Raw genomic sequence first — 115,343 nt, forward strand, 5'->3', positions numbered from 1 at the left:
TGAAGTTGGTCTTTAAGATTAGGTGGAATACCTTTGATCACCAGTGTATCGGTTGCTTCGTTATACATGACGCGCTCGCCTAAGTGTTTACGTTCAAAGCTCACGCTAACACCGCCGCCCATGCCAGAGAACTTCACCATGCTGGTAACCGTTTTCTTATCAACAGGGAACGACTCTTCTAAGTCATAACTTTGCTCTTGGCAGAAGCTTTCAAATGGACTGTCGTCATTTTTCGATAATGTAGCAGAAAGCTCTTTAACGTTGGCATCTTCACCTGTGGTTACGCAATCATTACAGTAATCAAAAACTTGCTTACGTAGCTCGTCTTTTTCTGACTTGTCGTATTGTTGCTCAGATAAGTAATCTTCTACAGCACTAAGCATAACTTGGCTTTGCTGTTTAGGATCAATGCCCTCTTCGCAGCCTAAAAAGTCTAAAAAGAAGTCAGCCACTTTACGACCTGCACGACCTTTAATAAACGACACATAGCGATTATCTTCTGGTTGTGTATCCCACGCAGTTAAATCGACACGTGCAGCTAGTTGCATACGCGAAATATCTAAGTGACGAGATGATGCTAAATCAAGCTCAGAAGTAATTGAGTAATGCTCTTTGATATTGATCATCGCAATTAACAAGAAGTCACTTGCAACATATTGATAATGGCAAAAAACTAAATAACCCGTTTCGTTAAAAGCATACTTATTTAGCTCTTCCTTTAGCACATTCGTTGCTTGCTCTGTCATGTGCCAAAAGCCAAGTTCGTCGTTACGGTAACTTTGCATAGCCGAAGCTACAATGCTGTTTTTCTCGCCGCTGAATGCACAGTAGCCTTTACCTGGCTTACCATTATATGCATGGTGTAGCTGCTCTATAAAAACGGCTACTTTATCGTTAACAACCATCTCATCATTGCGTAAATGAATATCTGTATCGTCATCTTTTTTGTCTACATAATGAACGACTAATTTTTTAACATCTATTGTCATCTTTGTTTTTCACGCCTCTGGTGTTAAAATACGGGAATATAACTCTTTTTATCGAACCAACTGATGCCTATCATATCAAAATATTCTAATGAGCAAGTAGAACAAATCGTTGATCAGCTGATTGATGTACTAACAGAGCACAAAGCGCCTGTTGATTTAAGCCTTATGTGTTTAGGAAATTCTATCACGCATATTTTAAAAGAGCATGTACCATCAGAGAAAAGACAAGCTGTTGCCGACAACTTTGCAAAAGCATTAGCACAGTCGGTTAAATAAGATTTATGAATTTATCGCAACAAAGTCAGTTTTCTTCAAAAGTAAGTCAGCTTTTAAGTTGGGGCCATTGGTTCACCTTTGCAAACATAGGGTTAGTGCTATTTATTAGCTTAAGCTACTTAGTTGCAGACAGTGCACCGACTACCTTCATGGGTTATGTATATATGCTCGTGACCTGGTTAAGCCACACCAGCTTTATTACTTTTATTGCCTTTGTTTTAACGATATTTCCATTAAGTTTAGTGTTTCCATACCCTCGGCATATCCGAGGGATGGCAGCCATTATTGCAACCCTCGGCGCGTCATTCTTAACGCTTGATGCCTATGTTTATTTTAACTTGGGTTATCACTTAAACACGTCTGCGCTACCTGAAATCGTTTCTTTGTTGTGGCACCGCTTAACAAGCTCACCGGCATTAACAACGATTCTTGCGGGCGGCATTGTGCTGCTAATTTTAGCGTTCCAATTATTAGTCAGTAACTACACCTGGCACCATTTGGCGCGTTTAAAGCAATATAAGTTCCCGCGCTATGCAACCAGCACAATTTTAGTGTGTTTTGCACTTAGCCACAGTATTCATATTTGGGCAGATGCCAATTTAAAATTTGATATCACTAAACAAGATAATGTATTGCCGTTGTCTTACCCTACTACAGCAAAAAGCTTATTAGCTAAAAACGATTTGCTAGATCTAGAAAGCTACAAAGAAGCACACGATGTGAGGCTTGACCCACATAATATCGATTACTTAGCACCTACTCCACTTGCCGAGTGTAAAGCTGAGTCGAGTGCGACTATCGATATTTTAGTATTTGAAAATAATGCTGACCTTGAGCAATTTGTTGCCACTGAGCCAGCATTACGTAAAACAGACTTGTTCTTACAACCTGTAGAAACCGAAGATACATTATTTAGTTTAGTGTATGGCCTGCCAGCATTTTACAAAGCCCCTATTCTAGACAAACAGCAACTGCCTGCGTGGCTTGCTGATAATCGCTCAATTCAAATTAATGGTTTTGAGCAATTCGAATTTATTAATAACGACGACCAAAACCCAGCGGTTCGCCTTGTACGTGCAGACGCTAAAACACAAGCTCGCGAATCAGCCAATGCCGTATTTGCCTTTAGTCTTGCACAGCAGAGCAATGGTATTGTTACAGCCTCTCGCTTATACAGCTCAGATAAAAAAGTTGTACAAACCGAAGGCCTTATTCAGCCAAGCGATATTATCGCCACCAGCGTAGGCCATTATTTAGGTTGCAAAACCCTAGCTAAACAAAGCATGTTAGGCAGTAACTTATACAAGCGCCATGACGACACGGGTGTTAATTACTCGCAAAATGTATTTATCGCATTCAAGAAAGACAGAATTACCCTGATTGATTCAGACGGTAATTTTAAAAACATTTCAGCAGCACAAGGCTTTGCCATTGAACAAGGGCTCGATATTCCATTCTTAGTGCAAAGCATTAAAAAGCTGAAGCGATATACGCCCTAGCGCTTATTGATAAATCATTATTTCGAGCTAGCTTTAGATATTAGATACCTTAATTGATTAGGAGACACGGACGTCATGAAAGCCATAATCATTTATCTAATATCACTTACACTACTTTGTTTTACCAACACATCACTTGCTGCCACCACAGAATACTATAAATGTGTCACAGACAGAGGCACGGTATTCAGTGAGTTCCCCTGTGGTAGCCGTGCAACCAAGCATAAAATTCAAGTAACCGATCCAGACTTAAAAGCACCGCAAAACTTTGTTAAAGAGCTCAACGAGCTTGAGCGCCAGCAAATTATCAGAAACCTCGAAGCTGAAATTCGCAGCTATAAACACCGGTTAGATATTTTAAGCCGTGATCGAGACCGAGCTCAGTACCAGCAAGAGCAGCGCTTAAACCGAATTTTGTCTGACAAAGAAGCAAAGCAAATTAGTAAAGACATCAACAAACAGCTAAAAGCAATTAACAAACAATACGGGCGCGACGTAAAAAGTGTTAATAAAAAACTCGCAAATCTAGAGAAAAAACTCGCTCGCTATAATTAAATACACTTTACTATTGGGTTTGAAGAATAAATAACATATTCTTAACACCAATAGAGTTATTGCTCTATGTTGGTATTAGTAAGGAGTTTATATGCAGCCACAACACATTGCAGAGTTAATTTTATCTGGGTTTCGCAATCACTATAAACTCTTTCAAGCAATTACAGCCAAAGCACCACTTGCGTTTGCACATCGTGATTGGCAAAAAATAAATGAGATTAGCAAACTCAGAATTAGCCATTACGATGATCGGGTTAACGAAACCATTGCTAAGCTCAAGTCGCTCAACGAACAGCAAATTATTACCTTAGATCAAACCTGCTGGCTCGAAACCAAACAGCTTTATCAGCAATTTTTGCGCTTTCACCCTCAGGCAGAACTTGCCGAAACCTTTTACAACTCTGTTTTTTGTCGTTTATTTCATCGTCGTTATTTTAATAATGACTTTATCTTTGTAAAAGCAACGCTTGCAGATGCCCCCGCACTACCAATGGAAGTTGAATACCGCAGTTACCACCCTGTTGTTGATGGCTTAAGACCCACAATACGCAAAATTATTAATCAGTTTGATTTTAAAGCGCCCTTTGTTGATTTAGAACGCGATATTCGCTTGCTGGTAAAAGCCTTTTATAAACAAGCGCCCGACACACATCATCAAGCATGGCAAATGCGCTTTGATATATTACAAGCCCCGTTTTACCGAAACAAAGCGGCTTATATTGTTGGCCGCGTTGTATCAGAAAGTGGCGTACAGCCATTTATTATTGCGGTGTTACACCATGAAGACAAAGGGTTATACCTCGATGCCCTACTCACCAAATCATCGCAAATGCGGGTTATCTTTGGTTTTGCGCGCGCTTATTTCATGGTTGAAACCCATGCGCCATCAGCGTTAGTGCGCTTTTTAAATCAACTTATGCCAAACAAAACCTTGGCAGAGCTATACAATGCAATAGGTTTTCATAAACAAGGTAAGACCGAGTTTTACCGAGAGTTTTTAAGTCATTTAGATCATTCAAACGATCAGCTTGTAATTGCCCCTGGTACACCCGGGATGGTAATGATGGTATTTACCCTGCCGTCGTTTGGTTATGTATTTAAAGTCATTAAAGACACCTTTGGAGAAAGCAAACCCTTTGGCCGCGATACCGTATTAAAACGCTATCAATTAGTAAAAAGCCATGACCGTGTTGGCCGCATGGCCGATACCATAGAGTATTCGAACGTCGTATTTCCACTGGCTCGATTTGATAGTAAATTACTTGCAGAGTTACATAAAACGATTGGCTCTTCGATGATTATTGAAGGCGAATGGTTAATCATCAAGCATTTGTATATAGAAAGACGCATGACACCGTTAAATCTGTATCTTGAAAATGCCAGTGAACAACAAGCGTTTGAAGCAATAGAAGAGTATGGCCAAGCTTTAAAAGAAATGATCGCCGTAAATATTTTCCCAGGCGACATGCTGTTGAAAAACTTTGGGGTAAGTAAACATAATCGCATTATTTTTTACGACTATGATGAAGTTCAGTACCTAACAGACATGAACTTTCGCGCCTTACCAAAAGCAAAGTCGTACGATGATTACTTAACCAATGAGCAAAGTTACTCTGTGGCACCGCAAGATGTGTTTCCAGAGCAATTATGTACCTTTGTGACAGCAAATCCGGTGTATAAGCAATATTTATTGAGTACACACCCAGAGCTTGAAGATCCAGCCTATTGGCGACAAGCACAATACAATTATAAGCAAGGTGTAGTTAGCCACATTTATCCATACCCTGCTGCACAACGATTTATCCATTATTGGTAAACACCAAGGACACACAATGAATATAAGTAAAATAGATTTAAACTTACTTGTTTACCTAGATACTTTACTAAGGGAATGTAATGTAACTAAAGCTGCTAACCAGCTAAGCATTACCCAACCTGCCATGAGTAATGGCCTAAAAAGACTCCGTAATTTATTCAACGACCCTATTTTAGTGCGTACCAGCGAAGGTATGGTACCGACAGAGCGCGCAAAAGAGTTGCAGCCGGTGATCCGCGGCATTTTAATGACCCTTGAAGAAACACTTGCACCAAATCGCGAATTTGAAGCATCACAAAGTAAACGTGTTTTTCGTATCATGGCCAGTGACTATGCAGCTAGCACTCTTGCCCCACGCTTATTAAGTAAATTACACGAAGAAGCGCCCGATACTACACTCGATATTTTGACCCCAAGTGATGTCACCTTCCACGATGTTGAAAACGGTAAGGTAGATATGGCTATCAACCGCTTTGAAAACTTACCGCAATCGTTTCACTATAAACAAATATGGAAAGACAGCTTTTGCTGCTTAGTAAAAGCAGATAACCCGATTATCAAAGACTTCAGCCTAGACAGCTATTTAAAAGCGCGCCACATCTGGGTAAGTAAAACAGGCTTTGGTGTAGGTGTGGGTATGGACCCTAAAGATGTGCAAAAGCTAGGTTGGGTAGATGAGGCACTCGCTCACTTTGGTAAACACCGTAATATTGCCACCTTTACCCGTAACTACCACGTAGCCATTCACTTAGCGAAAGAACAAAACTTGGTTGCAACGTTGCCTTCAAAAGCCGCAAATATTTATTTAGATGATCCGGGCCTGAAAATTCTTGAGCCGCCATTTCCTATTCCGCCATTTGAGCTCGATATGATTTGGAGCCCGCTATTACACCGTGATGCAAGCCATATTTGGTTACGCCAAAAGGTTGCAGAAGTAGCCGACGAGCTTAAGTAAGATTTTACCAACCAGATTGTAATTATTGCTGATAAGCAAAGTGTTAGCTTAGCTTATCAGCAGTCACCCTCTCATAAAAACCAGTAACCATTTGAAATACAATAACTTTATATTTAAGTGATGAACTGGAATATGCTTTGCAAGTATCTAATTGCATTGTTTTTAATATTCAAAAAGAGGTCATTATGAATACTCATCAAGGACAAGACGTTCATCATATTGCAGATATCATCCAAGTTATGAATAGCGGTATCGATTTTTATGAAAAAGCACAGGAAAAAGTAACCGACCCAAGCATTATTGCCTTATTTCAACGCATGATAGATGCGCGTAAAGTAAGTGTTGAGCGCTTACAACCTTATGCTATTAACGAAAATGGCGAGCGCGAAAATGGCTCTGACTTTGCTGTAGAAGCGCGAAAAGCTTATACATCAGTAATCACCAAACTGGGTGCCGACAAAAACGCCACCTATGTTAGCGAGCTTGAAGAAGTTGAAGATAAAACACTAGCCGAAATCAAGCACGCGCTTAAAAAGCCACAACCCCATGATTGTGAAGCCGCGTTATCAAAAACCCTGCTGACAATTCAAAGTTGTCATGCTGAAATGAGTAAAATGAAAAAGCATTAAATTGTGAGAGTGCAAAGCCCAGTTAAGCTGGGCTTTTATCTATTTAGATTTAGATAAGCGGTGTGTATCTATTCTAAGAGTTTAACTGTTAGGTGTGAACATCAATTGAAAGACAGCAACTGACTAATTCACCATCCGAAGTGAAAGCTTTACCGAAGTTCCGCTAAGTTATAATTACTGACCATCAAGCATGACTCGTTTATGCCCCAAAATGAGTTAGAAGATTTTACTTAGCAAGCTTACAGCAAAATTCACACCTTGCTGTAAATCACAAGTGTAGATACATTGCCAAAAAGGTTTATGCTCATTCGCCACTACGTTTTTTTATTAACGCACGTCGCAAGCGAAAGTTAGCGTTAATAAAAGCTCAATTAACAAACAAATGCAAACTAGTGCAGACAAAGCCAGAAACAATGTTATTGATACCGCATTGGTCTTGTCAGCATTGTAAAGCAGGTATCTTACGGTTAATTGGCATATTCAAGTTAGATGTAACAACGATTAAAGTAGACCGAACGAGTTAGCGGCTAGGTAGGTGCTTAAAATCAATTAGTTAACCTTCTTAATTGCTCAGGCTAACGGCCTCTGTGTGCGTAAAAAATAATTGCTTATTAAGGCAAGTTTAGTTTTAATGAGTACATAATAAGCGCTGAGCAATGCAGGGAAAGCTTATAAAACATTAGCTAAGCTGAATAAATTAGCTAGGAAAATCAGAACCACCAAAAAGCTAATTCCCTAGCATAAACAACACCAACTCTGACACACCGAGCAGGTAGCGGCTCAGTCCAACAAGCGATTATGCAACATTGCGTGTCGCATAAATACTAAAATATTATGTTTTTATCAACTATGGTGTATCTAACAAATGAGTAAAAAACTCCAAACTATTCTTGCGTTTACGTTCGGTGTGGTATTCGTAATATCTATTTTGGCTATAGCTCTTATCGAGCCAAACCCTTCTAGTTTTCAATATACAATTTTTCGGATAGTTATAGCCTTAGCAGCAGGAGGGGTAGTTGCGGTACTCCCAGGGTTCATCGAGCTTAAATTTGGAAACTGGTTGAGAGCTGGAGGAGCTTTGGCTGTTTTTTCTGTTGTATATTTTTTTAGTCCTGCATCACTTGAGTCCTTGAACTCTGAAATTGAGGGAAACTCAAAAGCTAATTCCCACGGTGAAATCTTAAAGCTAGATATTGATTCTAGTTTCATGCATGAGTTTAGTTATGTCCATACAGTAATGAGACCTGAAAAATCTCCTCCTAGAGTGCATCAATTAGCTACTTGGCAAAAGATATCACTGAACAACCAAAGTAATGAGCGAATCAACATTACCGAGTTAAATTTAGTGGTTAATGATAAAATTACTTCAAATGATAAACTTACTCCTCCATTTTTTGCAGATATAATTATGGATGGGAGTTCAATTAAATTTTCTCAGAAAATTAACTATCCGATACATCTAGAACCTAAAGAATTTAAGTATTTATTTGTATCCATTCCTACAGAAATCCCTCACAAACTAGGTGAAATCACTTTAAGCATTCTTCATGATAAATCTTCAAACTTAGATTCACATATTGAGATATTTCTCTTTGGCAAAGAGCCGGATATTGAGTTTGAAAAAATTATGCCCGCAACAATTAATGGTAAGGAAAACTTGTTAGTTGATGGTGATGAAGTTTCAAATAAAGTTTCATATTCAAATTTAGCCTTGTATCGGCAAGTAGGATTTTCTCAAGTAGAAGGTTACTATAAACAGAAAGGGCTTGGGAAATTTGATGATGGATTTAAGATGATGAGGACGACTTACCTATTCAATTCGCTCAACAAAATCTTAGCTACAAAAAACCACTCAATCACGAGTGAAGTATCGCCTATAAAAAGCGCCGTTTTGTCAGCAAAAACATCCATGGATCAAGTTTTTAGTTTAAAACTAATCCCATCCTCAACGCTTATTAAGTATACCAAAATTTAAAAAGGCATTTAAACGGAACAAAAACGGTTAATTAGTTTCCCCTTCGCTTTAAATTATAACCAACAATTTTAGTCCACTTAATGCGGCGGATAACAACAAGGGAGTTTGCGTGAGTAGTCAATCTTCAAGCCCAATAGAAGAACAAAAAGAAATTCAAGAACAGCACAAATTACTAATAACCAGTAACTTTGTTAACAAGTCTAAAAGATTTAAAAACCATGCTTTTATAGTGCAAGGCGAACCATTTTCATGGGGAATAACTATTAAAAACATTGATACTAAGCCAAGCCCAGAAGCAGTTGTCACACTTGCTGGTATCAAAGATTTAAATGAAAAATATTTTCAATATATGGAAGAAGATGAGAAGTATGTGAGGTCCTTAAATCCAAATGAAGAAATCTATATTGAAATAGATAGAGCAACAATTTATTTAGAGGGTATGCAGTGGTGTTATGTAGATATTGAGCCTAAAAATAATAACCATTTATTTATTACTTACCAGTACGATGCGAATCATAAAAGAATTGTCAGATATTCTGATTATGAAGATGATAATAATAAGTGGATGGATCATATGTACATCCAAAAGAAAATGGAATTACTTCAATCGAGAACAAATCAATATATACTTTTGTTAACTATGATCACTGTTTGGGAATCTGTATTTGGTATTAAAAATACATTAAAAAATATGGCATTTATATCTTCTAGTTTATTTAACTGGATTGCGGGTGGAATTGAATGGCTAGGTAAATTGTTATAACAAGCACTTTAAACGGAACAAAAACGAGTTTATCCACTGTCAGCTTCTAACTCATATAACCTGTCAGGTTTAATTCCTTTTAATCAAACCTGACAGATACACTTAAGACTTATTGACCCGTTAAACGCTTCGCAAATGAAATTGCATAGGCTGTTGAGCGTAGTTTAAGTACTTTGTCATCACTTGGCATAAAGCCTTTAGATAACAGGTTTGGGTCATAATTAGTGAGATCGCAACCTGATTCACCTGTCGATTCTATAGTGAGCTTTCCTAAATTAATTGTTTTGCGATCAGCAGGCCATTGCACTGAAGGGTCAGTTAACGCATCACCTGGCTCGGCTAACTCTGCTTGAAAACGATAATGCACCTTCCCTTTCGCTAAATCCTCTTCAAATCGCTTAGCCAGAAAAGATTTAGGGAAGGTTTTCATTTGCTCTTCAGTTAGCACCTGTTCAGGCTCTTCTGGCACCATGGTCCATCTAAAGGCATGCTTAGCGCCCTTTTCATCAACCATGTAAAAGGTATGCACACCAAAATAACGCGAAGATACATACGATGCTGGCGGGTTATGGCTTTGTAGCCAATTAAATTGCCCTAAGGTACTCGGGTTTTGCTCTCTGTATGCTTTTACTTTTGCAAAATCGATTTGCCCAATTTTTTCGTCAGGTAATAAGGTACTTAGCAAACCAAAAAACGCTTCTGGGCTGTTGCCTGCAAACACTGGTGTAGTTAGCCCTGCAATATTGTGTACATCACCATTTTCTAGCACAAATTGCACCCCCATTCCGCGTGGAGAACGTGATGTTTCATCAGCATGAGGGTTCCCCCCGCCCATAGAAAAGCGAATATTTGCTTTTGATGGCACATTAAATAAAGGGCTAATTGAATACTGCTTTGCTGCTTGATTAGGTGTAAATGTGCCAACAGCGCAAACACCTTTGGCGTGACCTTTTCTGATACCGGGCTGCTTTCCTGACAGCTTTTCAAATAAATTAATAAAATCTTGCCCGTTTACTGGTTGCTCAGCAAAACTTGCTGTTGGTAAAACAAGGCACATAGCACAAACTAAAGGCTTAATTTTTAGCATTTATCCATCCTTTAAACTTAGTTCCAACAAAAGTGACCAGACTAACCTGAAAATCATTTCATCAAAGCTAATAAATATTTTTACCTACAAAAACGCTACAAACATTTAATAAACTTAGAATATTTATTTAACCACCTTATTTTTAAAAGCTGCTAACTTTAAATTTAGGATCCTAAAAACTGCTGTGGCGCCCAGCATTTTAAAAATAATCCGTGGTATTAATCACGACTATGGCTAGTCCACTTAATCGTAAATTTTGTGGCTTGGTCAAAAACAACAAGGACCTAATTATGGTGAAACAACATAAAAAAACCACTGCAAACGCTGATGTAGATATGACTCCAATGCTCGATATTGTGTTTATCTTGCTGATATTTTTTATCGTCACAACCTCATTTGTTAAAGAGCGCGCTATTGAAGTGAATCGCCCTTTAGCAAAACCAAGCCTTGAAAACCCTAAAAAACAAGCGCAATTTACTATCACTGAAAACGACAGTATTTATTTTGCAAACCGGCTTATCACACCAGAGCAAATAATCGCTAACCTTGCGTTATTTGCCGCACAGTTTGAAATGACCAACGTGCAAGTAACAGCAAGTGAGCAAAGCAGCCACAAAACCTTAGTCACCTTGCTTGATAAAATAAAACAATATCAAGATGTGCCAATTTCTATAAGCACGTCTTTATAACTTATCTCAAAGGGTCATTTGACCCTCTTTTAATATTAAAAATAAAAAACCGTCACATCTTTGTAAAAAAGCCTCTCTATTATTGTCTGTAACAAATCTGGTCTAGTCCAGATAAATTTAAAAATAAGAGGCTCAACAGATGATTAAACGACGTACACTCAGCACAGCTGTTTTTTTGTGCAGCTACCCATTTTTATCGGCACATAGCGCTTTTGCCACTGATGCAAAAATTCAAGGCTCTATCACAGATCATAGTAATCGCTTGCCAGGTGCTTTGGTTAAAGTCGTTGGCACAAATCAATCAACGGTGACTGATTATGATGGTAAGTTTGAGCTTGCTAAATTAGATGCAGGTCGCTACCAACTTGAAGTTTCGTATATGGGTTATAGCAGCCAGATTGTTGATGTTGAGATAAACAACAATGAGGTTAAATTTCTGAATCCTATTGTGATGGATAATTCAGCTAACACCATTGAAGAAATCGTTGCTGTTGGTCAAATTCAACGTGGTGAAATGGCTGCGGCCAATAGCCAAAAGAATGCTAAAAATATTAAAAATGTTATTTCGGCTGATGGCATCGGTAAGTTGCCAGACCGTAACGCAGCTGAAGCAGTTCAACGCATCCCTGGAGTTTCTATAGAGCGCGATCAAGGCGAAGGCCGATTTGTTGCTGTTCGCGGCTTACCTGCCCAGTGGAGCTCTGCAACTATCAATGGCAACCGATTACCAACTGCAGAAGAAGAAACCACCAGCCGCGCCACTGCGTTTGACTTTTTCCCGAGTGAGCTTATTGAATTTGTAGAGGTATCAAAAGCATTAACGCCAGAGATGGAGGGAGATGCTATTGGTGGTAACGTTAACTTTATAACCAAAAAAGCACCCGATGATTTTGTATTTAATGCCAATTTAGCACTCGGTCAAAACGAACTAGCTGATGGCAATAACTACTCTGCCAACTTACTTTATGGCGATCGCATCTTAGATGACAAGTTAGGTTTTTTAATTAACGCAACGGCTTGGCAACGCGACTGGGCAACAGATAACTTTGAGCCTCGTCGAGGAAATGATGGTTTAGGTATTTATCGTTTAGAGCTAAGAGATTACACCGGAACTCGTGAAACTTACGGTTTAAATGGTTCTGTTGAATACCAGCTAGAACAAGGCAATGTTAGTGCTAGTGCCATGTACGGCACACTAATCGACGATGAAACGCATTATAAGCATCGTATGCGTTTTGATAAAGACAGAGCAGAGCTACAACATATTAGAAATGAGCTCATAACAGAAATGACGGGCTTTGAGTTTGCTGGTGAGCATTTCTTTGGCTACGACAAAACATTAAATTGGTCTTTATCTAGCTATGAAAACGAATTTAGGTATGGCAACACGCCTAACAGTGAAGATAACAGTTATTTTGTAGTTCGATTTGACCAAAAAAATGTCGGTTACGAAGGCCTTGAAGACAGAGATACAGGCAAAAACTACGCTTATAACACGATTGATGGTGGTTCAGATCCATGGGATCAAATCAGTACTCATCTACCAAGTGGTTTTTCGTTTGACCCAAGCCAAATGGGCTTATCGTGGGTCGAACTTTATAAAATTAAGGTGAATGAAAAAGATAAAATTGTTGCCGCTTTAGACTTTGAGTGGCAACTCAATAATGATCTTATTGTTAAAGTAGGCGCAAAGTATCGCGATAAAGAACGCGTTGCTAGGTTCAGCGATGAATTTTATGCATGGGATACTGTAAACTATGGCGCAGCCCCTACTCTGAGTGATTTTGCATTAGCCGACCAACCTGGGCGAAGTGACTATTTAAGCGAGCTTTCTTACGATTATCAAAGTCAGTTTTCGCAAGTTGCTAGTACTGATGACTTAGCGAATTTTTGGAATAACAATAAAGACAAGTTTGTCCTTGATAAGAGTGAATCTGCTTTAATCGAAAATGGTGGAGCACTTGGCAGAAACTTTGATGTTAATGAACAACATACATCTTTATATGGTATGGCAACATATACCATTAATGCTAATTGGGAAATGCTAACAGGTCTTCGTTTAACTCAAACAGACACCGAGGTTGACGGTTATATTTACCTTGCAGATGAAGATAAAGTCGAAAGCGTTAAAGCAAACAATGACTACTTGTCTGTGTTACCTGCATTGCATTTAACCTATCACCCTAACAGTCAAACCAATTATCGACTTGCATTAACTCGCTCTTTTGCTCGTCCTGACTTTGGCTCATTAACGCCAGGCGCAACTTACTTAGAAGCAGACAACGAATTAACTTCTGGTAACCCAAATTTAGAGCCGACTTATTCAAATAATGTCGACTTAATGGCTGAATACTTCTTTGACCGCTTAGGGTTAGTTTCTCTGGGGGTATTTTATAAAGATATTACCGATCCTATTTTTCAAAGTAGCTCTATAGGAGAGTTCGGCAATAACACTGGGGTTAATATTATTCGCCCTGAAAATGGCGATAGCGCATGGCTTGCAGGTCTCGAGGTCGCGTTCAATCGTGATTTAGGGTTTATTACACCTGAACTAAATAACTTTGGCATCATGGCTAATGCGACCTTCATGGATTCAGAAATGACAATTCCAGATCGCGCAGACAAAGTCTCCATTCCTCGCCAAGCAGATAGTCTCTACAACTTTACGGTGTATTACGATAATACGCATTTTGCAGCTCGATTAGCCGTTAACTTCAAAGGTGAATACATTGAAGAGCATGGCAGCAGCAAACAATTTGATAGCTATTATGGCGACAATACAAGCGTTGACTTTACCACGTCATATCAGCTTAACAAAAACGCATTAGTCTACCTCGAACTGAATAACTTAACCAACGAGCCTCTTAAATACTACCTAGGCGATGAAAGCCGTCCTCTACAAGTAGAGTACTACGGTGTACGCGGCATGGTTGGCATTAATTATCAGTTCTAATCAGTTTTTGAGTTGTATGCGGGGCCATTGCCCCGCAAAGGATACCTAATGTTTTCACACCCTAATTGGCTTAAACGTGCGCAAGGAACCGGTTTTGTGTTATTTGCAGCCAGTGCTGCATTTCTCACTTACTTTTCTATGTACGCATTTCGTAAGCCATTCACTGCAAATAGTTACACTGAATTCGACGATCCGAGTTGGCAGATAAGCTTTAAGATTGCACTGATTTTGGCGCAAGTTTTTGGCTATTTATGCGCTAAATTTATTGGCATAAAAGTTATTTCAGAGATGCAGCATCAGCAACGAGGTTTAACAATTATTGGCCTTATTGCCGCTGCAGAAATATCGCTGGTGTTATTTGCTATCACTCCGATTGGGTTAAATGTTATTTGGCTATTTTTTAATGGCCTCTCACTAGGCATGATTTGGGGACTTGTTTTTAGCTTTCTTGAAGGAAGAAAAACCAGTGAAATTCTAGGCGCTATTTTGAGTGTCACTTTTATATTGGCATCAGGGCTTGTTCGCAGTGTAGGCAAATGGCTTATTGATACACTAAATGTACCTGAACTTTGGATGCCTGCAGCAACAGGTGCGCTATTTTTCCCGCTGCTATTGTTTAGTGTTAAATGCTTAACCCTCATTCCAGAACCTACAACAGAGGACGAACAAGCAAGACAAAAACGCTTACCTATGGATGGCAAAGCTCGTTGGCAATTTTTTAAACAGTATTGGTTTGGTATTAGCAGCCTCATTTTAAGCTTCATGCTGTTTACTGGTTTTCGTGATTTCCGTGACAATTTTGCAGCTGAAATTTGGCAAGCTCTTGGCCATGGTGAAGAACCTGCCATTTTCGCCTACGCGGGGATCAGAATGTCATTTATTGTCCTTATCGCATTAGGCGCGATGGTTTTGGTAAAAAACAACAAAACCGCATTTTATGTCAATCACGGCTTTATTTTATTCGGTGCCGCTTTGTTATTGTCGAGTACCTTTGCTTTTGAAGCTAACTTGATATCCGCAAAAGCGTGGATGGTCTTACTTGGCTCAGGTCTCTATATCAGTTACATCCCGTATAACTGTTTTCTATTTGACCGAATGATTTCTGCCGTTGGCTCTGTCGCTAATGCTGGTTTTTTAATTTATCTTGCTGATTCTGCAGGCTATCTTGGCTCTGTCAGTATTTTACTGTACAGAACATTTGCTATGCCTGAACTCAGTTGGCTTAACTTCTTTATTAACGCTTGTTACTTAGTTGGCATTGTTGCCGCCGCTTTAGTTGCATGTTCACTGTGTTATTTCACAGTACGTTTATCCCCTATTCGAACTCATCACTCAAAACAGGTTGTGACCTGAAACAATTAAAAGAGAATCTTATGAAAAACATAGAAGCTATCATTTTAGATTGGGCTGGAACTGTCGTGGATTATGGCTCAGTTGCCCCCACTACCATTTTTGTTGAAGCATTTAAACAAGCTTATGACTTTGAGATTTCACTTGCTGAAGCGCGTATTCCAATGGGTATGGGAAAATGGGATCACATTGCCACACTTGGAAAATTGGAGTCAGTTGCTTCACGCTGGCACTCACAGTTTGGCCGAGCAATGTCAGACTCAGATATTGATCACATCTATCAAACTTTCATGCCATTGCAAAAGGCAAAAGTAGCAGACAGAGCAATGCCTATTCCTGGTGCGCTTGAAGTGATCAATCGCTTGAAACAGCAAAACATCAAAGTAGGCAGTTGTTCGGGCTACCCTCGCCAAGTTATGGAAGTGTTAGTCAGTGCCGCTGCAGACTATGGCTATCAACCGGATCATTGGATAGCAAGTGACGACCTTAAAGCCGGTTCTCGCCCTGGCCCTTGGATGGCTCTTGAAAATGTAAATGCTTTAGGCATTAAAAAAGTTGCTAACTGTATCAAAATTGATGATTCAGCCCCCGGCATCGAAGAAGGTTTGAATGCCGGCATGTGGACAATTGGCCTCGCATTAAGCGGTAATGCGGTTGGCTTAACAGAGCAAGAGTGGCAAGCTTGTAGTGCTGAACAGAAGCAACAACTGACACGCCAGGCTTACCAAAGCTTGTACTCTGCAGGTGCGCATTTCGTAGTTGACTCGCTGGCCGATATTGAAACTATTTTGATGGAAATTGATGCAAAACTAAGCCGAGGGGAGCGCCCATAATGCAGTTTCAACCTTTTTGGTTTGATAACGCAATGCAAGAGGAAGCCAATGCGCTTCCTCTTTCATTACCTACAAAGCACCATTGCGATGTATGTATCATAGGTGGTGGTTTTACAGGCCTTTGGACCGCTATCAAACTTAAGCAGCAACAAGCTAATTTAAAAGTTACCATCATTGAAAAAGGCTATTGCGGGCAAGGTGCATCAGGGCGAAATGGCGGTGCAATGTTAACTTGGTCAACTAAGCTGCCCAGTTTAAGTAAGTTAGTCGGTCTCGAAAAGGCACTGTTTTTAGTCAAAGAGTCTGAGTCAGCGGTTCATCAAATTGCAGAGTTTGTTCGTCAGAATGGTATCGACTGCGATTGTCGAATTGATGGCTGTTATTACACCGCCTCAAATGAAGCACAAAAGCACTTGTTAGCCCCCGCAATAAAAATGCTTGAGGATAACAATCTTAATGCGTGGCAACACTGTGATACTCAAGCTCTTATCAATACAGGATCAGCCGCCAATATTAGCGGTCATTATTCACCTCATGGTGGAAGTATTCAGCCGGCAAAATTAGTTCGTGGTTTAAAACAGGTCGCTGAAAGTTTAGGCGTTAAAATTATTGAACAGTGCCAGTACACAGCACATAGCGGACAATCCCCTCTAAATGTTGAAACAAACCAAGGTAATATTTGTGCTAATCATCTTGTATTTGCCGTTAATGCGTGGCTCCCTACCCTAAAGCCGCAGTTTCAACGTAATATCGTGCTGGTTTCAAGCGATATGGCAATTACTAAACCGATGCCTGAAACGCTAAAGCATTTAAGCCTCAATCATGGCGCTGCAATAATAGATTCCCGCATTTTTGTAAACTATTACCGAACCACTACTGATGGTCGATTAATGCTTGGCAAAGGCGGAAATTATTTTAGCTTCGCAAACAGAATGAGTGATAAATTTGAGCAGCCGAGTCGCTATCAAATGCTATTAAATAACTCTTTATCACACTTTTTCCCTAACCATAATTTTGAAATTGATCGAACTTGGACAGGCCCTTCTGACCGAAGTGTCACAGGCTTTCCGTTTTTTGGACATTTGAATAATCAAGCAAACGTTATCTACGCCGGGGGTTATTCTGGTAATGGCGTCGTACAGTCTTTTTTAGGGGCAAATATTCTGTGTGCTTTAATTTTAAAAAATGCACCTGTTTGGCAACACTGTGGCCTTGTAAATCAAGCATTAGACAACTTTGTAGTTGAGCCCTTTCGAACTGTCGGCGCTTACCTAATTCGTAATGCAATTCGTCGTAAAGAACGAGCAGAAGACAATAACACCCATGTAAATCCAATAGATACGTATCTTGCCAGCTTTATAGGCAGCGCAGGAAAAGTTGATATGAAATCGTAGAGCTTTTTTAAGATGACCATTACACACCAACAAACAATTACACAGATCCGTTATTTATTTGAGCAGTTTGGCTATCAACACTATGACGAAATTTGTACTCAGTATTCTCATGCAGCCCAGTGCGCTGGGCTTGCATTGCAGCAAAAATTAAGCGCTGATACTGTCGTTGCTGCATTTTTACATGATATTGGACATTTAATCGCACAGCAGCAAAATCTCACTATGACCAAGCAAGGATATGTAAATCACTGTGAGCTTGGCGCTATTTTTTTAAAAGAAAATAACTTTAATGATGCTGTCGTTTCCATGGTTTCTCAACATGTTCAAGCTAAACGCTATTTAGTCGCAAAGAATGCAGGTTATGAGCAAACACTTTCGCCTGCCAGTACACTCACCTTGCAACAACAAGGTGGCCCTTTGTCGTTACAACAAGCTAATCAATTTTCAGCCCAGCCATTTTTTGAAGAAATTTTACAATTAAGAGAACTTGACGACTGTGCAAAAGATCCAAATATGCATATTGAACCACTTTCTTTTTGGCTAGATTACTTAGATAACTATTTAATTTCATAATCAAACGTTATAAATCCCTTTATTATCAGTTAAGCTAAAGCTGTATTTAGCAAAAAGGCACCGTATGCTTTTATATCAACAAATCAGAAATTACATACATCAATTACTAAGCGAAGGGACTCTGAACACGGGTGACAAACTCCCTTCTGAGCGTTTGTTACAAGAACAATTTAACTCGACCCGTATTACAGTCCGTGAGGCACTACTTCGTTTAGAAGCTGAAGGATTGATCTATAGCCAAACGCGCCGTGGTTGGTTTGTAACACCAACAAAACTTAAGTGGAACCCTGCCACTAAAGTAAACTTTTATGAACTTGCAAAACAACAAGGCTTTGTTGCTGATACCCAAGTTATTAGCCATCAAGAAATTAGCAATCATGATTTAAAAGCAGAATTTTCTGCATCAACTTTGCACCATTTGCAACGTGCCCGCAGCCTTGATGAGCGCTTAGTGATGTTTGAAGATATTTTTTGTGATGCTGCGCGTTTTGATGGACTTGCTGAGCACAACCTAAATGGCTCGATAACACAAATAATGGCAAATCAATACGCAACAAATGTAGTTAATGAGCAGTGCGCGATTAGTGTGACTGTCCTTCCTGACGATGTAGCACAGGTATTGCAAAAAAATAGTGGCACCCCCTGTTTAAAAGTTATTCGTAAACGCTTTGATGAACTAGGCAGTTTAGTGGATTACAATGTTGAGTATTGGTTGCATAATGCTATTGAAATGACTGTAGAAGGTCACTAAGGCAATAAATGAAAAAAGGCTTTGTTAAACAAAGCCTTTACACGGGTGAACATTCTTTATAACCAATATCTGCTGTTTGATATTGCCTCAATTAAACGTGTAATATCGTTTTCGAACACATGACCAATATTGCCAATTCTGAAGCAGTCAGCATCTGACACCTTACCTGGGTAAATCACAAACCCTTGGTTTTTAAGCAACAAGTAAAACTCTTTAAAGTCATACCCATTCGCTGTTGGAGAATAAAATGAGGTGATAATCGGTGAATGTAAGCTCTCATCTAAGAGCGTTTGAAAACCTAACTCTCTCATCGCAGTGACTAAAAGTTGCTGATTGTCTTTATAACGCTTATGACGTGCTGCAATACCACCCTCTTGTTCTAATTCAATTAGAGCTTGATGAAATGCGCGTACAACATGTGTAGGAGATGTGAAACGCCATTTACCTTGATTATTCTCCATACACTGCCACTGTGCATGTAAATCAAGTGACAACGAACGTGCAACCCCCTGTGATTCTTCAATTAAGTCACGTTTGCAAATTACAAAACCAAAACCTGGAACACCTTGAATACACTTATTAGATGAGCTAATCATTACATCAATGTGCCAATCTGCTAAGTCAAACGGTACGCCACCAAAGCTGCTCATTGCGTCTAAAATATACACTTTGTTATGGCGTGATAATAGTTCGCCCACTTGCTTTGCTGGGTTTAGCATGCCGGTCGTCGTTTCGCAGTGCACCATTGCAACATGACTAATGTTTTCATCACTCAAGAGTGTTTTTTCAATGTCGTCACAGCTTGGTAGCTGCGTTTCAGTGTAATTTAAAACACAATGGTCAATACCTAAATACTGGGCAATTTCTGCCATCCGTTTACCATACGCGCCATTGTTTATTATCAATAACTTATGCTCTTTTGCGACTAAACTACCTAAAGCACTTTCTACACTCGCAGTGCCACTGCCCTGCATTAATGTGCACGTATAGTCATTGCTTTTAGTGGCTAAAGTTACAAGTTTGCTGCGAATAGCCTGTACAACACCTAAGTTATAATCGTCATCCCATGTACACCAATCCTTTAACATCGCTTGTTTTACAGTATCCGATGTTGTTAATGGGCCAGGAGTTAACAGTAAATATTCATTCATTTTTAATATCGCCTAAAATCTGGTCTAGTCCAGATATTATTAGGGATTTATGTTGATAAAAAAAGTGAAGTTTTTATGACTGCATTAAAAAAGGGCCTAACGGCCCTTTGCAAGTTAAATAATAAAGGAATCTAAAGGGAGTTTAGAACTTGTACTCTGCACCTACGTAGTAGTACGCACCGTTAAAACCAAATGGTGCTGAACGACGTGAGTAAGTGAATACACCAGGGCTTGAAACAATTGTGTTGCCGCTAGCATCAACAATCGTACCCGAGCGTGAATTACCAATGGTGTTCTTATCTGGGTAAACATCAAATAAGTTATTTGCACCAATGTTAAATGACAGGTTTTCGTTAAAGAAGTAGTTAACTTTAACATCAGTTAAGATTTCAGCACCGTATGTTTGACGGCCACCATCTTCAACTGTGTATTCGCCGTAACGGTTTAGAGATAGGTTTACAGTCCAATCTTCTAAGCGGTAAAGCGCGCTTAAGTTAATGCGGTCTTCAGGTTGCCATTCTTCGATAATTGACGTTTCTTGGGCAGAAAACACATCTTCTACCGGAATAGTTTCAAGACCACTGCCTGATGGCGTGAATAAATCAACTACATCTGTTTTAGTAAAGTTAGCAGCAAAGGTGAAATCTAGCGTACCGCCAAGACCTTCTGTGTTCCATGTGGCAACTAAATCAACACCTTCTGTTTCTGTGTCTGCACCATTTAAGAAGAACTGACCCGCACCTGCGCCTGAGCTTTCAAGTGCAGCATCTAGCGTATCTGATAAACCTTTACCTAAACGGTTTGAAATAACGATACGGTCGTCGATATCAATCGAGTAGTAATCAATAGTTAAATTGATATTGTCGGTTACGTTATACACAATACCTAAACTGCGGTTTTGTGACTTCTCTTCTTTTAGCTTAGGAATACCAATTGATTGCGCTAAAGTACTGTCGTTTCTGAACGTACCTACTTGCTCAGCCACTAAGCTACCATCATCACCTACAACAAACTGAGTACTTACGTTATTAAAGTAAAGTTGTTGCATAGAAGGTGCTCTAAAACCTGTGCTTAATGCACCACGCAAAGACACATCTTCAGTGACAGACCAGTTACCTGCTAACTTAAAGTTAACGGTATCACCAAAGCCTTTGTAGTTATCGTAACGTACCGCACCTGAAATAATTACATCATCGATAACATAGGTTTCTGCATCCATATAGAATGAGATCACATCGCGCGACTCATCAACTGATGATGCCGGATCTGAACCACCAAAACCTTGCGTACCGCTTGCAGCGTCAACACTACCAACCCCGCCATTCAAGCCAGAATAGATGCTCACACCATCAACTGTATCGTAATCACGGTATGCGTATTCGCTACCTTCAAGAATACGGAACTCATCAGTACGAAGCTCAGCACCTAGTGCTAATGAGAAGTTATCGTAATCTTTTGTGTAATCAAGATTTAAAGTTTGCAGTGATAATTCAAGGCCATATGCATACGCTGAACGCGGAATAGTGGCACGAATTTCATCAGCCGTTAAACCTTGGTCATAACGAAGGTAGTTAGCGTAAGAGCCGTTGATAGTGTCGCTTGTGGTGTAATCAATGCTGTTTTCACCGTAGGTGTACGATAAATCAATGCTTGAGTCATTATCGAACGATTTTTTATAACCAAAGTTATAAGACACGTCATCAATGACAGTATTAATTTTCGGTAAGAAACCCATAGGAATGGTTGCATCACCATCTTGTAATACAGGGTTACCATTAGCATTTGCGTTATGACGGAAAAACGCAGCTGATTCGTTTTCACGATTTGAATAAGTGATGAAGCCATATAGCTCACCACCAGCAAGCTCATAGCCAGTATTAACAGTTAGAGCAAATTGTTGTGAATCTGCATCACCAATTCTAAACGTATCACGAGGTGCTGTTAACTCACGAGGGTCGCCTGCTAAAAGCGTACCGTCATCAAGTTCAGTACAGCCGTAAAATTGACATGAGCCATGAAGGCCAGCACGGTTTGTCGGCGCACGGTCACGGTAGTTGATTGTGGTATTTAAATAACCTTCATCACCTAAAGCAAAACCTTTGTTGAAATCAACAGTTACAGTTTCGCCATCGCCCTCTGAGTACTCACCGTAATTAATAGCCGCTTTACCGCCCTCTTCAGCGTCTTTTAATACGATATTAATAACACCTGCGATGGCATCTGAACCATATTGCGCAGCAGCACCATCACGTAATACTTCAATACGTTTAATTGCAGCAGCAGGAATAGCATTCATGTCGGTACCCGCCGTACCACGACCTACTGACGTATTAATGTGAATAAGGCTCGCTTGGTGGCGGCGTTTACCATTGATAAGAACTAAGGTTTGATCTGGCCCTAAGCCACGTAATGTTGCAGGGCGAAGTGCATCAGTACCATCACTGATAGACGAGCTTGAAAAGTTAAAAGACGGTGCAATAGCCTGAAGCATACGGCCAACTTCTGTTTGACCTGTATTCTCGAGTGCTTCGGCACTTAAAATATCAACCGGAACCGGTAAATCTTCAACCGAGCGTCCTGCTACACGGCTACCGACAACGGCAATTTTTTCGATGTTTTGTTCTGCTGATTGATCTTCTGCTAACGCTTGCGTATTGGCGGCAAGCAGTAATGGCACGACTGCAGCGCTGACCCCTGATACTTTGATCATGTTATTATCTATCCTATCTACTTGTTTGAGTTTTATACTCAGCAAGCCTTGTTGATCAACAACCGCATCGAGCTCAGTGCCTTCTAGCATCGCATTCAGTGCATCAAGTTTGGTGTAAAAACCAAACACTGATTGCGCTTGATATTGCTTTGCTAATTCGAAAGAAAAAATGACTGTTTGTTCGGTTTGCTTTGCAAATTCGATTAACGCCAAATCAGCTCGTTGCGCTTTGATGTCAAATTGCAGCATTTGTTTTTCAGCCGCTATTGCTACTTGGCCTGCTGTAAGGCCATAAATAACAAAAGAGGCAGGTAACAACGGCAATTGCTTACTGCGCAATTTAAACAAACAAGTGAGGAAGAAAAATCCGCTATGTAAATTTAACTTTTTCTTAATTAATTTTTTGTGACGAGAAAGTGGCGCACAATTAACATCATTAGATTGGCGTATTCTCATAGACAGAACTAACCTTTTGCAGCGATAGTTAAGCTAACACGATGTTCACCTAAACGTTGATGTTCTACACCTAAGTTGACCTGTAAAGAATCAAGCAAACCTTTAATGTCACCAGTTTTAAACACGCCAGCCACTTTTAAAGAGGCAAGTTCTGGATCATTTAATTCAAAACGTGTGGCGGTATAACGACTCACCTCTTGCAGAGCTTCGTCTAAAGACTCGCCATTAAAAATCAGCATTTCTTGTTGCCATGCCAAATCACGTTGTACGTCATCAACAGATAACTGCTTAATTGGTTCTGTTTTACTTTGTTTTATCAGTGCTTTCTCACCAGATACAACAACATTAGCGCGAAGCGCTTTTATATCTTCACTGTTATCTGAGGCGTCTTTTAAACGATTAAAGTCGCTAGCATCAACCTGCGTACCAGGATCAGCAATCATCACCTTGCCCTCGGTCACCACTAGCTCTAAGTCTGAAGCGGTATTTCGCTGAACATTAAACACCGTACCAAGTGCAGTAAATGATTTATCACCAGCAATAACCGTAAACGGACGGCTCGGATCTTTGGCAACATTAAAGCGCCCTTCACCGCGACTCAAAATTAATTGACGACGATCGCCTGAGTAGGCAACTTCGAGTTTAGTATTGGTATTAAGCTGCACAATAGTGCTGTCTGGTAACACAAATTCAGCTTGCTCACCCACTTTAGTGCGGTAAATTTTGCTAAATTTGGCGTAGTCATTTTCTTCACTTTGCCAATAGCTTGAATAGATAAGCATGATACAACCAAGCAACATCACCACTAAAAAGCTGGCTGCGGTTGACATACCAAATACAGCAGGTTGTTTTTGCGGTGCTTTATAAGGAAATAAGCTACTTAACTCATTAAGCACACTCATTTCATCCCACAAGGTCGCAAGTTCAAACAGTGCCTCTTGATGAGCCATACTTTGATGAGCCCAGATATGTAATTGGCTTACTTCATCTTTAGATAAGCCACGATCAATTGCACTGATCCAATGACTCGCCTGCTCTTGAATCATGTCTTTTGATGAAAATGGATGAACATTACTCATTTGCTCACCTCTTTTGCAGTGAACTCTGTGGTAGGGGTAAATGCCTGGGGTTGTACATCGTGTGATTTCATTGCTCGGTGAACATGTAATAAGCCTTTGGCTATATGTTTTTCAACAGTACTCTCGCTGAGATCCATTTTAGCTGCAATTTCCTTTTGGCTTAAGCCATAGACTTTTTTTAAGATAAAACATTTTTTAACCTGAGGGCTTAATTCGTTAGTTACTCGGCAAAAAAACAAAAAACGTTCTTTAGAAGTCACTTCATCTTCAAGTGCCATTGAACGCATATGATGCTCAACCTGTTCTTGTTCATCTAACGATTCTTTGTATTTATTGTCCCATTTAGCGATGTGATTCAGCGCTAAATGTTTAGCTGTTTTTAGCATGTAACTGTGAGTATATTCGATATTTTGCTTAAGATCAGCTTCATAACTTTTTATAAACGTTTCTTGTACAATATCTTCTACATCATCAGGGCTGACAATTCGCGATACAAAGCGCCTAAGCTTGCTCGATATCTCGGTAAAAGCGGTGATAACCCCAGTTTGTTCTGTCATCCTTAACTCACCTTTATTATATTTTTATTGCTTTAGGGTACGAGATTTCAGTTTAATTACAAGCCATTTGTTAAGTTTTTGTACCTTAAGTAAACAAAGATTTCATAAACTCATAAAAAACCTCTGTTTTGCGCGTCACTAGGCTGTTTTGTGGTTTTAAAAACCACACTGGTGCATCAGCATCAACTAGGCTATTAGGGAGTACTTCAATTAACCGCCCTTCGGCTAAATCGTCTTTAATTGCAATATAAGATTTAATCGCTATGCCATGACCTGCAATCGCAGCCTGTGTCATGTTATCTGAATTAGAGACAGTAAAACGCGTTCTCGCATTATAATTAATGACTTGTCCGCCTTCGCTAAATTTAAGCTGTCGCTGCCATGGCAAACACACCCAGTAATGGTCTTTAAGATCAGCCACCGACTTAGGTTGCCCATATTTTTCAATATAGCTCGGTGCTGCGCACAAAATACGAGAGTTACTAACCAGCTTACGAGAAAGCAGGTTTGAATCTGCTAACTGACCAACTCGAATAGCCACATCTTGGGCATCATCCACAATATTCACGAATTGATCTGTGATCATAAAATCGAGCTTTAAGTCGGGATATTGCTGTTCAAAGTGGCCAAGCTCAGGCATCACAAATTTTGAGAAGACCCAAGGCGGCATAGTAACTCTTAAAAGCCCTGTCACTGCTGAGCCCCGTGCGCCAATTTGATGCTCTGCATCATACAAGGCCTCTAAAATGGCACCAGCACGTTGATAAAACAGCTCTCCTGCTGGTGATAAGCGTATTCGCCGACTATCACGAAACAACAATACAGTACTTAATGCTTTTTCTAACTTACTTAAGCGATGACTTACCGTAGCTGGTGAGAGGCCCTGAGCTTTAGCGGCGGCAACTACACCTTGGTTTTCAACTATGGCAATAAAGGTTTCTAAATCACATAAACTGTACATGGCTTTCATTCAATATTTTCGAATTTAGGTTTCAGTTTTGTATTGTATATATAAATATTTAAAACTCTATACTTGCTACTAATTGTAAAAAATGATTGGAGCATGTATGTCTTTAAAAACCCAAATCGACGCCTTTGAAGTGCAAAAGAAAGCCAATGTCCCAGCTGATATCTTAAATTTGATGGATGTAACGACTGAAAAACTAATTGCTGAACAATTAAGTGGACATGCTTTAAAAGTCGGTGATAAGTTTCCAGCATTTGAATTACCCGACAGCAAGGGCAAACAAATCAGCTCGACTGAACTGCTAACTAAAGGCCCGCTTGTGCTGAGTTTTTACCGTGGTGGCTGGTGCCCATATTGTAATTTAGAGCTACGTGCACTTAACAATATGCAACAAGCATTTGCTGATCAAAATGCACAGTTAGTTGCTGTTTCGCCTCAGTTACCTGATGAATCACTATCTACCCAACAGCAAAACGAGCTAGCTTATATGGTGCTTTCTGATGTGTCTAACTCATTGGCTAAAAAGTGTGGTTTGGTATTCACTTTGGATGAACGCTTGATCCCTGTTTACGATCAACTTGGTTTAGATATTCCAAAAGTCAATGGTGACGAAAGCTACGAATTACCATTACCAGCAACCTACGTTATTGATAGCCAAGGGGTAATTCAATTTGCATTTGCCCATGAAGATTACACTCTAAGAGCAGAGCCTTTAGATGTTCTTAACGCAGTTAAGGCACTAAATCATGTTTAAAAAAGTATTTTTTAGTCTAGTTTTATTGGTAACCCTAACTTACTCGGGAGGCACAATGGCAGAGTCTCAACACCAAGCAAAACCAAAAGTAATTGTGTTTGATGTCAACGAAACCTTGCTTGATCTTGAACAAATGCAAAGCTCAGTCGCTAAAGCGCTTGATGGCAATACCCAGCTATTGCCACTTTGGTTTTCGACAATGCTTCACCACTCTTTAGTAAGTACGGTATCGAATGATTATCATGACTTTGGTGAAATCGGTGTTGCAGCACTGATGATGGTGGCAAGTAATAATCAAATTTCGTTAACCAACGAGCAAGCAAAACAAGCGATTGTACCACCGCTTTTATCTTTACCTGCGCATAGGGATGTTAAACCAGCATTAGCGAAATTAAAGCAAGACTATAAACTAGTCAGCTTTACAAATTCGTCAAATAACGGTGTAAAAGCACAGTTTCAACATGCTGGCTTAACAGAATACTTTACTCACCGTTACAGTGTTGAAGATATTAAAGTGTATAAACCCGATCTGCGCGCTTACAAGTGGTTGCTTGAACAATTAAATGTAGCGCCTCACGAAGCCTTGATGGTTGCTGCTCACGGCTGGGATGTAGCAGGCGCTAAAGAAGCGGGTATGCAAACAGCGTTTATCGCAAGGCCCGGTAAAGCGCTTTACCCACTGGCAAAGCAACCAGATTACATTGTTAAAAACCTTGAAGAGTTAGCCTCTTTACTAACGAAAAAGTAAAAAACGATTTAAACCCTTAAATTAACGCAAAGCGAAAATGCTTTGCGTTTTTTTGTGCCTAATAAAAAAGTAAACTACAGGGTGTACCTTTCTCTTTTTTGGGTATAAACTAAACGCTAATTGAAAATGCATAGTGACGTCTTTCATCCTGATAGACTACTTTTTATGTATACCTACTTAACAATTGGACTGTGGAGTAAACATGCGTCTGCCTTTCGCACCTGCCAAATTATCATTATCTGCGTTGTTATTAGTTTCTGCTCCTTTGCTACTGCAAGGTTGTTCTGAAGCGCCACAGCAACAACAGGGTCAAATGCACCCCGCCGCTGTCGCGACTATGACAATGGAAACTCACGATGCACCTTTTACTATTGATCTGCCAGCTACGCTGTCTGGTTCAAAAGAAGTTGAAGTTCGTGCCCGTGTCACCGGTATTCTTGAATCACGCAACTTTGAAGAAGGTCAGCGTGTAGAGCAAGGCCAATCACTGTTTACAATTGACCTTGAACCTTATCAACTTGCGGTTGATCGTGCGCAAGCAGCACTTGATGGTGCAAAAGCAGCGCTTGTTCAAGCTGATCGTGATGTTAAACGATTAGCTAAACTACGTGCCGAAAAGTCCGTTTCACAACGTGACTACGATAACGCTAGTTCAACCAATGATATTGCTAAAACTGATTTAGCAGCTGCAAAAGTTGCCTTAAAAGAAGCGCAACTAAACCTTGAATATGCGCAAGTGAAAGCCCCTGTTGCAGGTGTAATGGGACGTGAGTTTGTTTCTGAAGGCACTTATGTTTCTGGTCCAGATTTATTACTGACTCAAATGACTCAGTTTGACCCTATTCGTATTCGTTTTGGCTTATCTGAACGTGAACAACTGCAAATGCGTCAAGATGTTAAAAATGGCTCACTGACATTACCTGAGCAAGGCCATTGGAAAACACAAATTAAACTTCAAGACGGCTCGTTATACGGACAAACCGGTGAAGTTAACTTCTCTGATGTGCGTATTAATCCAAACACAGGTACCAGTGAGTTTCAGGCAATTATTCCTAACCCTGATTTTCAACTTCGCCCGGGCCAATTCGTGCGCGTTGAGTTAAGTGGTGCAGTACGCAAAAACGCTTTCATCGTACCGCAACGTGCAGTACTTGATAACGGCACCGGTAAGTTTGTTTATGTAGTAAGTAAAAACGAGCAAGGTATGGATGTCGCTTTACCTGCCCCTGTTACTGTAGGTGAATGGATCAAAAAACCAGAAAACGAGCAATACCAAAATTTTTGGTTAATTCGCAGTGGGTTAAAAGAAGGCGACCAAGTTATTGTTGATGGCATGGCACGTATTTTCTTCCCGGGTATGCCAGTCAATGTTGGCCAACCTGCCGCTAACCCTAGCCACGCAGAATAAGCACAGGGAGTCTTATGTTTTCTCGTTACTTTATAGACAGACCCATTTTTGCGTTTGTTATCTCTATTGTTATTGTGCTTGCGGGCCTTGCTGCGATGCGCAGCTTACCTGTGGCGCAATATCCTGAAATAGCACCACCGGTTGTACAAGTAACCGCAGCCTACCCGGGTGCATCTGCCGATGTGCTTGAGCAAACGGTAGCGACACCGATTGAAAATGCCATTACCGGTGTTGAAGGCATGATGTATATGTCATCAACGTCAACCAGTGCAGGTTCAACCACCATCGAAGTTACTTTTGAAATTGGTACTGATGTTGACCAAGCAGCCGTTAACGTAAACAACCGTGTTAAGCAGGTTGAAGCGCGTTTACCTGAAGAAACACGCCGCCAAGGTGTGGTGGTTCAAAAAGGTTCTTCTAGCTTTTTACAAGTTCATGCCTTCTACTCACCAGATGGAACACGTTCAAGTTTATGGACATCAAACTATGTCACTATGAACGTACTTGACCGTGTTAAACGTATTCCAGGCACTACCAGTGTACAAATTTTTGGTGCCAAAGATTACGCAATGCGTATTTGGCTGCGCCCTGATGTAATGAGCCAATTAGGTGTCACTGTTGAAGAAATTGCAGGGGCAATCCGTGTTCAAAACTCACAATACGCGGCAGGTAAAATTGGTGCTACACCTACTACGCAATCTCCACAAGAGCTCGTTTACAGTGTGACTGCACAAGGGCGTTTGTCTGAGCCTGAGCAGTTTGAAAATATCATTATTCGTTCAAACACAGACGGCAGTAGCTTACGCTTAAAAGACGTTGCCCGCGTTGAACTTGGCTCAAAAGATTATAACTTCAAAGGGACAATTAACGGTAAAGAAGCGGTACTGTTAGGTATCTTCTTGCAACCCGGAGCTAATGCCCTTGATGTAGCTGAAGAAGTAAACGGTGTTATTGAAGAAATGAAAAGCCAGTTCCCGACCGGACTTGCACATTTAACTTCTTACGACACAACCCGCTTTGTTGAAGTATCAATCCGTGAAGTTGTAAAAACACTGCTTGAAGCCATGGTATTAGTATTCTTAGTGGTGTATTTATTTTTACAAAACTGGCGCGCAACGCTTATTCCAACCCTTGCAGTGCCAGTATCACTACTGGGCACATTTGCCGGCATGTATATGCTGGGTTACTCAATTAACTCACTCACCTTATTCGGTATGGTGCTGTCGATTGGTATTGTTGTTGATGATGCCATCGTGGTACTTGAAAACGTTGAACGTATCATGCACGAAGAAGGCCTAGGTGCCAGAGACGCCGCCGTTAAAGCGATGGGCGAAGTAAGCGGCCCGGTGGTGGCAATTGTTTTAGTACTTTGTTCAGTGTTTGTGCCAATTGCGTTTTTAGGTGGCTTAACCGGTGAGCTATTCCGCCAGTTCGCTATTACTATTTCGATTGCTGTAAGTTTATCGGGTGTCGTTGCTTTAACGATGACGCCAGCGCTTTGTGTACTTATTTTAAAACAAGAACACAAGCAAACTGCCCGCTTCTTCTTATGGTTTAACGACATGTTTACCAAGATCACCGGCCGTTATGTCGGTGCTGTTGGATTTATGGTGCGCCGTGGCCTGTTAGGGCTTATCTTAATGACAGGTATGATTGCAGCAACAATTGGCCTTTGGCAAAACACCCCAGGTTCGCTTGTGCCAGATGAAGACCAAGGTTATTACATCTCAGCAATTTTCTTACCTGACGGTTCATCACTTGAACGCACAGAGCAAGTCACGCAGCAAGTTGTTGATGCCGTGCAATCAAACCCAGCTAACGAAAACGTGGTAGCGTTTACCGGTTTTGACTTTATTGGCGGTGGCTACAAAAACAGCGCTGCAACCTTATTCGTGACACAAAAGCATTGGGATGAGCGTGAAGTTGATACCAAGGCACTGGTACAAGAGCTCTTCATGAAAACAGCAGGTATTAAAGAGGCGCTCGTTCTTGCCTTTAATCCTCCGGCTATTTTTGGTTTAGGTAACACCGGTGGTTTTGAATTTTACATTCAAAACAAAGGTGATAGCGACCCAGACAAACTTCAACATGCAATGCAGTTGATGACAGCTGAAGCACAAAAGAGCCCTATCATCAGTGGCCTGCAAACACTTTGGCGCCCTGATGCACCACAGCTACGTGTTGATGTTGACCGTGAACAAGCCCGCGCCATGGGTGTAGAAATTGATGATGCGTTCACTGCCCTTGCAGGTAACTTAGGGACTTATTACGTTAACGACTTCAATAAATTTGGTCGCGCATGGCAAGTACTAATGTCTGCAGACGCTGAATTTAGAATGAAGCCTGATGACATTGGTCGTATCTATGTTAAAAACAACCAAGGTACTATGGTGCCGCTTTCAGCCTTTACCACTATCGAGTATAGCCGTGGCCCTGAAAATCTTAACCGCTATAACAACTTACCTGCTGTTAAACTGATGGGTAATGCAGCGCCGGGTTACAGCTCAGGTCAAGCTATTGCTGAGGTTGAGCGTATTGCGCAAGCCGTTTTACCACCTAATATGACCTACGAATGGACAGGCTCTGCATTCCAAGAGAAACGCAGTTCAGGCACCACAGGAATTGCCTTAGGCCTTGCTGTGATCATGGTATTTTTGATTCTAGCAGCGCTATATGAGCGTTGGTCACTACCACTGTCTGTGATGCTTGCCCTGCCATTTGGTACCTTTGGTGCGCTTATAGCGGTTTGGGTTGTTGGCATGACAAACGATGTGTACTTCCAAATTGGTCTGGTAACACTACTTGGTCTTGCCAGTAAGAACGCGATTCTTATTGTTGAATACGCCTTGATGAAACATCAACAAGGCTGGAGCGCAAGTACTGCTGCACTTGAGGCTGCACGGTTACGATTTAGACCTATCATTATGACTTCGCTTGCATTCATTTTAGGCGTAGTGCCTTTAGTACTTAGCTCTGGCGCAGGTGCGGGTGCACGTCATAGTGTTGGTACCGGTGTCATGGGCGGTATGATGGCAGCGACATTCCTTGCTGTATTCTTTGTGCCGCTGTTCTTCTATTGGTTAACGGCGCGTAAGTTAACTGAAAAACGTTCAAGACAAGAGCTTGCTGATGAGATAGCAGAACATCATCAACAAGAACATGTTAAAACCCAAGAGGGTAACCTGTAAAAAATGAAGGGCAAACAATGAGTTTGCCCTTTTTTTTGATTATTTGATTACTAGCAATTTACTGCTTCGAACGCTAGTATTAAGGAAAGATGTGTGGAGTACAGCATGAATAATCAAAAATTAGCCGAATTTGAACAGTATTTTCAAATCAACGAGAGCAACCGTGTCAATTTATATGCGGTTGAACCAAGTGCTGTGCCAAAAACCAATGCTGAACTTGAAGCGGATATCCCTGCCCTATTTAAACTTGCCAACGAAGTGAACGAACTTGAGCAAACAAGTTTGCGACCATTGCGTAATCTAGGTGATGTTGCACAAGAACTGGCAGCCTTTTTACAAGCACAGTCCCGTAAAATTGATTTAATCATGAGTCACATCTTAGCCTCAGAGCAGCCTGACGATAACGCAAACTATTGCGATAGTTATGGCGGTGGTGGTGTTAAACTTACCTCAGCTGATGTGTATGAATTAGGGCAAACATTTCGTACTAAGTTGTTCTTGCAGCACGAAGCATCTGCCATTTATTGCTATACCGAATTAGTCGCCATTGAAAAATGCGATGATGATAAATACCAATACACATTATTGTTTACTGCCATTCGCGATGCTGACCAAGATTTAGTCGTAAGAGCAGCCCTGCACGCACAAACACGCCAACTTAAAAAACGTCAGCAAGAAAACAATCAACAAGACAGTTAAAAATCACGCTTTATCGCGCACAAAAAGCTGACATCTATGGCTAAAATGCTAAACTAGCCCCACCTTAGTTTGTTTAATACCTTCATGAAATTTAGACTTTTACCTGAATGGGCTGAGCAAGATGCCGTTATGCTTACTTGGCCTCATCAAGACACAGATTGGGCAGCAAATTTAACCGCTGTTGAGCCTGTGTATGTAGCACTTTGCCAAGCAATAAGCCAACAACAAGATGTTGTGATTGTAGCTCATGATAATGCCCTCAAAGCACATATTGCAGCTTTACTTGCAAATGCAGAGGTTGATGCTAATCGCATTCACTTTGTGGTTACACCGTGTAACGATACCTGGGCACGTGACCATGGCCCATTAACCTGTGCGAATATTGATGACGCAACAGAGTTGAAAGTAATGGATTTTATTTTTAATGGTTGGGGCAATAAGTTTGCAAGTGATCTTGATAATCAAATTAATCAAGTACTTGTAAAGCAAGTCGCTAATTCTAAAAATAGCTATCAGCAAAGTGCCCTGGTTCTTGAAGGCGGTGGCGTCGAAATCAATGAACACGGCGTGCTACTCACAACCAGCGAGTGCTTATTAAACCCAAATCGTAACCCTGAACTCACAAAAGCAGATATAGAACAAACGCTGGTTGAGCAACTAGGCGCTACGTCGTTTCTTTGGGTTGATCACGGTTACCTTGCAGGTGATGATACCGACAGCCATATTGATACGCTGGTACGTTTTGCCCCAAACAACACCCTTGTTTATGTTAAGTGCGACGATAAAAATGATGAGCATTTTGCAGCCCTTGATGCTATGGAAAAACAACTGCAATCATTTAAAACAGCAGAGGGTGAAAACTACACGCTGATTGCCTTACCTTGGCCAAAAGCAGTTTTCGATGAAGATGGTGATAGACTACCTGCCACATACGCTAATTATTTAATTATCAATAAAACCGTTTTAGTACCAATTTATGGTGACGAAATCGACCAACATGCGCTTGGTCAGGTTGCCAAAGCATACCCAGATCACACTGTGGTGGGTATTAATTGTGTGCCAATTATTCACCAATTTGGCAGCTTACACTGTATTACAATGCAATTACCGCGCGGCTTTTTAGCAGGAACAAACAATGACTAAACCAACGCATTTAAAGGTTGCTCTTGTTCAGCAATCAAACACCGATAATGCTCAAGACAATATGGCAAAATCTATTGCTGGTATTCGTGATGCAGCAAGCCAAGGCGCTAAGCTAATTGTTCTTCAAGAGCTACACCGCAGTTTATACTTTTGCCAAACCGAAGATGTAGACGTTTTTGATTTAGCAGAAACAATTCCTGGCCCAAGCACAGACACCTTAGGCGCACTTGCCAAAGAACTTAATGTGGTGATCGTGTCATCATTATTCGAAAAGCGCGCTACAGGGCTTTATCACAATACTGCTGTGGTACTTGAAACTGACGGCAGCATTGCCGGTAAATACCGTAAAATGCATATTCCTGATGACCCAGGTTTTTACGAGAAGTTTTACTTCACACCGGGTGATTTAGGTTTTGAGCCTATTCAAACCTCTGTCGGTAAATTAGGCGTATTAGTGTGTTGGGATCAATGGTTCCCAGAGGCGGCACGCTTAATGGCAATGGCTGGTGCTGAAATTTTAATTTACCCAACAGCCATAGGTTGGGACCCGCGTGATGAAAAAGACGAACAAACTCGTCAAAAAGACGCGTGGGTTATTTCACAACGCGCTCATGCAGTTGCCAATGGCGTACCGGTGATCAGCTGTAACCGTGTTGGCCACGAAAGTGATCCAAGCGGTCAAAGTGAAGGTATTCAGTTCTGGGGTAACTCGTTTATCGCGGGCCCTCAAGGTGAAATTTTAGCCGAAGCGAACAACAGCGATGAGCAATTATTGGTTGTTGAATTAGACCAAGCACGTAGTGAAAACATACGTCGAATTTGGCCTTACCTTCGTGATCGTCGTATCGATCACTATCAGGACTTAACCAAGATTTATCGAGACTAAGCAGTAAAAACAGTTTAAAGGAGTAGTAAATGGCGTTTGCGCAATGGGCAGCATTGCCTTGGGTAAAATCTGAAAAAGATAAAATTCAATGGGGACAACTTACCGGTAGCGGGCTTAGCATCGCCATCGCAGAAGGTGTAAAAAAACACAACGAGCTGGTTGTGATTGTCACCCCAGATACGCCAAGCGCCCTACGCCTTGAAACTGAACTCGAATTTCTGTTGCCCGAAAACCCAGTCATGGTCTTCCCTGACTGGGAAACACTCCCTTATGATCATTTTTCGCCCCATCAAGATATTATTTCGGCGCGCTTAGCCACGTTAAATACCTTAAAAAAAGAACAACAAAGCGTATTAATCGTGCCAGTGTCGACCTTGATGCTGCGTACTGCCCCTGCTTCGTTTATTTATGGTTCAACCCTTAACTTTAAAGTGGGTGATACCCTAGATACCCACACACTGCGTGAAAACTTAGAACAAGCGGGCTATTTACATGTACAACAAGTGATGGAGCACGGTGAATACGCGATTCGCGGCTCTATCGTTGACTTATACCCTATGGGTAGCCCACACCCATTCCGTTTAGACTTTTTTGATGATGAGCTCGACAGCATTCGCTTATTTGATGTTGAAAGCCAGCGCTCAGATGAAAAGGTCGACAAAATTGAGTTACTGCCAGCCCACGAATTCCCAACTAACGACTCAGACATTGAGCGCTTTCGTATTAATTATCGTGAACAATTTGGCGCAAGCTCTGAACAAGACTCAATTTATATGCAGGTGACTAAAGGAACCTGGCCTGCCGGTATCGAATATTACATGCCACTGTTTTTTGATGAATTGGCAACTATCTTCGATTACTTACCAAGCAATACAACCTTTATGCATTTTGGCGATATTGAACATGCTGCTGATCAGTTTTGGCATGATGTGAATGTACGCTATGAAAATCGCCGTGTTGATCCGCTCAGACCTTTACTTGAACCTGTAAAGCTGTATCAAAGCGTTAATGAGCTATTTGGTGAATTTGGTAAATACGCGCGTATTCGTTTATCGCAAGCAAAATTAGGCACCAAAGCGGGTCACACCAACCTTGCTAGTAAAGAGCTGCCAAATGTTCGTATTGATCATAAGTTACATGAACCGTACCAAGGTTTAATTGACTATGTTGCCAGTGAGAAAAAACAAAAAGGCCGCGTGCTGCTCTCGGTTGAATCAGATGGCCGCCGCGAATCATTACTCACTTTATTAAAGCCAAGTGGTTTAAAGCTTAAAGAATTTGAATCGTTTAGCGATTTTACCAATAGTTCGAGTGATGTTGGCCTAATTGTTTCACCACTTGAGCAAAGTGTGGTGCTAGACGGTAAGCCACGTTTAACCATTATCACAGAGCAAGAATTACTAGGCATTAAGGTCTCGCAACGTCGACGCCGTAAACATAAATACGAAGCCAGCCAAGATGCGCTTATTCGTAACCTTGCTGAGCTACGTGAAGGTCAACCAATTGTGCACCTTGATCACGGTGTAGGACGCTATCAAGGCCTTGAAACCATTGATGCTGCCGGTGTGATCACTGAGTTTGTTACGATCATCTACGCCAACGAAGCAAAGCTATACGTGCCCGTTTCAGCGTTACATATGCTGAGCCGCTATTCAGGTGGCGAAGAAGCCTCTGCCCCGCTTCATAAGTTAGGCTCTGATGCGTGGGAAAAAGCCAAGAAACGTGCCGCCGAAAAAGTTCGTGATGTGGCAGCTGAGCTATTAGATATTTACGCTAAACGCCAAGCAAAGCCTGGCAATAAATTTAAGCTTGATGGCAGTGCTTATCGTCAGTTTAGCGACAGCTTCCCATTTGAAGAAACTGACGATCAACGCAACGCCATTGAATCTGTGCTCGGTGATATGCAAAGTAAGCAAGCGATGGACCGTTTAGTATGTGGTGACGTTGGCTTTGGTAAAACCGAAGTGGCAATGCGCGCAGCCTTTGTGGCCGTGAATGATAACAAGCAAGTTGCGGTACTTGTACCAACCACACTGCTTGCACAGCAGCATTATGAAAACTTTAAAGACCGCTTTGCCGATTTACCAATTGAGGTTGGTGTTTTATCGCGTTTTAACTCAACCAAAGAGCAAAAAGACACCCTAGATAAAATGGCTGAGGGTAAATTAGATATCGTGATTGGTACTCACAAGCTTATTCAACAAGATATTCAATTTAAAGATTTGGGCTTATTGATTGTTGACGAAGAACACCGTTTTGGGGTGCGTCAAAAAGAAAAAATCAAAGCATTACGTGCCGATGTCGATATTTTAACGCTCACAGCAACCCCTATCCCACGTACATTAAACATGGCGATGAGTGGTATGCGTGACTTATCAATCATAGCCACACCGCCTGCGAAACGTTTAGCGGTTAAAACCTTTGTTAGACAAAGAGATGCTGAACTTATTCGTGAAGCAATTCTGCGTGAGATTAAACGCGGTGGTCAGGTGTATTTCTTACATAATAATGTTGAAACCATAGACCGAGTTGCTGAAGAAATTAGCGAATGGGTACCTGAAGCCAGCGTAACAACGGCGCATGGTCAAATGCGAGAGCGCGAGCTTGAACAAATTATGAGTGATTTTTATCACCAAAAATACAACGTGATTGTGTGTACCACCATCATCGAAACCGGTATCGATGTACCCACTGCCAACACCATTATTATGGATAGAGCAGATAAACTCGGTCTGGCACAGCTGCATCAGTTGCGTGGTCGTGTAGGCCGAAGCCATCACCAAGCGTATGCCTACCTACTGACTGGTAACCCTAAATCACTCAGTAAAGATGCGGTTAAACGCCTCGAAGCGATTGAATCACTGGAAGACCTGGGTGCAGGTTTTGCGCTCGCAACCCATGACTTAGAAATTCGTGGTGCCGGTGAGCTGCTTGGTGATGACCAATCAGGTCAAATGCAAACCATAGGTTTTAGTTTGTATATGGAAATGCTTGAGCAAGCGGTCAACTCCCTCAAAGAAGGTAAAGAGCCAACCCTTGAGAACCTACTCGGTCAGCAAACCGAAGTGGACTTAAAGCTGCCAGCGTTATTGCCTGATGATTATATTCATGATGTCAACGTACGTTTAGGTATCTATAAACGCATTGCAAGCTGTGCTAACCTCAATGATATGGACGAGTTACAGGTAGAGCTGATTGACCGTTTTGGTCTGCTGCCTGACGCCACTAAAAACTTATTCAGTTTGCAGCAATTAAAACTGCAAGCAAGTAATATCGGCATTAAGAAGATTGAAGCAAACCCGAAAGGCGGCTATTTTGAGTTTAGCCAGCATACAAAGGTTAACCCTAGCTTCATTATAGGTTTGATACAAAGTGCACCGCAGGTGTATAAAATGGATGGCGCAAATAAACTGCGCTTTGCAATTAGCGAAGCCAACGCTCGCGAACGCTTAAAAATGGTCACTGCAATGATTGCAGATTTCGAAAAAAAGGTTAGCCATTAATGTTGTTTAGAAATAGTTTACTACTGCTTTGTTGCTTATATACAAGCTCGTCATTTGCAGCACGTTGGTTCGAAATAGAAGTTCTTATTTATAAACAGCGCCCAGCCCCTTATTTACAGGAAGATTTCAGTTTAAAACACGATGAGATCAAGGCAAAGCGTAGCAAAGATTTATTATCTCCTGCATACACAGCACAAGCGAAGCAAGCGTGTATTGAAGGTGATAGCCGCTTTCGCTCAAATTCGTTTACCGATTCTTTAGTGAATAGCAACCCTCACTCTAATGTATGTGACGACAGTGTTGATTTTTTAGCAAGCTATAATCAACTGCCTGTTACACCCGTTGTTGAGCCCCGTGAAGACACTGACGACATTTACTTAATGGCGCCAGAACAATTACAATTTGTTGAGCAAAAAAATCAGCTTGATAGAAAAGGCTTAACCCCTATTTTGCACACTGGGTGGCGTTTTCCTGAAATGAGTGAAAGAAACGCACCCAGTATCCGTTTATTTTCCGGTGAACACTTAGCAAAACACTCAACCCCAGTAGAGAATGAAAATAACGACTTTATAAGCCTAGTGGGCCCTACTGAGCGCTATATTCCCGACCAGTTGCAAAATGTGCCAAAGTGGGAATTTGATGGTTTAATGAAAATTTATGTTCGTCACTACCTATTTATAAACGCAGATTTTGATATTAGTCAGCGCCTAGAAAACGGTGATTACGAAAAAGCACGTTTTTCACAATTTAAACGTGTGATAAGTAACGAGATACATTATTTTGATCACCCACGTATGGGTATGATCGTGCAAATAAGACGCTACAACCATTAATGGATACAATTATGAAAAAATATATGGCAATTGCAGCAGCGGCTGCAACACTTACTTTAGCGGGTTGCTCAAAAGTAAACTTAGAGAACTACGAAAAAATTAAAATTGGCATGGATAAAACTGAGGTTGAAGCTATCTTAGGTTCAGCAGATAAGTGTGAAGAAAAGACACTACACACTAACTGTATTTGGGGTAACAAAGATAAAAATATCGAAATTACCCTAGTGTCAGACAAAGTATCGCTTTATAGCAAAACTGGTTTAGACGCTAAATAAACCCAATTGGGTGGCCAAGGCCACCCTTTCATCTTTCATCTTTCATCTTTCATCTTTCAGAATGTCAGTTTGTGAATAAATACGCTCAATATTAACAATTTTGCTGCGATTTAACGTAATCTTGTAGCGCTGATACAAAGTTTCATCTTCGCTTTGTGTAAAGACTAATACCACATTTAACTGATAACGCCTCTCTACGGCTTTCTTAGAGATTTTATTACTATCTAGATGATAGAGCTTACCTTCACCCCGCTTTAAGTAGCGAGCAAACGGTGCCAAGCTAAATTGCATGGTTTGTTGCAAGGTATCGTAGCCTGGTAAAAACTCTTTCGCGTTAACTTGTGTTTCGCTTGCAAAATGCAGCCACTGAGCAGCTTGTTTATTTTGATGACGACGCTTCGAAAAAATTCTTCTTACCGCTTTAGGCAGGCGTTTAAAACTGGTGTATTCAAGCCAAATGTATTGGCTGGCAATTTTGTCTTTGGTTATGCTGTTTTTAAACTGAAACCGCCATTTTGGTCGCCCTCTTACGATAGCTCGCCAGATCACCCGTGTGATGTCTTCTTTAAATATTTCACGAAGACCATAAATAACACCCAAGATCAAAATCAAGGTTGCTGTTACTTCGGTAAAGTTTGAGCGAGCATTTAACACAACCAACATCACAAAGGCCATGATCACTGCGGTCACTGTGCCCTTTACCATGCGCTTTAAATAACTGTTTAAATGCCGTGTAGTGCGATTAAGTACCACCCCATGCTCAATTAAACGTTGTAACAGGCGCATTTTATTAGTGATACGGTTGGCATCTTCGAGTGTTGATTGCGAATTATATTCTTGCTCATCACGATAACTGTTTTCAGCTTTGCAGAACTCTAATAAATCACTGCGCTCTTTTGCAAAATCACTACTGCGCGGCCCTTCATCCAATAGTTTCAAAAATGACTGCTCTACATGCCAACTTAAGTAGTTATCAGCGTTTTTATAAAATGGCAGCAGCTTTTCATCATCTGGGGTGTAGCGTCTTAGCTTTTTCAACAAGCCTTTGGTTTGCTGGCACAACTCAATGGCTGCAGGGTAAAACTCATCGGCTTCTTGGTGTTTTAGGGTGTCTTTAATATCGGCATTCAGCGCGAGTCGAACTTGATAACAATATAAGTTTAAGTTTTGCCGATAATCTTGCTGTTCACCTTTGTTTTTACTAACAAAGCGGCTTCTCACTAAGGGTAAGTGAATGTTGTTAGCGTTATACGCAAGGTGCGATTTAAAGTTATTATTAAAGAATGATTCTTCGCTCAGTGTTTGTGGGTTAACACTCATTTCATTCGGAATGGAAAAATACAGGTCGAGTCGTTGCTCTGTGCGTGGTTTAAGCTCAGGCTCAATAATAAAAGATAAGTTTTCGTCTTGTTTAAGCAATATCGCCTCGTTTTTTAATAATGCTCACTTAGTTTACGCGTTGATAGGCTTTCAGACAATAAAAAAGGCCCAGTAAAAACGGGGCCTTAGTAATCATTTCAAACTAGATTAGAACTTAACGTTAATACCAGCGTGGAAACGACGACCTAATACATCATATGTGTACGGGTCAGTGTTTGAGTCATTGTTACCTGAGTAGTAAGGAGGCTCTTTATCAAATAAATTGTTTACACCCGCAGATAGTGTAACTGTATCTGAAAGTAAGTATGAACCACTAATGTCATGATAAACAACAGAAGGTGTCGTAGGCGCTAAACAGCTCGATGGATCATCTTTACATAAGTAGCTATCCATACCTGCAATGTAACGAGCTTTATATGTTGCATCCCAGCTTTCGCCTCGTGCTGACAACGTGAAATTTGACTTAATGTCTGCGTAGCCACCAGAACCTGAAGTGATCAGGCCAGCATAGTCTACTGTCTCATCAAGTACAGTTACAACGTACTCGTCAAGATAAGTTGTGTCTAATGCAGCTTTCCAAGATAAACCAGCAGCTTCAAAGTTATACGTTAGGTTAAGGTCTAAACCAGACGTCTCTTCAGAACCGATGTTTTGTAATTGGTTATTGAATTTAACACGACCTGTGCTATCCATGCTGATGTTAGCAGATTGACAAAGTACAGTGTTTGCATTGTCAGTAGTTGCTAAACATTGATCAACAATGTATTGCTCGTTAACTGAGGCAATCGCATTTTCAATTTCAATTTTGTAATAATCAAGTGTCATGCTGAAGCCTTCGAACCACTCTGGCTCGTATACGATACCAGCGGTTAATGTATCAGCTTCTTCAGGTGTTAGTAGAGAGTTACCACCAACAGTGACTTCTGCTTGGTCTTGCGCTCCAGGGAACGTAATTTGTTCAAATGATGGTGAATTACCTGAGTAAAGCTCAGATACTGTAGGTGCACGGAATGCTGTTGATACAACACTACGTAGCATTAGCTCATCATTTGCTTTCCAAGTTAAACCTAGCTTCCAAGTCTCATCTGAGCCAAATGTGCTGTAATCAAACGCACGAATAGCAGCGCTTAATTCAACATTTTGCGCAAATGGTGCATCGGCTAACAATGGTAATGCAAATTCAACATATGCTTCGTTTACGTCAAAACCACCTGCTGTTGGCTCAACTGGAGGATCATTTGCCAACCCTTGAGCAGTTAAAGAATCAGGCGTGTACCAAGCTTTTTCTTGACGACGTTCAACGCCTGCTGCGAATGCAGCATAACCTGCAGGCATTTCAAATAGCTCACCTGAAACAGACGCTGCAATAATAAATAGCTGGCTACCACCATTGTTTACTTCAGTATAAACATTTTTACGGAAGTCCTCAGATACCCATGCGGCTTGGTCAATAGGGTTGAAGGTTCCAGCTGTGATTTGGTCCTGAATTGCACCCATGTTGTGAAGATTGCTCAGCTTATCAACTGAATCGTTACGACCGAAGTTAGCTGAAACATCCCAAGAGTAATCACCGATGAAACCTTGTGCACCCACAACAGCACGTACAGTGTCAACAGACTGTTCAAAGTAACGTGCACCAGTGTCAGACATACGACGACCGTAAGAAATCATATCACCGTACTGATAGTTTCTTTCTTGAGTTACGTAGCTACCATCAGCATTTTTATCTAGATAACCGTCACCATCAAGATCAACACGCTCATCATAACTTTGGCTAAGAAGTGCATTACCCATATTTTCAGTGTATTCGAAGTCAAACCATACAGGTTGTGGAGCCATTTGTTGCTCTGACCAACGCTTAGTGTATGTGAATTCAGTGAATAAAGACGTATCATCAGATAATTCGTATGTCGCGATACCTGTTAGATTTAAACGCTCCATTGGCGTGTAAAGATAGCTAGCTGGTGAATAGTTGTATGCGTCTTCATTGGCATAACGGTGATAATCACCACCACGGCCAGTTACACCGCTATCATCTATTAATGATACTTGAATATCATCACCAGCGGCGTTTACAGTTGTACCTTTATCACCATTACCATTCCAGATGTGGCCACCTTCATTATATGAAGAACCTGTACAGTATAGGCCATTGCTACCTTCTGCTAATGGACACTCTGAAAAACTACGGTCTGCTTGAGATGCTTTACCACGGTCAGTATACTGCATTCCGATAACAATGTTTCCCTTATCGAAAGATGTACCTACTGTGAAATCAATTGAGTTTTCTGTTGCATCACCTTCGCCTGTGATCGCAGTATTAGCGTTCATGTCTAGGCCTTCAAAATCGTCTTTTAAGATGATATTTACAACACCAGCTACCGCGTCAGTACCGTATACAGCAGAAGCACCATCTTTAAGTACTTCCACAGACTTGATCATAGAAACAGGAATTGTATTTAAGTCAACAGTTGAAGCTGCACCTGTACCAGATGCAATCATACGACGACCATTCACTAAAACTAATGTACGGCTTGCACCTAAACCACGTAAATCGATACGTGCATTACCACCAGAACCATTGTTGATACCTGGGTTAGTCATCGCGCCGCCAGTAGCGGTCATTTTTTGTAATACGCTATCGATGCTTGTTGCACCCATTGCTTTGATGTCATCTGCACCAATAATTGTTACTGGGCTTGCGTTTTCCATATCAGAACGCTTAATACGAGAACCCGTAACTTGAATTTTTTCAATAGACTCTGCTGCATCATCAGCAGCTAAAACTTGCATGCTTGAGAACATTGGGATTGCTGAAACAACAGCTAAACCAAGAATTGATTTTTTCATGTGAAAACCCTACTTGTTGGAAATTTACCTTTAGTTAGGTAGCGCTCGTTATTATTAGAATCACGAGTCAGCGGAGGGCAACTTAGGCGCAGTTAACTGAACGAAAACTGAATGAAAGATCAAATAAAGAACAACCCAAAAATGGCGTACCAACTTTAGGTAATAAGGTTTCACAATGTATCAATGTTAATAGAAAAAAACAACTATACATCAACAAGATAACATTATTAAGTAGCAAAAAAAACACGATTGAAATCAATTGCACGCACTTTGTAATCAAGTGTAATCAGAGCCCAATTAATGCTACAAATGAAATTTTTACAAGTTGATCACACAACGTTATAAAAACCGTAAAAGCTTGGTAAGACTGCTAACCATAGTTATTCACTTAAATTAACTAAATAGACAAAGTTAGTCTGTTAAACAGTGTATTAGAGGATGATTTTTTGTTTTTGTTCCGTCAGTTTGTAATACCGTATAAAAATACGACTAATAAAGAACATCAAGTAAAAAAAGGTGAAGCAGAAATTGCGCTAATCACAGCTTTTAGATAATTAAAAACTGCGATCAACTATAATGAAGGAAGATGTTATCGAGTTTGCAGTGAATCGAAATAATAAAGCAAGGTTTGAGGTTGATTATCGCCAGAAGTATAAGTGAGCATCATTTTCCAAGTCATAACAGGTTCAGAGCATGCGCCAACCATAGTATCAGCAACCCAAACTTGCCCTGTCTGTTTAAACTGCAGTGGAATAAAACCCATATACATGGTGACACCTTCAAGTTTTGCTGAAAGGTTTTTAGCCTCCTTTGGTAACTTTAGGTTAATCGTAAACGGTGTTTCTGGACTGATATCTGGGTCACTTAGCCAAACTTCTACATTATTAGGGTAATTACAATGACTATTGTTCTGACAACTTGTACTTGTGCTGCCCTTATCTATACTTTGGCTATCACATGCAGCTAAAAAAAGACTAAAAAGGAACACGGGAAATAAGCTTATTCGCACTCTATTTGCCTGTATAAAATAAAGTCAGATACTAATTAGAATGCCCAAAAAAGACAACAGGCACCTAATAATAAGTCAATAAAAATACAATCTCTGACAAAAAATAACCAACAAATCGCTAAAATTTGATTGATGTCATAATTTTATGCAATTGACCTATCTTTTTAAGGTCAAAAATTTTATCATTTCCATCGCAAAAATAAGGGTTTCTCGAGTTTGTTTTCTGAAGCTAGCACCGCTAAGTTGGCTTTAGGTAACACGCTTGTGAAGTAATAGTAGGCCCCACTTTGAATAAAAGTGGGTAATTCATTTCTAAAACGCATTTATTGCAGCGGAAGCCAGAAAATGAGCCAAACAGTAGCATCACAAACTGAGTACAATTATAAAGTTGTACGCCAATTCGCTATTATGACAGTGATTTGGGGCATCGTTGGCATGAGTGTTGGGGTTCTGATTGCTGCCCAATTAGCTTGGCCAGCACTTAACTTTGATACACCATGGTTAACTTACTCTCGACTACGTCCGTTACACACGAACGCAGTAATTTTCGCATTTGGTACAAGTGCACTTTTTGCGACGTCTTATTACGTCGTACAACGTACATGTCAAACGCGCCTTTTCTCAGATAAATTAGCAGCCTTCACCTTCTGGGGTTGGCAACTTGTTATCGTACTAGCAGCGATTACCTTACCATTGGGTATCACAAGCTCAAAAGAATACGCAGAACTTGAATGGCCAATCGATATTCTTATCGCCGTTGTTTGGGTAACTTACGCAGTTGTATTCTTTGGTACGTTAATCAAGCGTAAAGTATCGCACATCTATGTTGCGAACTGGTTCTACGCTGGTTTCATCATTACTGTTGCCGTTTTACACATTGTAAACAGCATGGCAATTCCAGTTTCACTAACTAAATCATACTCTATTTACGCAGGTGCTGTAGATGCAATGGTTCAGTGGTGGTACGGTCACAACGCTGTTGGTTTCTTATTAACTGCTGGTTTCTTAGGTATGATGTACTACTTCGTACCAAAACAAGCAGGTCGCCCTGTTTATTCTTACCGTTTATCGGTTGTTCACTTCTGGGCTCTTGTTTCTTTATACATCTGGGCAGGTCCTCACCACCTACATTACACTGCGCTTCCAGACTGGACGCAAAGCTTAGGTATGGTTATGTCAGTTATCCTATTCGTTCCATCTTGGGGTGGTATGATCAACGGTATCATGACGTTATCAGGTGCATGGCATAAACTACGTACTGACCCAGTACTTCGTTTCTTAGTTGTTTCTCTATCTTTCTACGGTATGTCTACGTTCGAAGGCCCTATGATGGCTATTAAGTCAGTTAACGCGCTTTCTCACTACACTGACTGGACTGTAGGTCACGTACACTCAGGTGCACTAGGTTGGGTTGCAATGATTTCTATCGGTGCTATTTATCACCTAATCCCTGCACTATTCTCACAAGGCCGTATGTACAGTGTTAAACTAGTTAACACGCACTTCTGGTTACACACTGTGGGTGTTGTTCTATACATCGTAGCAATGTGGATCTCTGGTGTAATGCAAGGTCTTATGTGGCGTGCAGTAAACTCAGACGGTACGTTAATGTACAGCTTTGTACAGTCATTAGAAGCTTCGTATCCGTTCTATATCATGCGTTTCCTAGGCGGTGTATTCATCGTAACAGGTATGCTAATTATGGCTTACAACGTTTATCGTACTATTGCAGCGAAGAAAGATTCGCTTCAACTAGACGCTGACGCACAATTGGCATAATGGAGTAGCACGATGAGCAATAATAATTCACAAAACAAACACGAAATAGTCGAAAAGAACGTTGGCTTAATGGCTATCTTGACTGTCTTTGCAATCAGCTTTGGTGCATTAGTTGAGATTACTCCACTAATGTTCCAAGACGATACGACTAAACCTGTTGATGGCTTACGCCCTCTTACAGCGTTAGAAATGGAAGGCCGTGATATCTACGTGCGTGAAGGTTGTTACAACTGTCACTCACAAATGATTCGTCCTTTCCGTGACGAGGTTGAGCGTTACGGTCACTACTCTGTAGCTGGTGAGTCAGTATGGGATCACCCATTCCAATGGGGTTCTAAGCGTACTGGTCCTGACTTAGCGCGTGTTGGTGAGCGTTACTCAGACGATTGGCACCATGCTCACTTAATGGATCCACGTGCAGTGGTTCCTGAGTCAAACATGCCAGCGTTTCCTTGGTTAGACGAAAACAGAGTCGATACGACCCATACACTTAAAAAGCTTCAAATATTCCGTGATAGCTTCGGAATTGATAAAGCGAGCGACCGTTACGACGGTAAAGGTTACGGAAGTGACGAAGAGCTACAAGCTGACATTGCGAAAATCGAAGCCATGAACGGTGGTCAAGGTGCAACTGAAATGCAAGCTCTAATCGCTTACTTACAACAGCTTGGCACACACTTGAAGTAATTATTATGGATTACGGAACATACAGAGGCATTTTGACTCTGGTAATTTTAGTACTGTTTATTGTGATTGTTGTATGGGCATACAGCAAGCGTAGCAAACGCCGTTTTGACGATGCTGCTAATGCCATATTTGAAGATGAAAAAAAACACAACAACACAATCTCTAATGAGGAAAAGGAGTCTGAGAAATGACTAGCTTTTGGAGTATATGGGTTATTGTATTAACCCTAGCGTGTCTTGCTATCATCTTCGGCCTACTTCTGTGGAACTTAAAAAACTACGCAGGTGTGAAAGAAGGCGAAAGCTGTGGTCACGAATTTGACGGCATTGAAGAACTTAACAACCCACTACCAAAATGGTGGACTTATATGTTCTTCGCGACATTTATTTGGTCTGTATACTACCTTGCTGCTTACCCAGGTTTAGGTAACTGGGAAGGTTTAGGTAAATGGACAAGTTCTAACCAAGGTATTACCTCTTTAGCTGAGTCTAAAGAAGCGACTGAACAAGCATTAGCTAACGGTGAGAACGTTCAATTAGACCAAGAATTTATCGCTGCTGATGAGCGTTTTGGCCCAATCTTTGAGTCATTCGCAAAACAAGATATTGAAACACTAGTTAAAGACGAAAAAGCGCTTGAGATTGGTCAACGTTTATTCTCTCAAAACTGTGCACAATGTCATGGTTCAGATGCACGTGGTGGTCAAGGCTTCCCTAACCTAACAGATAACGATTGGTTATACGGCGGTTCACCAGACAAGATCAAAGAAACACTTCTTTACGGTCGTGTTGCTGCGATGCCACCTTGGGGTGATGCGCTTGGCGAGCAAGGCATTAAAGAAATGACTGCTCACGTACTTAGCCTTTCTGGCCGTACTGTTAACCAAAAAGACGCTGCTGCAGGTGCTGCTAAGTTTGCAATGTGTGCTGCGTGTCACGGTGCTGACGGTAAAGGTTCAGTTGCACACAACTTACCATTTGGTGCACCTAACCTAACAGATAACATCTGGTTATACGGTGGTTCTAAACGTGCTGTTGAAGAAACACTAATCAATGGCCGCGCCGGTGTAATGCCAGCATGGAAAGACATTTTAGGTGAAGATAAAGTTCACTTATTAACAGCGTACGTTTACAGCTTATCGCAAGATAAATAACCACGCGGTTAATAAAATGTATAAACAATTAATCTTTTAATTCAATAGATTAATTAAGATCAAAAAAGCCTCCATCTGGAGGCTTTTTTTTAGTCTTTTGCTTTTAAATCCGATAAAATGCGTACAACGTTTTTAAAGGTATAAGTACTATGAAACCCACTCCTTGGTATAAAAACTTTTGGCCATGGTTTTTAATCTCTTTTCCTCTTGCAGCCATCATCGGCTGTGCTGGTCTTATTTATATGGCAATTGGCAACGGCCCAGATATGGTTGTTGATGATTACTATAAAAAAGGCAAAGCAATTAACCTTGAACTCAGCAAATTTAATAAAGCAAAAGCACTTTATTTACATGGCGATTTAAATGTTGCAGGCGATAAAGTAACTTTCACTTTCACCAAGGGTGATGCAAGCAATGTTCACTCTTTAAAAATGTCTTTTTATCATCGCACCATTAAAGCCAATGACTTTGATGTAAGCTTAATGAAAAACGCCCATGGCGATTTTACTGCCCTACTCGACACCCATGTTGACGGTGCATATACAGTGTTTATTGAACCAATCGATAACAGTTGGAAACTTAAAGAAGATGTAATTCTACCAACTGATAAAATGATTTCGATTAGCCCTGAATATAAGTAGTAAACTCTAATGTCCGATAATTGCTTTCATTGTCTTGAAAGTGTGCCAAAAGGCTTTAATGCGACTGTCGAAATAGACGGTAAGGCACAACCTATGTGTTGTATTGGTTGCCAAACGGTTGCTGAGAATATCGTCGCCCAAGGCATGACCGATTATTATAAATTTAGAACTGTACGCTCTGGTAAAGTTGAACAGCTTGTTCCAGAGCAGCTTGAGTTGATTAAAAGTTACGATAACGAAGATATTCAAGACGAGTTTATTTCAGCCACTAATGATTTATCAGAAGTACTATTAACGGTTGAAGGCATCACCTGTGCTGCCTGTGCTTGGTTAATCGAAAAACAACTACTTAATTTAAAAGCAATCAAACGTGTTGATGTAAATACTTCGACCAACCGTGCCATGATCCAATGGGATAAATCGGTTACACCGCTTAGCCAAATTATCACCTCATTACATGAAATCGGCTATAAAGCCTACCCGTTTCAGGCAGACCTTGAAGCGAGCCAAAAACAACAAGCCGCAAAAGCTTATATCCGCCGTTTAGGGGTTGCCGGTCTGATGACCATGCAAGTAATGATGTTTGCTTTCGCTATGTATTTTGGCATGTTCTCTGGCATGGAAGAGAACTTCGAGCAGTATTTTCGCTGGATAAGCTTAGTACTTGCATCTCCTGTAATTCTTTACAGTGCCCTGCCATTCTTAACCAATGCTATTAATGGTTTAAAAGCCAAACAGCTGAATATGGATTTACCTGTCTCATTAGCGATTTTTGGTGCTTATGGGGCAAGCTGTTATGCCACATTAATGTCGGTTGGCGAAGTTTATTTTGAATCTATCTGTATGTTTACCTTTTTATTATTATTAGGTAAATATTTAGAATTTAGAGCCCGTTTAAAGGCCAGCGAATTTACCGCTAACTTGCAAAAGTTACTGCCGCTCACAGCTCGTATTATTGATGATAATAATCAAGAATCGATTATTGCAGCTAAAAAACTAAAACTGGGTGATGTTGTGTTGATCAAAGCAGGTGAAACCATTCCTGCTGATGGTATTGTTACAAAAGGTCAAACAACCGTTGATGAAGCCATGATGACGGGCGAGCATCAACCCGTTAACAAGTTTATCAGTCATCAAGTTTACGCAGGAACGATTAACCATGATGGCGTTATCAGTATTGAGATCAACAAAATCGGTCAAAATACCCTGCTTAATCAAATTATTAAGTTGCAACACACCGCGTTAACCAAACGCCCGCGATTAGTTGAGATCACAGATAAAGTAGCACAGTGGTTTGTTGCCTGCTTATTAGTCTTTGCCTCAATAACAGCGATTGGTTGGTATCAAATAGACCCCGAGCATGCCTTTTGGGTGACTATTTCTGTACTTGTTGCTACCTGCCCTTGTGCGCTTAGTTTAGCGATTCCAACTGCCCTAACTTGTGCAGTTGCAAGCTTAACAAAGCGTGGGATTTTAATTAAGCAAGCCCACGTATTAGAAACGCTACCTCAATTAACTGATATCGCCTTTGATAAAACAGGTACCTTAACGCAAGGTCGCTTTACCATTGAACGCGTTGAGCTAGTAAACAGCAAGTACAGTGAAGCTGATGCATTACGCTTATCTGCCCAACTTGAAAGCTTCTCTGAGCACCCTATAGCTAATGCATTTGCTGGTTTCAACGACTCAATAAACCCTATTGAGAATGTGACTATCGAACCGGGTAAAGGCATTACCGCTTTACTCAATGATCAACACCTTGCGATAGGTAAAAGCGGTTGGTTTGATACCGAAAAAGCTGATGCTCAAGCAACCTTGTATATCGATAAACAAGTCATTGCGCGCTTTTACTTAGCAGACAGCTTACGTGATAACGCAGAAAAACTGGTTACTACACTTCATTCACAACAGCTCAAATGCCATATGTTAACGGGCGATGCCTCTAACAGTGGTGAGCGAATTGCAAAACAGCTAAATTTAGATACCGTGCATGCAGCATGCAGCCCTCGCGATAAACAAGCCCATGTTGAAACATTGGCAGCTAAAGGTGCCATTGTTGCTATGGTGGGTGATGGCGTGAATGACAGCCCGGTATTTGCCAGTGCCCATTTATCTATCGCAATGGAAACCGGCGCTGATATTTCCAAAAATAGTGCTGATGTGGTATTACTCAATAGTGATCTAACGGCTATAGAACATTTGCTTACTGTCTCGAAAAAGACGCGCCGTATTGTTAAGCAAAACTTGGCATTATCACTTATTTACAATGGTTCGATTTTACCATTGGCAGCCCTCGGGCTCGTAGCCCCTTGGATGGCCGTCATCGGTATGTCTGCAAGCTCCATTTTGGTTATTACCAACTCATTAAGGTTATTAAAACTATGAGTATCATCTATATGCTTATCCCAATTGCCATTTTATTTGTGCTAATTGCAATTGGGGTATTCTTTTGGGCTGTAAAAAGCGAGCAGTTTTCTGATTTAAATAAACAGGGTCACAGTATTCTGTTCGAAGACGATAAAGAGCAGCATAACAAAAGTAATGATTGATCCGCTGTTTATTAGTGCATTTATAATGGGCTTGTTAGGCAGTGGTCACTGCCTAGCTATGTGTGGCGGCATTGCCAGTAGTTTACAACTTGCTGCCAACAAAAACCGTGCAGTGAGCTTTTCGGTTGCTTATAACCTAGGCCGCGCACTAAGTTACATGCTTGCCGGTGCTCTTGTAGCAGGAATTAGTAGTCGCTTTGCAGCGCAAAATACTTCTATATCGATAGCGTTGTCGTTTTTGAGTGGTATTTTTATGCTACTAGTTGGGGTTTACATAATGCGCTTAGCGGCAACCCTACAGTGGCTAGAAAAACTAGGCAAGGCGCTAATATGGCAGCATTTAGCTAAACTCAATCGTTTTTTATTACCGGTCGATACAACCCCTAAAGCCTTGCTTTATGGCGCTTTGTGGGGTTGGTTACCCTGTGGCCTAGTTTATTCTGCGTTAACCTGGGCACTCACAAGCCCATCAGCTCTTCACGGTGCAGGCGTAATGTTATTTTTTGCTTTGGGAACTTTTCCAGCAATGATCAGTGTTGGTCTTGTTAGTCAAAAAATAAATACTCTTTTTAACCATGTTTGGATAAGGGTTATTCTAGGCAGCGTAATAATATGGTACGGTATATACTTATTAATTATAGCAACCGATAAGTTAGTTCATTAACCTAAAGTTGTTAACCTATTTGAATGGATTTGATGTATGGACTTCTCACAAAACAAGTCAAAAGGCTTATGCACAATTAGCTGTAATAATTGCAGTATCAGCCAGCTATGTTTGCCATTTTCATTAAACGGTCAAGAAATGGATCGTCTCGATGAAATCATCGAACGTAAAAAGCCTCTACACAAAGGTGATTATTTATTTGAGTCTGGCGAAAGCTTAAATGCTATTTATGCGGTACGCTCTGGTTCATTTAAATCGTATACCTTGTCTGAGCAAGGTGATGAGCAAATTACTGGCTTTCACTTGGCTGGTGATTTAGTCGGTTTCGATGCAATCAACAAAATGGCTCATCAAAGCTTTTCGCAAGCCCTTGAAACTTCAATGGTATGTGAAATTCCATTCGATACTCTAGACGAATTAGCAGGTAAATTACCTAAGCTACGCCAACAAATTATGCGTTTAATGAGTAATGAGATTAACTACGACCAAGAAATGTTATTGTTACTCAATAAAAAGTCAGCTGAAGAGCGTCTAGCAAGTTTTATTTATAATCTTGCAGAGCGTTTTGGTGAACGAGGTTTCTCACGTAAAGAATTCCGTTTAACCATGACACGTGGTGAAATCGGTAATTATTTAGGCCTTACTGTTGAAACAATTAGCCGCCTTTTAAGCCGCTTCCAAAAAGCGGGCTTTATTAAAGTTGAAGGCAAATTTATCACCATTTTGGACCAGCAAGCGCTTGCAGCAACAGCAGCGATTAAATGTAAATAGAGTTTGATTTAACGCAACTTTATATTGTTTGCCCCTTTAACTGTTCTAAATTTAGGTTACACTCAAAGTACTACTTTTTGCGGAACAGTTAAGGAGCAGCACATGGACGCAATTAAACGAATTTTAGCAGTTATAGACCCAACCAAAGAGCAGCAACATAGTTTAAGCCGCTCAATTGATCTAGCCAAAAAATCTGGCGCGACCATCACCGCTTTCCTCAGTATCTACGACTTCTCTTATGAAATGACCACTATGCTTTCTGCTGATGAGCGTGAAGCAATGCGCGAAGCCGTAATAAAAGACCGCCAAGAATGGTTAAACGAGCAGATTGCCCTTTATCCTGATCTTACTATTGATAGCTGCGTGGTTTGGCATAATCGACCTTACGAAGCCATTATCAATACCGTGATCAACGATGGTTTTGACCTTGTAGTCAAGGGCACTCATCAACACGATACGCTTAAATCAGTTATTTTCACCCCAACTGACTGGCACCTCATTCGTAAGTGCCCTGCTCCAGTTTTACTTGTTAAAGAGAAAGAGTGGCCGGCAAAAGGGAATATTTTAGCTGCAGTAAACGCAGTGAGTGAGAATGAACAACACCTTGAACTTAACAAGCGTATTATTAATGACGCTCGCTTCATTTGTGACTTGGCCAACGCAACGCTTAACCTTGTGAATGCTTACCCGGCAACACCTGTTAATATCGCCATTGAAATCCCTGAATTTAACCCAGGTGTTTACAACGAGTCCGTTAAAAAACATCACTTTGAATCAACGCTCTCGTTAGCTGAAGGCTTTGATATTGACCAAGCTCATTGCCATATTGAAGAAGGCTTACCAGAAGATGTTATTCCTGATGTTGCTGCACGCTTAAACAGCGAATTAGTTGTAATTGGTACAGTTGGCCGTACTGGCTTAAGTGCTGCACTTGTCGGTAACACCGCAGAGCATGTTATTGATAGCCTTGACTGCGATGTATTAGCACTAAAACCAGACGGCTATGTAAGCCCACTTGCTAAGTAACCATTTAAATATGCATTAAAAAAGCCCCAGTTTGGGGCTTTTTTTATATGTTTGTTACATCAATAAATAATGATTCATCAATGTTTGTCGAAGAGACCACCGCCTCGCTAAAATCATAGCTTTCACGATTGCCTTCTCTATCAAGTGGTAAATTTTCAAAATCAAATAAGTTTCTGTCTGCAAGCTGGCTTGGGCTGACATTCTGTAAAGACTTAAAGATACTTTCAACACGACCAGGGGTTTTCTTATCCCACTCTGTCAGCATCGCTTTGATTGATTGACGCTGCAGGTTTTCTTGTGAACCACATAAATTACAAGGAATGATTGGGAAATCTTTGTGTTCGGCGTATTTAATTAAATCTTTTTCACGGCAATAAGACAACGGACGGATTACCACGTTACGTTCATCATCAGAGCGTAATTTTGGTGGCATCGCTTTTAGTCGTGAACCATGGAACATATTTAAGAACATTGTCTCAACGATATCATCCATGTGATGACCAAGTGCTAGTTTGGTTGCACCAATTTTTTCTGCAAATGAATAAAGTGTGCCGCGACGAAGTCGTGAACACAGACCACAGGTTGTTTTGCCCTCTGGTACTTTTTCTTTTACTACTGAGTAAGTATCTTTATCAACGATGTAATACGGAATATTTAGCGTCTCAAAGTAATCAGGCAAAATGTGCTCAGGAAAACCAGGTTGCTTCTGATCAAGGTTTACCGCAATCACTTCAAATTTAATTGGCGCTGCTTTTTGTAAATTAAGCAAAATATCTAGCATTGCAAAAGAATCTTTACCACCACTGATACATGCCATAACAACATCACCGTCTTCGATCATGTTATAATCAGTAATTGCGGTACCAACATGCCTTCTTAGACGCTTTTGAAGTTTATTAAATTCAAGAGTTTCTTTTCTAGTATCAGTTTGATTCATTTGCTCTGCTCATACAGGCTTTAGTAAGCCATGTTTCATAGTAAAAAGTTCGGCGTGGATTATACGGACTTTTTGAGCGAGTTGAAATGATTAGCATGGGATAATTAAAGCGCTTCACTTGTAGAGATACCACGTAAAGCAAAGCACTGTGGGAATAGACTCAAAGATCTATGAATTTATAGGCTGAAAGCTTTAATTTTCTGACTTCTGCAAACTTACTTCTTATTTATTTTACTGTGCATTTATAACGGGAAGCTGTACAAGCAAGATCAGGCCAGTCATCTCTACCCCAGCAATACTTATCATTTCTAAGTGGTTTTAGATGCCAAACTACTGGCTTGCCCTTATTATCTAAACGAGTTTCATTTTCAAGCTGCACACGGACTAAATTTTTCTCTGCTGAGAGAATATTATAAACGAAGGTTTTTCTCGCTTCAGACTCAGAAATATAGCCCTGCTCATCATTAGAGATTTCTAATGTTTTATTTTTAAACGTTATTGTATGAAAATTAGCTTCACAAACTGGGCTATTTGTAGACTGCCATGAGCTTTGCAACTTAGTTAGCATTTCTGAATTGATTGGTGGATGACTGCTACACGCTGAACATAGCAGTAAAATAAAGAAAATAGGCGCTGAAGTTTTCATTAAGATGCTTTTAAGTCCCTGAAAAAGTAAGGTTTAGCATATCGATAATCGTAAAAATATCCAGCTATACGCTTAATAATAAACAAAGGGCACATGAGCCCTGTGCCCTTTGTTAACTTTAAGCGCTTTTAGTTTTAGCTTTTTTATTCTTTGCCAATCGTTTGGCACGTTTTATAGCCGATTTTTTCGACGCATTTTTCTGCGCTATTTTTAACACTTTAGCCTCTTTTAATTGCTTTTTTGCTGCTTTAAAGCGCTTTTTAGCATTTTCAGCTAGGTTCTCAGCTTCGCTGGCACACTCTACAGCTGCTTGTGCTTTTAGTGCTGCATCTTTTGCAAGTTCAGTGGTTCTTGCCACTTCTTTTTTACTCTTTTCAAGAATTTTTTCGAGCTTAGCAAGACGTTTCTCAAATACTGACTGTGAATTTTGCATAGTATTCTCCTTCACTGGCGTATAGACATGCGGGTAGGTTCGGTAACAATAAGCGAGTCGACACAATTTACTACATCGTGATCTTTCTCCGGGTAATCTAAACAACTTAAGAAGTGGCGCATACAGTTGATTCTCCCGCGCTTTTTATCGTCAGATCGAATTTGTGTCCAAGGTGCATCCTTAGTATGGGTATGAAACATCATGGCATCTTTGGCATCACTATAATCATGCCATTTAGCCAGTGATGCCATATCAACTGGGCTTAGCTTCCATTGTTTGAGTGGGTCGTTTTGGCGCGATTTAAAGCGTCTAAATTGCTCTTCTCTACTGACCGAAAACCAATATTTAAATAGCTTAATACCGCTATTCACCAACATACGCTCAAGTTGAGGTGTTTGACGCATAAACTCCAAATATTCGTGATCATCGCAAAACCCCATTACCTTCTCAACACCGGCTCGGTTATACCAAGAACGATCGAAAAGTATGATTTCACCCTTAGTAGGTAAGTGGTTAATGTAACGCTGGAAGTACCACTGATCTCGCTCTCTAGTAGTTGGCTTTTCTAAGGCTACCACGTGTGCCCCGCGAGGATTTAAATGCTCCATAAAACGCTTTATAGTGCCACCTTTACCAGCCGCATCTCGACCTTCAAATAAAATCACAATTTGTTGTTCGGTCTCTTTTACCCAGCCTTGCATTTTTAAAAGCTCTATTTGCAGTTCGTGTTTATGGCGCTCGTATTCAACTACGTCCATTTTGCGTTTATATGGGTATTTACCGTCAGCATTCCACTTTAAGCTTGGGTTTTTAACATCTAGATCAAAAACTACATCCTGTTTAGCATTGTGTTCGGATAAATTCTGCTGTTTTACTGATACAGGTTCGACATTGACTGTCTGCATAACGACTCCTATTAAACTATAACTACCTATATTGAGAACTTTATAGTTTTACTTTAAGCCAGTTATAGCGAAGTAACTTGATCTAAATCTATATTTTCATTCCTTAAAAATTCATTTAAAAATAGAAAGTTAGCACTTAATAATTAAGTAAAGATCAGGCTAGCAATATACAATCAAGTCTTTTTTCTATAATAAAAAACAATCAGAGAACACTAATACATTCCGACCATTCCTATGTTTCAAAACACACTGGACCTTAAATACACAGCAATACAAATAGTTAGGAAAAATATGAATCAAGGGAATATTTTAGAGCAAAGAAGCAGTCATAGTAATTGTACTAACTACGATGAAATTGCAATTTTGCTCATACGTCTAAATGCTGAGATAAACTTTTGAAAAAAGAGACAAAATAACTATCGGCTTCACAACGAAAAAAGGACCTATATAAGGTCCCTTTTGTCTATATTTAAACGTATTTTTGCCAATATATAGTTCGTTATTTAACAATCCAAGGTGTGGCGCTGATAAGCTCAGCATGACTGCTTAGTACTGTGTTATCGTCTTGCCAGTCATCTGTTACTTTTATTGAGCAACGCTGCTCTTTACAGCTAACTCCATTTGCCGAGATAGCGTCTTGGCCGTTAAATCTAAGTACAACGCCTTGTTGTTCAGGTAGCAAAAACCACATTAATTTGCTGACAAAAAAGCCTGATAAATCAGATAACAGCTCGTCAAACTCTTCATTTAACGTATATAAGTTTGCTTTACTAAGTTCAAAATCTGCCAAATCAGTCGCTTCAATCTGTAACTTTAATTGGCATTCATGTTTAGGGTTTTCTGGTTGCACAACAATAACAGCTTTATCTGTATCTAATTGCTTATCAAAAGGTAAAAGTAACTGAGCTTTATCTGTATAAGTTAAGTCAAACTCTTGTTTTTCTGTAATTATTTTACCTGATTTAATAGTGCATACTTCGTTGCTAGCAATATCAGACAAATAAAAGTTAACTTGAGCGTATTGAAACTCACCTTTATTCACGACTTTTAAACGATCATAAAAGCCATCATAAGCAATAACAAATTCAGTTGCTGCGGCTTTAGAGGAAACCGCGCTTAGCGCAACCGCGATAGTTGCGACTTTTAACCATGGAAGGAGTTTATTCATCAAAGTAAGCTCTATTTTGATTTATCATAGTGTTTAATTCATCAATATATGCTTCACGGCGCTCAGAGTATGATAACAAACCTTGTGTTAACTTGGTTGCTTCTATAGGTTTTTGCTGGCGACGTAAATCGGCACGAATTAATCGTAAATCTTTATACGCAGCATGGGTATTAATATTTTTAAAATATGAGCTTACAGCAGCACGTACCGATTTAAATGCTGTCACTTCATGGGCCGCTTCGTTAGCACGGCGACGAGGAACCATGCCACAACCCTTTTTGTAACACCATTGACCGAAAAAGTTTAAACCAATCCGTGCAAAGCGTGACGTGCCCCATGCTGATTCATTTGCTGCTTGCATTAGCGCAAGCTCTTTAGGAATGATATCAACTCGACGTAGTGCTTGGGTAAGCGATAAAGTGTCAATAATGTTAGGCAACTTGTAGCTGGTAAGAATTTTTTTAATATCTGACTTTTGCTTGCTCGTAAGCGGCTCATTGTACTCAAGCATCATGCGCGCAATTTCTAGTTTAGCTCGCTGCTGTAAAATTTTTTTATTTTCGGCCTCAACATGTGGGCGAATAAAATCAAAAAAAGCATGTTTCTTCTCTTTTACATCAGTAAATGCTGCAAAGTCAGGCAGTTTTACATTATGTAATGGTTTTTCTTTTTTGATTACGCGCTGGGTTCCGGTAGGCGTGCTCTGAGTTTGTTCAGATTCTTCAACTGTCACTTCTTTTTCGATAAATGGCGAAAATAACGCCCATGTAAAAAAAGCGGTTAATAAAGCTCGAAAAACGTACTTAAGCATGTATTCTCTCAAATAAACTACTACTCATGTGCGGTTAACTCACGCACACACAAAGGCGAAGTATACCAAAGCAGATGATTTTTAGCGAATTCAGCACTATAAAACCACCCATAAAAGGGACAAACTATTGACGTAACAGTGTAGTTTGCTCGCAATTTTCAAGCGCTTGCGTATACTGAAAAGTAAGCAAACAAGGAATAGGAAGGTTATTTTTATGTGCCAATCTTGGCAAGCTCGCATTATTAATCAACAAAAATATCGTCCAAACGATAACCGCTCAGCTTGGCAGGTTGACCGCTCTCGAATCATACACGCCGCAGCATTTAGGCGTTTGCAGGCCAAAACTCAGATTATGGGTATTGGCTTAAATGATTTTTATAGAACTCGTCTTACTCATTCTTTAGAAGTTGCCCAAATTGGCAGTGGTTTATTACGCCATTTGAAAAAGCAGCACCCTGAATTTACGAATTTTCCTAGCGGTAGTTTACTCGAAACCTTATGCCTTGCTCATGATATTGGCCACCCTCCTTTTGGTCATGGTGGTGAAATAGCATTAAATTACATGATGCGCGATCATGGTGGCTTTGAAGGTAACGCGCAAACACTTAGAATTGTCTCTAAGCTTGAGCCCTATTCAAATGGCTATGGCATGAACTTAACCAGGCGCACCTTGTTAGGTTTTATTAAATATCCAGCCTTCATTGATGATTTGTGGCACAGCATTCCACCTTTGAGCGAGCAGCGTAGCTTTATTAAAGCTGACCATTGGCGACCAGCTAAGGGGTTATACACCGACGATAAAGATATTTTCGACTGGATCATGGAGCCACTGTCTAATAACGATAAAGCACTGCTGAGCAGTCATTATAAGGTTGATGAATTTAGAGCCAAAACCCACTATAAATCGATAGACTCAGCAATTATGGAATTAGCTGACGATATTGCGTATGCCGTTCACGATTTAGAAGACGCCATAGCTACAGAGGTTTTAACGCTGGCTGATTGGCAAAATCATGCCCTTGTACAATTACAAGAGCTTGACTCTGCGTGGCTAACCACTCATTTAAGCTCGATAACGGCCAGACTCTTTTCTCATCACGAGTATGAGCGTAAAGACGCCATTGGTGAGTTGGTAAACACCTTTATTATTAACGCTCAGTTAGTTGTACAAAACGCAGATTTCGAATCTGAAATATTACAGTACACGGTGAGTCTTCCAGATGAATTTGCCGAAATTCTTAACGTGCTAAAACATTTTGTTTTTAAACGCTTAATTCGTGAGCCGAAGATGCAGCAAGTGGAGTTTAAAGGGCAAAACCTGCTGATTGAGCTATTTAGTGCTTTTGCCAGCGACCCAATGCGCTTATTACCTGAAACAACCCAAGAAATGTGGCTAAATGCGCACCAACAAGGCGATAATGCGATGCGCATAATCTGTGATTATTTGTCAGGAATGAGTGACGAATACGCCTACAAAACCTATCAGCGGTTGTTTTTGCCATCTGCTTAAGTAATTTTTGAACACTATTTGATAGTGTTCTAAAATTAAGCAGGTTATTAATAAATAATCGCACTTCTTTAGATGCATTCTATTTAACATGGATTGAAATAATGCTCAAAAAATACCTGCTCATCAGTGCAGCTGTTGCAAGTTCATTTGCTTGCTATAGCGCAGAAACACTTCCAGATCCGCTTCTCGAAGAGCGCGGAATCATAATTAAAGATGCCACCCACTTTGATTGGATACGGCTTAATTCTGGCGAATGGCTCAAAGGCGAGCTTGTCTCTTTGTACGACAAAGAAGTTGAGTTTGACAGCGACATTCTTGATACATTAATGATTGATCGCGAAGATATCTATATGATTATTTCAGATCGCCATCATACGGTTCGCTTTAACGATGGCAATGAGCTCAGTGGTACACTTAATATATCGGGCGGTTATGTAAAAGTTGGCGAACAAGACGCTAAATACCGTTATCGCGATTTAGTCTCAATTGCTCCCTCAGTTGAAAGCGAACTCAGTGCATGGACTGTAAAGTTATCCATGGGTGCAGATTTGGCTCGTGGTAATACTGATCAAACAGAGTATTCTGTTAAAGCTGACATAAAACGCCGAACTGCATCAAGTCGATTTTTATCTGAGATTTTAGGCTATCGCACCACCAGCGATGATCAAGTGACTAAAAACAATATTCGTGCTAACGGTACATTTGACTGGTTTTACACACAAAAAATGTATTATCGCCCTATTTTCTTCGAATACTATCGTGACCCGTTCCAAAATATCGCCAATAAATACACTGTCGGCGCCGGTGTTGGTTATTATGTGATAGATACCGACAAAACAGAATGGGATTTTACAGCGGGTCCCGCGTACCAAAAGACTCAATTCGATACAGTAGCTGCAGGGGAAGATAAGAGTAATTCGTCAATGTCTTGGTTTATTTCTACAAATTATGAGTTAGAAATCACTAAGAAAATCGATTTTTCATTAAATTATCGCTACCTAACTGCAAGCAGTGATGCTGGCGGTGACTCACAATATGCTTTGGCTGCGTTTGAATTTGAAATCACAGATGATATCGATTTTGATGTGTCATTAGTTTGGGATTACCTTGCCGACCCCATTGCCGATGAAAACGGTGTAGTACCAGAAAAAGAAGATTACAAAATGATTTTCGCGCTGGGTATCGATTTATAATATCAATTCGCTTGATCGATACAAAAACGCCGAGCTAAGCTCGGCGTTTTTAATTTTAGTTAAGTAATATATACATTACCTTATAGCGATTTAACACCCATGTTGTATAGAGTAAAGCCATAAATATCAGCGTACTGATCGATGATCTTACTGGTTGGTGTTCCTGCACCGTGACCAGCATTTGTTTCAATGCGAATAAGATACGGGTTTTGTTTCGCACCTTTGTCTTGTAGCTCTGCTGCAAACTTAAATGAATGCGCAGGTACCACACGGTCATCATGATCCCCTGTTGTCACTAAGGTTGCAGGGTAGCTAACACCTTCTTTTACATTGTGAACTGGTGAGTAGCCTTTTAAGTAATCAAACATTTCTTTACTTTGTTCACTCGTACCGTAGTCATACGCCCAACCAGCACCGGCTGTAAAGGTGTGGTAACGCAGCATATCTAAAACACCTACAGCAGGAAGCGCAACTTTAAATAGCTCAGGGCGCTGTGTCATAACCGCACCAACTAATAAGCCACCATTTGAGCCACCACGTACCGCTAAGTAATCAGGTGAGCTGTATTGTTTTTTGTTTAAGTACTCAGCCGCAGCAATAAAGTCATCAAATACATTTTGTTTCTTAAGCTGTGTACCATTTACATGCCATTCTTTACCGTATTCGCCACCACCACGAATATTAGCAACAGCATAGATACCACCGTGCTCAAGCCACGCCGCTACTGTAGGGCTATAACTTGGTGTTAGACTTACGTTAAAGCCACCATAGCCATATAAAATAGTCGGATTTTTACCGTTAAGCTCAGTGCCTTTTTTGTACGAAATAATCATCGGAACTTTGGTGCCATCTTTTGATGTATAGAACACTTGTTCAGAGATATATTCTTCGCTATTAAATTTAGCGCCCGACTTGCGGTACACATCAGACTTACCTGATTCAACATCAAACGAGTAGGTATTGCCTGGTGTAGTGTAATTCGTAAATGAGTAATACAGTGTTTGTGCATCGTGCTTGCCACTAAAGCCATATGCAGTACCTACACCTGGCAGGCTGATGTCACGCACCAATTTACCTGATTTATCGTATTGTTTTACTTGCGAAATCGCATCAACCATATACTTAGCAAAGAAGTAGTCACCGCCTTTCGAAATGCTAAGTACATTGTCAGTTTCAGGGATTAAATCTTGCCAATTTTCAGGGCTTGGATCAGCAGCATCAACAGTCACTACACGCATATTGGGTGCGTTTAAGTTAGTCACCAAATACAATTTCGAGCCGTCATTATCAATAATTGAGGTATCTGAGTCAGTGTTATCTAAAATCGTCACTAACGTGCTGTCAGGCTTAGTTAAATCTTTGATAAACAGTTTATTACCTGATGTTGAAGTACTTGCAGCAATAATTAAATAACGATTATCACGGGTCACATCAGCACCAATATAACGATGTTTCTGTGCCTCTGTGCCACCATAAACTAATTGATCATCTGCTTGTGCCGTGCCTAACTTATGGTAGTAAACTTTATGTTGATCTGTTTTTGCAGACAGCTCACTACCTTTTGGCTTATCGTAGCTCGAATAATAGAATCCTTCGTTGCCAAGCCAAGAGATACCGCTGAATTTTACATCGACTAATGCTTCTTCAATTGGTTGTTTAGTCGCTGTATCAATAATGATAATTTTACGCCAGTCACTGCCGCCTTCAGAGATTTGATAAGCCGCTAAAGTGCCATCTTCTGTGAATGTTAAGCCCGACATTGAAGTTGTGCCGTCACTACTGAAGGTATTAGGATCTAAGAACACCTCAGCTTCAGAGTCGCCTTTTTTACGATAAACTACGTACTGATTTTGCAGACCATCGTTTTTATAAAAGTAGGTGTACTCACCCTCTTTAAATGGCGCTGTGACTTTTTCGTAGTTCATCAACTTTTCAAGCGTAGTTTTTAGCTCATCGCGATACGGAATATTTTTTAGATAAGAAAAGGTAACGTCATTTTCGGCTTTAACCCACTGGGCTGTTTCGTCGCTCATATCGTCTTCTAACCAACGGTATGGATCGGCTACTTTCTCACCGAAGTACTCGTCAACAACATTGCCTTTTTTAGTTTCTGGATAATTCACAGCAGCTTTAACCTCTGCAGTTTTCACTGTTTGTTCTGTTTTTGTTGGGGTAGACTCACCGCAGCCCGCCAATGCAACAACAATCGCACATGCTAGTGTTTTCTTGATCATAATAAATTTACTTTTAGTTATTGTTAATAAAATGAAAGTAAAATTAAAGCATTAGAATGTCTAGTAATTTGCGGTTAAACACCGGAAGTGCTGTAAACCAATGTAAAAACAAAAAAGCCACGTAGTAACGTGGCTCTTCAAAGCATGTATTTGCTCAGCGATTATACTTTTGTTAACCAGCCATGAGTATCTGCTGATTTACCCCATTGAATATCATTCAATGCTTGGCGTAATTTTGCGACTTTTTCACCCGGCTCACCCGACCCCACTTTAAACTCTTGGTTGTTATGAATAAGTGTGCCAACCGAAGTAAGTACCGCAGCAGTACCTGATAACGCAGCTTCAGTACCTGGTTTAGCGGCTCTTTCTAGTAACTCAGACACAGTAAAGTTACGCTCAGATACTGTCATACCTAAATCTTTAGCAATCGTTAAAATACTATTACGTGTTACACCGTGTAAGAATGTGCTATCAAGTGCTTTTGTGATGATTTCATCACCATCAATTAGAATGAAGTTTGCAGCACCAGTTTCTTGTACATCACCACCAGGGCAGAATAAAATTTGGTCTGCTTGATGCTCTGAGCGAGCTTCTAAGATTGGACCTAATGCACTTGCGTAGTTACCACCACTTTTAACCATACCCATGTGTGGTGCACAGCGCATGCCATCTTCTTCAAGTAATACACGTAATGCTGTAGCACCACCAGCAAAGTAATCACCCACTGGCGAAAGTAATACATACAGTAGTGAACTCATTGACGGTGCAGCCGCTTTACCAATAGCCGCTTCTGTACCAATGTGAGTTGGGCGAATATACATAGACCCCGGTGGTGTTGGTGTTTCGTCTGCGTATTCTTTTACAATGTCTTTGATCATTTGCTCAAGCATGCCTTCGTCAAAGTCAGGTAAGTTTAGTAACTTAGAGCTTTGTTTCATACGAGCAATGTTAGCATCCATACGAAAGATATAGACCGAGCCATCTTCGTGACGAAATGCTTTTAATCCTTCAAAACAGGTGCTTGAGTAATGTAATACGTGAGCACCCGCATGTAATTCGATTTTATCAGATGGGACCAGCGCACTTTCACTCCATGAGTTATCAGCAAAACGTGCTTGGATCATTTGTGGCATAAATACAGTACCAAATGCGGCCATTGTTGTTCTCTCTTGTTTGGACTACTTTTACCCCATTGTATGCTAATCCATCCCCGTTTAACCATAGCAAACTAGTGCCTTTTATCGATTAAAGTAATAATAATTCGACCATTTTGTACAAAAAATGCGCAACCCAAGTTGCGCATTGTTTACTGAGAATCATTCGCTAACAAATGACTATAAATTATCTGTAGTTCATTTTTGCTGTGAGGCGATTAAAAAAGCCCGGGAAAAAACGCTTGATAGTCGGTGCTAAACCACTAATACCTTCACCAATAACAACTTCATCTTTCTCGGCTTCAATGGCTTTGATCATTTTTGCAGCGGCTTTTGCCACATCCATGCCGTTTTCTATTGATTGTTCTGGTTTATTTTGCGGTTTACCTTGGCCATCTAACGAATTATGCGCAATAGCTGTTTTAATTGAACCCGGGCAAATAGTCAGGCAATTCACATTTTTATCGGCTAATTCTGCCCTTAAGCAATCCATAAAGCCAACAACTGCATACTTAGAACCCGAATACCCAGTTCTGAACTTTGAACCGACTTTACCCGCTACACTGCTAATTGATACCACCATGCCCATACCTTGCTTCACCATCTGTGGTACGACCGCCTTAGTTAAAGCAATTAAACCAAAATAGTTTACTTCCATCAGTTGGCGATAAACCGTAAATTCGTTTTCTAAAAATAGACTACGCTGCGACACCCCACCGTTATTGATAAGCACATCAATGCGGCCAATTCGCTCGATCACTGCTGGCATATCTTCAAGTAAGGCTTCGGGCTTTGCCAAATCAAGGGCGACCACATGATGATTACCGCCGAGTCTAGTATTAAGAGCGTTGAGTTTTTCCTCATTTCGGGCAGACAGTACTAGCGTTGCCCCTTTTGCCGCCAATTGCTCACAAAGTGCCTCACCAATTCCAGAAGATGCCCCAGTAACCCAAACTGTTTTACCATTTAATTGCATGTGTGTTCCTTATTATTGTTGTTATGCTTTATTAGGCCCTGCATGTTGTTCGATATGATCAGCAATATCTTTATAAAAACCAAGCATAATCAAGAACTCTGCTAATACAAATAACGGCCCTATGACCAAACCAATTAAATCATCAACAAAGGCTGGCTTTTTACCTTCAAAATAGTGACCAATAAACTGAAACACCCAACCAACCACGAAACTGCCAATGCTGACAGTTAGCCATAACTCTGTTGAAAGCGACACCACAGGCTCAGCAGCAATGCTTAACAAACTTAAGCATACAGCCATAATTAACCCCATAGATAAGCTAAGCATTAAGTAATAAAGACAGGTGAGCGCAATTACCACGGTTGCCAAGGAGATAACAGCAGGCTCTGAGATAAGCGTGACGCGTTGTAATAAACAAATAATTGCAAACACAATTAATGGGATGCCGATAAAGTGAGTGACAATATTGCGTTTAGAACGGTGATAAAGGGCGTAATTTGTCAGTTGTTGTTTTAATGTTTTCATTGTTTTTCCTGCCAAAACTGTGTTCAAAATTCAGATTAGCAGAAAATTCACCAACAAGAATGTCAACTAGCCGACATTTAAAGTTGCTAGCTTAAAATCACACATTAAACCAGCGCATCAATAACTTTGCCTTTTTCAGCTTCTGGCTGCATATCCATGCGTTCGCGACCTTTTTGATACTCTTCATCGAGCATCGCTTGCAGCTCATTCATTTTTTCTTGCAGTGCTTTAGTATCGGCACCTTGTTGTTGCATTTGTTCGGCAAGTTTTTCTATTTGCGCTTTTATTTCGTCAATTTTCTCTTTATCAACCCCGAGTCGCTGATAAACCAAAGCTTCTTGAGCTTGTGCTAAAAAAGAGCTGGGCTCAGGCTGCTTTTGTAAAAGTTGTTGTGCTGAAGATGCTGGCGTATGCATGGCTTTCACACCCTCAGTGCGAGCCGTTTGCGACAGCTTAGCAGCAGCCGAAGCGTGATAAGGGTTATATTGATTATGAAATGTAATTGCCACAAGTTGTCTTCCATTTAAGCTTGATTACAACCTTGTAGCAATTTTAGTTCCAAACTAGCATTGAGATTGCAATTTATCGATATCAATAATCTCAATCGTTTGATATTTAAGGTTAATAATTGAGTCAGCTTGCAGGGATTGTAATATTTGGTTAATGGTTTGCCGTGTTAAATAGGTCATATCGGCAAGTTGTTGCTGGGTAAGCGGCAAACAGCTTTGGTGTGACGATTGAAAAAGCATGCATAACCGCTTACTCACCTTTTGCTTTGCTGTAAGGAGTGCGTGATCTTCTAATGAGTCAAACAGGTTTCGCACTTTATTGGTAAGCAGCAGCCCAAAGTCATGCCAATAAGCGGGATGCTCTTGTAATAACTGAGTTAATGCCCGCTCAGGTACGTGTAAAAGTCGTACCGCAGTTTGAGCATACACATCGTGGGTGCGTTTACCACCATCAAACAGAGCCACTTCACCAAACCACATAGCACCGGTTACAAAACTGAGCACCGCTTCTTTGCCTTGGCTATTGACCCCAGAAACTCTAAGCACACCATTAATAACACAATACAGACCGGTATTTTCATCACCACGCAAAAACAATGCATCACCCGCATTTAAGGTGATTAATTTAGCATTTTTTACTAGCTTGTCCCTAAATAATTGTGTGCGATTTTTAAACCATTTGTCTTGGTTAATTACCGAAAGGTATTGTTCATTCAAGTGTTTATCCTTTACATTGGTGTAGTGTGCATATATCCAAGCCACCTCAAAATGCAGAATTCAGCGTTTAACAGGTTGTTTGGATATCCAAATAATAAAAGGATACGGGATGTTAAACAAACTACTTTCGACCAGCCTACTTCTCAGTGCTATTTCTACCCCTGCATTTGCGAGTGATATTAATTCTGAACTTAAATCTGCAAATAAAAGCGTCAGCGAAAAAGTCATTAAATGGCGCCGTCATTTGCATCAAAACCCAGAGCTTAGTAACCGTGAGTTTGAAACAGCTAAATACGTGGCTAAGCATTTACGTTCGTTAGGCCTTGAGGTTCAAACAGGTGTGGCACATACCGGTGTAGTTGCCAAACTTAAGGGGGGCAAAAAAGGTCCGCTTATTGCGCTACGTGCTGATATGGATGCATTACCTGTTAAAGAGCAAGTAGACTTACCTTTCGCGTCAACTCAAACAACAGAGTACAAAGGCAATACCGTTGGCGTGATGCATGCCTGTGGTCATGATAACCATGTGGCTATTTTAATGGCAGCCGCTGAGTCTTTAGTAAAAATTAAAGACCAGCTCGCGGGTGATATTCTGTTTGTCTTCCAACCTGCTGAAGAAGGTGCTCCTGATGGCGAAGAAGGCGGTGCAGAGCTTATGCTTAAAGAAGGCTTATTTAAAGAAAAGCCAGAAGCCGTATTTGGTTTACACGTAACCAGCTCTCTTAATACCGGACAAATTGGTTTTCGTGAAGGGCCGCTAATGGCCAGCGCCGATAAATTTACTATCACAGTAAAAGGTCGCCAAACTCACGGTTCTCGCCCTTGGAATGGGGTTGACCCAATTGTGGCGTCATCACAAATTATTATGGCAACACAAACCATCGCTTCTCGCCAAGTTGATGTGACCAAAGCGCCTTCTGTGGTTTCATTTGGTGCCATTAATGGCGGTGTGCGTAACAACATCATCCCTGATCAAGTTGAAATGGTGGGCACAATTCGTACCTTTGACCAAGAAATGCGTGCTGACATTAAAAAACGTTTAGCTAAAACCGCTGAGATGGTAGCTGAATCAGGTGGTGCAGAAGCACATGTTCACATTGATCATGGTTACCCAGTAACAGTGAACGATGTTGAATTAACCAAGAAAATGACACCAACACTTGCTGGTGTAGTTGGTAAAGAAAACCTGATCACAACGCCACTTATCACAGGTGCCGAAGACTTTAGTTACTACGCCTTAGAAACACCAGGCATGTTCTTTTTCTTAGGTGTCACACCAAAAGGTCAAGATGCAGTTACAGCACCAAGTAACCATTCACCACACTTTTTTGCAGACGAAAAAGCTTTACAGCTAGGCGTAAATGCAATGACACAATTAGTGGTTGATTACCTTAAATAAGCGGATTGAGATAATCACTAATCCTGCTGGCGGGTGACATCATTACCCGCCCTATTTTCTTAGCTGTTCAGCATCAATAAAGCTCATTTTGCTAGGGTTAACTTACTAATAGGTAAGGAAGCCCCATGACATCAGAATACTTTCATTTTTTAAGCATTATCGGTGTAGCGTTTTTTGCTATTTCTGGCACTTTGCTGGGCCATGAAAAAAGTGTCGGTGGTTTTGGTGTGGTGGTCGTTGCCACAGTCACCGCCTTGGGTGGTGGCACACTTCGAGACATATTACTTAACAAACCGGTATTTTGGATAGCTCAGCCCGATTATTTGTACGCAACTTACATAGCCATATTCGCGTCTATTCTATCAATTCGTCACTTACCCGATTTAAGTAACACCACCATGCTATTAATGGATGCCGTAGGGATGGCTATTTTCAACATTATTGGTATCGAAAAGGCACTGATTGGCGGCGCAGATATGATTGTTGCCATCACCATGGGTATGACCACGGGTATTTTTGGCGGCCTGATGCGTGATGTGATCTGCCGTGAAGTGCCTCTGGTCATGGGCGAAGAACTCTATTCAACCGCTTGCTTATCTGGCGGGTTAACTTACGCGGCTTTATTCACCCTTGAGGTGAGTTATATTTGGTGCATTATTGGCGCATTTACGGTGACGGTATGTTTACGATTAGGCGCCATACACTTTGGCTGGCAACCTAATCTGTTTCGTAAAAGCAGCTTTAAACGCTCTTAGCAGGTCATATAAATACAGCCATCGAGTGGCATGTCCGCTGGATACTGGGTTTGTATAAAACCCAGTTTTTCATAGGCTGTTTTAGCAAGGGTATTGTGGCTATACACAAACAACGACAAGCTATCGCAGTTCAATTGCTGTTTGCCCTGCTCTCCTAGTAAATTTATCAACACTTTTGCAAGACCTTTACCACGTTCACTTGGCGCGATAACTAGCCGCCCTAAATGGCAACGACCTCCACGTAAATAGTATTGACCAAACCCTAACATCTGGCCCTCGTCATTAATCAACGCGAAGGAATTCAGCGCATCTAGGTTTAAATCATTCTTAAAGCTTTGCGTATCAAATGGGTAATTAAAAAATGGCCCAGACCAAATACGCAGTTCAGCCTCTGAGTTAAACCAACCCATTAACTCGTTGAGTTGATCACTCGTTACTTTAACTAGCTTCATGTTTTAACCTATCGTATAAACCCGATGCACGAGTAACTGATTTATTCATTGCCATGAGCAATACATTTTTATCGGCCACCAGCTCAAATGTGGTTTTCGCGCGGGTGATCCCCGTGTAAACCAATTGCCTGTTAATGCCCTGATTAGCCTGTTTTATTGGTGGTAAAATCATTGCTGTGTAAGCAAATTCAGAGCCTTGCGACTTATGAATTGTCATGGCATACACTTTATCGTGAGCTGGTAAGCGTGCGGGCGAAAAGGCACGAATATTTTCTTGTTCATCAACAAACATGGCTTTTAACTGACCTTGCTCATCGTGCATTAAAATACCTATGTCGCCATTAAACAGTTTTAACTGGTAGTCGTTTTGGCTGATCATAATTGGCATACCCACGTAATGCCTTTGATATGGCGAGATTAAACCTTGTTGAGCCAGTGCTTTTTCAATACGCTGATTAAGGCTATTTACACCGTAATCACCCTCTCTGACGGCAGCTAGCAACTGATAATGCGCAAAGGCTTTATGCACACTGGCAACACTTGCCCCTTGCTGGATAAGCTGCAAATAATCGTGATATTGCAACGCCGCTTGTTGCACAAATTGCTCAATCGGTTTACTAATTACGCTGTAATTAAGTTTAAGGTCTTTAAAGCCACCTTGATTAATCGTTTGCTCAACATAGCCCAGTAAGCCACTGTTATTGGTATTTACAGCTTGTGCTAATTGACCAATGCCGCTGCTACCATCAAAACGATAACTTTGCTGTAAAAACGCAATACAATCGTTAAGTACAAAATGACTGCTTGCCGCGGGTATTTCGCTCTGATTATTAAAACAAACGCGATTAAGCTGCGCTGCTCTTTCACTGCTGTAATCAGGCATTTTGCCAAGCTCTAACCCTTGGCATAGGTCGCTAAGAATACTGCCCGTATCAACCGAGGCTAATTGGTCTTTATCACCCAGTAAAATAAGCCTTGCATGGCTCGGTAATGCCTCGATTAGTTTTGCCATAAGCGATAAATCAACCATCGACGCTTCATCAATGATCAGTACATCTAAATGCAGCGGATTACGCTTGTTATGGCGAAACTTATTGGTATGTGGAATAACGCCCAGTAAACGGTGAATCGTTTGCGCGCTGTCAGGAATAAGTGGCGCGATATTATCAGGGATCATACTAAGCTTTTGTTTTGCCCCTAAAATCGACTCGGTTAAACGCGCTGCCGCTTTACCTGTCGGTGCAACCAGCTTAATTGTTAGCGGCGCACTGGCATACAAAGATTGTAAAATGGCCAATAGCTTAGTTACAGTTGTGGTTTTACCTGTACCCGGGCCGCCAGTGATCACACTAAAGCCTTTTGTTGCGGCAATCGCACAGGCTACTTTTTGCCAGTTTAATGTTTTAATAGGATCGCTTGGGTTGGGTGTATGTTCACTATTAGGAAAATACACCTCAAGTAATGACGTTAATTCGGCTTCATCAAGTGTGAGTTCTTTCGTTGCTAAATGATGTAAACGCGAAGCCAGTGTGGTTTCGTACTCTGCCAAGCGGGCAAAATAAAGTTTATTCGCAAACAACAGTAGTGGCTTGTCGTCCCCGACACACTCAGCATTCATTAGTTTTTTAACGGCCTCATTAAGGCCAAATTCCAGAGCAAACGGGGTTAAAACATCAGGGGCTGCAATGCTGGCATCAGCAAAGCTTTGCTCTCTAATTTCAAACGGATTTTGCCAGTTTATATTCACGAGCTCTAAGCAGCTGTGCTGACTTTGCTGCGCGGCCGCAAGTAATAAAATCAGGTAAAACACTTCGTTGTGCGCTGCTTCGTTATTCTCTACCAGTGTTTCTGTGCCAGTCAATAGCTCTGCGAGTTTAACATCAACTAAGCGAATACGTTTTGCCTCAAGTAAATAACTCAGTAAAGGCTGTGTTTTAAGTTCTGTGGCAGGCAACACTAAATCGCTTTGGGCATGTTGTTCTGGCTGCTTATTCATTGGCTCGTTTGGCTCATGGTCATCAAAGCCGAATGTCAGTTGACTCATAGCATGGCTCCTTGTGCGAATAAGCTATCCAGCTCAGTTATCTGCTGTTTTGTTAACTGATTAAAATACACCCCTTGTCCTTCGCTCATACCACGTAAGAAGGTGTAGTAAACACCCCCTAAATGCGTATCGCTATCGTAATCTTGAATACGTTGTTTTAATAAACGGTGCAGTGCCACGGTATAAATTAAATACTGCAAATGATACTGATGACTGGTCATGGCTTGCTCTAGTTGCTCATGTTGGTAGTCAGCCGCACTATTGCCTAAAAAGTTCGATTTATAATCAAGAATATAATACTTACCCTGCCAGCAAAATATTAAATCGATAAAGCCTTTTAGTAAGCCTTGTACCTCACTAAAATCAAGCTGCCCGGGTAAGTTAAAGTGTTTTACTAACACTTGGTTAAGCTTATCGCTTGAGAGCGATAACAGCGGTAAGTTAAATTCCATTTCGACCAAACAGGTATCGGGCTCAAGTACTGATAAACTAAGCCCTTTATCGTTTAATGGGCAATTCAGTGCAGCAAGGATCCACTGCTCGGTCATTTCCTGCCAACTATCGTCAATATGGTATTTTTCGAATAACGTTTTGATCACTTTATCAAGGGCGTGGTCATCTTGCTCGCTAGCTGGGCGCGTTAACGCATAAGGGTCAGTAAAGTCTAATTGCTCAAATATTTCATGCAAACAACTACCCGGCTTTGCCCCTTTTGGGAAGCTGTAAGGTGTTAAAGCATTGGCATTTTGGGCTAAAAACTCATCTTTTTCGTGGTCTTCATCACTGCGGCCAAGTTCAATGTGATCAGTATGCTTTTTCAGCGTTAAGCTACTAAAGCTGGTTGAGCGCCAATCACGCTGAATGTCTGCTTTAACAGTATTAACTTGATAGGCTTGCTCACTGTCTGTACCAGCAAATGTTAACTTCTCAAGCTCATCCGCTTGGCTAAATGCCTCATAGTGCATGTGCGCAGAGCCTTCACAAAATTGTTGTAACAAAGCGCGCCATTCATCGCCCGATTTAATCTCTAACCCTGCAAATAATACGTGGCCAATGCTGGTACTTTGAATACCAGGGCGAGCGCTACGACCTTGGGCAATGTTATACATACCCACAGAACAAAAATGCACGGCACGAGTCAGTGCCACATAAAGTAAACGTAAATCTTCAGCCAAGCGCTCTTGCTCTGCTTTTTGCATTGCGTCGTCACTTTTAGCAAGGTCATAAATCAACTTATCGTCTTTGTGGTAAAGGGCTTCTTTGCTTTCGCGATAGCCACAGGCAAACGGCATGAATACAATCGGGTACTCTAAGCCTTTTGAAGCGTGCATGGTGACAATTTTCACCAAATTAGCATCGCTTTCTAGGCGTACTTGCACCGCTTCACCATCTTGTTGACTAACTTTTTGCGCAAACCAACGCAGCAATCGATGGGTTCCCTCAAGCTCAATTTGCTTTTGCTGCAAGATTTCCCCTAAATGACGGAAATCGGTGAGCCAGCGTTCAACGTTGTAACCTAAACCTTGCCAACGCGCTGCAAGCTGATTATGGCTTAATAAACGCTCGAGCATCGCCATAGCGCCTTGTTTATGCCAAATGTGAGCAAGCTGAGCAAAAAAGTTTAAATGCTCTTGCCATGCACTTTCATTTTCGTGAAGCTCATAAATACGGTTGTAGCTTAAACAAAACAATGGCCCGGCTAGCACACCACGCAGTAATGATTCATCATACTGTCCATGCAAGGCCGTTAAAAAGTTCAGTAAATGATGACTAAGCTCTTGGTTAAAAACACTATCTCGCGACAAATATACGCTGGCAATAGCGGCTTCTGCCAGTGCAGTTTTCATTAACTGTGCTTCGTTTCGGTCACGCACTAACACACAGATATCGGCGGCCGTGAGAGGCTTTCCTGCAATAGTTGCAGCGCCTGCATCGGCTTGCTTAAGTAGCTCAGTAATTTTTTTCGTATACTGCAAAGCCAATGCCTGTTGAGCCACCCCTTTGCTGGTTGGCTTGTTGTTGGCTTCGGCGTATTCATCAACAAAAACCGAAAATTCAAACGCACTTGGCATTTCACCATTTATTAAAAACGCTTTGTCTTGCTGTTTTCCCTTCGCATTAACCTTTTGAAATGGGATTGCGTCGTTGTAAATAAAGCTATTAGCATTTTTAGCAAATAAACGGTTTACGCTATCAACAACCCCTTCACTTGAGCGGTAGTTGGTATCTAGGGTGTATTGCTTGTCATCTGAAACGGCTTGTTTTGCGCCAATATAAGTAAAAATATCTGCACCACGGAATCCATAAATAGCCTGTTTAGGGTCACCTATCATGGCAAGCGTGGTGTTTTTAATGCCATAAATGCGGCTAAAAATACCATATTGAACTGGGTCGGTATCTTGGAATTCGTCAATCATGGCAACCGGAAACAAAGTCGCAATTTTTTCACTTAACGCTTGGCCTTGCTCACTTAAAAGTGCCTGATGCAAGTTACTCAGTAAATCATCTGGAGTAATAACGCCTTGCTCTTGCTTGCGTTTAACTAATGCATTTGCGACCCATTTAGCTGCGTATTGCACTATCGCAATATTCAAGCCGTTATTGATAAGGCTATTGAGTTTAGCCATTTCATCAAACTGAGCCAGCATTTCATGACTCAGCAAGCTGCCGTTTTTCTTGTAATTTGCAGGGTCGCTTAAATTCTCTGTGCTCCACACTTCGAACGAGTATTTACTGGTACCAAATACAAAAAATAGCTCATCATTGTTTATATACTCTTCAAGCGCAGCAAGGCTGTTTTTTCGACCTGGAGTTTTTGAGCCACTTAAATCAGACGCTTTTACGGCATTAATAAATTCACTCTCACGGCACGCCTTTTTAAATGCTGGTACTTTTGCCACAAAGTTGTCGCGCGCTTGCCATATTTCATCAAGGTCATACTCAGGGGTAATTGTTGCCCCTTGTTTATTGAGTAAACTCACCACCTGTGAGTACAGTGACGCTGGCACAGGGAAAATATCGGTAATTGCTTGCGTGCGCTCTTTTGATTGTGGGTAAACAAAGGCACGCCAAAAGTCATTAAGGGTTTCTTGAATAAGCTCACGCTCATCTAAAATAAACTCTAAGTTAAACGCCACGCCGGATTCAAAGGCATGTTGTTTCAGCATTCGCTGACAAAAACCATGAATGGTGAATATAGCGGCTTCATCCATCGACTTTGCCGCAGCGTCTAGCAAATCAAATGCGGCGTGTTTGTCAGTTACCTCGTTAATTATTTGCTCAATCAGCTCATCATCAAGCTTTTTACCAAGCAGAGCATCTCTGGCATTGATTATACGCGCCCTTACACGGTCTTTAATTTCTTGAGTTGCAGCCTCAGTAAAGGTCACTACCAGTATTTGCTCAACACTTAGAGGCGTATTTAATTGTTCATCTTCACCAGTCGCTTTTTGTAAGCCCAACAAATACCGTAAATACAAACCTGTAATGGTGTAGGTTTTACCTGTACCGGCACTGGCTTCAATAAGGCTTTGCCCACACAGCGCCATACTCATTGGATTAAGCGTTTGCATGATCTGCCTCCTGTGCTAATTCAACAATTGGCGATAACAGCAGCTCGCTCCATTTTATAAACTCTTCTTCACAGTCTTTAAGGCTTTTAATGGTTAAGCGAATGTATGGGTTTTCACCTTCACCTATGCCTATGTATTGCGGCGCGAATTTATTGGATGCTTTAACCATGTCTTTATCTGTTTTTATGTACTCGTAACCACTGACCGGAAAAAACGCCACAGGACGAGTTAAAAGCGTTTTATAAAGCGAGAACCAATCGTTTAAATACTTGCAGGCATCGTCTTCTGACAAGGGTGAAAAACTAATTTGCTTGTCTAAACCAAGAATAAGGGTTTCGACTGGCTGACCCATTATTTGCGCCGCTAAATGATGCACAAAGCCACGAATTACATCTTTTGCTTTAATACTGGCGGTGCGATAAAACACCTGTTTTTGACCATAAATATGATTTAACCAACCCTCTAGTGTGGTATTGGCTATTTTAATATTTACTTCAACGGGTAATGCTTCATCACCTTGAATATGCGCTTTAACTTGCCCTGCAAGCGCATCAACCCGGTGCTGCATACTTTCAAACACAAGATCGCCAACATGGGCTTGGGGTAATTCACCGCGCTGCATTATTTGCGCTTTATTAAGCGGTAGCTCTTGAATGCTGGCTTCGAGAATTTCGTCTAGGTAAAAGTAGCGACGTAATGCGTCTAAACTAAATGGCTCTTCATCTTTAGCTATATCGTTAAATTGCGGCAAGCGTAAACCCAAACTTTGCTGATAAAAGCTCTCGTGCGGCTGGCAAATACTGCGAATGAACTGAGTTAACTCAACACTGCTTTCTGGCTGAACACTGAGCGCTTGCTGAGGCTCAGGGTTAACAGGCTGAGTTGGCATCCACACTGGGTTATAGCTGTGTAATTGTGTGGCTAACGGTTTGTTTGCTTTTTGCTCGTCATCTGATTTCTCTGTTAGATAATAAGCTGGGTTAAATGGCTGTAAGTGCTGATAATTAATTAGCGCCTCTGGTAGTTTTAAGTGAGTGTTTTTATCAGCAAATTTAAAACTACGGGCTATGTATTCCAAAAGCTCGCTCACTAAAGTTGAGGGCATTCTTGGTTGGTTATCAAAGCAAGAACGGCCAATATAACTGATGTATAAATTCTCACGAGCACTTAAAATCGCTTCTAAAAACAGGTAACGGTCATCAAGTTTGCGAGAGCGGTCGCCTTTTTGGCGCTTTGAGTAAGGAACTAAGTCAAAACCGATTGGCTGAACGGTACGCGGATAATCCGCATCATTTAAACCTAGCATGCACACCACTTTAAATGGCACCGCACGCATTGGCATCAACGTACAAAAGTTAACTTGCCCCACTAAAAAGCGCTGCCCTACACCTTTTTCTTGAATACCTTGTTTAACCAAGTAACTAACAATGCGCTGGGAAACAGCTTGTTGGTAATCGCCATTGTCATAATGCTTAATCAGTGTATCGAGCACTTTTTGCAGCACTAATAAATCCCAGCTTTGTTCGCCTTCATCGCTGTACACATCGTTTAATAATTCTTTTAGAATTTCTGCTTTTTCGTTAAGTGGTGCATCAGCTTGCAGCTTGGCTTTATAACGGGCCAGTACATCAATAAATTCAATAAGTTTATTTAAGGTATTCAGTGCCATACCTTCAACTTCATCGGCACTGTAAATCCCCGAAAACGGCAATTGCTCATCACGTTGTGCAACACCTAATAACAAGCGGTTTAGGCCATGTTGCCAAGTATTTAAATCTATTGCGGGTAAGCCAAAACTGTCTTTGTGGGCTGCATCTAAGCCCCATTTAACGCCAACACGCTCAAGCCAAAAACCAATTTGCTCATATTCATGGGATTCGAGGTTAAACTTCTCGGCAATTTGTGTGACTTGCAGTAAATCAAGAATGTCAGACACACCAAAGCGTGAGTAAGGTAAATCGGCTAAACTAGCAAACGAGCTAAGTACTGGTTTTTCTTGCTCTATCGCTAAATCGGCTAACGCATAAGGAATAAAACGTCGCCCTTCGGCACCACCAAACACCGCCTCAATATACGGGCTGTATGTGCCAACATCTGGCATCATCACAATAATATCTTTTGGTGTTAGCGCTTTATTTTCATTGAATAAATTGAGTAAGTAATCATGTAGTCGTTCTACTTCACGAAGTGGCGTGTGACAATCGCTCAGCACAATGCTGGTATCGTCTGCCTGAATTGGCAACTTGCCTTCGTCATTAATAAACCATTCTTTATCAGGCGTTAATGACTCACCCTTAAAAGCTAATTGGTAAATTTCTGACTGTATTTGCGATAACAAGCTTTGATCAAACTCGTTATCGAATCCGTCAAGCCACTGCGCATCTAGTTGCAGTAACTGTTCAAAATAGTCTCGGCCTAATTTACCCCACGACGAGAGTAACGGGTTACCAATAAAAAAGTACTCGTGATCAGGGTTTTTAGCGCTGTCTTCAAGCGCTTGCAACTGCGGGCGTTTAGCATATTTAGCAGCAATCTTGGCTGCTGTTTTTTCATCGAGCGTGTCGCCCCAGTAATGCTCACTGGGGTTGAAGAAGAACAAAAATACCTGCGTTTTTTTCGCAATGGCCTGAAATACTTCAAGCTGGCTACTCGCAATTGCAGAAATACCAAATAAGCTAATACGCTCAGGTAATAGGTTTGCGTCCATTTTATCAAGGGCTGCAAGGAGTTTATCTTGCATATTGGCGCGGTGATATTGGCTTTGCCCAAGCTCTTTACTGTGTGCCACCAGCTTGCGCCAGAGATCTGGCTGCCATGGTGTAATGCCCACATCAACATCATCAAGTTCATCAATGCCCTGCTCCCAAGTGGCAATCCAATTAGGGCGATACATTAAGTATTGGTCATAAACGTCGGCAATTTTCTCGCACAAGGCAAAGGTTTTTTGCCCTTCACTGTCACCATCCAAATAGGTTTTAAGTGGTAAGTACAGCGGCTCATCAATGCAGTTTGGTAAAATCGCAAACAGCTTCCAAGCAAGGTTAGCTTTGTTATACGGTGATTCACTGGGTACATCAGGCAATAATTGTTGGTAAAGCTGCCAAATAAAACTCGAAGGCAGCGGAAAATCAACCTGAGCGGCAATCCCTAAGTGTTCACTTAAACCTATTTTTAGCCACTGCGACATACCCGGTGACTGCACGAGCACAATTTCTTTTTTAAAAGGGCTCGTTAGCGGATTAACTTTAAGAAGAGCGTGAAACCGCGCTTGCAGTGCTTCCATGCGATTTGATTGAATTATATTCAGCACTTTACACTGTCCTTGCTTGAAACTAACTAATTGACACAGTGTAAGATATTTTAATTAGATGGGATAGAGAGAAATACCCGCAAACAAGGCTTATTCCATGTTTGCAGGCATGTGCTGCGGGCATGTGTTTAGGATATGCGCAGCAGGCAATGTTTACTGGTATGGGCTTATCGTCGATAACGCGAACTCAGTGTGCATGATCTCATCACCCTTAATACCTTTAAGCGCAATACGAATGGTAGGATCTGCTTTTTGCCAATCGATTGTTAAATCGCCGTAATTCACCTCATGAGTGTAATCACCCACACGGTGTTTATTAGGGCTAACATCTTTCCACTTTTCTGTAAGCCCAGAGCTAGTCATCTCATAAAGTGGGTAATCTAGGTTTTGTTGATACTTAGACAGCTCACCCCAGTGGGTATCGCCACTGACAATAATTACACCATTTACTTTATGCTTTTTAATAAGCGCAAATAAACGCTCACGATCAGCTGGATAATTTGCCCATGACTCCCAACCTGTAAAATCAGCTAATAGCTGCAAGCTTGAGGCAATGATTTTTATCTTTTCATCTGACTTAAGCTCTTGTTCGAGCCATTGCCATTGGCTTTCGCCAAGCATAGAGGCGTTTTTATCGGTTGTTGGACTATAAGGCCCTTGTTTTGCAGGTTTACGCTCAAGTTGATAGGTCATCGCTGATACATGATTTAACGGCGCACGATTAAAACGCAGATCAGGCATGATGACTTTTACTGTTTGCTCACCTTCACCGTACGTGTACGAAGTGTAAATACCATCTTCACGAGTTCTGCGAGCAGAACCAGCTGGCTCTTGCCAAAAGTCGAGCATGATTTTTCGTGATTGCTGTTTTTTGGGGTATTCGCTGCCAGCGTCATTTTCGCCATAATCGTGGTCATCCCACATGGCAATGATTGGCGTATTCGCACGTAATGTTTTAAAGCCCGGCTTTTGCCCTAAACGTTGATATTTATCGGCAAGTACCGTCATATCTTCGGTATCACCATAAATGTTATCGCCAAGGAACATAAATAAATCGGCTTGCTCTTTGTTGATGGCATCAAAAATTGGAATAGCCTTGTCTTGATGACCACATGAGCCAAACAAAATTTTACTTGGCGCGGCAATCGCACTCACACTACTAACCAGCATTAACCCAGATAAGGCGCTTTTGAACAAACTAAAAGTTAAACTCATTTTAAAATCTCCTTAATTGGCGCGGCCATTTTCGGGTTAACTTGCTGACTGTTGACGCCTAAAATATTCAGCACAGTTGCCGCTACTTGCGCTTGTTTGAGCTCATTTTTGGGCTTAATTAAGCCTGTTGCTTTTATATCTGGGCCAATGGCTGCTAACCAAATATGTTCAGAGCCAACAATGCCGTTTGGAAAACGCTGCTTTCCTTGCTCTGAACGTGCTAAAGCACGCTTCGAACTATGGTGTTGCCAATCATCAGCATGACTGCCACGGCCATGATCGGTGGTGATGATCAATGTGGTATTGTCTTTATAGCCCGGTGTTTGTTGAATTGTTTGCCAAAGGTCACGGATAAACGCATCACCTTGTTTAGCCGATTTTAAATAGGCATCGTATTTACCGTTATGAGCAAAGTCATCGGTTTCACCCAAGCTAATAACCAGCAAACGCGGCTGTTTATTTAATAAATATTGTTTGGCAAATCGGTAGGTAAAGCTGTCGAGGCGAACATTGTGCCAAGGACTGGGGATCTCGCTTTGCATTTGGTTTAGCAGAGTAACTTCCTCTGAGTTCACAGCATCAAAAGCTTCAAAGCCAGCATTAACATAAACCCCACTGCGCTCACGATTTACAATATAGGGAAACACATCCCAGCTACCAAAAAGCGCGGTTTTACCTTTAAATTCTGGCTGAGTATTTAAACTCTCTAAAATGGTTTTATTGGGGTTAGGCACTTTATCGTTACTATCGATATTTTCGTCTACTACGCCGGTTAAAATTTCACTGTAACCTGGGTATGAGAAATACCACGGGTTGTTTACCGACATCAATGAGCCTTGAGTTCTATCGCCAATCAAAACGCCTTGCTTTACCAATGTTTCGCTAAAAAATGGCATTAACGCTTGAGTTCGCTGTGCTTGGTCATCTCGCCAAAAAAGCGCCTTTAGTTCATCTGTATTTGCAACAAAATCAGTGTTATCGATTAGGTTTTTATCTGCACCAGAGAACACTTCTTGCCAGCGAAGGCCATCAAGAGTCACGAGCACAACATTGTCGGCAGCTTTACTGTTTATGCTTAATAGTGATGCTGCTACAACCGCCGTAGCTAAAATTAATTTTTTCATATTTCACCTGCAAAAAAGCCCATCAACGATGGGCTATTTAAAACGTTAGCTTATTACTTAAAACTGCGCTGTAAGTGTTAAAGCTGCGGTACGTGGTGCACCAATAAAGTAGGTAGAGCCATTACCAGTACCACCCGCTAGATAAGATTTATCAAACAAGTTATTCACCACAAATGCAAGGTCGAGTGATTTAAACACACCAGAATCAAGACTGGTATTATAACCAATGTTTAAATCAACCAAGGTATAACCATCAACTTTGTTACGTGAACGGGTTTGTTCATCAGTCCATGCACCTAAACGCTCACCTGTGTATTTAGCCGATAAACCAAAGCGGAAATCACCACTGTAGTAGTCTGCCGATACCACAAATAAATCTTGTGCTGAGTCAATCACTTCATCACCTGCTTTAAAGCTGGCTGTTGCATCTTCAAGTAACTCACCATCGCTGTTGTAAGCACTTGGATCGTTCGATTGATACTCAGAGTTATTGTAGGTATACGATGTGTAAAGATTCCATTTGTCAGTCAGCATATAGCTTGCAGAAAGCTCCACACCCGTTGACTCAATACCACCTACGTTGATGTAAGAACCGTTCGTGCCAATCGTGTAGTCAATACCATCGGTATCACTGCCCGGAGCAATAAAGGTAATACGGTTATCAAATTCAATGCTGTAAGCGGTTGCTGTTAAGCTTAAGCGGTCATCGCTGTAACGCACACCTAGGTCGATGTTTTCAGCTGTTTCAGGTTCAATTTCGGTCAGTGTTGATGAATCACGTTCAAGTACACCATCTTTAATTGCCGCAAAGTTTTCGCTGTAGCTGGTGAATAGCTCTGTGCTTGAAGATAACTGATACAGCATACCACCGCTGAATAGTACGTCTGAATCACTGTCGATTTTATCTGAGTACTCATCTTCAAAATGGTTATAACGCTGCAGCTCAACAAGGTACTGTTTAGCACCTAAATTAAGTGTGAAGTCGCCTAAACTGATTGAGTCTTGTACGTACCACTTGAATGTATCTGTTTCGAAGGTGTTTTTATATTGTGTCCAATACGGCGTATGGTCAAAGTGATGATAAATACGGGCATCAATAACTTTATGCCAGTCACGTGACTCATCACGGTCTGTTTGTTCAAACCAAAAACCGGCTTCAATGTCATGGTTGCCAAGGGTTACTTGGTATTCACCGGTCATACCTAAGCGGTCTTTTTTGTAGTGAGTATGACGATACGACATAACCGGAATCGCATCATCTGGGTAACAGGCTGGGTTTAAGCCAGGGCCTGAAGACCATGGCCACTCTAAACTTGCCGTACAACCTGCAGCAGGTGCCAGTGGGTTACCCTCACTATCTGTAAAGCCATAATTGCCAGCATTTTCGCCGCCAATCGTTGTTGGATTACCATCATCATCAACCGGTGACGTTAAATAAGGCGGGATCCAATCGCCACGACCTGAATTTTTATGATAGTAAGGAGACAAGCTTAAGTTTGAAGTGGCACTTAGCGCGTAATCAAACTTTACATATGCAAGGGTATTTTCACGCAGTGTACCCCAGCCCTCAGCAAACATTTGATCAAAATGCGGCACGCCTGTCCAATTCCAAGTTAAACGATCCCAATCAGGGTTTTGTTCAAATTCACTAATACTGATGCTGTTATAGTTAATTTCGTGAACATCATCATACGAAACACGACCCGTTACGGTTAAGTCGCTAAAGTCGGATACAAACTTCGCTTCGATGTGCTGGCTGTCTTTACCACCATTGCTGCCATCACCAATCCAACGACTGGTGTCTGTTTGCGAATAGCTGATATAGGCTTGCGTGTTATCAAACACAGTGCCGGTTTCGTGCTTCACAAAGTAGCGGCTAGCATTGTGATCGCCCGTCGTGTAAGCAAATGTGGTACTTTGTTCTGTACTCGGTTGTGCACTCACAAAATTAAAAGTACCGCCTAATGCTTCGAGTGATGCTGAAGCAATATCAGACGTACCTTGCCCTACTTCAACCGTTGCTAAGTTTTCGCTGTCTAAGTAACGGTTTGCTTTTGCACCGCCACCATAGTTAGAACCACCATTAGGAATACCATCAATCGTCATACCTAATTGCTGTTGATTACCATCAATACTAAAGCCACGCATAGTGATGGTGGTTGACCAATCGTCACCACCGAATGCATCACCTTCGTTGATGCTAATACCCGGTAGGTTATCAATCACGGCTAACACACTTGATACTGAACTTTGTTGCTCAAGCATCGCAGGTTCAATAACGTTATTTGCATAACTGGTTGGCTTTGCAACAACGGTAATTTCTTCAATTTCGTTATTCGTGTTTGCATGTGCCGATGTTGCTAAAAGCATTGCGACTACAAGGCTTAGCTTTGTTTTTTTTGCTACTGTGCTCATTGTTTTTCCAAGGTTACGTATTTAAAAGCGGGCACAGTATGCAGAGCGCGTATTACATTTAGGGTCAAAATATTTGACACAACAATTAAACAATTAATGCATTTTCATGGCAGATTTAAGACTTAACTGTTTAATATATAAGAAAGTATTAGAAAAAACGCCCAGTTAAATTAACTGAGCGCTTGTTGGTTGGACAATATTATTAGGTTTGCTTAAATCAGTTCAGCCAGCATTTCATCGCTGTATGGTGTTAATGCTTCACCATTTTTAACTTTACTGATGTAATCTGGGTTCGCAATGAATGGGCGACCAATCGCAATTAAGTCAAATTGGTTATTATCGATAGCTTGATTAGCTGTCTCAAAGCTATAGCTACCTACCCCGACTAAGGTACCTTTGTACGCACCGCGCATATATTCAGATGCTGACTTATCACCTAAGCTTGCAAAGCGCATGCTGTCATCAAAAATACCAACATGTAAGTAGGCAAGATTACGCGTTTCAAGGGCTGGTAATAGATAATCAAATACCGCCTTATCACCGTCACTTTCGGTCATATTAAAATACGCGCCTGGCGATAAACGTAATGCAGTTTTATCTGCACCAATTGCTGCCACTACTGCATCAACGACTTCAAGAGCAAAACGTGACATGTTTTCTGGTGTTTGCCCGTATTGGTCTTCACGTTGGTTGGCAGCAAAGTGTAAGAATTGATCAATTAAGTAACCATTCGCACCATGAATTTCAACCCCGTCAAAACCCGCTTCAATAGCGTTTTCGGCGGCTTTTGCGTAATCAGCTATTAAACCTTGGATGTCTTCAATGGTTGCCGCTTTTGGAGTAACGTAAGTTAATTCACGCATTCTCGGTACCGAACCTTCAACACCAATTGCTGATGGCGCCAGTACATCACCACCAAAAAAGTGAGGGTGAGCAACACGACCTACGTGCCAAAGCTGAGCAAACATTTTGCCGCCTTTTGCGTGCACAGCATCGGTGACTTTCTTCCAGCCTTGAATTTGTTCGCTAGTAAATAGACCCGGTGTATTTGGATAACCTTGTGAATCTGGGCGAATAATCGTTGCTTCGCTAATAATTAAGCCCGCATCAGCACGGCGCGCATAATAGTCAACCATTGCTTGGGTAGGTACGAGATTATCGTCGCTCATACAGCGTGTAAGGGGTGCCATTAGTACACGGTTTTGCAACTCAATGCTGTCATTTAGTTTAAACGGAGAAAGTAAATCGGTTGTCATGGTTTTATCCTTATCTTGAACACACATTCAAGATAAGGGCGAAACAAACATACTTCAAGGTTTATTTTGAATAATCGTTCAAGATTACGTAAACTTCGTTTATAAACCGTGAGGAGCTTTAATGAGAACTGCTGAATTTGATACTGAATTTGTACTACGCCAAGCCATGCATGCTTTTATGAAATATGGCTATGCGAAGACCAGTATGCAAAAATTAAAAGAAGTGACTCACCTTCACCCGGGTTCTATTTACGCGGCTTATGGCAACAAAAAGGGCTTGTTTTTAGCCGCCACCGAGCAATATCAAAAAGACAGAAACCAACAATTTACTGCCCTTTTTAATGACCAACAATCAATTTTATCAACTCTTAAACATTACTTAACTGTGATTGTTGATGAGTGTATTGAAGGTGAAGTAGCTAAAGTATGCTTACTTACAAAGAGTATTTCTGAGGTTGAAGGCAATGACCCACAAATTTGCACTGTGCTGCGTAGCAACCTTAATGCATACGAGCATGCCCTCGCCGAGCAACTTCAAAAAGCCCTAGATAACAACGAATTTGTAAGTAGCAAGTCAGCGCAACAGTTGGCGCGCTTTTTAGTGATGGGCATATACGGTATTCGTACCTATGCCCTGACAAATCAAGACCCTAAATCTCTGCAACAACTTGCTGACGATCTATTTGCTGCATTAGTAAATTAATTTAGCTATTAACTTTACTTGTCATATTAATTTATCACCTTATGATTAAGGTGTAGCTGTGTATAACTAAAAGAGTGAGCCTGTCATGAATAATGCAACTGCTAAACGTGTTGAAACTGAATTTGATTCTGTACTCGCCTTAGGCGCAAAGAAACGACTCGCTTATATGTTTGAAACGGTACAAGAGTTTAAACAAGTGTGGATCCTCAATGATGAACATGGCTGCGTCATGCTCTCAAACGAAGATGACGACTGCGTGCCTGTATGGCCTAGCCGCGAATTTGCCCAAAGCTGGGCAACCGGTGAGTGGCAAGGTTGCACACCAAAAGCCATCCCTGTAAAAGATTGGTTAAGTCGCTGGACACCTGGTCTTGAGCAAGATGACTTACTTATTGCTGTATTTCCAACAGACCAAGACGACGGCACAATTTTATTCCCCGATGAGTTTGACTCACAACTGAGAATGCCAAAAAGACGATTTTAAATGTAAGGGAGCCAAGCGCTCCCTTTTTTATGCGATTTGTTGTAACCGCAGTGCTGAAATATCTTTAATCGGTGGCTTGCCAAAAAAGCGTGTGTACTCGCGGCTAAACTGCGATGGACTCTCGTAACCCACTTTTAAAGCTGCAGAGCCTACATCTATTCGCTCATTCAGCATTAATTGTCTTGCCGCTTGTAGCCGTAAGTTTTTTACGTATTGCAACGGGCTCATCTTTACTACATCACGAAAATGCAGTCTGAATGTCGACGGGCTCATGTGTGCATCACGGGCTAAATCATCAATTGAAAATTGACTGCTAAAGTTTTCTTTTAACCAACACAAGGTCTTAGCGATTTTTTGATGGGCTGAGCCAGACATCACAATTTGCCTTAAATAAGGGCTATGCGGGCTATTTAACAAACGCAATATAATTTCTTTTTTAATAAGTGGCGCAAGATTAGCTTTTAATTGAGGTTCATTGTCGAGTTGAATCAGCCTTAGTAAAGCGTCAAGCAAACCATTATCAGTATCAACCACCGACATAGCTTGGTGCTTAGGAAACTTGTCTTGCCCGGCAAAATCCATTTCAGCAACAATGTGACTGATTTCATGAGCATCTAAACGCAAGTAAAGTCCGTAAAATGGCTGCTCTTTACTAGCACGAGTAATATGCGAGGCAACAGGCACATCGATTGAGGTCACCAATGATTGCCCGTCAGTGTAATCATAACTATGTTCACCCAGCACAACTCGCTTTGCACCTTGCAAGCTAATACCCAGCCCTAACTCATACACGCAGGCCATCGGTAATGAAACTTCGCTTCGTCTGAACACCAATAATTCTGGAATCCCTGTTTCAAAATTACCGTCTGCAATCGCTATTGCTTTCACTGCTTCTATTAATGCCTGACGCATTTAGATTACCTCACATAAATACTCAATTAAGTGTATCACCGTAATTTAAGGTTAGGACCATTTAAGGTAACAGTTCGTTATTTTAGGCAAAAATTAAATCATTTATGGCAAGCAGAAATAGCCATCATCGACCATAATGTATTTTCAATTTTTCGATTGCATGCTCTATGTAATCAGCAACTGCTACAAAACCTCAATACATTCAATATCTAAAATCAAAAGAGAAATTATGAACCATAACAACACGGATTTATTTGTGTTTGTCGCGATCGCTGCTTTGGTCACCGTTCATGACAAGCCTTTGTTAAAACGAGCATGTCAGCACGCATTGAATGATGGCGTTTCAATGCAAGAGTTGTGTGATATTTTACCGCATATCAGTGTATATTCTGGGGTGCCAAAAGCATTGCTGGCGCTAGAGATTTTAAAGTCACTTGATGATATTCAAGGTTCAAATGCGTTGCTTATCAAACGCACAGAGCAGCAGCTAAAAACCGCACTCACATTTGGCCAACTACCTTTTAGCATAGAACAGCAAAACAACAGAGTTTTTGAGCTTGCCTCTTTAGGCGCTTTGTTTGCATTAGACGATGCCAACAGCTTAGTTAGCGAGCAACTTAAACGCTGTGTATTACTTGGTTATAGCCGTGAACAACTTGAATTATTAGTGATAGAACTTGCAAGGAAAGTCAGTAGCCACATAGCAATGCGCGCTAAATGTAATCTTGAAAAGCACTTTGCGATGGTAGGGTAAATTTAAGAAATGGCGGTGACGGAGAGATTCGAACTCTCGATACGTTGCCGTATACACACTTTCCAGGCGTGCTCCTTCAGCCACTCGGACACGTCACCTAAGGCGCTGCTTAGAGTTTAGCAGCGGCGTTATAGTATGAAAACAACCCTACAGACGCAAGGGCTTTTTAAAATAGTGCAGTTAAGTGATTAGTAATCAAACAAAAAAGGCAAGGTAAACACCTTGCCTTTTGTATAGACGATTCGTTCTTAACGCTGAAGCGTTGCTGAAAAATCTAACATACGGTTAAGCGACTTTAATGCGCCTTCGCGTAAGTCCATATCAACAAACACTTCTTTACCTTCTGGGTCTGTCAGTGCTTCTTCAATTGCTTTTAAGCCATTCATCGCCATCCACGGGCAATGCGCACAGCTTTTACATGTTGCGCCTTCACCCGCTGTTGGGGCTTCAAAGAATTCTTTCTCTGGGCATAACTGCTGCATTTTGTAGAAAATACCTCGGTCAGTCGCTACGATGAACTTTTTGTTGTCCATAGTTTGCGCTGCTTTGATTAGTTGGCTTGTTGAGCCAACCGCATCAGCTAAGGCTACAATCTCCGCAGGAGACTCTGGGTGAACCAATACAGCCGCATCTGGGTGTAAGGCTTTCATGTCCTTAAGTGCTTTGGTTTTAAACTCGTCATGAACGATACAGGCGCCATTCCACATGATCATGTCTGCACCTGTGTTCTTTTGAATGTAAGAACCTAAGTGTTTATCTGGACCCCAAATGATTTTTTCGCCTTGCTCATCAAGGTGCTCAACGATCTCTAGGGCACATGAAGAAGTAACAATCCAATCTGCACGCGCTTTAACAGCGGTTGATGTATTTGCATACACTACTACCTTGCGATCAGGGTGCTGATCACAAAACGCTGAGAATTCTTCAATTGGGCAACCTACGTCTAATGAACAGGTTGCAGCAAGCGTTGGCATAACAACTGTTTTATTTGGCGTTAGGATTTTTGCCGTTTCGCCCATAAAGCGAACACCGGCTACCACAATTACATCTGCGTCGTGCTTAGCGCCAAAACGCGCCATTTCTAGCGAGTCAGCAACACAACCGCCTGTTTCTTCAGCTAGTGCTTGAATTTCAGGATCAGTGTAATAATGGGCAACAAGAACCGCGTTCTTGTCTTTTAATAATTGTTTGATACGTGCCTTATACTCAGCTTGCTCGTCTTTTGATAACGGAGCTGGCTTTGGAGGGAAGATATAATCTTCAGGCATAATTTGTTCAGCTAGACTCATTTCTCGACCACTTAGTCCACAGTGCATTCATGGCGCGAATTATACGAGAATCTTAAGCTAATGAACAGTATTGCTGTGAGCTGTTAAGATAAATAAAGGATAACTTAGAAAGAAAAGATAAATCAGGAATGGTGGGTCATGATGGACTTGAACCATCGACCAATGGATTAAAAGTCCACTGCTCTACCAACTGAGCTAATGACCCGCTCTGGATATTTTGATGCGTAAATCCGCCGATATGAGACCATTCGAAGAATGGTGGGTCATGATGGACTTGAACCATCGACCAATGGATTAAAAGTCCACTGCTCTACCAACTGAGCTAATGACCCGCTCTGGATATTTTGATGCGTAAATCCGCCGATATGAAACCATTCGAAGAATGGTGGGTCATGATGGACTTGAACCATCGACCAATGGATTAAAAGTCCACTGCTCTACCAACTGAGCTAATGACCCGCTCTGTTGCTTATAAAAAGCTGCGTAAATCCGCCGATATGAGACCATTCAAAAGAATGGTGGGTCATGATGGACTTGAACCATCGACCAATGGATTAAAAGTCCACTGCTCTACCAACTGAGCTAATGACCCGCTCTGATGCTTGTAAAAGCTGCGTAAATCCGCCGATATAAGACCATTCAAAAGAATGGTGGGTCATGATGGACTTGAACCATCGACCAATGGATTAAAAGTCCACTGCTCTACCAACTGAGCTAATGACCCGCTCTGATGCTAATAAAAGCTGCGTAAATCCGCCGATATAAAACCATTCAAAGAATGGTGGGTCATGATGGACTTGAACCATCGACCAATGGATTAAAAGTCCACTGCTCTACCAACTGAGCTAATGACCCGCTCTGATGCTAATAAAAGCTGCGTAAATCCGCCTATATAGAACCATTCAAAGAATGGTGGGTCATGATGGACTTGAACCATCGACCAATGGATTAAAAGTCCACTGCTCTACCAACTGAGCTAATGACCCGCTCTAATTGCTTATAAAAGCTATACGTAAATCCGTCGATTAAAGATTACCATTCTAAGAGAATGGTGGGTCATGATGGACTTGAACCATCGACCAATGGATTAAAAGTCCACTGCTCTACCAACTGAGCTAATGACCCGCTCTTTTTTCCGCATTTTGGCTGTTGTTACCAATCGCCTGCTGCGGGCGCTTATAATACTTATTTAAATGCTGAGTGCAACAGAAAATATCTCTTTTTTTAAGTTTTTATGTCTAGTTGCCTAATTTTAGACCGCTTATGTCAAAAAGCAGTCTAATCAGGTCAAATCTACATTTGCGACATACGTTCTGTGGCTAATTTAGCAGCGGTAGTACTTGGGTACTGATTAATTAAATCATTAAAGGTTTTAAGGGCTTGCTCGCCTAAACCTTGATCCGCTAATAAGTTTCCTAACTTTAACATTGCATCTGGGCGCTTATTAGAATTAGGGTATTCATTCACAACAACTTTAAAGTGCTCAGTCGCACCTGCTTGATCGTTTTGAATAGTTAACAGCTGACCTAACCAATAATGCGCATTAGATGCATACACTGAATTTGGGTATGTCGTTAAGAATGCTTGAAACTCAGGAATTGCTTGCTCATAACGTTTATCTTTCATGATTAACGCCACTGCACGCTCATAAGCTTCGTTTTCAGATAAGTCTGAACTGATTGCCTGTGATGCACCTACATCTGTATAAGTATTTGTAGGTTGAGTTTGTGTTGCAGCAGGCTGGCTATAAGCTTGGCTAACTCGGTTCTCAATTTCTTGATATAGCTCACGCTGACGTTGCAGTACTTTTTCAAGCTTATAGCTTTGCTCTTCTGTAATACCACGTACTTGGCTCACTTCGTCTTGTAAAATATTAAGCTGCTGCTGAAGCTCAGCTTGCAATAAATTACGTGACTTCATCATGTTTTCTAAAGCGACTAAACGCTTCTCAATGCTCGATTGCGAGCTTGCAGCTTCTGAAACAGGAGCGGGAGCAGCCCATAACTGGGTGCTCCCGCTTAAGATCATTGCTGCCAAAATAATTTTCGGCTTCATAATGACTCTTTATTAGTAAACTAATACTGCGCGACGGTTCTTCGCGAACGCTTCTTCAGTGCGAGACTTAACCATTGGCTTCTCTTCACCATAGCTCACTACTGACATTTGGCTAGCAGAAACACCTAAACTTTGTAAGTATTTTTCTACTGCTTGACCACGGTGCTCGCCTAGTGCGATGTTGTACTCAGGCGTACCGCGCTCATCAGCGTGACCTTCGATTAGTACTTTAACTGAAGGGTTTTGTACTAAGAATTCAGCGTGTGCTTGTAATAGTTCAGCATACTTGCTTTGGATTTTTGCGTTATCAAAACCAAAGTAAATGATTTGCTCTTGACGTAACGCTTCGTATTTTTCACGAAGTGCTTCTTCAGCTTGTTGCTCTGGAGTAAGCGTTGCAACTTCAACAGTATCAGTGTTGTTTGATTGCTCAACCATACCTTGGTTAGATTGGTTTGCAGCACCTTCATCAACACCTGAAGAAGAGCTACACGCCGCTAATGTCATCACTGGCACAGCAATTAGCAGGCCTTTTAAAGTTTTATTAAGTTGCATTTAATTGATTCCTATATTGAGTAAACCAGTATAATTACTGTAAATAAGGCGACCAAGCCGGTGCCTTAACTTGTCCGTCTAGCACAGGTAAGCGTGCTTTAAAGCGACCATCCATAGAAACTAACGCCAACACCTGTTTATTATTATGAAGCGTGCTGTAGATAATCATCGAGCCGTTTGGTGCGATACTCGGCGATTCATCAAGGCGTGTTCTAGTTAATACTTGGAACGCACCTGTAGCTAGCTCTTTCTTAGCAAGATGGTATTGACCGTTGGTACGGTTCACCATCACTAATTCTTTTCCGTCTGGAGAAACCGAACCTGCTAGGTTCATATCTCCGTCAAACGTCATGCGTTTTGACCTACCAGTTTGCAAATTTAACTTATAAATCTGGGCATTACCACCCCTTTCAGACGTAAACACAATATCTTGCCCATTAGGGAACCAAGATGGTTCAGTATCTATACTACGGTGATTTGTAAGGCGTCTTTCTTTGCGAGTTGCAAGGTCTAAAACATATACTTCTGTTGCACCATTGCGGTCTTTAGAGAGCACTAATAGTAGCTTTTTGCCATCAGGTGAGAACTGTGGCGCACCATTAATACCAGGGTGACTTGTGATCAGCTCACGTTTACCCGTGTATAAATCTTGAATGTAAATTTGGCTTTGACGATTTTCAAATGTTACATACGCAAGCTTAGTACCATCTGGTGACCATGCCGGTGACATTAATGGTTCTTTCGAGCGAAGTAATACTTGCTCATTAAAACCATCATAATCAGCAACGACTAACTGATAAGGCATTGCCTGATTTTCTCTCACAATAACGTAGGCAATCTTCGTTAAGAATGCACCTTTTTCGCCAGTTAAAGCTTCGTATACAACATCACTGATGCGGTGAGCGTAGCGGCGGAAACCCGTTTCAGCTATTACACTTTCTCTTGCATCAAGAATATGGTCTTGGCTTTTAACTAACTTACCGTTACTCATCATCTGTGTTTGACCACCCGTGATCTGACCACGAATAACATCAATAAGCTCATACTTAACTAAGTAACGTCCACCTGGCTGTTGTTCAACTTGACCAACAAGAACGGCTTCAACACCTTTATTAACCCATGCAGCATAGTCAACGTCAGTATCAGTTGCTGGTAATTGAGGCATTGTTGCTACATCAATAGGTTTAAATTTACCACTACGCATTAAGTCTGCTGCAATAACAGTACTTAACTTTTCAGGGATGGGGCCAACCCCATTGTATTGAAATGGCACAACCGCAATCGGACGTGCACCATCAACACCTTCGGTAATAACAATTTCTAGTGCAGCACTGGCGATGCCATGAAAGCCCAGTAATACAATAAAACATGCTGTTTTTATCTGGTTGAACATATCATTCCTTTAGAATTCTGGCTTGATTGTTAAATTAATATTTTTAAGTTGCTCAAATACGTCTTTATCAGGTGATACCGGGAGTGTATCTGCCATACGAACAGCTCGAAGCGCAGCTTCACACACTAATTTATCACCACCTAATGACTTAACTTGTGTTACTAAGCCATTAAAGCCAAGACGAATATTTACACGACATTGTTTATTCTTCATCTTTTCATCGATAAGTAAAGTTTGCTGAATACGTGCCATTATTAAGGCTTTATATTTATCGACTTCACTTACAATTTGCTGTTGACGAACTTTATTTCGTGCAGCTTGCTCAGCAGCTAACTGCTCTTGCAACATTTGCTCTTGCAATGCTTGCTGGCGTTTACGCTCGGCTTCGGCTTCTTTGCGTTTACGTTCAGCTTCTGCTTCGGCAGCTTTACGCTTACGCTCTTCTTCCGCTTTCTTTAACGCCTCTTCTTCAGCTTTGCGCTTTTCTGCTGCAGCTTTTGCTGCTGCTTCAGCTTCTTGCTTTTGCTTTTCTGCTTGTTGCGCTTTAGCACGTTCTTTTTGCTGAATTTCACGTGCTTTTTTCGCTTGTGCTTCGGCTTCTGCTTTTTCTTTCTCTTTCGCGCGGCGCTGTTGTTCTAGCTTTTTAAGACGACGGTCTTCCGCTTCACGTTGCTTACGTGCATCATTAGCACGTCGTTCGAGATCACGAAGACGCTTTGCTTCAGCTTGTTTTTTAGCTTCTTCTTGCTTTTTTAGCTCAGCAATTTTTTGTTCAACCTTTTGTTGGTCTACCGTAACTGCTGAAACAGCCTTTTCTGGCTCAGGCATAGCTGGATTCAAAGTTACTTCCATTACCTTAGGAGTAGGTAAATGAAAACTAGCTGATCCAATTAAAAAACCAATAATCCCCAGATGTAATAGAATCGATTTGATTAATGACTCACGCATACTAACCCTCAAATGATTCGGTCATTAGACCCACTGAAGGCACACCGGCATTTTTCAAAAAGTCCATGAGTAGCAGTACTTCTTGATAAGAAACACGGCCCGAACCTTTGATCATCACTGGCGTATCTGGATTCTTTTGCAGCTGAAGTTTAATCACTGCAGCAACATCCAACGCTTCCATTGGTGCTTCAGGATCTGTACCAATACTTACATAGTATTTACCTTCAGCATCAATTGACGCAATAATTGGAGGCGTATCTTTAGTATCAACAAGATCCGATTCTTCCATCTTTGGCAAATCTACTTTTACACCATGAGTAATAAGTGGCGCAGTTGCCATAAATATGATTAGTAGTACCAACATTACGTCAATGTAAGGAACTACGTTTATCTCACCTACTGGGCGACGTTTCTTACGCTGGTACATTCGCTTTAGCCTCTATTTGCGCAGCAGCTTGGCGGTGTAAAATATTGGCGAACTCTTCCATGAAGTTAATATAATTACCTTCAAGCTTTTCTACTTTGTTTGCAAAACGGTTGTAAGCAATAACAGCTGGAATTGCAGCAAATAAACCCATTGCTGTTGCGATTAGTGCTTCAGCAATACCTGGCGCTACCATTTGTAGCGTTGCTTGCTTAACTTCACCTAATGCGATAAATGCGTTCATAATACCCCACACCGTACCAAACAGGCCGATGTAAGGACTAATAGAACCCACTGTTGCTAAAAACGATAAACTTGACTCAAGCTTTTCAACTTCACGCGATAAAGCAACACGCATTGAACGGTGTGTGCCTTCCATAACAATACTTGCACTTTGTGGTGAATTTTTCTTATGACGTGCAAACTCTTTAAAACCTGCAACGAATAATGCTTCAACACCTGATGCGCCTCCAGGACGCGCTGATACTTCGTTGTATAATTTACTTAGGTCAATACCCGACCAAAACTTCTGCTCAAAGCGCTTTGCGCCATTAAGTGCATCAGAAATCGCTTTTTTACGCTGAAAGATAATTGCCCATGACATTACCGACATACCGACTAATGCCAACATTACTAGCTGGACAAGTACACTGGCTTCTAGAATAAGATCTAAAAAGTTAAGCCCTGATCCCACGTTAAACTCCTAAAATAGATTTCTATGTAATTTGTTATATTTTTTACACTTGTATTTATTGACCACAAAGGCGGCCAAAAGTTACATCTAGTGTATCTAGTCAGCTATGAACTGACAACGCTCTTGCTGTGAATTAGCGGCAAATAACGGTAAAAAGCAATTTGCTTAGTTATTTTTTAGCCATATTAGGTTTTATCAATACAATTATGCATATTTTCACCTTAATAATAAGTCACTACAGTGACACTAAAAAGCAACCAAAACAGCCAAAAACTCGGCGTTTATTCATAAATAACGCATAAACACCCAAAAGCACTTTTACGAATCTACTACAGAATACTTAAACTAATCCTGAATAAAGTTCTTAAAATTTATAAAAACCTTCCCATTCATAAACTTAAAATTAATATATTCACAATGTGAACAAAAAGAAAACAATTAAAAAATACACTAACATTAGTTTTTTTTATCTGAAAATAAAATTTTTCTAGTTTGAAGAAAAATCCATCATTGCGTATTATTTACCTATACCGAGCTAGCAACCTCATGAAAGTTTCTTTCATTAAGCTCCGTTTTTAGCAATATGAAAATTCGTATTGCACTAGGTTTGCTTAAATCTGGATAAAACCTTTTTTAAGTAGACCGTAGTTCCCTGGATTACTTCCTTCAACTTGTTGTTTGCCCGCATCCTTATGCGGGCTTTTTTTTGCCTACACAAACGTCAATGAGAATACCTATCGATATCTTAACAGCATGTGAATTACAGGTGTTAAAATGAGACAACAACCCAGTGGTAAGCGGTTAGTGGTTAGTGGTTAGTGGTTAGTGGTTAGTGGTTAGTGGTTAGTGGTTAGTGGTTAGAACAAAGTAAAACTAATATCATCTATAGCAAGCTTTTTGTTTAATTAAACAAAAATAAAACCACCCTCTCGATCAACTGATATCTAACTTCTGAAATCTAACTACTAAAAACCCCGCTTCGCGGGGTTTTTAGTTATTTTTCTGGAGTTAGCCCAAAATGTAAATAAGCGATGTCTGAAACAAGTCGTCCGCGTGGGGTGCGTTGTATAAAGCCTTGTTGAATTAAAAATGGCTCTATTACATCTTCAATGGTTTCTTTTTCTTCACCAATTGCAGCCGCTAGGTTATCAAGGCCAACGGGGCCGCCCATAAATTTTTCGATAATAGCTAACAGGTATTTTCTATCCATGTAGTCAAAACCGCTTTTATCAACATCAATCATATCGAGGGCTTGCTCTGCAACTGTGGCATTCACTTTACCGTCTGATTTCACTTGGGTGTAATCACGAACGCGGCGTAATAAACGGTTTGCTATGCGCGGTGTACCGCGTGAACGCTTGGCGATTTCTGTTGCACCTTCATCACACATGGTTAAGTCTAAAAAGCTTGCTGAACGGGCAACAATTTTTGATAAGTCTTCAACCGAATAAAATTCTAATCGCTGTACGATGCCAAAACGGTCTCTAAGTGGTGAGGTGAGTGAGCCAGCACGCGTTGTTGCGCCAATTAAAGTAAATGGCGGTAAATCAAGCTTTATTGAACGTGCTGCAGGGCCTTCACCTATCATGATATCCAGCTGATAATCTTCCATTGCTGGATACAAAATCTCTTCGACTTGCGGGCTCAAACGGTGAATTTCGTCAATAAACAGTACGTCACCTTCTTCAAGGTTCGTTAAAAGTGCGGCTAAATCCCCTGCTTTTTCAAGCACTGGCCCCGACGTTGTTTTAATATTAACGTTAAGCTCGTTGGCAACAATGTTTGCAAGTGTGGTTTTACCAAGACCCGGTGGACCAAATATTAATAAGTGATCCAGCGCTTCGCCACGATGGCGAGCAGCCTCAATAAAAATTTCCATTTGCTGCTTAACATGCGGCTGGCCTGTGTAATCGGTTAACAGTTTTGGTCGTATGGCACGATCAACACTGTCTTCGTTACTTTGTTCACTCGCATCTATTAAGCGATCTGCTTCAATCATGGTTTACTCACAACATTGATTTTAGAGCTTCTTTAATTAGAACCTCAGTCGTCATATCTGGTTTGTTCACTGTTTTAACCGCTTTTTGTGCTTGCGGTAGCTTATAGCCTAATGCCACAAGTGCTGATACAGCATCATCAGCAGCATTATTTGCCACTAGGGTATCATCACTTGATGGCTCAATGACGGCATTATCGCTAAATGGTGTAAATAAGTCATTACCCCAATTTTTAAGCCGGTCTTTCATTTCGAGCACTAAACGCTCAGCCGTTTTTTTACCAACGCCCGGCAGTTTGACCAATGTGGTCGCATCTTCATTGTTTACACAGCTTACAAATTGCTGCGCCGACATACCCGATAAAATAGCTAGACCAAGCTTTGGCCCTACACCATTAGCTTTTAAAAGCTCTCTAAATAAAGCGCGTTCGGTTTTGTTGTTAAAGCCAAATAATAGCTGGGCATCTTCACGTACCACAAAATGGGTATAAATAATCGCTTGCTCACCCACTGCCGGTAAATCATAAAAGCAAGTCATGGGCATTTGCACTTCGTAGCCTACACCACTTACTTCGATAAGAATTTCTGGTGGCTGCTTTTCAACAAGTAAGCCATTTAATCGACCAATCATATTACTTCCTTAATCGTCCTCTTACGGTTTTGCTCGCACTGCCCGCAAGTTTTATTAAATTTTGTTCTGAGTGTGCATGACAAATAGCAATTGCTAAAGCATCTGCGGCATCGGCTTGAGGGGTACCTGGCAGCTTTAAAATGTTTTTAACCATATGCTGTACTTGAGACTTATCGGCTCCGCCATTGCCTACAACGGCCTGCTTAATTTGCCTAGCTGAATATTCATAAACTGGCAGCTCTGCCATTGAAGCACCAACGATAGCAGCGCCACGTGCTTGACCGAGTTTAAGCGCTGAGTCTGGGTTGTGTGCCATAAACACTTTTTCGATAGCAAAACTATCTGGTGAGAATTGCTCTACCAATTGACTGATCCCTTGGTAAATCATTTTTAAGCGTATCGGAAAATCGTGATCGGCCAATTTAATGCAGCCACTGCCTAAATAAGTGAACTTAGCCCCTTGGTGAGCAATCACGCCGTACCCTGTTAATCGTGAACCAGGATCAATCCCTAAAATAATCGCCAACTAACTGACTCGTCTATTATCATTATTATCTGCGGTTAATAATGCCAGAGCACTGTATAAATTACCAGTAACCAATTGCAATTCATAAAAAATGCCCGCAATTGCGAGCATTTTATAGTCAACCTTTAATTAAGACATTTACGCGAGCGAGCGTAATAAGCCTTGGGTATTTTTTCGCATTGTGCGGGCTATCATCAAATAACCTAAACATGCCACAAATAAGCCCCCGACTGCTGGGCCAATAACCCAAATATGAGGGTGGAACTTACCTGCTAAATCGAACATTTGTTTTTGCACTATTAACAGAGCGATGTCACTGACAATGGCAGCGACTAAACCTGCAGTAACGCCTAATAATAAAAACTCATATAAGGTGGCATTTTTAATTAAGCGCCCTTTCGCACCTAAAGTTCGCAAAATAACAATCTCTTGCATTCGCTCACCCAAACTTGCTTGTACTTGTGAAATAAGTACTAAAGCGCCACAGGCAACCACAATCGCTAGTACAAAGCCAATCGCTAACGATACTTGCTCTATGGTTGAGCGAATTTGTTTAATGAAGCTTTCAACATCTATCACGTTAACCGTTGGGTATTGACGCATTAGCTCATTAAACTCACGTTTTTTCTCTGCTTTTACATTCACTGAAGAAATATAAGTAGCCGGGAAACTCGCTAGCACATCAGGGCTTAAAATAATAAAGAAGTTAGGTTTAAGCGTGGTCCAATTAACCTTACGTACACTGGTAATTTTTGCGTCAAACGACTGCGCGCCAATTAAGAAAGTAAGCGTATCGCCTATTTTTACATCAAGGCGCTCAAGCATCGACTCTTCGACCGATGCCTCGGCTACTGAGTCTTCACTAAACCATGTACCGTCGATAAGCTCGTTTTGATTTGGTAAGTCTTTACGCCAAGTTAGGTTTAACTCACGGCCAATACCAGAGCGGGCTTCTTCGTCTTTCTTTTCGTTGTCTTCTTGCGATACTTCGCGGGCAACCAACTCACCATTTACGGCATTTACACGGCCACGAACAACCGGATAGAAATCAGACGTTGGCATATCGTTTTGCGCTAAGAAGCTAGTAATAGGCTCTAACTCTTGCTCAGTAATGTTCACTAAAAATGAATTAGGGGCATTTTCAGGAAGCTGCGACTGCCAATCCGAAATCATGTCGTTCTTAAGTACAATTAAAAACAGTAATAGCTTGATAGCCAAAGCAAAGCTAATTAATTGTACCGCATTCACATTGGCACGCTTTTGAATTGACGCAATCGCCAATGACCAACTGTTGCCCGGGCTTAAACCAAGTTTGCGGCCACCACCAAAAATAACCTTTGATAAACCAAATAACACCGCAATTAAAAATGCCGTCGAAAGGAATAAAATTGCACTAATTTTGAGGTTGTTACTAAATAACCACATCAGTAAAAACACAGTAAGCGCCGACATAGTAAGGTGCACTTTACTTACTAATAAACGGTCGCCTAAGTTACGGCGAAGCACACGGAGCGGCGGAATATCAAATAAATCGAGTAGCGGTTTAATCGAAAACATTACCGCACAAATCACACCCGTGCTAATCGCAATGATCCAAGGTTTTGCCGATGCACTTGGCAGTGCTGAACCCATGGTTTGTGCTAAATAATCAGTGGCAATCGCTTGTAAACCATAACCAATCAGTAAACCGACTATCACCGACATTGAACATACAAGGCTCAAATGTAATAAATAGATTTTACGGATCATAGCGCGGCTACCGCCAAGCGTTTTCATCATAGCAACTGGGTCGTACTGACGCTCACAATAACGTTTTGCCGATACCGCAATAGCAACGGCAGCTAAAATAATCCCAAGTAAACCAGCTAGCAATAAATAGCTTTCGGCACGATTTAAACTATTAGAAATAGGTGACTGGCGATCTTTAACACCATACCAACGCTGGTTTTCTTTCATTTGTGGTTTTAACCAAGCATAAAAGGTATCTAAGTTGTCTTTGTCGCCAGCATAAAGTTGGCGGTAAAACACCCGGCTGCCCGGCTGAATTACCTCGGTTACAGCAATGTCTGCTTCATTGATCAAGATCCGCTGGCTGCTCGAAAACACATTAAACGGCGCATCTGGCTCTTCAGCTACAACATGACTAGCCGTAAACGTAGCTGCGCCAAGCTCTACTTTATCGCCCACTTTAATATTCAGCGCATAAAACACCGATTCACTTAACCATACTTCACCACGGCTTGGGATCTCGGTTGTTACTTCTGGTTGGCCAGTCAGGCTGGTTTTTACTTTTAACTCACCTTTTAACGGATAAGTGTTTGATACCGCTTTAACCGAGCCAAGCTGCATTTCGTCACCGGCAAATAACATGGTATCGAAGTAGGTTATTTTTGCGGTGCGTAAGTTTTCTTGGTTGGCTTGTTCTAAAAACTCAGCAGGTAAAGTATGGTTACTTGCTAAAACGCGATCAGCGGCAATAAAGGCACTGCTTTTTTCTTCAATACTTTGACCAATTCGGTCGGTAACCATAGACAGTGTTAAAACAGTGAGAACAGCTAAGGCTATTGCTGCACTGATCACTGTTAATTCGCCACGCTTAAACTCACGTGAAAACAGTTTTAGTGCTAATTTAGCCCACATTCGCTTGCACTCCTTCGTTTTCTTTAACAGTTACTAGCTGCCCTGCTTCAATATGTAAAATTTGCTGGCACTTTTGTGCAAGCTGCTCATCATGGGTTACTAAAATAAGTGTCGTGCCGTGCTCTTTATTTAGTTCAAATAATAAAGACTCAATTAATTTACCGTTTTTGCTATCAAGGTTTGCTGATGGTTCATCGGCAAATAAGATTTTCGGTGTGCCTATAAATGCACGAGCAATTGCTACACGTTGCTGCTCACCACCAGATAATTGCGATGGGTAATGACCCACACGATGGCTTAAGCCTACTTTTTCAAGTAGCTCTAGGGCTTGTTGTTTAGCGTCTTTGCTTCCTGCAAGTTCAGCGGGAAGCATTACGTTTTCAAGGGCTGTTAAGCTTTGTACAAGCATAAAAGACTGAAATACAAAACCTACTTTTTCAGCGCGAAGTGCTGCGCGTGCTTCTTCATCTAATTCGTGTAATGCGGCTCCATCTAAATGGATACTACCACCGGTAGATTGGTCAAGGCCGGCCAATAAACTCAATAAAGTAGACTTACCCGAACCTGAGGTGCCTACTACAGCAACTGAGTCGCCCGACTTGACATTAAAGCTGATGTCACTGAGGATGGTCAGGTCGCCCTCAACCGTGGTGACCGTTTTAGAAAGTCCTTTAACTTGAATGATGTTTAATTGAGAAAGCGCTGACATATGATGCATCCAATCCTACGTTTTATATTCGTTTTACTGTTAGTAATCAAACCACTTACGGCAGCAGCTGACAACACAATTTTAATTTTAGGTGACAGTTTAAGCGCCGCTTACGGTCTTAAACAAGAGCAAGGCTGGGTTAAATTGTTACAAGATAAGTACGATGAAAAAGACCAATCTGTATACCTAGTAAACGCCAGTATTAGCGGTGAAACCACAGGCGGTGCTCTAAGGCGACTCGACGCGTTACTGAGCGAATTTGAACCCACTCATGTACTCATTGAGCTTGGCGGAAACGATGGTTTACGAGGTTTCCCTATTAAACGCCTGCAAGCTAACTTACGTGATTTAATTGCAAAAAGCCAAAAAATTGGGGCGAAAACCGCCATAATGGAAGTACAAATTCCACCAAACTATGGCCCGCGTTATACCAAACTTTTCACCGATAGCTTTAAAACCATTGCCGATGAAACAGATTCTGAGCTCATGCCCTTTTTCATGCTTAGTATTGCAGGCCGTCCAGAACTTATGCAAAACGATAACTTGCACCCTAATGCCGATGCTCAACCATTAATACGCGACTTTATGTACAAAACGATCAACGATTGGCTAGATTAACCTCTAGCCCATTGATTTAATATGGATTACCTGAACAATAAACAAGCAATCAAACTGCGGGGATATTGATTTTTATAAAAAAAGCCGTACTATGGCTTGCAACGTCGGCATATAGCGCAGCTTGGTAGCGCACTGTCATGGGGTGTCAGGGGTCGCAGGTTCAAATCCTGCTATGCCGACCATCATTTCCCCTTTTATATCAATGACATAAATCATTCTAATTTGTATATTAGCAATTTCTAATTTGTATTATTTTTGTATTATTTTTGTATTATTCTTTTCTCGCAAGCCACATTCTTCCCTATACCTCAGATTATTTAATTTAATGTTATCATTACAAACTTGATCGATTTTGCTAATGGGGGTTTAACTCCTTGAAAAAGCACCTTTAGGCTGTACTAGGCTTGTAGGTACCTTGCTCAAAGGGTCTAATCGACTCCAGTTCAACTATAGATGTGAACCAAAAAGGAGCCTGAATAGCGCTTTAAACTAAAGCTTATAGCACTTTTTATCAGGTATACCTAAAAGCCTTAACATTTCATTTTTTACACTCATTAGTTCATGTGCTGGAAGTGAGTTTGGTGCCTTATGAAATATACTATATCCATCAGCATACGTTTCTCTGTAATTATCATATACATCAGATGTATAGCTGTTCATAAAGTGTGTATTAGGTTTACTCTCTAAGCTATTGAATAACTCTAAGAGTTGTTCTTGGTTTTTTTGATCTTCTTTTTGACGCCCATAGAAATAATCTATTTCTTCTGAATACCTTTCTGAGCTTTCATCTAGCAGTCCATGATAACCAGGACAAAATACATAATCCGTAGATACAGCTATCATTAATAATGCTAGTTTGGTTTTATCGTTTTTATGCTCTGAGAATCTTGTAGATAAATTTAACAAATTAAAGAAGGCAGTTTCATTACGATCTTTTGTCTCATTGATTTTTGCAGGGGCAACGATCAAATCTGGCTTTAGTTCGTCAAAATATTGTTCTGCAATCATAAAGTTCATATCAAGAAATACAAAGTCGTAGTTACTTATAATAGGCTTTATTGCTTTAGGAGAGGATGAATAAGGGAAATCTACCAAATCATTTGTAAAAGCTGCCTTATTTATGCTTTCTACTTGAATCGTTCTTGGAAATGGATAGTTCTTTTTAACAGACATCTCGCCAAACATTGCACTTCCATTTCGATCCGATATTACTAAAACTTCATACCCATCTGCCATAAGAGCAATACTTATATCAATTGTAAGTAGAGTATGTCCAGCCCCTCCTTGGCCACCATAAAAGCTAACTAATTTACCTAATTTGCCTTGTTTATTTGGTGGGTAAGGTAAACCATGCTTCAAACAAAATAGCTCTAATGTCGCTGGGGGTATTCTCAAGCTGCTACTTGCTGATAGCGGAGCTTCGTATCTTTGCCATAACCTTAGGTTCTTATAAACACTATCAGCTGCTTGTTGACTTGATAACCCTAATTTTTTACGTAACTCTCTTAAGTTTTCTGGTGTTATTTGGTTCATTTGCTACGTCCTTTTAATCTAACAATAGCCAAATACGAATCTTAGGACGTAATTTGTATCATAGGACGTAAATCTTTTCACTTTTTACCTTACAAAATCACTTGTATCTTTTCCTCAACGAAAACAACAGGAAATACCAAATGCAAAACAACAAAGCGCTACAACTAAAAAACGAACTAGATAAAAATATTTATCAAGCAGAAGCAGCAATCAATGCACTGTGTATTGAAGACCACTTTGAAGCTCTAGATAAAGATACCCTCGCAGGCATGCTATGGACGCTATCTGAAAAAATAGAAAAGATAAAACGAAGTGTGAGGAAAATTTCAATATCTAAAAGCCCACTAAATTAGCGGGTTTAGTTTACTATTTCGTCAAATATTGCTAAAGATGGGAGTTATCAAAATGCATTTAAATAAGGAAGCCAGATGCGCTATACACTTTTTTTAACCCTACCATTAATTTTATCAGCCTGTGCCAACGTTAATATGGTTCCACATGATGTTGCTGAGGTCGATTTTGATGCACCTGAAGGTAAAACTGGCTGGTCACAATATCAACACGTTGAGACGTTCAGAGGTTATACAGAAGAGCAAGTTTATGAAGCAGCAAAGGTTGCATTAGGAAGCGCAGGATTCTCGCTCAGAATGGCTGATAAAACTAAAGGAACTGTAATTGGTGAGCATGGAATGACCGCCCATGATTGGAATGTAATTGCAGGGATCTACTTCAAACATGAGGATAATGGAACTAAAGTAAAAGTCATTGCTGAAGGCTCAAAAGACATTGGTTTGAGTGGCGATGTTACTTCTGACGGTTGGACAGGAAAAATATTACGAGCAATGCGACAATATTTAAACGAAACACATCAAACAATCTTAAAAGTTAATAAAAAAGATATAGAAAAAACTTAACAAGAATCAAAATAGGAACGGAAATATCTTCATTAATTTTTTACACTGATCGTGAACAAGCCTTAGTTGCAACTGATAGTTTAGCAGTTGATGGTTCTGGGGCACCACATATGTTCACTTCAAAGGCTAGTTACATTCCTCACTTAAAAACCATAATAGCAGGTACTGGAGCCGGTGGCTTTGCAAATAAATGGTTATATGATGCGACCAATAGAATGGTTATTAAAGGAATTAGAAACCTTGACTACCACACTCCAGAAGCACTAAGAAAACTTTGGCAAGAATATAAAGTAGAATTCTCTTTACCCGAGGATTTTACAACCACTGTTTATCAGTTTGGTGTCTGTGAAAAAAGCGGTGAAATCGTCTCATTTGCATATCGTTCTACAAACAACTTTGAATCCGAACAATTACAATATGGTACAGCAGCAAAACCAGAATGCAGTATACCCGAAGGCAATTTAATTGAACATTTGCCGCAAATAATGCAAGAACAACGTATTATTCAAAGCAATAAACCGAAAAGTGAACGTGTGTATATCGGTGGTGAAATTTTTGCCTACTATTTAACTTCTGAAGGCTGTAACTGCATAAATGTCGGTCCCTTCGATGATTTCGAAGAGCAAGAACAACAAATCTCTGATAACTTCATCACCAATAATGCGTAATAGTTTACTTAAAAATAAATATCTGGAATTGTGATACTAGTTGTTATCGGCGCTGGACTATCATCATTTAGGTAAACTCGTTCATCATCAAGCTCAGCTGTTACTGAAACCTGGTCCGTTGATGACGGCTTAATATCTTTTATAAGCACACCATTACACCATCGTGTACTGATCCCAAACATATAAAGGGGTGGTTCGATTGAACCATCTAGGACGGGTGTAAAATCTAAATTAGCATCGATGATTACTTCATTGGAGGCACTGCCAGGCGAAACGTTGTAAGGGCCTGATAGAGTACCGTCTGGTTTTCTTAAAGCTAGAACATGTGTTTGCCCTGTTTGCCATTGCAGTTCAGGGTTATCAAGGTAGATAGAGCGACCAACATGCCCTATTACAGTACCTGTTTGTTCATATCCAGGTATATCATCAGCGACTGCGCAATAGTCTAGGTACTTTGAATTCAACGCATCCATTTCGGTTTTGAAATCAAACCGAGTTCGACGATAACGACGAATGCGGCGTTTTCGCATACCAAACTGATATGCTTTGTCGCGGTTTGTTATTCCAAAGGCTCTGATTTTTTCAGGGTTAGCACCTTCATCACCCGGTAACAAGCAAAGTATCGTTTCTGATTTCCAAGTAACTGGGTCAAAATACTCAACTTCGATACCATCAGGTTCATCATCATCCATCAGCTTAATAGAGCGCTTAAGCATGCCAACATAGTTATCTGGTTGATACATGTGACGATAAATAGTTCGCTTTTGATCACGTACAGGTGTAATTTTTCCATAATCAATCGTAGGCTCAGCAAAACCGACAGCTAAAACACGTTTAAGAACCTCAAAAACAGTGCTCTCACTATCAAAAACAGCATTAAACTCATCTGCTCGATTATGCCAAATAGGATGTAAAGTATTTAATGCTTCTAACCCTATTTTGTCATCGCTATGCCCTGCACTCTTTAATACATGTGCAAAAAATGGGGCTATATCAGTTGTTGGCCTTGGTGCACTCCAAGCGCCATTTTCATACACTGGCAAAATGCGGGTACCAATAACATTGAATTTATTTTCAGCTGTACCGGCTAAGGCATTTGTGCCACGGATCTTAATTGCTATTGTGGTTAAACCATCGTAAGTTGTCGCACTGTTTAATTCAGCCTTGAGAGCAGTCCAAAATATATCGTCATAAATACGGGTATCGTCAGTTGCAGCAGTGGCTCTTTTTACTCTTACCTCAGGCCTTATTTTAGATGGTAATGTAACTGGTACCGTTCGCCCTAGTTCATCATTTGTTGAATTTGTAAATACTTCGTCATCAACTGCAGTCCAGTCTTGAGCACCTTCAGCACGGTACTCTATTTGAACGGTTACTGTGCGACTTAAAAAATTACCATCATCATCAAGCTCACCTAAACCTTGTGGTAAACGAAAATCGAACCAAAGTTTGTCAGTCACTTCTCCTGCTGGGCATGCGAAAAAGGGCCCGTTAAATTGACCATCGCCGCCCCCATCTTCAACAATAACCGTTGCATTCGATGTGCTTTCAGTTACAAAACTTGTCCATGTTGGGTCATCTTGGGACTGGCCATCAACCTTATTCACCTGGCTACCATCTGAATCTTTGTTTAGCAGCTCAAAATACCCATCGTTTTGGCCATATAAAGAGCCTGTTATTGAAAGAACTTCGCCAACTGAAAATGGTGGAACTGATTTAAAGCGAAGAGGCCTACCAAGCTCAGCGTCCCACTCAACATAATGAACTATTAGCTCATCACCAGCGAAAGAGTACTCATAAGAGCCATTATCTCCCCCTGTTGAAGTAACGCGCCCTTTCAATTCAATACCGGTACTTCCTGAAGTTGAACCTACTTCACTTGAGGTATAAACATTTCTGAATGCTTCATGGCCTGTTACGTTTTCGCCTGGTTCAAACACCTGTATATCAATATCGCCGGCATAACTTGTGGTGGGTGTATTACCAATGAACATTTCATTCGATAATATTTCATAGCGCCCTACACCTACACTTAACATTAAGTAAAGCCATTGCTCATTATCAATATATTCTCGTCGTGGCATTGTTAAATAGTCAGGGTAAATTTTATGGCGCCCAGCCCCTTCAGGGATAATACCCATAAGCCTCGGCTTATTTCCTTGGGTATTTACATCATAAATACTACTGCCATCAGGAGTCGTAGAGTTATAGTTATCGGGGATTTGGTTTGCAGTATATACGGCATAACCCACAGCGATTACAGCAATAACCGCATAAGCGATAGTGGCAGGCTCTTTTGGCTCAACAATAATACTTACATCATCCGACGCCTTAAATTGATAAGTTTTCCAATTTGCAGGCAGTAATATCTGCTTATTGATAAGCGCAGTAAAAAGTGGTTCTTCACTTTCATAATATGCAGGGACATTTTCAGTAAGCCATTCATGAAGTGTCGAACCAACCATACATTTGCAAGGCTCCATTAAAGACAGGTCTAATTTGTTTGGGTAAACCTTGATATCAACCCACGTATTCATAAAATTTAACCTCTTTAAATAATCGTTTGAAGTCATCAATGCTGTCAATGGATGGCCCTTTACGGCGGGATGTATGCAGTATTTCAAGCTTGCCGTCGATCAATTCAACCGTGCCTATGTGGATCAAGTTACCAAACTTAAAACCACACACCACTGCTCCTGGTGATGGCTCGCAAGGTCTAAAGCTAGAAACAATTTGTTTATAAGCATCAGTAAGCAAACTTTTATTGTCAGGATGAATATGACCAAACGATTCAAACAATGGCTGACCATAATGATGATGGAGGCGATGGCGCGTTTGACCCCAGCAGTCAAAACCAGACATATCTCGCCCCTCATTCACATAAGGAACACTTAAATAATCATTAATTGTGTATGACATTATTAACTGAAGTATTTGAGCCCAGGGGCAATGGAAGGTGTATAGCGCTTGTTAGGCCAAGCTTTATTTACAAGGTCATTAAATGATGCAACTACATTGATGCTCTGTGAAGTAGCTTGAACGTCAGCAGCTTTCATTGTAACTGCCGGCTCTGCAGGTTCGCTTAAGTCACTCGATACATAGACCCGATAAATTACATCAATTTTTACGCCCGCATCAATTGCCTGATCAATCAGTGCAAGTGCTTCGCCAGACACATTATCAATTTGAAATTGTAAGTCCTGGCGCCCCTTGACACCTCGCTGCGGTAGCGACACACCCATACCACTGGCTTTAAATGTAACCATGTCGCCATTTTCAATACCCGCAATTTGGTCATCAAAGCCATCACAAATCCTAAGCTCCCATAAATCGGCGGCATTAAGTTCTAGAGTGTGAATAGGAATGTCGTTGACTGGTGCGCTGGCATAAACGCGTTGGAGAACTTCAGACATGCTACCTCGCTACCATAACTAAATATCCATAACTACCTAGACAATCTACAGATACAAGAAGTGAGTCAGTAACCATTTTTGAATGCAATGTCACATTATCCGACTTTTCAACAACATCAATTTCTCGACCATGGTACTCAGACGGTAAATTGACTCGTTGAGTTAACATCACATCATGCCAATCTAAGAAATAGTAGTCACCAGCTGAACTTTTAACTGGGTAGCTAGCTGTAGAGTCCCCTGGCCGTTTGAATACATTTCTATAACCTATAACACTGTAATACTCTCCGATAGAAGCAACAAAATCTCCTTTATCAACGACTCTAGGGTACATTTTGTCGGTGTTCCCTCTGATTTCCCATGCTTTCTCACTTGTATTAACCATACGTGTTTCAGGGAGTGCTGACTTTATAGGGAGGTAACCCATAGCAAAAACAGAAGCTGAATTGTCGTTAAGGCCTATAAACCTATCGACGATTTTTCCTGCTTCCATTTTCGCCGCGTCGATATAAACAGAATTTAAGCCGTTGCTTGATGTTTTATTTGCGGGCTCGATAAGGGCATAATCAAAGTCGACACCTTGTGAGTTGAATGAAACTGCTTTAGGAATGTAATACCTATCAAGCTCTAGTCGCATTGCTTGCAAGAACATCAAATCTTGTACGTTGAGTTCTTTAAGAAAAACTATATCAGAGTAAATAGTGCAGTTTGCATATTTATCAAATTCATAAACCATACTCACAGAATATGAAGGCTCTCGTCCTGACGGTGAGACCTCATTACTTTCTCTGTCTTCTATATACCATTGAATAATTTCTTCACGGCTAAGAACATCATAACTTTCTATGAACTTTATACTTTCTTTAAATTCATAGCTTCCTTGATCAACTTTCTTACCATCAACAAGAACAATCATATTTCGATTTTGAAATGCAGGTCTAAAATCAGCATATGATTGATAAGTTGCTGTAAACGAACTTGTGTTCACACCACCAGACAAATGATTAAATACTCCATCCCCAAGTGCTGCGGTTGAATTATTAAATCGGTGTGCTATCCATAAGGTATTGGCATCCACAAGCCCCAATATCACATACTGCTCAGAACCAAGTTCATACACACTGCCAATATCAGCATCTTTCTTACCATGGTTTACTGATGAGTATAATCCCATTTTATAACCATGATTTGCGCCAACTGTAGTGTCCATCACACGTTGAGGGGCTACATCATCATTTCCCATTTTAACGACTTGACCATTGATATAGTCGCCGTTGAAATTAAATACCTTAACCTGAGACAAATCACTTAGATTAGGGAATGGTCTAATGACACGCTTTACTTCATCATTACCTTGATAACCAATTAAATAAGAATCTTCATCTTCTCCGTTTAAAACAAAGTTCGGCTTAGTAGATAATAAATTATTGACTATCTGATGACGGCACTTATCGGTGATGAAAATATTATTGATTGCCTCAGAGAAACTTATATCGCTCATAGAGCTGATAAAATAGTACCCGCCTGCGAAAAGGTCTTCTCCTTCAGGTTGATATGAAGAGCCTATTACAAGTTTCTTTACGTTTGCATCATCTACCAGTCCTTTATATAAAAATAATTTAAACTTTGGAGTGATTTGCAAATACGTATGGTCCGTGTTTTTCAACGCCTTCAATGTGTCATTTGAGTCAGCTGAATAGACAAAAGCCGCTTCAGGAAACTCTTCATCCTGACTATGAAGATAGAATGCACCAAGCACATATTTCCCATTTAAATTTTCTTGTTCTTCGGTGAAAACAAACTCATTCCCCCCAGAACGAAGGTTAACACCTTTACTCAAACCGCGAGCTTTAAAATCATCAAAACTCTTTAAACTTACAACTTTAGAACCTGAACGAATTCGAGGAATTGACGCTGTAAAGTCACCTTCAACAAACTCATTTGAAAATGACTGTTTTAAGTTATTGCTAAGCGCAGTCGGTAATGCATCCGCTTCATATGCCTGAAGGGCTTGCTCAACATCATTACTATTAGCAAACCCTTGACTCTGAGAAACTTTGTAGTTATCGAGCCTACATTTGTCTTTAATAAGAAATTGCGCAAGTAAGGCTTTTACATCAAAAGGATTTTCCTGATATGTAGCAAAGAAACCAGTAGCAAAACGAGTATCATCCACAGGGACGCTAGATGAACCAACTAAAATATTAGTCGCGCCTACTTGGCTTACTTGGCCATATTCATATGCTAGGATCAAGCGTGGAGTAAGTTGAATAAAACCATTACTACGACTATTAGTAACTGCTATTGAACCTGACTCAGTTTCAGAATAAATTACATTGCCACCATTTGGTAAATTAGCAGGGTTCTCTGAGTAGATAAGCAAACAACCCGCAATATACAAATTGTTTAAATCTACACCTGTATGGGCTCTAGCAAAGTCATTTCCAGACTTCCATTTAATACCCTTTCTGTAACCACGCTCTATTAATTCAAGCTGGTTATCTAGGTCAACCACAGTAGAATTAGATCGCAGCTCTGGATTACCATCGATAAAATCACCGCCAGTAACGTAGTTCACAAAAAATTCATCGACTATTGTGCTGTATAAAGCATCAAGCGCTTTGTCATTTGGGTAAGCCTTTTTAAATGTAGCTATACCGCCATCATTTTTATATAGCTTTAAGAACGCAGTATCATCATCACTGACAACAGAGAAGTATTGTCCCGAAGAAGTAGCAGCAATACCAGCTGATGTTGTTTCGTATTTAACTGCATCAATATCTGCGGCTGCGTCGGTAACCAATTGTACAATTGAATTAAGAGTATCAATAATTAACTTTGTAATGCTGGGCTTTTGAACACCGTTAATTTCTACACTTGTATTTTCATCGCCTTGAAGCACCTGATTCAACTGCTCAACTGATTGTTTCAAATCACCGGTTAGCTCTAAAAATTCACTCATTGTTACTTTCCAAATAGTTGTTTACTGTATTCGATATTGAGTTGATGTAGTCTTCATAAGTTACTGGCTCTATAAGTAACTTAATCATCCCTTCCTCACTCACTATCTGCCGCTCTTTAATTTCGATATTCGCGCTATAACTCCAAAATCCGCCATTGAAACTGCATGACTCCAGCGGACTTTGTTTAAAACGTACATCGTGGTCAATTAAGCCTTGGGGTGTGCGAATTGGCATAACAAACCAGTTAACCGCATCGTTGATACCGTGTTTCACAAACCCTTCTAAAATAACTGCTTGCTCATCCTTGAGTTTCCACGTTGCAGCCATTGCCGTTGGCACTGATTGAAAGCGCTTGCGTTGTCGAGCTCGGCCGCTTGCCATTTCAGTTCTTAATAAGTTAGGGTTTTGAGATAGCCGGTGAGTTGAAACAAGGGGAAGTTTTAGGTCTTTGGGGTAACGAACTAACATACTTAGAACCCCTGCCTTTGAAGGCCATAGGTATTTTCAAGAACGGATGAAGCTTCACCACCCTGGCGTATACTCGTTACAAATATATTGATTACTTCTTCACCTGATGGCCCTGATCTACGTGTTGTCGAACCTGCTCTACTTGCATCTTCATACAAATTCACCGTTACATTTGAACCTAGTGATTGCCCCTTACTGTGGTCAACAACTGTTTCATTACCGTGTAAAATGGCATGGAAACCACCTTTACCATCAACACCACCGTAACGGGGTAAATTACCTGTATAACCACCACCATCAAAAGAAGCTAAGCCACTCACTTTACCCGCATACATACCACCGGCAGCAATAACAACACCTGCAGCTGCAGCACCAAGAACAGGTCCGACATAAGGAATATCAGCAAGCGCGTTATATGCTTTCATCGCAGTATCATAGGTATTCGTCCAAATACTTTGTATTGAATTACTCTTTTCATCATCAAGCATGGCAGCACCAATACTCATAGCTGATTTCGCATAGCTCGCTTTTTTACTGTCCATGCCATCAAAGTAACCGCTCATCACGTTAAACAAACTGTCGTATGATTGCTGCATCGTATCGATACGAGTCTTTTCTTCTTTGTCTAACTTTTCTTTATGTTCTTTTTCTTTCTTTTCTCTGGCTTCTTGCTGCTCTTTTTGGATATTGGTTATGTTTTGTTGGTGTTGAGCTTCGGCCTGTTCCTTAGCCAACTTATATGACGCTTCAATTTCAGCGGTTAGTAAGTTCTTATCACGCAGCAACTGGAACTCTTTTTCCATTTGCTGCTGCTGACGTTCAAAGCGACGATTCTCAAGTTCAATTTCTTTACCTTCCATGGCCAATTGAGCTTCATGAATCTTTTCATATTGTTTTTTTGCCGCATCAACTAGGGCTTGTTGATCAGAAGAAATTAAATTGGATAAGCCTGTTTTTCCGCCTTTACTCGTTTGTTCTGCTGCAGCTGCTTGAAATTTTGCTTGAACATCCTCAATCCATCCCTTTATACGCTCTGAGGGTAGCGGCTCCATCATAGAGTTATGAAGATCTTCTTTCGCTTGAATAAGGCTGTCGAATGCAGTTTCACCTATTTCATCCAGCGTTTTAAAGCCCTCAGCATTTCCGAGTTTATTTAACTCTGCCAATGCCTTTTTCGCAGAATCACCTACACCAGGAATATGCTGAGCAAGCTCTAATACTTTTCTGAGCGGAAATAAAATGCCATTAGTCACCCTATTAGCAAAAGGGACAATCCCTTTGTTAATTACAAAAGCCAGCCCTTGCCATAGCGCTGTCGAAAAACCCATAGCAACGACTTTCGCACCATTAAAAAGAACTTTTAAACCATGAACACCGTCAGCCATTACACCAATACCAGTTGATACTTTTCCTATGACCTGCTGGGCGAGTTTGCCGAAGCCACCGGCTTCTTTTGCTGTTTCAACGAAAAGATCTGATAAAGCACCAACAAGAGGAGCAGTCTCTGTTGTCAGTTTTTTCCCAAACGATGACAAAAGCTTTTCTGCTCGGTCAAATGAGTCATTGGCCATTTCAACTTTTGAAGCATCGATTCGACTAAATGTAATACCTAACTCTTCTGCTTCAGTGATCATGGCAGCAATACCATCAGCCCCTAAGTTAAGAGTATTCAGTAATTTCACACCCTCAGAATCAAATAGCTTTTGAGTTAAAAATACTTTTTGGCCTTGCTCGTGTATGCCTTTCATTTTTTCTGCAATGAGGGCAAATTGTTGATCAGGGCTTTTATCCTTTATCTCATCAATTGAGATCCCCAATTGCTCAAGCGCGACTGCTGCCTCACCACTTCCCGTTGCTGCAACTTGCCCTATACGTCTGGTCATTCGCTGTAACCCCATATTGAGGCTTTCTGTGCTCGCACCGGTTTGATTTGCAGCATGCTGCAAACCAATTAAGGCTTCTGTTGATATACCTAAGCGGTCTGACGTTTTTGCTTGTTGATCAATAAACTCAGCTTGTTTCTTATAAATCGCCGCATATGCAGCAATACTTACTGTTGCAAACCCGGCAATCGCTTTACCTGCCATATTTGAATAGGTGCGAGTCTTAGCTGCAAATAGCTTTGTTTGGTCAGATACATTTTGAATAGAGAGCGTAAACTTTTTATTTGCTTCTACTGACTTATTAAACTCTGTACGGTGCGATCGGGTATCAGCACTTAAAATGACTTTATGTTCATTGGCCATGATATTTATCCAAATAATTGGTAAATTTCTTCCACCGTTTTCTCACGCTCTTTTGGCCGTTCGACAGCGCTAAGCATGAAATCATTTACGGAATTTATATTTTGTTTATTGGAGCTGAGATAGTTTGTGACTAGCGCTCTAAGCGCCGCTAACTGAAATTCATCAACTTGTGCACCAAAAGGCTCAAGCTGAGCAAATTGCTGCCACTCTATAAATTGAGTTGATGACATATTAAAAAGCATGTCATCAACATTGGTTGCCCCGTTTTTTTGTGCCAACCGCAGGGCAAATCTACGGTTCGGTTGGCCTAAGAGGGGTTTGCGTCTAAGTCTTCTTGAGTTGGTTGCTCAACTTCTTCTAGCTGGGTGTCAGTTTCTTTAGGAATAAAACTAGGCGTTATCCAATCGATACCTGAAATAGCCGCTATTTCGTCCAAAGCAGGTATGACTTTTGAGTGAGGTAGTGTCGCCAAATACATAAGGTCAACATCATTTTGCCAATCAAAAGGCATACGTCCATTACCCGTTCTCAATGACATGGCAAGCGCCATATACCGAAGCCCCATTAATTCACGAGACTTAGTTGCATCATCAG

97 protein-coding genes, 10 tRNA genes and 2 pseudogenes (2 of these 109 cut by a window edge) are annotated in these 115,343 nt (G+C 40.9%); 48 read left to right on the forward strand and 61 right to left on the reverse strand.

The genetic code is table 11. The features are described 5' to 3' along the window. Window positions 1-989, reverse strand: the 5' portion of a protein-coding gene (gene yejK, locus IRQ78_RS11720) for a nucleoid-associated protein YejK (protein WP_054554703.1). It extends 28 nt beyond the left edge of the window; 989 of the gene's 1,017 nt are visible here — the first part of the coding sequence; the start codon lies at window positions 987-989; its stop codon lies beyond the left edge, outside the window. A 63-nt stretch (window positions 990-1,052) separates the two neighbouring features. Here yejK and IRQ78_RS11725 point away from each other — a divergent pair, with 63 nt between their 5' ends. From IRQ78_RS11725 to IRQ78_RS11760, 9 genes and pseudogenes are all read left to right on the forward strand, one after another. Then, complete coding sequence (locus IRQ78_RS11725; protein WP_036967930.1) at window positions 1,053-1,265, forward strand: YejL family protein; 213 nt, start codon at window positions 1,053-1,055, stop codon at window positions 1,263-1,265. Window positions 1,266-1,270: 5 nt separating this feature from the next. Then, window positions 1,271-2,764, forward strand: coding sequence for a DUF3413 domain-containing protein (locus IRQ78_RS11730; protein WP_194442299.1), 1,494 nt, complete (start codon window positions 1,271-1,273; stop codon window positions 2,762-2,764). Window positions 2,765-2,839: 75 nt separating this feature from the next. Next, window positions 2,840-3,319 carry a DUF4124 domain-containing protein gene (locus tag IRQ78_RS11735; protein WP_194442301.1) on the forward strand — a complete coding sequence of 160 codons (480 nt, stop codon included), beginning with the start codon at window positions 2,840-2,842 and terminating at the stop codon, window positions 3,317-3,319. 91 nt (window positions 3,320-3,410) lie between these two features. Then, window positions 3,411-5,135: a bifunctional isocitrate dehydrogenase kinase/phosphatase gene (gene aceK, locus IRQ78_RS11740; RefSeq protein WP_054554699.1), complete on the forward strand. Its 1,725-nt coding sequence runs from the start codon at window positions 3,411-3,413 to the stop codon at window positions 5,133-5,135. A gap of 16 nt (window positions 5,136-5,151) precedes the next feature. Beyond that, window positions 5,152-6,090 carry a LysR family transcriptional regulator gene (locus IRQ78_RS11745; RefSeq protein ID WP_054554698.1) on the forward strand — a complete coding sequence of 313 codons (939 nt, stop codon included), beginning with the start codon at window positions 5,152-5,154 and terminating at the stop codon, window positions 6,088-6,090. A gap of 185 nt (window positions 6,091-6,275) precedes the next feature. Then, window positions 6,276-6,719 (forward strand): ferritin-like domain-containing protein, encoded by a 444-nt coding sequence (locus IRQ78_RS11750; protein ID WP_058584881.1) that lies wholly within the window; start codon window positions 6,276-6,278, stop codon window positions 6,717-6,719. A gap of 285 nt (window positions 6,720-7,004) precedes the next feature. After that, window positions 7,005-7,243: pseudogene (locus tag IRQ78_RS20905) on the forward strand (IS91 family transposase); the annotation flags it as partial. A gap of 341 nt (window positions 7,244-7,584) precedes the next feature. Then, window positions 7,585-8,694: a hypothetical protein gene (locus IRQ78_RS11755; RefSeq protein WP_194442303.1), complete on the forward strand. Its 1,110-nt coding sequence runs from the start codon at window positions 7,585-7,587 to the stop codon at window positions 8,692-8,694. Between the two features lie 109 nt (window positions 8,695-8,803). Continuing rightward, window positions 8,804-9,457 carry a hypothetical protein gene (locus IRQ78_RS11760; protein ID WP_194442305.1) on the forward strand — a complete coding sequence of 218 codons (654 nt, stop codon included), beginning with the start codon at window positions 8,804-8,806 and terminating at the stop codon, window positions 9,455-9,457. Between the two features lie 109 nt (window positions 9,458-9,566). Here the strand turns inward: IRQ78_RS11760 and IRQ78_RS11765 are convergent, their stop codons facing one another. Next, window positions 9,567-10,544 (reverse strand): catalase family peroxidase, encoded by a 978-nt coding sequence (locus tag IRQ78_RS11765; RefSeq protein ID WP_194442307.1) that lies wholly within the window; start codon window positions 10,542-10,544, stop codon window positions 9,567-9,569. A gap of 290 nt (window positions 10,545-10,834) precedes the next feature. On the opposite strand from IRQ78_RS11765, the gene IRQ78_RS11770 reads away from it, so the two are divergent. The 7 genes from IRQ78_RS11770 (at window position 10,835) to IRQ78_RS11800 (ending at window position 19,087) form a co-directional block, all read left to right on the forward strand. After that, window positions 10,835-11,233: an ExbD/TolR family protein gene (locus tag IRQ78_RS11770; protein ID WP_055021032.1), complete on the forward strand. Its 399-nt coding sequence runs from the start codon at window positions 10,835-10,837 to the stop codon at window positions 11,231-11,233. 139 nt (window positions 11,234-11,372) lie between these two features. After that, window positions 11,373-14,186, forward strand: a complete 2,814-nt coding sequence (locus tag IRQ78_RS11775) for a TonB-dependent receptor (protein ID WP_194442308.1) — start codon at window positions 11,373-11,375, stop codon at window positions 14,184-14,186. Between the two features lie 48 nt (window positions 14,187-14,234). Further along, window positions 14,235-15,539: a DUF5690 family protein gene (locus IRQ78_RS11780; RefSeq protein ID WP_166339315.1), complete on the forward strand. Its 1,305-nt coding sequence runs from the start codon at window positions 14,235-14,237 to the stop codon at window positions 15,537-15,539. A gap of 20 nt (window positions 15,540-15,559) precedes the next feature. After that, on the forward strand, window positions 15,560-16,369 hold the full coding sequence (gene phnX / locus IRQ78_RS11785; RefSeq protein WP_166339317.1) for a phosphonoacetaldehyde hydrolase: 810 nt from the start codon (window positions 15,560-15,562) through the stop codon (window positions 16,367-16,369). Then, the gene (locus IRQ78_RS11790; protein WP_194442311.1) at window positions 16,369-17,763 is read left to right on the forward strand and encodes an FAD-dependent oxidoreductase; all 1,395 of its coding nucleotides are present in this window, start codon (window positions 16,369-16,371) and stop codon (window positions 17,761-17,763) included. Before phnX ends, IRQ78_RS11790 begins: the two co-directional genes overlap by 1 nt. A 12-nt stretch (window positions 17,764-17,775) precedes the next feature. Continuing rightward, the gene (locus tag IRQ78_RS11795; RefSeq protein WP_194442313.1) at window positions 17,776-18,336 is read left to right on the forward strand and encodes an HD domain-containing protein; all 561 of its coding nucleotides are present in this window, start codon (window positions 17,776-17,778) and stop codon (window positions 18,334-18,336) included. A gap of 64 nt (window positions 18,337-18,400) precedes the next feature. After that, a complete protein-coding gene (locus IRQ78_RS11800) occupies window positions 18,401-19,087 on the forward strand; it encodes a UTRA domain-containing protein (RefSeq protein WP_166339323.1) in 687 nt (228 codons plus the stop codon). A 56-nt stretch (window positions 19,088-19,143) separates the two neighbouring features. On the opposite strand, the gene phnW is transcribed toward IRQ78_RS11800, so the two are convergent. From phnW to IRQ78_RS11825, 5 genes are all read right to left on the reverse strand, one after another. Then, the gene (gene phnW / locus IRQ78_RS11805) at window positions 19,144-20,238 is read right to left on the reverse strand and encodes a 2-aminoethylphosphonate--pyruvate transaminase (protein WP_194442314.1); all 1,095 of its coding nucleotides are present in this window, start codon (window positions 20,236-20,238) and stop codon (window positions 19,144-19,146) included. 142 nt (window positions 20,239-20,380) lie between these two features. Then, on the reverse strand, window positions 20,381-23,287 hold the full coding sequence (locus IRQ78_RS11810) for a TonB-dependent receptor plug domain-containing protein (protein ID WP_375185787.1): 2,907 nt from the start codon (window positions 23,285-23,287) through the stop codon (window positions 20,381-20,383). Window positions 23,288-23,412: 125 nt separating this feature from the next. Further along, window positions 23,413-24,483 (reverse strand): FecR family protein, encoded by a 1,071-nt coding sequence (locus tag IRQ78_RS11815; protein ID WP_138618222.1) that lies wholly within the window; start codon window positions 24,481-24,483, stop codon window positions 23,413-23,415. Next, window positions 24,480-25,040: an RNA polymerase sigma factor gene (locus tag IRQ78_RS11820; RefSeq protein WP_166339329.1), complete on the reverse strand. Its 561-nt coding sequence runs from the start codon at window positions 25,038-25,040 to the stop codon at window positions 24,480-24,482. The genes IRQ78_RS11815 and IRQ78_RS11820 overlap by 4 nt, the downstream gene beginning before the upstream one ends. Before the next feature lie 85 nt (window positions 25,041-25,125). Further along, window positions 25,126-26,001, reverse strand: coding sequence for a LysR family transcriptional regulator (locus tag IRQ78_RS11825; RefSeq protein ID WP_194442436.1), 876 nt, complete (start codon window positions 25,999-26,001; stop codon window positions 25,126-25,128). A 106-nt stretch (window positions 26,002-26,107) separates the two neighbouring features. Between IRQ78_RS11825 and IRQ78_RS11830 the strand changes: the two genes are divergently transcribed. From IRQ78_RS11830 to IRQ78_RS11875, 10 genes are all read left to right on the forward strand, one after another. Further along, window positions 26,108-26,761, forward strand: a complete 654-nt coding sequence (locus IRQ78_RS11830; RefSeq protein ID WP_194442318.1) for a peroxiredoxin-like family protein — start codon at window positions 26,108-26,110, stop codon at window positions 26,759-26,761. Window positions 26,762-26,816: 55 nt separating this feature from the next. Further along, window positions 26,817-27,509, forward strand: coding sequence for a haloacid dehalogenase type II (locus tag IRQ78_RS11835; RefSeq protein WP_194442319.1), 693 nt, complete (start codon window positions 26,817-26,819; stop codon window positions 27,507-27,509). A gap of 202 nt (window positions 27,510-27,711) precedes the next feature. Further along, a complete protein-coding gene (locus tag IRQ78_RS11840) occupies window positions 27,712-28,917 on the forward strand; it encodes an efflux RND transporter periplasmic adaptor subunit (RefSeq protein WP_194442320.1) in 1,206 nt (401 codons plus the stop codon). A gap of 14 nt (window positions 28,918-28,931) precedes the next feature. After that, window positions 28,932-32,105: an efflux RND transporter permease subunit gene (locus tag IRQ78_RS11845; RefSeq protein ID WP_194442321.1), complete on the forward strand. Its 3,174-nt coding sequence runs from the start codon at window positions 28,932-28,934 to the stop codon at window positions 32,103-32,105. A gap of 105 nt (window positions 32,106-32,210) precedes the next feature. After that, window positions 32,211-32,804, forward strand: coding sequence for a PilZ domain-containing protein (locus IRQ78_RS11850; RefSeq protein WP_058584935.1), 594 nt, complete (start codon window positions 32,211-32,213; stop codon window positions 32,802-32,804). An 84-nt stretch (window positions 32,805-32,888) separates the two neighbouring features. Then, a complete protein-coding gene (locus IRQ78_RS11855; RefSeq protein WP_194442322.1) occupies window positions 32,889-33,947 on the forward strand; it encodes an agmatine deiminase family protein in 1,059 nt (352 codons plus the stop codon). Next, window positions 33,940-34,833 carry a carbon-nitrogen hydrolase gene (locus IRQ78_RS11860; RefSeq protein ID WP_054553061.1) on the forward strand — a complete coding sequence of 298 codons (894 nt, stop codon included), beginning with the start codon at window positions 33,940-33,942 and terminating at the stop codon, window positions 34,831-34,833. Before IRQ78_RS11855 ends, IRQ78_RS11860 begins: the two co-directional genes overlap by 8 nt. A 29-nt stretch (window positions 34,834-34,862) precedes the next feature. After that, window positions 34,863-38,336: a transcription-repair coupling factor gene (mfd, locus tag IRQ78_RS11865; protein WP_194442323.1), complete on the forward strand. Its 3,474-nt coding sequence runs from the start codon at window positions 34,863-34,865 to the stop codon at window positions 38,334-38,336. Then, window positions 38,336-39,169 (forward strand): peptidoglycan binding protein CsiV, encoded by an 834-nt coding sequence (locus IRQ78_RS11870; protein ID WP_054553059.1) that lies wholly within the window; start codon window positions 38,336-38,338, stop codon window positions 39,167-39,169. The genes mfd and IRQ78_RS11870 overlap by 1 nt, the downstream gene beginning before the upstream one ends. A gap of 11 nt (window positions 39,170-39,180) precedes the next feature. Continuing rightward, window positions 39,181-39,444 (forward strand): hypothetical protein, encoded by a 264-nt coding sequence (locus IRQ78_RS11875; RefSeq protein WP_054553091.1) that lies wholly within the window; start codon window positions 39,181-39,183, stop codon window positions 39,442-39,444. Window positions 39,445-39,486: 42 nt separating this feature from the next. On the opposite strand, the gene IRQ78_RS11880 is transcribed toward IRQ78_RS11875, so the two are convergent. The 3 genes from IRQ78_RS11880 to IRQ78_RS11890 all read right to left on the reverse strand — a co-directional run bounded on the left by IRQ78_RS11880 (window position 39,487) and on the right by IRQ78_RS11890 (window position 44,662). Next, window positions 39,487-40,863 (reverse strand): hypothetical protein, encoded by a 1,377-nt coding sequence (locus IRQ78_RS11880; protein WP_194442324.1) that lies wholly within the window; start codon window positions 40,861-40,863, stop codon window positions 39,487-39,489. 108 nt (window positions 40,864-40,971) lie between these two features. Beyond that, on the reverse strand, window positions 40,972-43,674 hold the full coding sequence (locus IRQ78_RS11885; RefSeq protein ID WP_194442325.1) for a TonB-dependent receptor: 2,703 nt from the start codon (window positions 43,672-43,674) through the stop codon (window positions 40,972-40,974). A 589-nt stretch (window positions 43,675-44,263) separates the two neighbouring features. Continuing rightward, on the reverse strand, window positions 44,264-44,662 hold the full coding sequence (locus tag IRQ78_RS11890; protein WP_194442326.1) for a hypothetical protein: 399 nt from the start codon (window positions 44,660-44,662) through the stop codon (window positions 44,264-44,266). Between the two features lie 366 nt (window positions 44,663-45,028). On the opposite strand from IRQ78_RS11890, the gene ccoN reads away from it, so the two are divergent. The 10 genes from ccoN (at window position 45,029) to uspE (ending at window position 53,953) form a co-directional block, all read left to right on the forward strand. Then, window positions 45,029-46,462, forward strand: a complete 1,434-nt coding sequence (ccoN, locus tag IRQ78_RS11895; protein WP_036967883.1) for a cytochrome-c oxidase, cbb3-type subunit I — start codon at window positions 45,029-45,031, stop codon at window positions 46,460-46,462. 12 nt (window positions 46,463-46,474) lie between these two features. Beyond that, on the forward strand, window positions 46,475-47,149 hold the full coding sequence (gene ccoO, locus IRQ78_RS11900; protein WP_054553056.1) for a cytochrome-c oxidase, cbb3-type subunit II: 675 nt from the start codon (window positions 46,475-46,477) through the stop codon (window positions 47,147-47,149). Window positions 47,150-47,154: 5 nt separating this feature from the next. Further along, window positions 47,155-47,340: a cbb3-type cytochrome oxidase subunit 3 gene (locus IRQ78_RS11905; RefSeq protein WP_010373992.1), complete on the forward strand. Its 186-nt coding sequence runs from the start codon at window positions 47,155-47,157 to the stop codon at window positions 47,338-47,340. Beyond that, on the forward strand, window positions 47,337-48,302 hold the full coding sequence (gene ccoP, locus IRQ78_RS11910; protein ID WP_054553055.1) for a cytochrome-c oxidase, cbb3-type subunit III: 966 nt from the start codon (window positions 47,337-47,339) through the stop codon (window positions 48,300-48,302). Before IRQ78_RS11905 ends, ccoP begins: the two co-directional genes overlap by 4 nt. A gap of 149 nt (window positions 48,303-48,451) precedes the next feature. After that, window positions 48,452-48,943 carry a FixH family protein gene (locus tag IRQ78_RS11915; protein WP_194442327.1) on the forward strand — a complete coding sequence of 164 codons (492 nt, stop codon included), beginning with the start codon at window positions 48,452-48,454 and terminating at the stop codon, window positions 48,941-48,943. Window positions 48,944-48,952: 9 nt separating this feature from the next. Then, entirely contained in the window at window positions 48,953-51,328 is a 2,376-nt protein-coding gene (locus tag IRQ78_RS11920; RefSeq protein ID WP_194442328.1) for a heavy metal translocating P-type ATPase, read from the forward strand. Then, window positions 51,325-51,492, forward strand: a complete 168-nt coding sequence (gene ccoS / locus IRQ78_RS11925) for a cbb3-type cytochrome oxidase assembly protein CcoS (RefSeq protein WP_054553052.1) — start codon at window positions 51,325-51,327, stop codon at window positions 51,490-51,492. Before IRQ78_RS11920 ends, ccoS begins: the two co-directional genes overlap by 4 nt. Continuing rightward, window positions 51,485-52,156, forward strand: a complete 672-nt coding sequence (locus IRQ78_RS11930; protein WP_138600032.1) for a sulfite exporter TauE/SafE family protein — start codon at window positions 51,485-51,487, stop codon at window positions 52,154-52,156. The genes ccoS and IRQ78_RS11930 overlap by 8 nt, the downstream gene beginning before the upstream one ends. Window positions 52,157-52,192: 36 nt before the next feature. Further along, entirely contained in the window at window positions 52,193-52,927 is a 735-nt protein-coding gene (locus tag IRQ78_RS11935) for an FNR family transcription factor (RefSeq protein ID WP_054553050.1), read from the forward strand. 102 nt (window positions 52,928-53,029) lie between these two features. After that, window positions 53,030-53,953: a universal stress protein UspE gene (gene uspE / locus IRQ78_RS11940; RefSeq protein WP_138618183.1), complete on the forward strand. Its 924-nt coding sequence runs from the start codon at window positions 53,030-53,032 to the stop codon at window positions 53,951-53,953. Between the two features lie 43 nt (window positions 53,954-53,996). On the opposite strand, the gene ttcA is transcribed toward uspE, so the two are convergent. The 6 genes from ttcA to IRQ78_RS11970 all read right to left on the reverse strand — a co-directional run bounded on the left by ttcA (window position 53,997) and on the right by IRQ78_RS11970 (window position 58,853). Next, a complete protein-coding gene (gene ttcA, locus IRQ78_RS11945) occupies window positions 53,997-54,890 on the reverse strand; it encodes a tRNA 2-thiocytidine(32) synthetase TtcA (RefSeq protein WP_054553048.1) in 894 nt (297 codons plus the stop codon). 226 nt (window positions 54,891-55,116) lie between these two features. Beyond that, a complete protein-coding gene (locus IRQ78_RS11950) occupies window positions 55,117-55,536 on the reverse strand; it encodes a hypothetical protein (RefSeq protein ID WP_194442329.1) in 420 nt (139 codons plus the stop codon). A 118-nt stretch (window positions 55,537-55,654) separates the two neighbouring features. Then, complete coding sequence (locus tag IRQ78_RS11955) at window positions 55,655-55,969, reverse strand: hypothetical protein (protein WP_054553044.1); 315 nt, start codon at window positions 55,967-55,969, stop codon at window positions 55,655-55,657. 11 nt (window positions 55,970-55,980) lie between these two features. Next, window positions 55,981-56,874, reverse strand: coding sequence for a polyphosphate kinase 2 (gene ppk2 / locus IRQ78_RS11960; protein WP_082389257.1), 894 nt, complete (start codon window positions 56,872-56,874; stop codon window positions 55,981-55,983). A gap of 499 nt (window positions 56,875-57,373) precedes the next feature. Further along, entirely contained in the window at window positions 57,374-58,042 is a 669-nt protein-coding gene (locus IRQ78_RS11965) for a DUF2987 domain-containing protein (protein WP_194442330.1), read from the reverse strand. Then, on the reverse strand, window positions 58,035-58,853 hold the full coding sequence (locus IRQ78_RS11970) for a glucosaminidase domain-containing protein (protein WP_194442331.1): 819 nt from the start codon (window positions 58,851-58,853) through the stop codon (window positions 58,035-58,037). Before IRQ78_RS11970 ends, IRQ78_RS11965 begins: the two co-directional genes overlap by 8 nt. Before the next feature lie 214 nt (window positions 58,854-59,067). Here IRQ78_RS11970 and IRQ78_RS11975 point away from each other — a divergent pair, with 214 nt between their 5' ends. Both IRQ78_RS11975 and IRQ78_RS11980 read left to right on the forward strand, forming a co-directional pair. After that, entirely contained in the window at window positions 59,068-60,363 is a 1,296-nt protein-coding gene (locus IRQ78_RS11975) for an anti-phage deoxyguanosine triphosphatase (protein ID WP_138602443.1), read from the forward strand. A gap of 101 nt (window positions 60,364-60,464) precedes the next feature. Continuing rightward, window positions 60,465-61,556, forward strand: coding sequence for a DUF481 domain-containing protein (locus IRQ78_RS11980; RefSeq protein WP_194442332.1), 1,092 nt, complete (start codon window positions 60,465-60,467; stop codon window positions 61,554-61,556). Between the two features lie 80 nt (window positions 61,557-61,636). On the opposite strand, the gene IRQ78_RS11985 is transcribed toward IRQ78_RS11980, so the two are convergent. The 6 genes and pseudogenes from IRQ78_RS11985 to IRQ78_RS12010 all read right to left on the reverse strand — a co-directional run bounded on the left by IRQ78_RS11985 (window position 61,637) and on the right by IRQ78_RS12010 (window position 67,671). Beyond that, window positions 61,637-63,790, reverse strand: a complete 2,154-nt coding sequence (locus IRQ78_RS11985; RefSeq protein ID WP_194442333.1) for a prolyl oligopeptidase family serine peptidase — start codon at window positions 63,788-63,790, stop codon at window positions 61,637-61,639. A gap of 161 nt (window positions 63,791-63,951) precedes the next feature. Next, window positions 63,952-64,953, reverse strand: a pseudogene (locus IRQ78_RS11990) (branched-chain amino acid aminotransferase); the annotation flags it as partial. 178 nt (window positions 64,954-65,131) lie between these two features. After that, on the reverse strand, window positions 65,132-65,920 hold the full coding sequence (locus IRQ78_RS11995) for an SDR family oxidoreductase (RefSeq protein WP_054553037.1): 789 nt from the start codon (window positions 65,918-65,920) through the stop codon (window positions 65,132-65,134). Window positions 65,921-65,941: 21 nt separating this feature from the next. Beyond that, window positions 65,942-66,445: an Mpo1 family 2-hydroxy fatty acid dioxygenase gene (locus IRQ78_RS12000; protein WP_054553036.1), complete on the reverse strand. Its 504-nt coding sequence runs from the start codon at window positions 66,443-66,445 to the stop codon at window positions 65,942-65,944. 104 nt (window positions 66,446-66,549) lie between these two features. After that, window positions 66,550-66,954 carry a hypothetical protein gene (locus IRQ78_RS12005; protein WP_194442335.1) on the reverse strand — a complete coding sequence of 135 codons (405 nt, stop codon included), beginning with the start codon at window positions 66,952-66,954 and terminating at the stop codon, window positions 66,550-66,552. A gap of 54 nt (window positions 66,955-67,008) precedes the next feature. Continuing rightward, window positions 67,009-67,671 (reverse strand): Crp/Fnr family transcriptional regulator, encoded by a 663-nt coding sequence (locus IRQ78_RS12010; protein WP_194442336.1) that lies wholly within the window; start codon window positions 67,669-67,671, stop codon window positions 67,009-67,011. Between the two features lie 109 nt (window positions 67,672-67,780). Here IRQ78_RS12010 and IRQ78_RS12015 point away from each other — a divergent pair, with 109 nt between their 5' ends. Together IRQ78_RS12015 and IRQ78_RS12020 are read left to right on the forward strand one after the other, a co-directional pair. Beyond that, the gene (locus IRQ78_RS12015; protein ID WP_105180951.1) at window positions 67,781-69,070 is read left to right on the forward strand and encodes an amidohydrolase; all 1,290 of its coding nucleotides are present in this window, start codon (window positions 67,781-67,783) and stop codon (window positions 69,068-69,070) included. Between the two features lie 125 nt (window positions 69,071-69,195). Further along, window positions 69,196-69,825, forward strand: coding sequence for a trimeric intracellular cation channel family protein (locus tag IRQ78_RS12020; RefSeq protein WP_063704772.1), 630 nt, complete (start codon window positions 69,196-69,198; stop codon window positions 69,823-69,825). Here the strand turns inward: IRQ78_RS12020 and IRQ78_RS12025 are convergent. The 8 genes from IRQ78_RS12025 to IRQ78_RS12060 form a co-directional block, all read right to left on the reverse strand. Beyond that, window positions 69,822-70,277, reverse strand: coding sequence for a GNAT family N-acetyltransferase (locus tag IRQ78_RS12025; RefSeq protein ID WP_194442337.1), 456 nt, complete (start codon window positions 70,275-70,277; stop codon window positions 69,822-69,824). The genes IRQ78_RS12020 and IRQ78_RS12025 overlap by 4 nt on opposite strands. Further along, complete coding sequence (gene recD, locus IRQ78_RS12030; RefSeq protein ID WP_228482624.1) at window positions 70,264-72,273, reverse strand: exodeoxyribonuclease V subunit alpha; 2,010 nt, start codon at window positions 72,271-72,273, stop codon at window positions 70,264-70,266. Before recD ends, IRQ78_RS12025 begins: the two co-directional genes overlap by 14 nt. Window positions 72,274-72,317: 44 nt before the next feature. Further along, the gene (gene recB / locus IRQ78_RS12035) at window positions 72,318-75,893 is read right to left on the reverse strand and encodes an exodeoxyribonuclease V subunit beta (RefSeq protein WP_194442339.1); all 3,576 of its coding nucleotides are present in this window, start codon (window positions 75,891-75,893) and stop codon (window positions 72,318-72,320) included. Beyond that, window positions 75,880-79,203, reverse strand: a complete 3,324-nt coding sequence (gene recC, locus IRQ78_RS12040; protein WP_194442340.1) for an exodeoxyribonuclease V subunit gamma — start codon at window positions 79,201-79,203, stop codon at window positions 75,880-75,882. The genes recB and recC overlap by 14 nt, the downstream gene beginning before the upstream one ends. Window positions 79,204-79,356: 153 nt before the next feature. Continuing rightward, window positions 79,357-80,418 carry an alkaline phosphatase D family protein gene (locus IRQ78_RS12045; RefSeq protein ID WP_194442341.1) on the reverse strand — a complete coding sequence of 354 codons (1,062 nt, stop codon included), beginning with the start codon at window positions 80,416-80,418 and terminating at the stop codon, window positions 79,357-79,359. Beyond that, window positions 80,415-81,542, reverse strand: coding sequence for an alkaline phosphatase family protein (locus IRQ78_RS12050; protein WP_194442342.1), 1,128 nt, complete (start codon window positions 81,540-81,542; stop codon window positions 80,415-80,417). The genes IRQ78_RS12045 and IRQ78_RS12050 overlap by 4 nt, the downstream gene beginning before the upstream one ends. Window positions 81,543-81,599: 57 nt before the next feature. Beyond that, window positions 81,600-83,957, reverse strand: a complete 2,358-nt coding sequence (locus IRQ78_RS12055) for a TonB-dependent receptor domain-containing protein (RefSeq protein ID WP_228482618.1) — start codon at window positions 83,955-83,957, stop codon at window positions 81,600-81,602. Window positions 83,958-84,169: 212 nt separating this feature from the next. Then, the gene (locus IRQ78_RS12060) at window positions 84,170-85,213 is read right to left on the reverse strand and encodes an alkene reductase (protein WP_054553024.1); all 1,044 of its coding nucleotides are present in this window, start codon (window positions 85,211-85,213) and stop codon (window positions 84,170-84,172) included. Between the two features lie 121 nt (window positions 85,214-85,334). Between IRQ78_RS12060 and IRQ78_RS12065 the strand changes: the two genes are divergently transcribed. Both IRQ78_RS12065 and IRQ78_RS12070 read left to right on the forward strand, forming a co-directional pair. Then, on the forward strand, window positions 85,335-85,916 hold the full coding sequence (locus tag IRQ78_RS12065; RefSeq protein ID WP_138602417.1) for a TetR/AcrR family transcriptional regulator: 582 nt from the start codon (window positions 85,335-85,337) through the stop codon (window positions 85,914-85,916). Between the two features lie 85 nt (window positions 85,917-86,001). Next, window positions 86,002-86,400, forward strand: a complete 399-nt coding sequence (locus IRQ78_RS12070) for a DUF2750 domain-containing protein (protein WP_194442343.1) — start codon at window positions 86,002-86,004, stop codon at window positions 86,398-86,400. 27 nt (window positions 86,401-86,427) lie between these two features. Here IRQ78_RS12070 and IRQ78_RS12075 read toward each other — a convergent pair whose 3' ends face one another. Then, window positions 86,428-87,312 carry an AraC family transcriptional regulator gene (locus IRQ78_RS12075; RefSeq protein WP_194442344.1) on the reverse strand — a complete coding sequence of 295 codons (885 nt, stop codon included), beginning with the start codon at window positions 87,310-87,312 and terminating at the stop codon, window positions 86,428-86,430. Between the two features lie 229 nt (window positions 87,313-87,541). Between IRQ78_RS12075 and IRQ78_RS12080 the strand changes: the two genes are divergently transcribed. Then, a complete protein-coding gene (locus IRQ78_RS12080) occupies window positions 87,542-88,066 on the forward strand; it encodes a carboxymuconolactone decarboxylase family protein (protein WP_194442345.1) in 525 nt (174 codons plus the stop codon). A gap of 10 nt (window positions 88,067-88,076) precedes the next feature. On the opposite strand, the gene IRQ78_RS12085 is transcribed toward IRQ78_RS12080, so the two are convergent. The 21 genes from IRQ78_RS12085 to IRQ78_RS12185 form a co-directional block, all read right to left on the reverse strand. Beyond that, a tRNA-Ser gene (locus IRQ78_RS12085) sits at window positions 88,077-88,164 on the reverse strand. Window positions 88,165-88,314: 150 nt separating this feature from the next. Further along, window positions 88,315-89,355, reverse strand: coding sequence for a quinolinate synthase NadA (gene nadA / locus IRQ78_RS12090; protein WP_054561293.1), 1,041 nt, complete (start codon window positions 89,353-89,355; stop codon window positions 88,315-88,317). 129 nt (window positions 89,356-89,484) lie between these two features. After that, window positions 89,485-89,560: transfer RNA gene (locus tag IRQ78_RS12095), tRNA-Lys, on the reverse strand. 51 nt (window positions 89,561-89,611) lie between these two features. Further along, window positions 89,612-89,687: transfer RNA gene (locus IRQ78_RS12100), tRNA-Lys, on the reverse strand. A gap of 51 nt (window positions 89,688-89,738) precedes the next feature. Continuing rightward, window positions 89,739-89,814 (reverse strand) — tRNA-Lys (locus tag IRQ78_RS12105). Between the two features lie 57 nt (window positions 89,815-89,871). After that, window positions 89,872-89,947, reverse strand: a tRNA-Lys gene (locus tag IRQ78_RS12110). A gap of 56 nt (window positions 89,948-90,003) precedes the next feature. Beyond that, window positions 90,004-90,079, reverse strand: a tRNA-Lys gene (locus tag IRQ78_RS12115). Window positions 90,080-90,134: 55 nt separating this feature from the next. Then, a tRNA-Lys gene (locus IRQ78_RS12120) sits at window positions 90,135-90,210 on the reverse strand. Between the two features lie 55 nt (window positions 90,211-90,265). Then, window positions 90,266-90,341, reverse strand: a tRNA-Lys gene (locus IRQ78_RS12125). 63 nt (window positions 90,342-90,404) lie between these two features. Beyond that, window positions 90,405-90,480 (reverse strand) — tRNA-Lys (locus IRQ78_RS12130). A 168-nt stretch (window positions 90,481-90,648) separates the two neighbouring features. Next, complete coding sequence (gene ybgF, locus IRQ78_RS12135) at window positions 90,649-91,410, reverse strand: tol-pal system protein YbgF (RefSeq protein WP_194442346.1); 762 nt, start codon at window positions 91,408-91,410, stop codon at window positions 90,649-90,651. A 12-nt stretch (window positions 91,411-91,422) separates the two neighbouring features. Continuing rightward, a complete protein-coding gene (pal, locus tag IRQ78_RS12140; RefSeq protein WP_054553016.1) occupies window positions 91,423-91,965 on the reverse strand; it encodes a peptidoglycan-associated lipoprotein Pal in 543 nt (180 codons plus the stop codon). A 34-nt stretch (window positions 91,966-91,999) separates the two neighbouring features. Continuing rightward, complete coding sequence (tolB, locus tag IRQ78_RS12145; protein WP_054553015.1) at window positions 92,000-93,358, reverse strand: Tol-Pal system beta propeller repeat protein TolB; 1,359 nt, start codon at window positions 93,356-93,358, stop codon at window positions 92,000-92,002. Window positions 93,359-93,367: 9 nt separating this feature from the next. Then, on the reverse strand, window positions 93,368-94,306 hold the full coding sequence (tolA, locus tag IRQ78_RS12150) for a cell envelope integrity protein TolA (RefSeq protein ID WP_054553014.1): 939 nt from the start codon (window positions 94,304-94,306) through the stop codon (window positions 93,368-93,370). Between the two features lies 1 nt (window position 94,307). Beyond that, window positions 94,308-94,733: a protein TolR gene (gene tolR / locus IRQ78_RS12155; RefSeq protein WP_054553013.1), complete on the reverse strand. Its 426-nt coding sequence runs from the start codon at window positions 94,731-94,733 to the stop codon at window positions 94,308-94,310. After that, window positions 94,720-95,424: a protein TolQ gene (tolQ, locus tag IRQ78_RS12160; RefSeq protein ID WP_054553012.1), complete on the reverse strand. Its 705-nt coding sequence runs from the start codon at window positions 95,422-95,424 to the stop codon at window positions 94,720-94,722. Before tolQ ends, tolR begins: the two co-directional genes overlap by 14 nt. Window positions 95,425-96,418: 994 nt before the next feature. Then, on the reverse strand, window positions 96,419-97,423 hold the full coding sequence (gene ruvB / locus IRQ78_RS12165; RefSeq protein WP_054553011.1) for a Holliday junction branch migration DNA helicase RuvB: 1,005 nt from the start codon (window positions 97,421-97,423) through the stop codon (window positions 96,419-96,421). Window positions 97,424-97,430: 7 nt separating this feature from the next. Further along, window positions 97,431-98,051 carry a Holliday junction branch migration protein RuvA gene (gene ruvA, locus IRQ78_RS12170; RefSeq protein ID WP_054553010.1) on the reverse strand — a complete coding sequence of 207 codons (621 nt, stop codon included), beginning with the start codon at window positions 98,049-98,051 and terminating at the stop codon, window positions 97,431-97,433. Between the two features lies 1 nt (window position 98,052). Next, window positions 98,053-98,577, reverse strand: a complete 525-nt coding sequence (gene ruvC / locus IRQ78_RS12175) for a crossover junction endodeoxyribonuclease RuvC (protein ID WP_054553009.1) — start codon at window positions 98,575-98,577, stop codon at window positions 98,053-98,055. Window positions 98,578-98,715: 138 nt separating this feature from the next. Then, window positions 98,716-101,217 (reverse strand): ABC transporter permease, encoded by a 2,502-nt coding sequence (locus IRQ78_RS12180; RefSeq protein ID WP_054553008.1) that lies wholly within the window; start codon window positions 101,215-101,217, stop codon window positions 98,716-98,718. Continuing rightward, window positions 101,207-101,926: an ABC transporter ATP-binding protein gene (locus tag IRQ78_RS12185; RefSeq protein WP_054553007.1), complete on the reverse strand. Its 720-nt coding sequence runs from the start codon at window positions 101,924-101,926 to the stop codon at window positions 101,207-101,209. Before IRQ78_RS12185 ends, IRQ78_RS12180 begins: the two co-directional genes overlap by 11 nt. Between IRQ78_RS12185 and IRQ78_RS12190 the strand changes: the two genes are divergently transcribed. Further along, window positions 101,927-102,544, forward strand: coding sequence for an arylesterase (locus IRQ78_RS12190; protein WP_105174278.1), 618 nt, complete (start codon window positions 101,927-101,929; stop codon window positions 102,542-102,544). Between the two features lie 105 nt (window positions 102,545-102,649). Continuing rightward, window positions 102,650-102,726 (forward strand) — tRNA-Pro (locus tag IRQ78_RS12195). Between the two features lie 307 nt (window positions 102,727-103,033). Here the strand turns inward: IRQ78_RS12195 and IRQ78_RS12200 are convergent. After that, a complete protein-coding gene (locus tag IRQ78_RS12200; RefSeq protein WP_194442347.1) occupies window positions 103,034-104,077 on the reverse strand; it encodes a hypothetical protein in 1,044 nt (347 codons plus the stop codon). A gap of 140 nt (window positions 104,078-104,217) precedes the next feature. On the opposite strand from IRQ78_RS12200, the gene IRQ78_RS12205 reads away from it, so the two are divergent. The 3 genes from IRQ78_RS12205 (at window position 104,218) to IRQ78_RS12215 (ending at window position 105,659) form a co-directional block, all read left to right on the forward strand. Next, window positions 104,218-104,430: a hypothetical protein gene (locus IRQ78_RS12205; protein WP_194442348.1), complete on the forward strand. Its 213-nt coding sequence runs from the start codon at window positions 104,218-104,220 to the stop codon at window positions 104,428-104,430. A 75-nt stretch (window positions 104,431-104,505) separates the two neighbouring features. Beyond that, complete coding sequence (locus tag IRQ78_RS12210; RefSeq protein WP_194442349.1) at window positions 104,506-104,991, forward strand: hypothetical protein; 486 nt, start codon at window positions 104,506-104,508, stop codon at window positions 104,989-104,991. A gap of 110 nt (window positions 104,992-105,101) precedes the next feature. Continuing rightward, a complete protein-coding gene (locus tag IRQ78_RS12215) occupies window positions 105,102-105,659 on the forward strand; it encodes a hypothetical protein (RefSeq protein WP_228482619.1) in 558 nt (185 codons plus the stop codon). An 8-nt stretch (window positions 105,660-105,667) separates the two neighbouring features. On the opposite strand, the gene IRQ78_RS12220 is transcribed toward IRQ78_RS12215, so the two are convergent. The 8 genes from IRQ78_RS12220 to IRQ78_RS12255 form a co-directional block, all read right to left on the reverse strand. Beyond that, entirely contained in the window at window positions 105,668-108,196 is a 2,529-nt protein-coding gene (locus IRQ78_RS12220; protein WP_194442350.1) for a host specificity factor TipJ family phage tail protein, read from the reverse strand. Then, entirely contained in the window at window positions 108,180-108,521 is a 342-nt protein-coding gene (locus IRQ78_RS12225) for a hypothetical protein (protein WP_228482620.1), read from the reverse strand. The genes IRQ78_RS12220 and IRQ78_RS12225 overlap by 17 nt, the downstream gene beginning before the upstream one ends. A gap of 59 nt (window positions 108,522-108,580) precedes the next feature. Further along, complete coding sequence (locus IRQ78_RS12230) at window positions 108,581-109,072, reverse strand: DUF1833 family protein (protein ID WP_194442352.1); 492 nt, start codon at window positions 109,070-109,072, stop codon at window positions 108,581-108,583. Between the two features lies 1 nt (window position 109,073). After that, the gene (locus IRQ78_RS12235) at window positions 109,074-112,034 is read right to left on the reverse strand and encodes a hypothetical protein (RefSeq protein ID WP_194442353.1); all 2,961 of its coding nucleotides are present in this window, start codon (window positions 112,032-112,034) and stop codon (window positions 109,074-109,076) included. After that, the gene (locus IRQ78_RS12240; RefSeq protein ID WP_194442354.1) at window positions 112,027-112,503 is read right to left on the reverse strand and encodes a hypothetical protein; all 477 of its coding nucleotides are present in this window, start codon (window positions 112,501-112,503) and stop codon (window positions 112,027-112,029) included. The genes IRQ78_RS12235 and IRQ78_RS12240 overlap by 8 nt, the downstream gene beginning before the upstream one ends. A 2-nt stretch (window positions 112,504-112,505) precedes the next feature. After that, window positions 112,506-114,749, reverse strand: a complete 2,244-nt coding sequence (locus IRQ78_RS12245; protein WP_194442355.1) for a phage tail tape measure protein — start codon at window positions 114,747-114,749, stop codon at window positions 112,506-112,508. A 5-nt stretch (window positions 114,750-114,754) separates the two neighbouring features. Beyond that, a complete protein-coding gene (locus tag IRQ78_RS12250) occupies window positions 114,755-114,991 on the reverse strand; it encodes a phage tail assembly protein T (protein ID WP_194442356.1) in 237 nt (78 codons plus the stop codon). A gap of 65 nt (window positions 114,992-115,056) precedes the next feature. Next, window positions 115,057-115,343 carry the 3' portion of a hypothetical protein gene (locus IRQ78_RS12255; protein ID WP_194442357.1) on the reverse strand. Its footprint extends 172 nt past the window's final position, so only the last 287 of its 459 coding nucleotides appear in the window; the start codon falls outside the window, past its right edge — the gene reads right to left on this strand; it ends in the stop codon at window positions 115,057-115,059.

The organism is Pseudoalteromonas simplex (assembly GCF_015278155.1).
GTDB lineage: Bacteria > Pseudomonadota > Gammaproteobacteria > Enterobacterales > Alteromonadaceae > Pseudoalteromonas > Pseudoalteromonas simplex.

Bases quoted from the DNA above. Each gene is read 5' to 3' on its own strand.
- IRQ78_RS11725 (WP_036967930.1), top strand. From the start codon at position 1,053: ATGCCTATCATATCAAAATATTCTAATGAGCAAGTAGAACAAATCGTT.
- IRQ78_RS11730 (WP_194442299.1), top strand. From the start codon at position 1,271: ATGAATTTATCGCAACAAAGTCAGTTTTCTTCAAAAGTAAGTCAGCTT.
- IRQ78_RS11735 (WP_194442301.1), top strand. From the start codon at position 2,840: ATGAAAGCCATAATCATTTATCTAATATCACTTACACTACTTTGTTTT.
- aceK (WP_054554699.1), top strand. From the start codon at position 3,411: ATGCAGCCACAACACATTGCAGAGTTAATTTTATCTGGGTTTCGCAAT.
- IRQ78_RS11745 (WP_054554698.1), top strand. From the start codon at position 5,152: ATGAATATAAGTAAAATAGATTTAAACTTACTTGTTTACCTAGATACT.
- IRQ78_RS11750 (WP_058584881.1), top strand. From the start codon at position 6,276: ATGAATACTCATCAAGGACAAGACGTTCATCATATTGCAGATATCATC.
- IRQ78_RS11755 (WP_194442303.1), top strand. From the start codon at position 7,585: ATGAGTAAAAAACTCCAAACTATTCTTGCGTTTACGTTCGGTGTGGTA.
- IRQ78_RS11765 (WP_194442307.1), bottom strand. From the start codon at position 10,544: ATGCTAAAAATTAAGCCTTTAGTTTGTGCTATGTGCCTTGTTTTACCA.
- IRQ78_RS11770 (WP_055021032.1), top strand. From the start codon at position 10,835: ATGGTGAAACAACATAAAAAAACCACTGCAAACGCTGATGTAGATATG.
- IRQ78_RS11775 (WP_194442308.1), top strand. From the start codon at position 11,373: ATGATTAAACGACGTACACTCAGCACAGCTGTTTTTTTGTGCAGCTAC.
- IRQ78_RS11780 (WP_166339315.1), top strand. From the start codon at position 14,235: ATGTTTTCACACCCTAATTGGCTTAAACGTGCGCAAGGAACCGGTTTT.
- phnX (WP_166339317.1), top strand. From the start codon at position 15,560: ATGAAAAACATAGAAGCTATCATTTTAGATTGGGCTGGAACTGTCGTG.
- IRQ78_RS11790 (WP_194442311.1), top strand. From the start codon at position 16,369: ATGCAGTTTCAACCTTTTTGGTTTGATAACGCAATGCAAGAGGAAGCC.
- IRQ78_RS11795 (WP_194442313.1), top strand. From the start codon at position 17,776: ATGACCATTACACACCAACAAACAATTACACAGATCCGTTATTTATTT.
- IRQ78_RS11800 (WP_166339323.1), top strand. From the start codon at position 18,401: ATGCTTTTATATCAACAAATCAGAAATTACATACATCAATTACTAAGC.
- phnW (WP_194442314.1), bottom strand. From the start codon at position 20,238: ATGAATGAATATTTACTGTTAACTCCTGGCCCATTAACAACATCGGAT.
- IRQ78_RS11815 (WP_138618222.1), bottom strand. From the start codon at position 24,483: ATGAGTAATGTTCATCCATTTTCATCAAAAGACATGATTCAAGAGCAG.
- IRQ78_RS11820 (WP_166339329.1), bottom strand. From the start codon at position 25,040: ATGACAGAACAAACTGGGGTTATCACCGCTTTTACCGAGATATCGAGC.
- IRQ78_RS11825 (WP_194442436.1), bottom strand. From the start codon at position 26,001: ATGTACAGTTTATGTGATTTAGAAACCTTTATTGCCATAGTTGAAAAC.
- IRQ78_RS11830 (WP_194442318.1), top strand. From the start codon at position 26,108: ATGTCTTTAAAAACCCAAATCGACGCCTTTGAAGTGCAAAAGAAAGCC.
- IRQ78_RS11835 (WP_194442319.1), top strand. From the start codon at position 26,817: ATGGCAGAGTCTCAACACCAAGCAAAACCAAAAGTAATTGTGTTTGAT.
- IRQ78_RS11840 (WP_194442320.1), top strand. From the start codon at position 27,712: ATGCGTCTGCCTTTCGCACCTGCCAAATTATCATTATCTGCGTTGTTA.
- IRQ78_RS11845 (WP_194442321.1), top strand. From the start codon at position 28,932: ATGTTTTCTCGTTACTTTATAGACAGACCCATTTTTGCGTTTGTTATC.
- IRQ78_RS11850 (WP_058584935.1), top strand. From the start codon at position 32,211: ATGAATAATCAAAAATTAGCCGAATTTGAACAGTATTTTCAAATCAAC.
- IRQ78_RS11855 (WP_194442322.1), top strand. From the start codon at position 32,889: ATGAAATTTAGACTTTTACCTGAATGGGCTGAGCAAGATGCCGTTATG.
- IRQ78_RS11860 (WP_054553061.1), top strand. From the start codon at position 33,940: ATGACTAAACCAACGCATTTAAAGGTTGCTCTTGTTCAGCAATCAAAC.
- mfd (WP_194442323.1), top strand. From the start codon at position 34,863: ATGGCGTTTGCGCAATGGGCAGCATTGCCTTGGGTAAAATCTGAAAAA.
- IRQ78_RS11870 (WP_054553059.1), top strand. From the start codon at position 38,336: ATGTTGTTTAGAAATAGTTTACTACTGCTTTGTTGCTTATATACAAGC.
- IRQ78_RS11875 (WP_054553091.1), top strand. From the start codon at position 39,181: ATGAAAAAATATATGGCAATTGCAGCAGCGGCTGCAACACTTACTTTA.
- IRQ78_RS11885 (WP_194442325.1), bottom strand. From the start codon at position 43,674: ATGAAAAAATCAATTCTTGGTTTAGCTGTTGTTTCAGCAATCCCAATG.
- ccoN (WP_036967883.1), top strand. From the start codon at position 45,029: ATGAGCCAAACAGTAGCATCACAAACTGAGTACAATTATAAAGTTGTA.
- ccoO (WP_054553056.1), top strand. From the start codon at position 46,475: ATGAGCAATAATAATTCACAAAACAAACACGAAATAGTCGAAAAGAAC.
- IRQ78_RS11905 (WP_010373992.1), top strand. From the start codon at position 47,155: ATGGATTACGGAACATACAGAGGCATTTTGACTCTGGTAATTTTAGTA.
- ccoP (WP_054553055.1), top strand. From the start codon at position 47,337: ATGACTAGCTTTTGGAGTATATGGGTTATTGTATTAACCCTAGCGTGT.
- IRQ78_RS11915 (WP_194442327.1), top strand. From the start codon at position 48,452: ATGAAACCCACTCCTTGGTATAAAAACTTTTGGCCATGGTTTTTAATC.
- IRQ78_RS11920 (WP_194442328.1), top strand. From the start codon at position 48,953: ATGTCCGATAATTGCTTTCATTGTCTTGAAAGTGTGCCAAAAGGCTTT.
- ccoS (WP_054553052.1), top strand. From the start codon at position 51,325: ATGAGTATCATCTATATGCTTATCCCAATTGCCATTTTATTTGTGCTA.
- IRQ78_RS11930 (WP_138600032.1), top strand. From the start codon at position 51,485: ATGATTGATCCGCTGTTTATTAGTGCATTTATAATGGGCTTGTTAGGC.
- IRQ78_RS11935 (WP_054553050.1), top strand. From the start codon at position 52,193: ATGGACTTCTCACAAAACAAGTCAAAAGGCTTATGCACAATTAGCTGT.
- uspE (WP_138618183.1), top strand. From the start codon at position 53,030: ATGGACGCAATTAAACGAATTTTAGCAGTTATAGACCCAACCAAAGAG.
- ttcA (WP_054553048.1), bottom strand. From the start codon at position 54,890: ATGAATCAAACTGATACTAGAAAAGAAACTCTTGAATTTAATAAACTT.
- IRQ78_RS11950 (WP_194442329.1), bottom strand. From the start codon at position 55,536: ATGAAAACTTCAGCGCCTATTTTCTTTATTTTACTGCTATGTTCAGCG.
- IRQ78_RS11955 (WP_054553044.1), bottom strand. From the start codon at position 55,969: ATGCAAAATTCACAGTCAGTATTTGAGAAACGTCTTGCTAAGCTCGAA.
- ppk2 (WP_082389257.1), bottom strand. From the start codon at position 56,874: ATGCAGACAGTCAATGTCGAACCTGTATCAGTAAAACAGCAGAATTTA.
- IRQ78_RS11965 (WP_194442330.1), bottom strand. From the start codon at position 58,042: ATGAATAAACTCCTTCCATGGTTAAAAGTCGCAACTATCGCGGTTGCG.
- IRQ78_RS11970 (WP_194442331.1), bottom strand. From the start codon at position 58,853: ATGCTTAAGTACGTTTTTCGAGCTTTATTAACCGCTTTTTTTACATGG.
- IRQ78_RS11975 (WP_138602443.1), top strand. From the start codon at position 59,068: ATGTGCCAATCTTGGCAAGCTCGCATTATTAATCAACAAAAATATCGT.
- IRQ78_RS11980 (WP_194442332.1), top strand. From the start codon at position 60,465: ATGCTCAAAAAATACCTGCTCATCAGTGCAGCTGTTGCAAGTTCATTT.
- IRQ78_RS11985 (WP_194442333.1), bottom strand. From the start codon at position 63,790: ATGATCAAGAAAACACTAGCATGTGCGATTGTTGTTGCATTGGCGGGC.
- IRQ78_RS11995 (WP_054553037.1), bottom strand. From the start codon at position 65,920: ATGCAATTAAATGGTAAAACAGTTTGGGTTACTGGGGCATCTTCTGGA.
- IRQ78_RS12000 (WP_054553036.1), bottom strand. From the start codon at position 66,445: ATGAAAACATTAAAACAACAACTGACAAATTACGCCCTTTATCACCGT.
- IRQ78_RS12015 (WP_105180951.1), top strand. From the start codon at position 67,781: ATGTTAAACAAACTACTTTCGACCAGCCTACTTCTCAGTGCTATTTCT.
- IRQ78_RS12020 (WP_063704772.1), top strand. From the start codon at position 69,196: ATGACATCAGAATACTTTCATTTTTTAAGCATTATCGGTGTAGCGTTT.
- IRQ78_RS12025 (WP_194442337.1), bottom strand. From the start codon at position 70,277: ATGAAGCTAGTTAAAGTAACGAGTGATCAACTCAACGAGTTAATGGGT.
- recD (WP_228482624.1), bottom strand. From the start codon at position 72,273: ATGAATAAGCAGCCAGAACAACATGCCCAAAGCGATTTAGTGTTGCCT.
- recB (WP_194442339.1), bottom strand. From the start codon at position 75,893: ATGCAAACGCTTAATCCAATGAGTATGGCGCTGTGTGGGCAAAGCCTT.
- IRQ78_RS12045 (WP_194442341.1), bottom strand. From the start codon at position 80,418: ATGAGTTTAACTTTTAGTTTGTTCAAAAGCGCCTTATCTGGGTTAATG.
- IRQ78_RS12050 (WP_194442342.1), bottom strand. From the start codon at position 81,542: ATGAAAAAATTAATTTTAGCTACGGCGGTTGTAGCAGCATCACTATTA.
- IRQ78_RS12055 (WP_228482618.1), bottom strand. From the start codon at position 83,957: ATGAGCACAGTAGCAAAAAAAACAAAGCTAAGCCTTGTAGTCGCAATG.
- IRQ78_RS12060 (WP_054553024.1), bottom strand. From the start codon at position 85,213: ATGACAACCGATTTACTTTCTCCGTTTAAACTAAATGACAGCATTGAG.
- IRQ78_RS12065 (WP_138602417.1), top strand. From the start codon at position 85,335: ATGAGAACTGCTGAATTTGATACTGAATTTGTACTACGCCAAGCCATG.
- IRQ78_RS12070 (WP_194442343.1), top strand. From the start codon at position 86,002: ATGAATAATGCAACTGCTAAACGTGTTGAAACTGAATTTGATTCTGTA.
- IRQ78_RS12075 (WP_194442344.1), bottom strand. From the start codon at position 87,312: ATGCGTCAGGCATTAATAGAAGCAGTGAAAGCAATAGCGATTGCAGAC.
- IRQ78_RS12080 (WP_194442345.1), top strand. From the start codon at position 87,542: ATGAACCATAACAACACGGATTTATTTGTGTTTGTCGCGATCGCTGCT.
- nadA (WP_054561293.1), bottom strand. From the start codon at position 89,355: ATGAGTCTAGCTGAACAAATTATGCCTGAAGATTATATCTTCCCTCCA.
- ybgF (WP_194442346.1), bottom strand. From the start codon at position 91,410: ATGAAGCCGAAAATTATTTTGGCAGCAATGATCTTAAGCGGGAGCACC.
- pal (WP_054553016.1), bottom strand. From the start codon at position 91,965: ATGCAACTTAATAAAACTTTAAAAGGCCTGCTAATTGCTGTGCCAGTG.
- tolB (WP_054553015.1), bottom strand. From the start codon at position 93,358: ATGTTCAACCAGATAAAAACAGCATGTTTTATTGTATTACTGGGCTTT.
- tolA (WP_054553014.1), bottom strand. From the start codon at position 94,306: ATGCGTGAGTCATTAATCAAATCGATTCTATTACATCTGGGGATTATT.
- tolR (WP_054553013.1), bottom strand. From the start codon at position 94,733: ATGTACCAGCGTAAGAAACGTCGCCCAGTAGGTGAGATAAACGTAGTT.
- ruvB (WP_054553011.1), bottom strand. From the start codon at position 97,423: ATGATTGAAGCAGATCGCTTAATAGATGCGAGTGAACAAAGTAACGAA.
- ruvA (WP_054553010.1), bottom strand. From the start codon at position 98,051: ATGATTGGTCGATTAAATGGCTTACTTGTTGAAAAGCAGCCACCAGAA.
- IRQ78_RS12180 (WP_054553008.1), bottom strand. From the start codon at position 101,217: ATGTGGGCTAAATTAGCACTAAAACTGTTTTCACGTGAGTTTAAGCGT.
- IRQ78_RS12185 (WP_054553007.1), bottom strand. From the start codon at position 101,926: ATGTCAGCGCTTTCTCAATTAAACATCATTCAAGTTAAAGGACTTTCT.
- IRQ78_RS12190 (WP_105174278.1), top strand. From the start codon at position 101,927: ATGATGCATCCAATCCTACGTTTTATATTCGTTTTACTGTTAGTAATC.
- IRQ78_RS12200 (WP_194442347.1), bottom strand. From the start codon at position 104,077: ATGAACCAAATAACACCAGAAAACTTAAGAGAGTTACGTAAAAAATTA.
- IRQ78_RS12205 (WP_194442348.1), top strand. From the start codon at position 104,218: ATGCAAAACAACAAAGCGCTACAACTAAAAAACGAACTAGATAAAAAT.
- IRQ78_RS12210 (WP_194442349.1), top strand. From the start codon at position 104,506: ATGCGCTATACACTTTTTTTAACCCTACCATTAATTTTATCAGCCTGT.
- IRQ78_RS12215 (WP_228482619.1), top strand. From the start codon at position 105,102: ATGTTCACTTCAAAGGCTAGTTACATTCCTCACTTAAAAACCATAATA.
- IRQ78_RS12220 (WP_194442350.1), bottom strand. From the start codon at position 108,196: ATGAATACGTGGGTTGATATCAAGGTTTACCCAAACAAATTAGACCTG.
- IRQ78_RS12225 (WP_228482620.1), bottom strand. From the start codon at position 108,521: ATGTCTGGTTTTGACTGCTGGGGTCAAACGCGCCATCGCCTCCATCAT.
- IRQ78_RS12230 (WP_194442352.1), bottom strand. From the start codon at position 109,072: ATGTCTGAAGTTCTCCAACGCGTTTATGCCAGCGCACCAGTCAACGAC.
- IRQ78_RS12235 (WP_194442353.1), bottom strand. From the start codon at position 112,034: ATGAGTGAATTTTTAGAGCTAACCGGTGATTTGAAACAATCAGTTGAG.
- IRQ78_RS12240 (WP_194442354.1), bottom strand. From the start codon at position 112,503: ATGTTAGTTCGTTACCCCAAAGACCTAAAACTTCCCCTTGTTTCAACT.
- IRQ78_RS12245 (WP_194442355.1), bottom strand. From the start codon at position 114,749: ATGGCCAATGAACATAAAGTCATTTTAAGTGCTGATACCCGATCGCAC.
- IRQ78_RS12250 (WP_194442356.1), bottom strand. From the start codon at position 114,991: ATGCTTTTTAATATGTCATCAACTCAATTTATAGAGTGGCAGCAATTT.